This is a genomic window from Nonomuraea bangladeshensis, from assembly GCF_039529455.1.
GTDB lineage: Bacteria > Actinomycetota > Actinomycetes > Streptosporangiales > Streptosporangiaceae > Nonomuraea > Nonomuraea bangladeshensis.
Map to the genome: position 1 here is coordinate 169505 of NZ_BAAAMV010000008.1, position 111704 is coordinate 281208.

The following is a 111704-nucleotide window of genomic DNA, read 5'->3' on the forward strand; positions in this document are numbered from 1 at the left end:
TCCGGCGGATCGGCGAGACCTACGGCATCACGGTGATCGGGGCGTTGCAGGACGACATGGAGCCGTACGCGATCGACGCCTGCGGCCAGTACGTCAAGCTGCGCCGGTCGTCGGACGCGATGCCGTACAACGAGCCGCCGGTGATCGTGGGCCACGACCAGCACGCGGAGCGGGTCCGGGCGCTGGCCGCGTACGTCGAGCGGACCGCTATCTGATCGGCGGGCCGGTGTAGGAGGCACGCAGGCGGAGGAGGCTGCCGCGCTCGTACTCCTCCATGGCGTGCGCCAGCCAGCCGGCCACCCGCGCGACCGCGAAGATCGCCTCGCCGGCTCCGGGAGTCATGCCGGCGACGGCGGTGAGGACGGCGAGGGCGAAGTCGACGTTGCGCTCGGGGAGCCGGCGCCGGCGCATCTCGGCGGCCAGCGCCTCGGCCGCGGCGATCCGATCGTGCCCGGGGACGGCCCGTTCGACCAGGTCGAGCAGGACGGCGCCGCGGCCGTCGCCGTTCTTGTAGACGCTGTGGCCGAAGCCGGGGACGCGCTCGCCGCGCCGGACCCGCTCGGCGACGGCGCGGGCGGCCTGGCCCGGCTCGGCGACCTCGCGGAGCAGCCGTTCGGCCCCGTACGACGCGCCGCCGTGCAGCGGGCCGCCCAGCACGCCGAGGCCGGTCAGCACCACCGCGTACGGGTCGGCCTTGGCGGAGGCGGCGACCCTGGCGGCCAGGGTGGAGGCGGCCAGTTCGTGGTCGGCGAGCAGGACCAGCGCGGCCCGCAGCGCGTCGAGCAGGGCGGGCGTCGCGGGCTGCGGGCACAGGCGGGACCAGAGCCGGGCGGCGATCGACTCGCCGGCGGGCTCGCTCAGGGCGGGGAGGGCGTCCACCAGGCCGGCGATGAGGCGGCGGCCGGTGGCGGCCACCGAGGCGCGGTCGAGCTGGAAGCGCAGCGAGTCGGACGCGCCGAGGACCGTGGTGATCACCTGGAGGCGGTCGAGCGGCAGGAGGTCGGCGGGCAGGTCCCGCTGCGCGGCCACCGCCGCCCGCAGCGCCTCCTCCTCACCCCGCCACGGCCCCCCGTCCCCGCCATCTGCCGAAGCGTCGGAGCCAGGCGGATGGGAGAGGGGGGCGGAGGTGGCGGTCCAGAGCCAGGTGGCGACGGTTTCGAAGGGGTGTCTTCTGGCCAGTTCCAGGGCGTCGGCCCCGCGATAGTACGGCCGGTCCACGCCCAGCGCCGTCACCGCCGACTCGATGACCAGCTCCGGCGGCTGGCTGCGCGGCCGGCCGCGGCGGGCGAGGCGTTCGATCTCCTCGGCGGAGAAGAGGCTGCGCCGCCCGTCGTCGGCGTGCCGCCGCTGCAGCACTCCCCTGCTCACGTACGCGTACAGAGTGGCCGGTTTCACCCCGAGCCGTTCGGCGGCCGTGGCCGCGTCGATCCACTCCATCGGACCCTTCCACGTTGACGAAAATCAATATTGATCCATATTGAGCAAGCATGTCAACGTGAGTGCATGCCCAAAGTTCACTTCCTCGACGTGACCAACCGGGACGGCGTGCAGACCGCGCGTACCGGCCTGTCGAAGTTCGGCAAGACCATGGTCAACTTCTATCTGGCCAAGCTCGGGGTGGCGCAGTCCGAGATCGGTTTCCCGTTCCTGTTCCACGAGGTCCCGTACGTACGGGCGCAGCTCGCGCTCGCCGAGGCCGGCGCGTTCGGGGAGCTGCGGTTGTCCGGCTGGTGCCGGGGCGTGCCGCAGGACGTGGAGCGGGCCGCCCCGCTCGGGCTGAAGCACTACAACCTGTCCATCTCAACGTCCGACTACATGATCCAGAACAAGTTCCGCGGCCGGCTGGACCGGGAGGCGATCATCAGGGAGATGACCGCGGCGGTGCGGGCGGCCAAGGCCGCGGGCGCGCTGACCGTGGGAGTGAACGCGGAGGACGGCTCGCGTACGGACGACGCCTTCCTGCTGGAGTTCGCGCTGGCGGCGAAGGAGGCCGGGGCCGACCGGGTGCGCTACTGCGACACGATCGGCGGCGACACGCCCGACCGGATCCGCGAGCGCTTCGCCAAGCTCGCCTCGGCCGCCGCGATGCCCGTCGAGACGCACTGCCACAACGATCTCGGCCTGGCCGTGGCCAACTCGGTCTCCGGCGCGCTCGGCGACCTCGACGCCGGCCAGGACGCCTGGATCAACACCTGCGTGAACGGCATCGGCGAGCGTTCCGGCAACGCCGACCTGCTCTCCACCATCCTGGCCTTCCGGCACGGCTTCGGCCTGGACGCCGAGATCGGCGACGACCTGGACCTGTCGTGGGCGCGGCGCTTCGCGTTGTGGGCGGCGTACGCGTTCGGGCAGCCGCTGCCGTACAACCAGGTCGGGGCGGGGCGGAACGCCTTCGCGCACGAGTCGGGCATCCACGCCGACGGCGCGCTGAAGGACCACGGCAACTACGAGCTGTACGACGAGGCGACGCTCGGCCCGTTCCCGCAGGACTGGCACGCCCGCTCCGGCCGGGTGGTCCTGACCGGCGAGTACGGCGGCAAGGCCGGCTTCCGCCACGTCATGGACGGCCTCGGCGCCGAGGTGGCCGCCGGGGACGAGGAGCTGGCGTTCCGCCTGGTCCAGCTCTGCAACGCGATGACCGGCAAGCCGCTCACGGACGACGAGCTCCGCCTGATCGCCGCCCACCCGCGCGAGCTGTCGCTGCTCTTCCCCGGCCTCACCGAGTGACGGTCAGGCCGCCCGGGGCGCGTCGAGCGCGGCGGCGGCGCGGAAGTCGGCGTCGGCGTGCTCGATCGCCTGGAGCGGCACGGTCTCCCTGCGGAAGATCGCCGACAGCGCCCAGTCCGTCAGCACCCGGGCCTTGTTGCCGAACGTCGGCACCCACGCCAGGTGGTACGCCCGGTGCGCCAGCCACCCGAGGAACCCGGTCAGCCGCAGCCGGTACACCTGGGCGACCCCCTGGTGGTGCCCGAGCCCGGCGACCGACCCGAGGTAGGCGTGCCGGTACGGCCGCAGCCGCCGCCCCCGCACGTGGGCCACCACGTTGCGGGCGAGCAGCTTGGCCTGGCGGACCGCGTGCTGGGCGTTGGGGGCGGTGAACTCGCCCGGCCGGGTCAGGTCGGGCACCGCGGCCCCGTCACCGGCCGCGAACGCGTCCGGCACCCCGGCCACCGTCAGGTATTCGGTGGCGACGATCCGCCCGAGCCGGTCCACGGGCAGGCCGGCGGCGGCGGCGAGAGGGTTCGGCCGGCCGCCGGCGGCCCAGACCAGCGTGCCGGCGTCGAGGCGGGTGCCGTCGCTCAGCTCGGCGACGCCGCCCTCGGCCGAGACCAGCCGGACGCCGACGCGGACGTCCACGCCGCGAGCCCGCAGCGCGCCGACGGTCCACCGGCCGAGCGCCGCGTCCAGCTCGGGCAGGATGCGCTCGCCGGCCTCGACCAGGGTCCAGCTCAGGTCGGCGGGCTCGACGCCGGCGTGGTGCCGGACGGCCTCGTCGGCCAAGCCCTGCATCTCGGCCAGCGCCTCCACGCCCGAGAACCCGCCGCCGACCACCACGAAGGTCAGCGCCCGGCGGCGTATCTGCTCGTCGTCGGTCGAGACGGCGGCGGCGAGCTGGGCGAGGACGCGGTTGCGCAGGTGCACGGCCTCGCCGACGGTCTTGAAGCCGACGGCGTGCTCGGCCAGCCCGGGGATGGGCAGCAGGCGGGTGACCGAGCCGGCCGCCATCACGAGGATGTCGTACGTGAGAGTCCTGGCCGGCCCCTGGACCGGCTGGAACTCGGCGGTGCGGGCCGCGTGGTCCACGCGGGTGACGTGACCGGTCAGCACGCGCGCGCCGGGCAGCGCCGGGGCGAGCGGGGCGACGACGTGCCGCGGCTCGACCGCGCCGCCGGCCGCCTCGGCGAGGAAGGGCTGATAGGTCATGTAGCCGCGCGGGTCCACGATGGTCACGCTCGCCTCTCCCGAACGGATCAGCTTGCGCAGCCCCAGAGCGGTATAGAAACCGACATATCCGCCGCCGACGATCAGAATGTGCTTGCTCACTGTCCCCAGCTCCTTTCGGTTCTCACCATGAGGACGGGACAGCGCCGCCGGACGTGACAACCCGGCGCGGAAAACTCACGACGTCCGGCTCACAACGTCCGGTCGCCGGTCTCCGGCAGGGCGAGCAGGCAGAGCAGGCTCAGCAGGGCCATCGCGGAGACGTACGCGCCGACCGCCGTCGCCCCGAGCCCGCCGGCCTGCATGCCGGTCGCGACCAGCGGCGGCACCGCGCCGCCGAGCACGCCGCCGAGGCTGTAGGCGACGGAGGCTCCGCTGTAGCGGTATTCGGTACGGAACAACTCCGGCAGATAGGCGCCCATCGGCCCGAAGACCAGCCCCATGAGGCCGAGCGCGCCCGCCAGCGCCACGCCGACGAGGACCACCGACCGGGTCTCCATCAGCGGGAACATCACCAGCCCCCACGCGATCGCCAGCCCGCACCCGGCGACCAGCGTGCGCCGGCGGCCCAGCCGGTCGGACACCAGCGAGGAGGCGACCGTCCCCGCCGCCATGAAGAGGACGCCGACCATGGTGAGGCCGAGCATCGTGGTGCGCGGGATCTCCAGCGTGCCGGTGCCGTACGACAGGCAGTAGGTGGTGGCGGTGTAGAACAGCGTGTACGCGACCGTCATGGCCCCCGCCCCGAGCAGCACCCGCCGCCACTGGTGCCGCATGAGGCCGACGAACGGCACCCTGGCGATGCGCCGCTCGTCCATCGCGGCTTTGAAGACCGGCGTCTCGGAGATCTTGAGCCGGACGTACAGGCCGACGATCACCAGCAGCAGGCTGGCCACGAACGGCAGCCGCCACCCCCACCCGTCGAACTGCTCCTCGCTCAGCGCCTCGCCGAGCACGAGGAAGAGCCCGTTGGCGGCCAGGAACCCCACCGACGGCCCGAGCTGCGGGAACATCGCGTACAGGCCGCGCTTGCCGGGCGGCGCGTGCTCGGTGGCGAGCAGCGCGGCGCCGCCCCATTCGCCGCCGAGGCCGATGCCCTGGGTGAAGCGCAGCAGCACCAGCAGCACGGGCGCGGCCACGCCGATGGCGGCGTAGCCGGGCAGCAGCCCGATCAGCACCGTCGACAGGCCCATCACCAGCAGCGACACGACGAGCATGGACTTGCGGCCGATGCGGTCGCCCCAGTGACCGAACACGGCCGAGCCGAGCGGCCGCGACACGAACGCCACCGCGAACGTCGAGAACGAGGCCAGGGTGCCCGCCACCCGGTCCATCTCGGGGAAGAACGCCGTGTTGAGCACCAGGGCGGCGGCGGTCCCGTAGATGTAGAAGTCGTAGAACTCGATGGCGGTGCCGGCGAGGCTGGCGACCGCGATCCTGGACCGGCTCGGGGCGGCCGTGTCCGGCCGGGGGGTTGTCTTCATTGGGGGCTCACTCTGCGGACTGACGTGCGGCGACTCGACCTGTCAACGCTACCTGCCGATAGGGTCGGAACGAACAAGGGGAGGTAAGGCGCGTTGGGTGTCGAACTGGTCATCTTCGACTGCGACGGGACATTGGTGGACAGCGAGGCCATATCGGTCCGCGTGGGCACCGCCGCGCTGCGACGCCTGGGCTGGTCGATCGACGAGGCGGAGTACGCCGAGCGCTTCGTGGGCTGCACCAACGAGTTCTGGGCCGAGCAGGTCGGCGAGACCCCTCCCGGCTGGAGAGAACAGCTCGACGCCGAGTACGAGGCCGCGATCACGGCCGAGCTGCGCGTGATCGCGGGCATCGAGACGGCGCTCGACCAGCTCGACGTGCCGAGCTGCGTGGCCTCCAACGGCCGCCACCGGACCATCCGCCGCAGCCTGGAGATCACCGGGCTGGCCGAGCGGTTCGCGGGCCGGGTGTTCAGCGCCGAGGACGTCCCGCGGGGCAAGCCTGCGCCCGACCTGTTCCTGCACGCCGCCGCCACGATGGGGGCCGACCCCGAGCGGTGCGTCGTGGTGGAGGACAGCCCGTTCGGGGTGATGGCGGCGGTGAGCGCGGGCATGCGGTGCCTCGCCTACGCGGGCGGCTTCCACCCGCCCACCCGGCTGACCGGTGCGGGCGCCACCCACCTGTTCCACGACCCGGCCGGCCTCCCCGAACTGCTCACCAGGCTGGACTGAAATTCTCCCGTTCGGGTTTTCTCTTGTTATCGCAAATTGACATTGATGTGTTATGCTGTTTGCATTCCCATAAATGCCGTGGCTAATATCGCCGCGTGTTCAGCGAGAAACCCAGCCAGACCGCGATGATGGCCGCCGCCGCGCGCGCCGCCCACCTCGTGGTCGACGAGCCCCCGCACATCTTCGCCGACCGTCTGGCCGCTCCACTGCTCGGCGAGCGGGCCGGCGAGCTGCTCGGCTACCACCGCCTGCACGGCGGCCATCTCATCCTGTCCGGCACCCGCGCGCAGGTCACCGCGCGCAGCCGGCACGCCGAGGACCGCCTGCTCGGCTCCGGCCTCACGCAGTACGTCAGCCTCGGCGCCGGCCTCGACACCTTCGCCTACCGGCAGGCCGGCGGCCGGATCCGGGTCTTCGAGGTGGACCATCCGGCGACCCAGGAATGGAAGAAAAGGCTCCTCGCCGACGCCGGCATTTCGGTGCCGGAATTTCTCACGTTCGTCGGCGTGGATTTCGAGAGGGAGGACCTGAATTCCCGGCTCGGCGCGGCGGGATTCGCGTTCGGCCGGCCCGCGTTCGTGAGCTGGCTCGGGGTGAGCATGTATCTCACGGCGGAGGCGGTGTCGGCCACGCTGGCCGCGTTCGCCGCCTTCGCGCCCGGCTCGGAGCTCGTCATGGAGTACGCCCTGCCGCCCGAAGCCCGGGACGCGCTGGGCGCGGAGATGGCCGGCTACGCCCTGCCCGCCGCCGCCGAGCGCGGCGAGCCCTGGCTGACGTTCCACACGCCCGAGTCGGTCACCGCGCTGCTGGCCGGGCACGGGCTGCGGGTGGTCGAGCACGTGCGCCAGCCCGACCTGCCGGCGGTGGCCGCGCGGACGGCGGCCACGCCGGTCAGCGTGGACCTGTGCCGCCTGGTCGTCGCCACCCCCGCCTGAACGCCGTCAGCCCTCCTTGACGCGGGCGCGGCCGTTCTCGTCCAGGTAGTCGCGCCACGACCGCTTCGGGGTCCAGCCCAGCAGGCGGTGCGCCTTGGCGCAGGAGACGCCCGAGGCGTCGGGACGGGCGAGCGGCCGCAGCTCGATCGTCTCGCTCACGTGCTCGCGCAGCGCCGCCGCGAAGTCGTGCCCGCCCGCGTTGTCGGGGGCGGCGATGTAGAACACCTCATGGCCCGGCAGGTCGGACTCCACGGCCAGCACGATCGCGTCCGCCAGGTCGTAGGCGTCGGTGTAGCTCCACAGCCCCGCCCCGGGCTGGCTGACGTCGCGCACCTGCGGGCCGAGGTTGCGCTCGTAGTTGCCCTCGTGCTGCACCCAGCTCGGCCGCAGGGAGATGCACCTGAGGTCGGAGCGGCGCACGGCCGCGTCCATGAGCTGCTCGCCGACGTGCTTGGACAGCGCGTACGGGTCCTGCGGCCGGATCGGGTGCTCCTCGTCCACCGGCACGTAGTCCGGCAGGAACGGCCGCTCGGCGAAGAAGAACCCGGGCACCGTCTCGCTGGAGATGTTGACGAACCTGCTCACGCCGAAGCGCACGGCCGCCTCGACCAGGTTGAACGTCGCCATGACGTTGTTCTGGAACACCACGTGCGGCGGGTTGTGCGTGGGGTCGGGGATGGCCGCCGCGTGCACCACCGCCTCCGCCCCGCGCGCCACGGCGAACGCCTGACCGGCGTCCGTCAGGTCGGCCTGCACGTAGCGGGGGGTGCCTGGATCCTCCCGTTCCCAGACCGGACGGGTGACATCGGAGGCGGTCACCTCGTGACCGGCCGCCAGCAACGCCTGGACGGCCGCGCGCCCCACCTTGCCGTGGGCCCCCGTGACGACGACACGCATGGGTTTGTCTCCTTCGCCGCTTAGTGGTGGATCCTGCAAGATCATCCCACCCCGGAAATGGCGAGCGCCGAGCCTCTGCGGGTCTTGGTGACCTTGAGCTGAGCGGTGATCCGGGACCGCAGCTCGGCGACGTGGCTGACGATGCCCACCGCCCGGCCGCCGTCCCTGAGCCCGTCGAGGATGTCGAGCACGCCGTCGAGGGTGTCCTCGTCCAACGTGCCGAAGCCCTCGTCCACGAAGAGGGTGCCGATCTCCGCGCCGCCCGCCTCCGCGGTGACCACGTCGGCCAGGCCGAGCGCGAGGGCCAGGGAGGTGATGAAGCTCTCGCCGCCCGACAGGGTCGCCGGGTCGCGGTCGACGCCGGTCCAGCCGTCGGACACGCGCAGCCCCAGCCCGCCGCCCGAACGGCCGCGCGAGCCGGCCGTCTTGCGCAGGTCGTGCTGGAGCAGGTAGCGGCCGGCCGACATGTGGTCGAGCCGTTCATTGGCGGCCTCGACGACCGCGCGCAGCCGCTCGCCGAGGACGTACGACGACAGGCTCATGCTCCACCGGTTGTCGCCGGAGGTGCCGCCGGTCAGGGCCGCCATGCGCTCGGCCAGGCGGTGCCGCTCCTCCGCCGGGCGCCAGCGCTCGACGCACGCCGACAGCTCGGCCTCCAGCTCCGCCAGGCGGCGGGCGCGGGCGGCGGCCCGGTCGCGTACGCTCGCCAGGCTCGTGTGCGCCTGCTCGGCCGCCTCGCGGGCGGCGGCGGCCCCGGCCAGGTCGGGGGCGGGCTCGGCCGCGGCGGCGGCCAGCTCGGGATCGGCGAGGGCGGCGGTGACGGCGGCGTGCTCGTCGTCGAGCCGCCGCAGGGCCTCGGCCTTGCGCTCCCGCTCGGCGGGGCCGCGGTAGGCGGCCTCGGCCTCCTGGACGTCCGCGAACCCGGCCTCGGCCGCCGCCTCCCGCACCTGGTCTCGCGCGCGGGCCAGCTCGTCGTCCGCCGCCAGCGCGGCCCTCGTGGCCTCGACCGCCTCGCGCAGCAGCTCGGCCTCGTCGGTGAGCCGGGACAGGCGGGCGGTCAGGGTCGCGTCACTGCCGCGCGCCGCGTCGAGCCGCGCGGCCAGGCGGGCGGCGTCGGCGCTCAGCTCCTCGTGCCGGGCGCGGCCCGCCGCCAGCCGGGAGGCGACCGCGCGCGCCCGCTCCTCCTGCTCCCGCGCCTCCTCCCGCCGCCGCGCCGCCTCCCGCACCGCCCCGCTCTCCAACTCCGCCGCCCGCCGCAACCGCCTCAGCTCCCCCTCGACCTCCGCCAGCACCGCGACAGCGGCGTCGGGCGCGGAGAGATCAGGCATCACGGAATCGGGCACAGCGCCAGCGAACGCGCCCGCATCGAGCACAGCGGCGTCGGGCGCGACAGGCACGGCCGCATCGGGCGCGGTCGCATCGGGTGTATCGGGCGCGCCGACACCAGCCACAGCAGCATCGGACGCCGTGGCGTCGGTGGCGGCCGCATCGGGCGTGAGGGGCGTGCCCATCGCGGCTTCGGGCGTGCCCGTGTCCGGCCGGGAGAGGTGGGTGCGGAGGCGGGTGTGGTCGGTTGTCAGGCGGGTGTGGAGGCGGGTGCGGGCGGACTCCAGGTGGGTGCGGTGGGCGTGGCAGGCGGCCAGTTCCTCGGCGACCCTCGCCGCCTGGTCGCGTACGCGCTCTCGCTCGGCCTCGACCCGCTCCAGCGCCGCCGCCAGGGCGGCCTCACGCCCGGCCACCTCCCGCAGGCGGGACAGCTCCTCCTCCGCCTGGTGTACGCGGTCGGCGGCGGTCTCGGGGTCGAGGCCGCCGGTGGCCTCGGCGGCGTCGGCGTGCCGGGACCCCAGGGAGGCGAGGTGGCGTTCGGACGCCTCCCGCTCGGCCAGGGCGCTCTCGTGGGCGTCCTCGGCCGCCCGCTCGTCATCGGCGGACGGCGCGCTCGGGGCCGGGGACGCCGGATGGGGATGGTGTTCGGAGCCGCAGACCGCGCACGGGCGCCCGTCGGCGAGGTCGCGGGCCAGCTCGGCCGCCATGCCGTCCATCCGGGCCTGGCGCAGGTCGAGCCAGCGTTCGCGGAGCGCCTGGGCCTGGTCGACCAGCACCTGATGGGCTGCGGTGGCGGTCTCCAGCTCGGCGGCCAGGGCGTCGCGGCGGCGTACGGTCTCCAGCGCCGCCCGCGCGGCGTCGAGCGCGGCGGACGCGGCCGGGATGGCGGCGGCCTGGGCGCGCACCTCCTCCAGGGCGGCGCTCGACGCGGCCAGGCGGGCGGGCAGCTCGGCCTCGGCGGCCGACACCTCCGCCTCGCGCCGCTCCAGTGTCTCCAGCTCCGCCGCGAGCCCCGCCAGCTCCCTGTCGACGCCGATGAGGTCGGCGGCGGCGTCGCGTACGGCCTCGGCGGCCGGGATCCTGGCGGCGGCGGCGCGGCACCGGGCCAGCTCGGCCTCGGCCTGCTCGATCAGGGCGGGGAGCGCGGCCAGCCGGGCGGCCACCCGCTCGTCCTCGGCCGCCAGCCGGGTCAGCTCCTCCTCGACGCGGAGCAGGTCACGCCGTACGCCGGAGAGCCTGGACTCCTCGGTCAGCAGCTCCGACAGGCGCGCGATCTCGGCCCGGCGGTCCCGCTCCAGCGCGGCCAGCTCATCCGCCGAACGCAGGGACGACGAAGGCAGGGACGACGGAGGCAGGGACGACGGAGGCAGGAGGGGGTGGGCGCGGGCGAGGGCGTCGGCAGCCAGGGTGCGGGCCTTGGCGGTGGCCTCCTCGCGTTGCCGTACGGCGGTGACGAGCGGGATGACCCGGTCGGCGCGGGCGGCGTCGTCGAGGACGGCCTGGAGGTCGGCACGCTCGTCGGCGCGTTCGTCGAGCGCACGCCGGGCGGCCAGCGCGTCGGCGTGACGGCGCTGCCGGTCGGCCAGGGCGGCGGCCTGGTCGAAGCGCAGGCGGGCCTCGCGCAGCGCCCGCGCGGCGGCCTCGTGCTCCTCCTCGGAACGTACGGCCACCGCCCTGGCGGCGGCGAGCAGCGCCCCCGCCCAGCGCAGGGGATCGTCGTCGCGCGAGGGCGCCCCGTCATCGGGAGCGGCGGGCAGCGGGATCAGGGGGTCGAACGTGGCCTCCTCGACGCGCTGGACGGCGAAGTCCACCTGCCGCCGCAGCTCCTGCGCCTCCCGCCAGGCCAGTTTGCGCTGCTCGGCCAGCCATCCCTCCGCCGCCGTGAACACCTTGACGGTGAACAGCCGCTCCAGCAGCTTGCCGCGCTCCTCGCCGTCGGCGCGCAGGAACTTGGCGAAGTCGCCCTGCGGCAGCATCGCCACCTGCCAGAACTGCTCGGCGTTCATGCCGAGCAGCCCGCCCACCAGGTCGCCGGCCTCGTCCAGCCGGGTGGTGAGCCCGTGCCAGGCGCCGTCGCGGCGTTCGGAGACGATGACCTTGGACTTCTCCTCCGTGACGCCGCTGCCCCGCAGCTTGGGACGCAGCCACGCCGGGGAGCGCTCGACGCGGAGTAAGCGGCCCCGGATGGTCGCCTCCAGGGTGACCGACGGCCCGGTGCCGGCCGGGGCGTGGTCGCAGCGCAGGCTGCGGGCGCTGTTGCGCTGCCCGGGAACCTGCCCGTAGAGGGCGAAGCACAGGGCGTCGAGGATGGTGGTCTTGCCCGCGCCGGTCGGCCCGTGGATGAGGAACAGGCCCGCCTCGGCCAGGGCGTCGAAGTCGACCGTCTCGGTGCCGGGGAAGGAGCCGAACGCCGTCAGCGTCAGCCGGTGAGGCCGCATCTACGCCATCGTCTCCTTTGTCCTCGACGCCTCGATGGCCCGTCTTAGCAGGTCTTCCTCCTCGGGTGCGGCAGGCTCGCCGCGCACCTCGCGGACGAAGTCGAGGGCGACCTCGGCCTCGGGCCGCCCGCTCAGGCGGACCGGCTGCGCGGCCGGGGCGGCCTCGACCGGGTCGAAGGCGAGGGCGAGGGTGTGCGGGAAGCGGGCGCGCAGCCGGTCCATGGCCGCCTTGGGGCGTACGGGGTCGGTGAGGGTGACCTGGAGCCAGTGGTCCTCGACGGCGGTGTGCCGCGGATCGGCCAGCAGCCGCTCCAGCTCGCCGCGCAGCCGTCCGACGGGACGGGGCACCGGCGCGGGCACGAACTCGGCGCAGAACCCGTCACCGCCCCCCAGCGTGACCAGCCACGAGCCCTTCACGTGGCCCGTCTCGGAGAAGGAGTAGGCGATCGGCGAGCCCGAGTAGCGCACGGTCTCGGACATGCGCTGGCGGCCGTGCAGGTGACCGAGCGCGACGTAGTCGACGCCGTCGAACGCGGCGAGCGGCACGTGCGCCACCCCGCCCACGCTGATGTCGCGCTCGCTGTCGCTGGCCTGCCCGCCGGTGACGAAGCAGTGGGACAGCACGACGGCCGCGCGGTGGCGGGCCGCGTCGGCACGGACGCGGTCCATCGCGTACGTGATCGCCGCCGTGTGGCTGCGGTCGGGCAGCTCCCACGGCGTCCGCACCAGCTCCGGCTCCAGGTAGGGGATGCCGTAGAAGGCGACGCCGTCGACGAGCACCGGCTCCCAGGCCCGCTCGGGCGCGCAGCGCACGTGCACCCCGGCGGACTCGAACAGCGCCGACCCGAACCGCAGCCGCAGCGCCGAGTCGTGGTTGCCGCTGATGAGCACCACCCGCGCGCCCGCGCCGGTCAGTCGGGCGAGCGCGTCGTCGAGCAGGGCGACCGCGTCGACCGGGGGCAGCGCCCGGTCGTAGACGTCGCCGGCGACGGCCACGACGTCGACCCGCTCCTCCCGCACCGTCTCGACCAGGTGGTCGACGAACGCGGCCTGCGCCGCGAGCAGGCTCTCCCGGTGGAAGGCCCGCCCGAGGTGCCAGTCGGAGGTGTGCAGGATCCGCATGTCGCAGGAAGCTAACAGCTCTCACCGACAAATGTGGCCCCACTGGTCCCAGGAGCCGGGAGTACGCTAGAAGATCGGCGGGCAAACCAACGCACATGGGGAGGCCGATGCGCACGGGCCGGGGCACCTTGAGCATCGCCGCCGGTCTGGTGCTGGTGGCGCTCGCGACGGTCGGCTACGTCCTGCCGCCCGCCTTCGACCCTCCGCCGCTGAAGGCGGACCCCGCCTTCCAGGCGATCCCCCCGCAGCCCGAGCACGAGCTGAAGCCGCCGGCGGCGACCGCCGCGATCCGCCGGCAGGAGATCTCGGTCGCGGCGGAGGGCCAGCGCCTCTACGGCACGCTGCGCACGCCGCTGACGCCGGGGCGGCATCCGGCGATGGTGTTCGTGTCGGGGTCGGGCAACGGCTCGCGCACCGAGTTCACGCCGCAGGCGGAGTTCCTGGCCAAGGCGGGCGTGGTGACGATCGCCTTCGACAAGCGCACGGTCGGCTACGACTTCCGCGAGCGCGACTTCGGCCTGCTCGCCGACGACGCCCTTCGCATGGTGGAGTACCTGCGCGCGCTGCCCGAGGTGGACCCGGCGCGGGTCGGCGTCTGGGGCGTCAGCGAGGGCGGCTGGGTGGTGCCGATCGCGGCGGCCAAGAGCGCGGCGGTCGGGTTCGTGGTGCTGGTGTCGTCCCCGAACGTCTCCCCGCTGCGCCAGGTCGCCTGGGCGCTGAACGAGCAGCTGCTGCGGCTGCGCGCTCCCATCGGCGCGCGCGACCTGCTGACCAGGGCGATGGGCGGGGTCGGCTTCACGTTCCTGCGCTACGACGCGATGCCCGCGCTGAGCGGGATCAAGGTGCCGGTCCTCGCGTTCTACGGCACGACCGACCCTTCGATCCCCTTCGTCGAGTCCACCAAGGCGCTCGTCACCGCGATGGGCAGGGCCGGCAACGACGACTACACGATCCGCTTCATCGGCCAGGGCGACCACGCCATGCGGGTCGGCGGCGGGCCGTTCGCCAAGGGCTACCTGGAGACCCTCGGCAACTGGATCAGCGGCCTGCCGGCCACGGCCAAGCCGGCTGCGCACCTGGCGGGCGCGACGCCGGTGCAGCGGTTCGAGGCGAGCGACGTCCCCGCGGCCCCCTGGTACGCGGGCGGCACGATGCTCGGCCTGACGATCTGCTTAGCGGCCGTCGGCTACGTGGCGGGGCCGGTCGCCGCCGTGGTCGTCCGGCTGCGGGGCCGCGGACATCCGCTCGTCGTCGCCGAGGCCAACGCCCGGCTGTGGCCGCCGATCCGGCGCCGGCTGGTCAGGATCGCGTGGACCAGCCTGGGGCTGCTGGCGTCGGTGGTCGCGTTCATCACGCTGCTGGTGCTGTTCTCCATCAACCAGGCGGGCGCGTGGCCGGCGGTGCTGGCCGGCTGGCTCGTGGTGCGCATCCTCGCCGTGCTCATGCTGGTGCAGGAGGTCACGGCGGTGGCGGCGGTGCTGTCGGCGCTGCGCGAGGGCATGCGGCCGGGCCGCTGGCAGCACGTCGCGGTGGCGGGCGTGCTGGGCGGCACCGGCCTGCTGATGGTGGCGGCGGCCTACTACGGCCTCTTCGCGTTCCCCTGGTGAGCGTCTCCCTGGTGAGCGTCTCCCTGGTGGATGTAGGTGCTCATCCAGCGGTCCAGCTCCGCGAAGACCTGCTTGCGCACCGGCTCGGCCGACAGCACGAGGTCGTGCACGCCGTCCTGGATCCGTACGCAGGTGACGTGCGGCCCCACCGAGGTGGACCAGCGGGCGATGTGGGCGGGGTCGAGCACGATGTCGGCCGAACGCGCCTCCGGGACGAAGTCGCGTACCCGCAGGCCGTTCGACGAGGCCAGCACCAGCACGGGCACGTCCACCGCGAGCCCCTTGTGCAGGCGGCGCTGGGCCCGCCGGATGGCGGCCAGCCACATGGCGTGCACCGAGAACCCGCCGAGCGGCTTGAGCTCCAGGTCGTAGTCCCATTCGCCGCCGTGGTCGCGGTGCAGCGTCTGCCCGTAGACGGTGCTGACGCCCAGCGGGAGCGGCCGGCGGGTGTACGACAGCGGCGTCCGCAGCAGGTCGGCGGCCATCCGCAGCGGCGCGGGCACGTTGAGGTCGAAGAACGGGCTGTTGAGCGCGAGCCCCTGCACCAGCCCCCGGCCGCGGACCCGGTCGGCCCACAGGGCGGCGACCAGGCCGCCGGTGGAGTGGGCGTTCAGTGTCAGCTCGTCGTGGTCGCGCCGGATGAGGCGGACGGCCTCGTCGATCTCGGGGAAGTAGTCGGTGACGCTCCTGATCAGGCCCCTGGTCTGGTGCGGGAGCAGGGAGCGGCCGTACTTGCGCAGGTCGAGGGCGTAGAAGTCGATGCCGCGCTGGACGTAGTGCTCGGCCAGGTGGTCCTGGAAGAAGTAGTCGGTGAAGCCGTGCAGGTAGAGCACCGCCCTGCGGGACGCGGCGCCCGCGGTCCTCGCCACCAGGGTCGCGACGACCTCGCCCTCGAAATCGTCGGGCAGCCGCAGAGTGGTGATTTCGTACATGTCAGACACCATAAGGATTGTCGGGCCAGGACGGTACACCCGGCGGCAGGTCCTCGCTGACCTTCATCGGGAAGTCGGCCTGCCGCTTCTCCAGGAACGCGGTCACCCCTTCGACCGAGTCGGCCCCGCCGCCCAGCTCGGCCATGAGCCGCGAGTCGGCGGCGTGCGCCTCCCACGGCGAGCTCGCCGACAGCCCGGACCACATCAGGCGGCGGATCGCGGCGACGGAGACGGCCGAGGTGTTGTCGGCGATCTCCCTGGCCAGCGCGTACGCCGCCGGCAGCAGCTCCGCGTCCGGCAGCACCCGCGACACCAGCCGCCCCGCCAGCGCCTCGGCGGCCGGGAAGACGCGGCCGGTCGCCGCCCACTCCATGGCCTGCGCGATGCCGACGATCCGCGGCAGGAACCAGCTCGACGCCGCCTCGGTGACGATGCCGCGGCGGGCGAAGACGAACCCGAAGCGCGCCGACTCGGCCGCCAGCCGCACGTCCATCGGCAGCGTCATCGTCACGCCGACGCCCACGGCCGGGCCGTTGATCGCGCCGATGACCGGCTTGAGCGAGCGGGCGATGCGCAGGGCCACGGTGCCGCCGCCGTCGCGCGGCGCGCCCTCGACGGTCTCGCCCCGCTCCCGGTGGCCGAACGTGCCGCCGCCCCCGCCGAGGTCCGCACCCGCGCAGAAGGCCCGGCCCGCGCCTGTCACCACCACCGCGCGGACCCCGTCGTCGGCGTCGGCCCGGTCGAACGCCTTGATGAGCTCGACGCGCATGGTGTGCGTGAACGCATTCAGCCGCTCAGGGCGACACAATGTGAGGGTGGCCACGCGGTCGGCCACGTCGTACGCGATCTCGGTGAAGGCCATGAACCGAATCTTATTCGGTCAGTGGTGTTCACCCGCCGATAACGACATCATTCGTTTTCGGTGCGTATGCTGCCGCCTCGGTCCGGTGGCCTATGGAGACCTTTACGGGGAAACGGGGATGTCGTGCAGGCAAAGGAACCGGTGAGCACCGGCGCGGTGCTCGGCTGGCTGGCGCTGTCGGCGCTGGCTCCGGGCGCGGCGCACCTGCGCGCGGGCCGGCGCAGGACGGGCCTGGTCCTGCTGTCCTGCTACGCGGTCCTGCTGCTGACCGCGCTCGGGGTGTGGCTCGCGGTCGACACCGGCGACCTGGTCGGCGCCCTGATGGACAACACCGCCATGACGGCGGTCATCGCCGGGACGATCGTGCTCGGGGTGGCCTGGTTCGCCCTGATCGTCCACTCGTTCGTGGTGCTGCGGCCCAGCGGGCTGTCGCAGGGCGGGCAGATCCTCACCGGCACGCTCGCGGGGCTGATGGCGGTGCTCGTCGTGGTGCCGTTCGGCGCGCTCGGCAACCTCGCGTGGACCGCCCAGGCGACGATCAACGACATCTTCCAGGAGCCCGCCGCCGCCGACCCGGGCACCGGGCTCAGCGCCGACGCCGGCACCCCGGCCACGGCCCAGCCCTCGCCCGAGGACCCGTGGGCGGGGCGCAAGCGGGTCAACATCCTGCTGCTGGGCGGCGACGCCGACGACCACCGCGTGGGGGTCCGCACCGACAGCATGAACCTGGCCAGCGTGGACGTGGAGACCGGCAACACCGTGCTGTTCAGCCTGCCGCGCAACCTGGAGGACGTGCGTTTCCGCCCCGGCACGCCGATGGCCGAGCGCTTCCCCAGCGGCTTCCGCCTGCCGGCCGACCCCGGGGGCGGCCGCAGCGACCTGCTCAACAGCGTCTGGGAGTACGCCGACGCGCACCCGGAGATCTTCGGCGGCAAGCAGCACCAGGGCCCCAAGGTCCTGATGGACACGATCGGCTACACCCTCGGCCTCAGGGTCGACTGGTACGCCCTGGTCAACATGTGGGGTTTCGCCCGCCTCATCGACGCCATCGGCGGCATCACGCTCACCGTCGAGACGGACGTCGTGTTCGGCCGCTACAACGAGGGCCTGGTCAAGGCCGGCACGCGCAAGCTCAAGGGCGCCGACGCGATGTGGTACGCCCGCTCGCGCACCAACAGCGACGACTTCACCCGGATGCGCCGCCAGCGGTGCGTGCTCGGCGCGCTGCTGACCCAGGCCGACCCGGCGACGGTGCTGACCCGCTTCAACCGCATCGCGCTGGCCACCAAGGAGCTGATCAGGACCGACATCCCGTTCTCGATGCTGAAGAACCTGGTGCCGCTGGCTCTCAAGGTCAAGAACGCGAAGGTGTCGAGCGTGCAGTTCGTGCCGCCGCTGATCAACACGGGCTATCCCGACTGGGACAAGATCCGCGGCATCACGGCCAAGGCCATCCGCGACTCCTCCGCCGCGAGCCCGGCCGTCGCGGCCACCGGGCCCGCCACGCCGGCGAACGCCGACAGCGGCGCGTCGGCCGACCCCTCGCCGACCAAGACTCCGGAGAAGAAGGCCCCCAAGAAGAAGCAGCAGTCCGGGACGGACGACGACCCGGTCAAGGGCCTGACGGAGGGCTGCGGCGGCGCCCTCTGAGCGCCATCGTCCCCGCCGTCGTCAGCGGCCAGGTGGGCGCCGGGTTCGACAACTCCACCTCGCTGGCCCTCGCCCGCTCGACACCGCCCGCAGCTACCGGATGCGCCGCCGCTCCCGGCTGATCCACCTGGTGCTGCCCGGCGCCGGCCCGCCCACCCGACCCGCGCATACCACGGTATGCTGGGTCTATGGCCGAGACGACGCGCATCACGGTGACCCTGCCGAACGACCAGGTGGCCGAGCTCAAGAAGATCACCGACAACCTCTCCGCCTATGTGGCCGAAGCGGTGGCGCGCCAGCTCCGGCATCAGCTCCTCGGCGCCGACCTGCTCCATTACCAGGAGGAGCACGGCAGGTTCACCGAGGAAGAACTCGCTGAGGCCCGGTCGAGGATCCTCGGTGCAAGGGGTCACGGCCACGAGGCGGGCCCGGAGTGATCGGCCACGTCGAGACCGTCGTCCTGGACTCCGAAGGGCTGGCCGCCTGGATCGCGCAAGACCGTAAGGTGCTCGCGATGTTCCAGGTGTTCCACGGCATGGGCGCGGACCTCGTCATCAGCGCCAACACCATCGTGGAGGTCAGCCACGCGCGGGTGAACCTGTCCCGTCTGCAGTGGGCGCTCTCGCGGGTCAGGATCGAGCCGGTGACCGCGAGGGCGGCCAAGGCTTCCGCGAAGCTGCTTCAGACCGCGGGACTGCACGGTCACAAGTACGCGATCGACGCGACCGTGGCGGAGGTCGCCCTGCGGCAGCCCGGACCGGTCGCCATCCTCACCTCCGACATCGACGACCTGGCCCGCCTTTGCGGTGGCCGCGTACGGCTCATCGCCCTCTGACCGCGATGATCCCGGCAGCCTGCGGTCAGGTGGCCGCGAGATCGCGAGCCATCTCCTCGGCGTGCTCCAAGCGCTTCACCTGAGTGTGGTAGCCGCGCTTGAGGCCGGGCCCGTGGACGGTCAACGCCCACCAGGGGCCGCTCCTGCGGCGGTGATGGTGTAGGCGTCACGTTCGTTCACTGACTCTCCTGCTCCTTCGCGGCGGGGGTGACGGTTTCCGTGGCCTCGTTCCAGCGCCACGCCACCTGGTGGCCGTGCAGGTGGACGCCGCCGATCCACCGGTCGACGCCGTTGAGCGTGACCTGGTCGGCCTGGCCGGCGAGGACGCGCGCGCCGGTGTCCGTCAGGCGCAGTCGGGTCGCCCGCGTCACTGGGCCGGCGGCCGGGTCGAGGTCGAGCAGCGGGTGCGGGCCCCGCGCCAGCCGTTCCATCCGGTCGAAGCAGGTGAGGTCGCCCATGAAGGGCCGCGGCTCGCGTGCCCCGGCCCGGACGAAGGCCGTGCCCGCGTCGGGCGCGCCGGCGGCGACGGCGGCCAGCACCCGACGTTCGGACAGCGACAGCCCGTCCCGGGTGGAGGGGTATTCGCGGCCGAGCCGGTCGAACGCCTCGCCCAGGAAGCGCAGCTCCCCCAGCCGGGCGGCGGCGATGGCGGCCAGGCCCTCGGGCGTCGGCGCGCGGAAGGCCGCCCACGCGCGGGTGGCCAGCTCCAGCGCCGCCGGGGTCAGCCGGGCGCACGCTCCGGTGCCGGGCAGCTCGCGCAGCTGCTCGGCGGTGAGCTGCCCGAGGCCGCCGAACTGAGCGATGCCGGGGTATTCGCCGATGCAGATGAGCGTCACCCGCTCTGCGGGAACGCCCAGGGCGGCCAGGCGGGCGAGGATCTCCACGATATGGAGCTGGTCGTACAGGTCGGCCTCGAACCACAGGACGTACGCGCCGTCGCGGTTGTCCTCAAGGGCCTGGTCGCGTTCGGCGAAGGCGCGCAGCGTCGCCTCGCGCTCGGCGCCGTGGCAGGCCGTGAGGTGGTCGGCGCGGACACGGCGCAGCTCGGCCGGGGCGACCTCCGGCACCGGGCCCTCGTGCAGGACGTCGCGCCAGTAGACCACGCGCCGGGCGAGGCCGGTGCCCGGCACGTCGGTGGCGTCGCCGTTGCTGAGGTGCAGCGCCTCCTCGGGCAGCACGGCGCTCGGCCCGTTCATGCCGTGAGCGAGCGGTGGAAGGTGGCCCGCCAGCGGTGGCGCCCGCCGTCCCGCAGGTCCTCGACCGTGCCCCGCTCCAGGCCGTCCGTCGCGAACGCGGCGATCTCGGACGGCGTCAGCGGCCACGGCGGCGCGAACACCGGCCCGCCCTCCTCCCGCCCGGTCGCGATCACCAGCAGTGTGCCGCCGGGGCCGACGAACCCGGCGACCGCCTCGGTGGCGGCGGCGTGCAGCGGCTCCGGCAGCGCCTGCACCGTCATGATTTCCACCACCAGATCGTACGCCCGCCGCCACTCCTCCGGCGGGCGCAGCAGGTCGGCCACCTCGTAGCGCACCCGGCTTCCGGGGAACCGCTCGCGCGCCAGCCGCACGGCCGACTCGCTCACGTCGAAGGCGACGGTGTCGTAGCCGAGCCCGGCGAGGTGTTCGGCGTCGTCGCCGAGCCCCGCCCCCACGACGAGCGCCCGCCCCTTTCCGTCGGCGTGGGCCTCGGCCCACTCGCTGAGCAGGGGGTGCGGGGCGCGCGAGTCCCAGGGCACGATCGCCTCGCCGGACGCCGACTCGGCGTAGAGGCGTTCGAACCAGCCCAGCGGATCGCCGGCCGCCAGCGACTCCCCGGCCAGCCGGATCGCGTCCTCGTCGGCGTCCCTCGCCATCAGCCCACCTCCGGCAGCGGCCCGGACGTCCCGCCGCGCCCGGCTCTCAGGCCAACTCCACCACGTCGGCGCGTCCGCCGGGCCGCCCGGCCGGTACGCGTTCGGCGAACACCGGCCTCAGGCGTGGAAGGTCTCCTTCGCCATCCGGCGCAGGCGGGTCTCGTCGATGTCGTGGCCGAGCCCGGACTGCGTCAGCGGGACGGCGATGACGCCCGCGTTCGCCCCCACGATCGGGGTGACGAGCTGGTTCTGCCGGGGCGGCTGGGTGACGTCGCAGGGCAGCGTGCAGCCGGGCAGGCTGGCGACGGCGACGGTGGCCGCCCTGGCCAGCCCCATTCCCTGGCCGCCCGCGCACTGGATGTCCCAGCCGGCCGCCGCCGCCCGGTCGTGGGCGCGGCGGGTTTCACTCAGGGACGGGAACGCCGTGGGCCGCAGCAGCAGCACCCGCGCGGCCCGTACGGTGAGGAAGTCGTCGAGCTCGGCGGTGGAGGCGACCTCGACGGCCACGGAGGCCGTCACCTCGTCCTGGAGCGCGGCGTGGGCGTAGACGTCGCCGGTGGCGAACGGCCGCTCGATGACCTCTAGGCCGTAGGAGTCGAGGGCGACGAGCTGGCCCTGCTCGGTGTAGGCGTTGCCGCAGTCGACGGCGAGGGTCAGCGCGGGGTAGGCGGCCCGGACGGCGCGTACGGGCTCGACGTCCCAGCCGGGACGCACGTCGAGCGTGACGTGCCCGTAGCCGGCGCAGACCTGCTGGTTGACCCGGCTGACCAGGCTCTCCGTGGACGGGTCGGGCGACAGGCGGACGGTGGCCATGAGGGAGGTGCGGGTGCCGCCGATCGCCTCGGCGAGCGGCACGCCGCGCATCCTCGTCCACAGGTCCCAGCAGGCCATGTCGACCGCCGGGTCGCCGCTCGGGACGGCGTCGGGGTGCTCCCAGTCGACGCCGATGAGCAGGGCGGCCAGCGTCTCTTCCAGCTTCGACCAGGTCTTGGGCTGAGGGGAGAGCGCTTCGCCCCACCCGGTCATGCCGCCTTGGTCGGTGAGCTTCACGAGCAGGGTCTCCGACCTCCTGCCGTACGGCAGGACGAGCCGGAAGACCTCGAGCTCACGCACTCGCGGCATGTACCCCCCTCTTACGGCCCACTTAGGGCACGGTCACTTCCATAGTGCCTGCTGTGCGGGACCGGACCAAACGGGGGGCCAGCGCGAACGCCAGCACGGCCAGCGCGACGGCGGTGAGCAGACCGGCCGCGTAGCTGCCGCCGGAGGCCGTGAAGATCGCGCCGCTGGCCGCGACGGCGCCCACGGTGAAGACCGACTCGCCGACGCCCACGGCGGCGCTGTTCTGGCCCTCCTCCCCCGGCGCGGACATCTCCAGCACCAGCACCGAGACCGTCGGGTGCAGCATGCCGATGCCGAGTCCGGCGATGGCCATGGCGACGTGCGCGAGCGCCAGCGGCACCGAGTCCACCAGCACGAGCGTGACCAGCGCGAGGCCGGTCGCGAGCAGGGCGGCTCCGCCGCGGACCGCGAGCAGGTTGCTGATCCGGCCGCGGCCCTTGAGCCAGGAGCCGGTGGACCAGCCGAGCGCGCCGACCGTGAGGACGATGCCGGCGGCGGTGGCGCTGAGCCCGCGCTCGTTGATCAGCATGAGGGGGATCAGCACCTGGGCGGCGGTGAGCGAGCCGAACGCCAGCCCGCGCAGCACCGGCGCGCTCGGCAGGCCGGGCGCGGCCCGCAGCGAGCCGGTCGGCAGCAGCCTGGGCAGTGCCACGGCCAGCAGGACGACGCCCGCAGCGAGCAGGGGCAGGCCGGCCAGCTCCAGGGCGCTGCCGTACTGGATGAGCGCGGCGGCCACGGCCGTCACCGCGGCCCAGACCAGCTTGCGGCCGAGAGCGGGGGCGGGGTCGGCGCCCGGTGCGGGCTCTCCGGAGCCTGTGCCGAGGTCGCGGCCGGTGGTGCCGCGCCAGAGCAGCAGCGCCGACGGGACGACGATGAGCGAGACGCCGAGGAAGATCCACCGCCAGTCGGCGTTCTGCACCACGAACCCGGCGATCGCCGGGCCCACCATCGACGGCACCACCCACGCGGCCGAGAACAGCGCGAACACCTTCGGATGCAGCGCGGCGGGGTAGACGCGGGCGACCAGCACGTACAGGGCGACCTGGGTGGCCCCGGCGCCGAGCCCCTGCACGAACCGCCCGGCCACGAACACCTCCATGGTCGGCGCGAACCCCGCCAGCAGCAGCCCGGCCACGAACGTCACCACCCCGGCCGCGATCGGTTCGAGCGGCCCGCGCCGGTCGCTCCACCGCCCGCCCAGCACGGTCGCGATCACGCTGGCCGCCAGGGTGGCGCTGAAGGCCAGGTTGTACAGGGGCATGCCGTCCAGCTCGCGGGCCACCACGGGCATGGCCGTGGCCACCGCCATCGCCTCGAACGCCAGCAGGGTCACGATGGCCACGAGCCCGAAACTCAGCGCACGGTACGGCGCCGACACCACGCCGGCCGGGGCCGGCTTCTCCTCAACGATCGTCGTCATGCCGGTCACGCTAGGGCGAAGGCACAGCTCAGCACATCGGCCGCTGGTCCTAGCCGCCTCTCGGCACTTGGACCTAGATCAGGCTCTGGACCGGGGCCGGATCAGGCGCCGGGCATGCGGTTCTCCAGGCCGTCGAGCATCAGCTCCAGCCCGTACATGAAGCGGTTCTCGCCGTCGTCGGCGACCAGCTCGTCGATGTGCTGGTGCAGGTGCGGGAAGGTGGAGGCGGGCAGTGCGCGGTAGTAGGTGGCGATCTGGCCGGAGAACCGCTCGAAGTACTCCTGCGGGTCGGTCAGCCCGGCGGCGCGCATCCTGGCGCGGTGCAGGGAGCCCTCGTAGGCGTCGCCGATGAGGTAGAGCGAGAGGCGGTCCATGACCAGCGACGCCTCCCTCGGGTGCATGCCGGCCTCGATGAGCAGCCCGTAGACGAACTCGCCCGCGCGCAGGGAGTTGGGGCCGGTGGGGATGCTCGCCAGCGCCGCGCGGGCCACGTCGGAGTGGTGGCCGAGGACGCGGTGCACCTCCAGGCAGTACGCGCGCAGCTGCTCCTTCCAGTGGGCCGCGTCGCGCTCGGGCAGCCGGATCTCGCCGAGCACCCGGTCGTAGATCAGCTCCAGCAGCTCCTCCTTGTTCGCGACGTGCGCGTACAGGGACGCGGGGCCGGTGTCGAGCTCCTGGGCGACGCGCCGCATGCTGAGCGCCTCGAACCCCTCGTCGTCCAGGATCCGCAGCCCGGCCTCGACGATGAGGTCCTGGCTGAGCTGGCGCTTGGGCTGCGGCTGCCGGCGTGACTTGCGCCAGGGAGGGGCGGGCACGCCGTCGGTCGTCCTCGTCCGGTCCATACCGAACACTGTACTTGACACGAACAGTGTTCGCTACTAAAACGGTGTTCGTGACGAACACCGTTCGTTCCTCAGAACACTGTTTCATCCGTCAGGAGTTACCAAGATGACCGTCACCGCCTCCCAGGAGACAGGCGAGGCCCAGGGCTACCGGTGGCGATGGGTCGCGCTCTTCGTGATCCTCGCCGCCGAGGTAATGGACCTGCTCGACGCCCTGGTCACCACCATCGCCGCCCCCACGATCCAGCGCGACCTGGGCGGGAGCGACAGCCTCGTGCAGTGGCTCGGCGCCGGCTACACGCTCGCCATGGCCGTCGGCCTCATCACCGGCGGCCGGCTCGGCGACCTCTACGGCCGCAAGCGCATGTTCCTCATCGGCGCCTTCGGCTTCACCGCGGCCTCGCTGCTGTGCGGCATCGCCGTCAGCCCCGAGATGCTGATCGCCGCACGGGTGCTGCAGGGCCTGTTCGGCGCCGTGATGCTGCCCCAAGGGCTGGGCCTGATCAAGGAGATGTTCCCGCCGCACGAGATGGGCAAGGCGTTCGGCATGTTCGGGCCGGTCATGACCATCTCGTCGGTCGGCGGCCCGGTGCTGGCCGGCTGGCTCGTCGACGCCGACTTCTTCGGCACCGGCTGGCGCATGATCTTCCTGATCAACCTGCCGCTCGGCCTCGCCGCCGCGCTCGCCGGGATCCGCTTCCTGCCCGAGTTCCGCCTGTCCAACGCCACCCGGCTCGACCTCGGCGGCGTCGGGCTGGTCTCGCTCGCCGCGCTGCTGCTCGTCTACCCGCTCATCCAGGGGCGCGAGCAGGGCTGGCCCTGGTGGACGTTCGCGTCCATGGCCGCCTCGATCGTGGTCTTCGCCGTGTTCGCCCGGTACGAGACCCGCCGCGCCGCCTCCGGCAAGGACCCGCTGGTCGTCCCCGGCCTGTTCCGCAAGCGCGCCTTCACCGGCGGGCTCGTCGCCGGGCTCGCCTTCTTCACCGGCATGATGGGCATCGGCCTGGTCTTCGCCCTCTACACCCAGATGGGGCTCGGCTTCTCCCCGCTCAAGGCGGGCCTCGCCGGGCTGCCGCAGGCCGTCGGCGGCGTGGTCGGCTTCGGCCTGGCGATGTCCGGGCTGCAGGAGAAGCTCGGGCGCGGGCTGCTGCAGATCGGCGCGACCGTGATGGGGGCAGGGGCGGCCGTGCTCGCGCTCACCATCCACTTCGCCGGGCTCGACGTCACCGTCTGGCAGCTCGCCCCCGGCCTCGGCCTCGTCGGCATCGGCATGGGGCTCACCATGGCGCCGTTCTTCGACATCGTGCTCGCCGGTGTCGAGCCGCACGAGTCCGGCTCGGCGTCCGGGACGCTGACCGCCGTGCAGCAGCTCGGCGGCGCGCTCGGCAGCGCCCTGCTGGGGACGCTGTTCTTCAACCTGCTCGCCGACCAGTGGGGGTTCGGCGCCTCGATGGAGGTCACGGTGTGGGTCGAGGTCGGGCTGCTGGTGCTGACGTTCGCGCTGTCGTTCCTGCTGCCGCGGCACGCCCGCCCCGACCAGGAATCCGCCCACTGAGCCCCGTCGGCCATGAGGACGGCAGGGCGGACGGCAGGACGGGCGGCAGGGCGGGCGGCAGGGCTGTGGGATCAGGCTCCGAAGGTGTGCTCCGCCCAGCGGCCGATGTCGCGGCGCTCGATCGCCGCCGCCATCAGCCCGGGAAAGGCGTCGGGGGTGCAGGCGAACGCCGGCACCCCCATCGCGGCCAGCGCGGCGGCGTTCTCGTGGTCGTAGAAGGGCGCCCCCTCGTCGGACAGCGCCAGCAGCACGATCACCTGGACGCCGGCCTCCTTCATCGCCGCCACCCGGCGCAGCATCTCCTGCCGGACGCCGCCCTCGTACAGGTCGCTGACCAGGACGAAGATCGAGTCAGCCGGACGGGTGATGAGGCCCTGGCAGTAGGCGACGGCCCGGTTGATGTCGGTGCCGCCGCCGAGCTGGGTGCCGAACAGCAGCTCCACCGGGTCGTGCAACTGGTCCGTGAGGTCCACCACCGCCGTGTCGAACACCACGAGCGACGTCCGCAACGACCTCATCGAGGCCAGCACCGCCCCGAACACGCTTGAGTACACCACCGACGCCGCCATCGACCCGCTCTGGTCGACGCACAGCACGACCTCCCGCTGCACCGCCCGCCTGCGCCGGGCGTAGCCGACCAGCCGGGACGGGACCACCGTGTTGCGGTCGGGCAGGTAGTGCTTGAGGTTCGCCCGGATCGTACGGTCCCAGTCGATGTCGGCCGTCCGCTTCGGTCGGTGCGTGCGCGCCGAGCGGTCGAGCGCGCCCGCCACCGCCGCCCGCGTCCGCTGCGCCAGCCGGCGCTCCAGCTCCGCCACCACCGTGCGGACCACCGCCCGCGCCGACTCCCTGGCCTGGTCGGGCATCACCTTGTTGAGCGCGAGCAGGGTGCCGACCAGGTGCACGTCGGGCTCCACGGCCTCCAGCATCTCCGGCTCCAGCAGGAGCCTGGTGAGGTTGAGCCGCTCGATCGCGTCCTTCTGCATCACCTGGACGACCGTGGCGGGGAAGTAGGTCCGGATGTCGCCGAGCCAGCGCGCCACGCGCGGGGCCGACGCCCCCAGCCCGCCCTCCCTGCCGCCGCCGCCGGTCCCGGCGCCGCCGCCCTCGCCGTGGTCGTAGACGGCGGCGAGGGCGGCGTCCATGTGGGCGTCGTCCCCCTGCAGCCCGAACCCGACCCCGTCGGCGTCGCCGCCTCCCAGCACCAGCCGCCAGCGCCGCATCCGCTCGTCGTTCATCGTTCCCCCTCGGTGGTGCGGGCGGGTGTGCGGCCGATGATCGACAGGACGGTGGCGACGGCGCCGGCCGCGCGGCGGTCGTCCAGGTCGTGGGCGTCGTCCCGGTCCCGTTCGCGTCCCGCCGAACGCAGGCGCTCGCCGATCGAACGGCGCTCGGGGGCGGCGAACGCGCCGAACGTACGGCGCAGCAGCGGCAGCACGTCGGTGAACTGGTCGCCGGACAGCCCGGTGAGCCAGCCGTCCACCAGGGAGAGCAGCCGAGGGTCGTGCACCAGCAGCAGGCCTCCCCCGCTCAGGAAACCCTCCACCCAGGATGCGGCCCGCGCCGGCGCCTGTCCGCGGGACATGGCCCGGGACATGCGGTCGCCGGCGTCGTCGAGCTCGCCGCAGTCGAGGAGGATCCGGGTGAGCCGGCCTTCGATGAGGCCGTGCAGATCCTGCCGGTCGCTGAGCCCACGCAACGTCGCCAGCCAACGTTCCCGCTCCCGTCCCCCCTCGGGCCGCTCGACGGGCTCCGCATGTTCCGTCCCGTCCACGTGTTCGGTGAGGAGGGCGACGGCGGCGTGGACGGCGTCGATGTGTTTGAGCAGGTCGGCCGCGGCGTCGTCGTCCAGGCCGGTCACGGCGACCGGCAGCCCGATCCTGATCCGGTCCAGCATCGAACGGACGATCACCGCCAGCCCCTCGGCCGGAGTGCCGCGTACGTCGCCGTACCGGTGGGCGCGGACCATCGCGGGCAGTGCCGCCATGAGGTGCGTGACGTCGGTGTCCAGGGCGGCCCGCGCCGACAGTGCGGCAAGCACGGCGGGCAGCGCGTCCGGCAGGTCGGCCAGCAGGCAGTGCTCGACCAGCGCCGTCAGCTCCGCCAGCGCCGCCGAGCCGCCTCCGGCGCGGTCGGCGGCCCGCCGCGTGGCCGCCGCCGCGACGGTGGTGCCGAGCGCGGCGTGCTCGATGAGCGCGAGATCGTGCTCCGGCCGCCACCGCAGGGTCCACGTCTCGCGGAAGGTGCCCTTGCCGCGCGCCTGCCCCGGCGTGCCCCAGCCCACCTCCAGCAGCCGCAGCCGGTGCAGCAGGTGGCTGCGTTCGAGGTCGAGGGGCTTGCGCAGGTCGAGGTCGAGCTCGCGGTCGAGCGCCTCGGGCCGCAGCCGCAGTCGCCGTTGCTGGTCGCGCAGGTCGCGCTGGAGCGGCACCATCGGCACGCCGTCCGGTACGCGGCCGAGCCGGTCGCCGACGACCAGCCGCCGCTGGATCAGCTCCACCGCCAGGTCGTCGCCCTCGCACAGGACCGCTCGTGCCGCCTCGGTGACCTCGCTCAGCCCGGCCAGGGGCCGGCCGCGGAGCGCGGCCAGGCTCTCGGCGAGCCGTACGGACTCGATGACGTGCGCGGACGACACCGCGAGCCCTTCGCCGCGCAGCACCCCGGCCGCCTCGGCCAGCCACCGCTCCACCGGGTGGTCGGGCACGGTGAAAAGGTGGTGGTACCAGCCCGGCGAGGTGACGCCCGCGCCGTAGCCACTCCAGGAGGCGAGCCGGCCGTACGTCCACGGCACCCAGGTCAGCTCCACCTTCACCTTGGGCAGGCCGCGCAGCAGCGCGTTGTCGGCCGCGGCGGACGGCTGCGGGCCGGTGAGCGCGGGCACGTGCCAGGCGCCGCAGACGACCGCGACGCGGGTGTGGCCCTGTTTGAGCGCGGCACGGACGGTCCTGCGCATGTGGGCCTCGCGCCTGGCCTCCCGCTCGTCCGGCACGTGACCCTCGCGTACGGCGGCCATGGCCTCGGCGATCACCTCGAACCAGGGCGCCGGCGCTTCGGCGGTGGGGCCGGGCCGGTGCTCGACGACGTCCTCCCACCAGCGTTCCGGGTCGTCGTAGCCGGCCGCGGCGGCCAGTGTGCCGATGGGGTCGGCCGGTCGTGCGGCGGGCGGCTGGTCCTCGCCGCCTCGCGGGTCCTCGGCCAGGGTGTGCGCGGCCGGCAGGTCGCAGAAGCGCACCGGTACGCCGGCCGACACCCCGTACAGGATCGCCTGCCACTCCGGCGAGAACCCGGCGAACGGCCAGAACGCCGCACGCGACGGCGCCCCCGGCACGTGCGCCAGCAGCGCGACGGGCGGGTCGAGACCAGGGGCGAGGCGGACGAGCGCGTCGGCCTCGGGCGGCCCCTCGATGAGGATCGCGTCGGGACGCAGGCGTTCGAGCTCGGCGCGGACGGCCCTGGCCGAGCCCGGCCCGTGGTGGCGCACGCCGAGCACCGTCACGCGCGCCTCCCCCACCACCAGCGCTCCGGACGTGGTCATGTGGCCTCGCGGCAGGCTCGGTAGAAGTCGCGCCAGTCGGAGCGCTCGCGGACCACGGTCTCCAGGTATTCGCGCCACACCACCCGGTCGGACACCGGCTCCTGCACCACGGCCCCGACGATGCCCGCGGCGACGTCGGCCGGGCGCAGGACGCCGTCGCCGAAGTGGGCGGCGAGCGCGATGCCGCTGGTCAGCACGGAGATGGCCTCGGCCGTGGACAGCGTGCCGCTCGGCGACTTGAGCTTGGTGCGCCCGTCCTCGGTGACGCCCATGCGCAGCTCGCGGAAGACCGTCACCACCCGCCGGATCTCCTCCAGCCCCGTGGCCGTCTCCGGCAGCTCCAGCGAGCGCCCGAGCTGGGCGACGCGCCGGGCGACGATGTCGACCTCCTCCTCGGCGGTCGCCGGCACCGGCAGCACCACGGTGTTGAAGCGGCGGCGCAGGGCGCTGGACAGCTCGTTGACGCCGCGGTCGCGGTCGTTGGCGGTGGCGATGACGTTGAAGCCGCGTTCGGCCTGCACCTCGCGGTTGAGCTCGGGGATCGGCAGCGTCTTCTCCGAGAGCACGGTGATCAGCGCGTCCTGGACGTCGGACGGCATGCGGGTCAGCTCCTCGACCCTGGCGATGCGTCCCTCGGCCATGGCCCGCATGACGGGCGACGGGGTGAGCGCGTCGAGCGAGGGGCCCTCGGCGAGGAGGCGGGCGTAGTTCCAGCCGTAGCGTACGGCCTCCTCGGCGGTGCCGGCCGTGCCCTGCACGAGCAGCGTGGAGTCGCCGCTGACGGCGGCGGCGAGATGCTCCGACAGCCACGTCTTGGCGGTGCCGGGCACGCCGAGCAGCAGCAGCGCGCGGTCGGTGGCGAGCGTGGCGACGGCGACCTCGACGATGCGGCGGGGGCCGATGTACTTGGGGGTGACGCGGTCGCCGTCGCCCAGCACGTAGGTGGTGACCGCCCACGGCGACAGCCGCCAGCCCGGCGGCCGTGGCCGGTCGTCGTCCTTGGCGAGGAGGGCGAGCTCCTCGGCGTACTGGTCTTCCGCGTGCGGGCGCAGAACGGTCATGGGTGCTCCTTCGTCGGTCTCATGACCGGGGCGCTGTCGGACATCTCGGGCAACAACTCCTTGTGCAGGTCGGCGCGGAACCGCAGCAGGGCCGCGACCTGCTGGATCGGCTCGACCGGCGAATAGCTCTCGGCCAGCGGGAACAGCGTGGGGTCGATGTGCTCGCCGGCCAGCTTGACCAGCTCGCCGAGGTTCCACGGCTGTGTGGCCGACACCTTGACGATCTTGTGGAGGACGGCCGTGGCCAGCTCCTCCTTCCACGGGGACGACACGCCGCCGAGCACCATGATGAGCTGACTGTCGGGTTCGTGGCCGCGTACGAAACCGGCCGCCAGGTCCTGCTGCTCCTGCGGCGGCAGCGACACCAGCAGGTCGGCGATCGGGTCCCAGCCGAACATCGCCCGCGCCCACGCGGGGTCGCGCTGGAGCACGGCGGCGCGTACCCAGGCGGTCCTGACCTCGGCGTCCCAGTCAGGAACGCGCATGGCCAGCAGCCGCTCGGGCGGGTGGCCCCATGCCGCGAGAGGGGCGCGGGAGATGAGCTGCTGGAGCCACCAGGCGCGCTCGCCGAGGCCGCGCGGGGGCTTCGGACGGATGCCGTCGCGTTCCATCGCCTTGTCGCACGCCTCGGGGGCCTCGATGACGATGACGTCGCCGGTGACGGTGACACACGACCGCAGCCGCTCGGCCATCCGCCGCGCCATGCGGGAGGCGGGGAGGCGGGTGAGGAGGTTGGCGGCGGTCTGGCGTACTTCGCGGCGGCGGTCGTCGAGCGCGGCCTCCAGGAACGGCTCGTCGGCCATGCTCAGCCCGTCGGCCAGCAGCGCGACGAACTCGGCCCGGTCGTCCGGGGTCTCGCGCTCCCACGTGCTCTCCAGCAGCAGCCTCGCCTCGCCGGGGTCGGCCGCGCGCAGCGCCCGTAGGTGGGCGCGGCGGTCGGCGGGGCCGCCGAGCTCCCAGGTCTCGCCCGTGGGCTCGGCCAGCAGGTAGGCCCACGCCGGGTTGAGCGCGGCCAGCCACCTGCCGCGCCGCCCGGCCAGCACGCCGAGGTGCGCCCGGATGGAGCCGTCGCGCCGGCCGCGGTCGAGCAGGTCGGGCAGCATGCGCGGGGGGACGCGGCGGCCGGTCGCCGCCGCGGCGGCCAGCCACTCGGGCAGCAGCCGCTCGTGCTCGCCGCCCAGGATGCGGGCCAGGCGCTCGGCCGCCTGCCGTCCGACGGCCGGGCGGTCCTCGGCGGGCGCGGGGTCCGGAGGCGCGAGCGGGCCGAGGCGCCGCCCCGCCCGCAGGCGCGCCACCTCTACGGCCGCGTCCTCCAGCAGCACACCGTGGTACGGCCGCCGATCGGTGCCCACGAGCGCCGCCGACGTCAACTCGTCCCACCGGCTCACCGAGCCCCCTCCCCCACTGCTCCCACTGGCCCTCGTACGCTCACAGGATCACCGCCGTGCCGTCGTCGTCCCAGGTGGTGAGGGGGCGCAGGCCCCGCGGCGTCCACTCGGCCGCCACCGTGAGCGGATGGCCGCCCGACACCGCAAGCAGTCGCCAGGGGTCGTGGGCGGCGGGGTGCAGCGGGAGCCCGCCGATCGCGGTCCGCTCGGGGACGACGTCCGTCAGCACCACCGGCCACGACTCCACCCACGGGTCCTCCGCCACGGCGCGGGCGACCTCCTCCAGCGCCTCCTCGGGCGGGCCGCCGGGCGGCGGGCCGGCGGCGGGGACGGTGCCGTGCCGGTCGGCGACCAGGGCCCGCAAGGGGGCCGCGCCGGGGTAGAAGGCGACGTCGGCGTCGAGGGTGACGCCCGTGACCAGGGAGGCGTCCAGCGGCTGGCCCTGCGGCGCGAACGACAGCACCAGCGCGGCCCGCCCGCTCCGTCGCCCGCGCAGCCACACGCGGCGTGCGGTCAGGCGGTCCTGCACCTCGTCGCGGCGGCCCAGGATGTCCCAGTGGTCGCGGAGGGCCGGGCCGGCCAGCACCTCCTCCCGCGTGACGGGGAATCCGGCGCGGATGAGGACGGTACGGGCCAGCGGAGCGGGCAGCTCGGCGCGCCGCCGGTAGGCGACGGCGAGCAGGTTGATCAGCGCGTACTCGGCCAGCAGCCGGCCCGGCCAGTCGTCGCCCGCCCGCACCTGGGCCAGCCGAGACACCATGCCCGCGACGCCGGGGGCCTGCGCGTCGATGAGGCGTTTGGCCAGGCCGTCCCACTCGTGCTCGGCCGCTCCCGCGAGCCCCTGCCTGACCTGGTCAGCCAGCCACCGCTCCACCTCGGCCAGCCCCGCACCCACCCGCCCATGCCGCACCGACTCCGCCCCAGAGGGCTGCCGCGCCGGCCCCACCTCGACCCCATCGGCCGGCTGCTCGGTCCCTACCTCGGCCTGCCGCCCTGTCCCGGCTTCGGCGAGCTGCCGCTCCGACCCGACCTCCGCCTCGTCGGGGCGTCGCTCAGGCCCCGAGGCGGCCCCGGCGGCCTGCCGCCTCAGCGCCCCGTCAACCCGCTGCTCCGGCCCCAGTCGATCCTCGGCGGGCCAACGCTCCGGCGCCGGTTCGGGCCCGGTGGGGGGCTGCGCCGGAGATCGGGTGGAGGTTGCGCGGGCGGTGCGGGCGGTGAGCCACTCGGTGGCCCAGGCCGGGGCCTGGGTTCCCTCCGGGACGGCGTCGCCCGCCCACAGCAGCAGCAGCCCCAACGCGTGCTTGCAGGGGAACTTCCGGCTGGGGCAGGTGCAGCGGTAGGCGGGCCCGGTCAGGTCGACGCACGCCAGGTAGGGCGTGGCGCCGCTGCCGCGGCACGCGCCGTAGAGAAGCGCGCCGGCCACGCCGCGCACCTGCCATTTCCCGGGCGACGCCACGCCCTGGGCGGCCTTGCGGGAGGCGGCGTCGGGGGCGAGGGCGAGCACCTGATCACGGCTCCACCGTTCGATCACCCGTCGCAGACTAGCCACTCCGACCGACATTTCGCGGCCCCCTAGACTCGGCCGGGTGGAGCTCAAGACCTACCCCGACGGGCCGTCCGTCCACGTCGCCGACGAGGCCGCCGCGCTGGCCGCCGGCCTGCCCGGACAGCTCGTCCTCGACGGCACCCGCTTCCTGCGCAGGGACGTCACCGGCGCCCCGGTCGCATTCGTCGAGCGCCCGCCCGTGGCCGCCGCCCTGGACCTTCTCCCCCACCCGGAGGGCGGGTGGTTCAGGGAGACCTGGCGTACGGGGGTGACGTTCGAGCCGCCCGGCTACGCCGGTCCCCGCGCCACCGCGACCGGCATCTACTTCCTGCTCAACCCGGGCGAGGAGTCCGTGCCGCACGTGGTGAAGTCGGACGAGGTCTGGCTGTGGCACCGGGGCGGGCCGCTGGAGCTGACGATCGGCGAGCGCACGGTCGTCCTGGGGCCGCGGGTCGAGGACGGCGAGGTCCCGCAGGCCGTCGTCCCCGGCGGCGTCACGCAGTCGGCCCGGCCGGCGGCCGGCGAGCCGGTGCTGGTGAGCTGCGTCGTCTCGCCGGGCTTCGACTTCGCCGACTTCACGGCCTGACGCCGCCGAGGCCCGGACGCGCCGATTCAGCCGATCCAGGCCGTCAGGCCCGCCCTCGTGCCGCGCCGGCACAGGCGGGCCAGCGACTCGCGTTCGAGCTGGCGCACCCAGTGCGGGGTCACGCCCATCCGGTCGGCGATCTGGCGGGGGGTGTGCTCGTCCTGGCCGTCCAGGCCGTAGCGCATCCGTACGATCATCGCCTGGCGCGGCGCCAGCCCGGCCACCAGCGCCGTCAGCACGTCCTTCAGCGCCTCCCGCTCGGCGCTCTCCACGGGCGCCGGTCCGCCGGGGTCCTCGACGAGGTCGCCGGGCGCCAGGTCGAGGCTGACGCAGCCCTGGGAGATCCGCCGCAGCAGGACGAGCCTGGCCGGCTTCTCGCCGAGGTGGGCGGCCAGCTCGTCCTCGGTGGGGGTGCGGCCGAGGCGCTGCGCGACGGCGCTCTCGGCCCGCGCCAGCCTGCCGAGCTCGTCCTGGACGCCGATCGGCAGCCGCACGGTGTGCGCGTACTCCAGTCCTTGCTGGATGTACTTGCGGATCCACCAGGTGGCGCAGGTGGCGAAGCGGTGGCCGCGGGTGTGGTCGAAGCGTTCGACGGCCTCCATGAGGCCCAGGTTGCCGTCCTGGACGACGTCGGCCCAGGACATGCCGCGGTAGGCGTACCGCTTGGCGACGGAGACCACGAGGCGCAGGTTCGCCCGGATGAGGTGCTCCCGCGCGGCCCGGCCGTCGGCCGCCAGCTCCTCCAGGCCGGGCCGCGCGTCGCCGGCGGCGAGCAGGCGGGCGGCGGACCTGCCGGCCGCGACGCGCCCGGCCAGCGCGACCTCCTCCTCGGCGGTCAGCAGCGGCGTGCCGCCGATGCGGGCCAGGTAGTCGCCGAGCCGGTCGGCCTGCGGCCCGGTGTCGTGTGCCGTACGGGAGCCGTCGGACCCCACCATGCTCATCACAGCCTCCTGATCACTCCGGCTCCCATGACATCGCCGGGGCGGGCGGCGGGCCCAGCGGCGAAAGTCCTTTTCGTGAGGGACCTCCGGGCATGTACGCGGCCGTAGGCTGGCGGGCATGGCGCCGCTCGTGCTCTTCGACCTGGACCGGACCCTTCTCGACCTGGACACGGCGGTGGCCGGATGGGCCGCCGAGCTGGCGGAGGAGCGGAAGCTCGGGCCGGAGGCGGCCGGGCTGATCACGGCGCTGGACGCCGAGGCGGGTGCGGACCGGGCGCGGTTCTTCGCGGGGGTGCGGCGGCGGTTCGGGCTGCCCGAGCCGGCGGCCGAGCTGTGGGAGGCGTTCCGGCGGCGGCTGCCGTCCCTGGTGGACTGCTATCCGGGGGTCCGCGAGGCGCTGGCGGAGCTGCGCGCCGACGGCTGGCGGGTGGGGATCGCCACGAACGGCTCGGGCGAGCGCCAGCTCGCCAAGATCCGGCGGACGGGGCTGGACACGCTGATCGACGGTTACGCGATCTCCGGGGCGGAGGGCGTGCACAAACCGGCGGCGGAGCTGTTCGCGATCGCGGCCCGGCGCTGCGGGGCGGACCTGGCGGCCGGGGGCTGGATGGTGGGCGACGACCCGGTCACGGACGTCGCGGGCGCGAGGGCGGCCGGGCTGCGCAGCGTGTGGATCGACCACGGCGTCCGGCCGGTGGACGCGAACGTGGCCGACCATGTGGTCGGCCACGTTCTGGCGGGTGTGTCCGTTCTGCGGGAAGCCGGCGCCGGGGCGGGCGGTCCGGCTACCTGAGCCACGCGTTCTCGCGGACGATGCGCAGGTTGCCGAGGCCGAGGGTGGCGCCGGCGTCGGCGAGGGCCAGGCCGGCGAGGACGATCGCGTAGATGAGGTGCTCGTCCATGAACGGGTTCGTGGTAAGGGGCAGCTCGGCCGCCCACATGAGCACCAGCATCACGGTCCCGGCGACGGCGGCGATCCGGGTGCCGACCCCGAGGACGAGCGCGGCGCCGACGCCGAGGAGGCCGAGCATGAACAGCCAGTCCACCCAGACCTGTCCGGCCAGCGGGGTGAACAGGCCGCCGAGGGCGTTCTCGCCGGTGCCCTTGAGGAAGCCGGTGGTGGGGCTGCCGCCGTTGATCCAGGCCTTGGCCGCCGGGGTGGCGAAGCCCCAGCCGAAGGTCTTGTCCAGGAAGGCCCACAGGAAGACCCAGCCGAGGGCGACGCGGGCGGCGGCCCAGACGTAGTCCACGGGGCGGCGTGCGCTTTCGGTGGCGACGTGGCCCGGGGTGGCGTGCTTGCTGGCGGTGGCGGTCATGACGGCGTCCTTTCGTGGAGATCGCGTCGATTTCCGGTATCTCAAGGACATCGCTTCACCTGGTTTTGACGCAGAGCCGTACGACCCGCCTGGCGGGGCCTTTGGTCCTCAACCCGGCGGCATGGCCACGAGGTCGTCCACGGCGCAGCGCACGTCCGCGACCACGTCGATGACGCCCTCCACCGCGCGCAGCCGCTCCACGAGCGCGATCACCTGCGAGCGCCGTTCGGCCTCGCCCGCGACGCGCACCACGCCCCGGTCGATCTCGATCGTGTACGCCCCCCGCTCGGGCAGCACGGCCCGCACGTCGGCCGCCAGCTCCTCGCCCGGCCGGGTGAAGACGCGCAGCACGTCCCGCTGGTGGAGGGTGCCGACGATCCTGCCGGTGTCCGGGTCGACCACGGGGAGCTGCTTGATGCGCCTGTCGTGCATCAGCCGGGCCGCCACCCGCACCGGGTCGCGGGGCGTGACGGTGATCGCCGGCGAGGTCATGAGCCGGGCGGCCGTGACCGCCGCCGCCTTCTCGTGCTCCGCCCGCTGCCGGTGCGACTCGTACATCGAGACGCTGTGGCGCACCTGGTCGGTCTCCTTCATGAGGAGATCGTCCGCGGTGACCACGCCCACGGGACGCCGCTCGGCGTCGATGACGGTGACGGCCCCGACCGCGAACCGCCGCATCGCGGCCACGATGTCGGCGAACGACGCGTCCTGCCTGACGGCGATGGCCACCCGTCCCATGAGGTCCTTGACTTCGATGGTCATGCTCTTCCCACCTCGCTTTCCCCACCCACGCTCCGCTACCCGCGGGCGTGCCCGTCACCGGCGAACGTCCCGTGCCGGTGGTGGCTTAAGTCCTCTGCGCGGGGACGTCCGCTCCCGGAGCCCGTACGACGGCGACGGTGCAGCGGGCGTGGTGCAGGACGCCCCGGCTGACCGAGCCGAGCACCGCCGCGCCGAACGGCCCGCGCCCGTGGGAGCCGACCACCACCAGGTCGGCCTCGGCGGAGGCCGCGGTGAGCGCGTCCACCGGGTGGGCGAACCTGACGGCCTCCTCGACCTCCAGGTGCGGATAGCGCTCGCGGAAGGCCCGCAGCCGCTTCTGGACGACCCGGTGCCGGCCGGCGCGCACCTCGTCGAGGTCGCGGGCGATCTCCGGCGCGAAGGCGTGCACGACCTGGAGGGCGCTGCCGCGCAGGTCCGCCTGCTGGAAGGCGTAGGCGAGCGCGGGCTCCGACGTGGGCGAGTCGTCCACGCCGGCCACGATCCTGCCCTGCCGGGGCCGTCGTTCGCCGCGTACGACGACGGCGGGGCAGCGCGCCTGCCCGGCCACCTGCGCGCTGACGGAGCCGAGCAGCGTCCCGGCGAAGCCGCCGAGCCCCCGGCTGCCGAGCACGATCTCGCCGGCCCGCTCCGCCTGCTCGCGCAGCACGGCCACGGGCGAGCCCTCGAGGTCCCGCGTCGTCACCTCGACCGAGGGCTGCCGCTCGCGCGCCAGGGCGACGGCCTCGCGCAGCACCCGCTGCCCCTCGCGGACCAGCGTGTCGGCGCCCCCTGAACCGCCGGACCTGTCCACCTGGTACGGCGAGCGGTCCACCGCGTGCACGATCCGCAGCGGCAGGTGAGCGCGGAAGGCGTCCGCGGCCGCCCAGTCCACCGCCGCCCGCGCGGTCATCGATCCGTCCACACCCACCACGATCATGATGGCCTCCTCTCGTCCTTCCATCGCAGCGCGCGGGCGGGCGCAGGGCGCAGGGCCGGAGGTCCATCAGGCGGGGGCCGAAGGACCCTCCGCACGCCCACCCGAACGTCCGCCCCGCCACCGCCCTTCGGCACTGGCCGCCGTCAAGGGGCAGAACGGACACTGAAGACATGAGAGGTTTCTCCAACCCCCGGCCGTTCTGGTGGGCGGCCGTGCCGGTCGCGTACCTGCTGCTCGTCCGTCCCCGGCTGCTGCGCTGGGGCGCGACCCGCGAGGAGGCCCGCGCGGCGCTGCCGGGCGACGAGCTGGTGACGTACCCGCACGTCGTCGCGACCCGCGCCGTCACGATCGAGGCGCCGCCGGAGGCGGTGTGGCCGTGGCTGGCGCAGGTGAGCGGCCCTGACCAGGGTTTCGCGCCGGAGCCGGGGAAGCTCGGGGTCGGCGACCTGTTGCCTGCCAAAGGCGGCGACGTGGGCTACCGGGTGACGCAGGCGGAGCCGGACCGGCTGCTGGTGCTGTCCATCCGCGCCTTCCACGTCACGCTGGCCTGGACGATCGCGCTGCGCGACCTCGGTGAGGGGCGCACGCGGCTGGTGTCGCGGCAGCGGATCCGCTGCCGCCCGGGCGTGCCGGGCCTCGTCTATCTGCTGCTGTCGCAGTCGGCCGACTTCCTCGCCGTACGCGGCCGGCTGGCCGCCGTGAAGACGCTGGCCGAACGCGAGTTCCGGCGGAGTTTCCTCGAGCCGCGGGTGGGCAGCCGGGTGCCATGAGAGCGAAAGAATGGAACGTACGCCTGGAGCTGACCGAGGACGGCGACGACACCTCGGCGCGGGCGGAACTGGTGACCGACGCCGGTGTCGAGGTGACGGGCCAGGGGCGGGCGCGACGCAACCCGTCGGACCCGTCGGTGCCGCTGATCGGCGACGAGCTGGCGGCCTCGCGGGCCCTCGCCGACCTCGCGGAACAGCTGGCGCTGACCACGCGGAAGGACATCGCGAGCTCGGCCGAGACGTCCGCACCGAACCGTTCGTGGTGATTTCGTCATGAAATGATCCCGGTGACGTGCCCACACCTCGCGAAGGAGACCCACGTGGTGCGCAAAGCCGTGATCCCGGTGGCCGGTCTGGGCACGAGGCTGCTGCCTCTGACCAAGGCGCTGCCGAAGGAGATGCTGCCGATCGGCGACAAGCCCGTCATCGAGCACACGATCAGGGAGCTGGTGGAGTCGGGCATCGACGACATCACCATCGTCACCTCCTCACGCAAGGAGCTGGTCCAGCGGCACTTCGCGCCCGACGCCGACCTGGAGGCGCAACTGGCCGCGGCCGGCAAGGACGAGCTGGCGGCGGCGATGGCCGAGCTGTCGTCGCTGGCCCACATCACGTACCTGTACCAGAACGGCCCCTACGGCAACGGCACGCCGGTGCTCAACGCCGCCCGCGTCATCGGCGACGAGCCGTTCATGGTGCTGTGGGCCGACGACGTGTTCGTGGCCGAGGTGCCGCGCGCCCGGCAGCTCAAGTCCGCCTACGAGGCGACGGGGGCCCCGGTGCTGGCCCTGATGCCGATGGCGGTCGAGGACGCCTCCCGCTACGGCGTCCCCGTGGTCGAGGAGGATCTCGGCGGCGGCCGGCTGCGCATCTCGGGGCTGGTGGAGAAGCCGCGCCCGGAGGAGGCCCCGTCCCGTTACGCCGCCATCGGCGGCTACGTCGTCACCCCGGGCGTGGTGGCGGAGCTGGAGACCGCCACCCGCCGCTGGCACGAGCACCCCGAGGGCGAGATCTACCTCACCGACGCCCTGCACCGCCACGCCGCCGCCGGCAACCCGGTCTACGGGCAGGTCATCGACGGCACCTGGTGGGACACCGGCACTCCGCTCAACTACCTCAAGGCGCAGTTCGCCGCCGCGCTCGCCGATCCCGCCTACGGGCCGGAGCTACGTAAATTGGCTCAGGAGGGCTAGCGTCTACCGCAACACTTACGGAGGAGGCCCGGTGAGCCGACAAATCATGTCCGTCGTGGGCGGCAAGGAGGCCGCGAGCACGGCCACGTACGACTCGACCAACCCGGCCAGGCCGGCCGAGGTCGTGGCGCGGGTCGGCCTGGCGGACGCCGCCACGTTCGCCGCCGCCTGCCGCACCGCGGCGGAGGCGCAGCGCGAGTGGGCGAAGGTGCCGGCGCCGGTGCGCGGCCGGGTGATCGCCTCGATCGGGCGGCTGGTGGAGGCCAACGCCGAGGCGCTGGCCCGGCTGGTGACCGAGGAGATCGGCAAGCCGTACGCGGAGGCGCTGGGCGAGGTCCGCGAGATCGTCGACACGTGTGACTTCTTCCTGGGCGAGGGCCGCCGGCTGTACGGCCAGACGGTGCCGTCGGAGATGCCGGACAAGAACCTGTTCACCTTCCGCAACCCGGTCGGCGTGGCGGCGGTCGTCACGGCGGGCAACTTCCCGGTGGCCGTCCCCTCGTGGTATCTCGTCCCGGCCCTGCTGTGCGGCAACGCGGTGGTGTGGAAGCCCGCCGAGTACGCCGCCGCCTCCGCCCACGCCATGTTCCAGCTCTTCACCGCGGCCGGCCTGCCCGACGGCGTGCTCAACGTGCTCTTCGCGGACGGCGCGGAGACGTTCGCGGGCCTGGAGCGGGCGCTCGGGGAGGGCACCGTGCACAAGGTGGGCTTCACCGGCTCCAGCGAGGTCGGGCGGCGCGTCGGCGAGCTGACCGGCCGGCACCTGCAGTCGGCCTGCCTGGAGCTGGGCGGCAAGAACCCCATGGTGATCATGCCGGACGCCGACCTCGACCTCGCCGCCGAGGGCGCGCTGTTCTCCGGCTTCGGCACCGCGGGCCAGCGCTGCACCAGCCTCGGCACGGCGATCGTGCACGAGAGCGTCCACGACGCGTTCGTCGAGCGGCTGGTGCGGGCGCTGGCGGCCGCCACCGTCGGCGACCCCACCGGTGACGTGCTGGCCGGGCCGCTGCTCGACCGCAAGTTCGCCGACCGCTACGAGGAATACCTCACCTGGATCCAGCCGCACCACACGGTGGTGTCGGGGCCGGTGGGGCGCATCACGAAGGACAACCCGCGCGGCGGCTTCGACGGCGGCGAGGGCCTCTACTACCACCCGGTGGTCGTTGACGGCGTACGTCCCGGCGACCGGCTGTTCATGGAGGAGACGTTCGGCCCGATCGTGGGCGTCACGACCTTCGCCACCCTGGACGAGGCCGTCGAGCTGGCCAACCTGCCCGGCTACGGCCTGTCCAGCTCGATCTACACGAGCGACGCGCGCAGCGCCTTCCGCTTCCGCGAGGGCGTCTCGGCCGGCATGGTCAGCGTCAACAACTCCACCTCCGGGGCCGAGGCGCACCTGCCGTTCGGCGGCAACGGCAAGTCGGGCAACGGCAGCCGTCAGTCGGGCATGTGGGTGCTCGACCAGTTCACCCGCTGGCAGGCGATGAACTGGGACCACTCGGGCCGGCTGCAGAAGGCGCAGATGGACGTCGCGGAGATCGTCCCCGACCTGGACTTCCGGCTCGCCGAGACCCGCCTGCCCTGAGCGCGCGAAAAGGGGGCTCCCGCCCGGCGGGAGCCCCCTTTCACGTCTGGGATCAGACCTGGCCGGCCTTCTCCAGCGCCGCGCAGCAGGTGTTCACCAGCAGGCGGGTGACCACGTACGGGTCGACGTTGGCGTTGGGGCGGCGGTCCTCGATGTAGCCCTTCCTGTCCACCTCGACCTGCCACGGGATGCGCACCGAGGCGCCGCGGTCGGAGACGCCGTAGGTGTACTTGTTCCAGGGGGCGGTCTCGTGGTGGCCGGTGAGGCGGAGCTCGATGTCGGCGCCGTACTGGCGCACGTGCTCCATCGGCTTGTCGCCCTCGCCGAGCGCCTCGCAGGCGGTGATGATGGCGTCGTAGCCCTCACGCATGGCCTTGGTCGAGAAGTTGGTGTGGGCGCCGGCGCCGTTCCAGTCGCCGCGGGCGGGCTTGGCGTCGAGGGTGGCCTCCACGCCGAACTCCTCGGCGGTCCGGTAGAGCAGGTAGCGGGCGACCCACAGGTGGTCGGCGACCTCGACCGGACCCGCCGGGCCGACCTGGAACTCCCACTGGCCGGGCATGACCTCGGCGTTGATGCCGGAGATCTTCAGGCCGGCGGCCAGGCAGCGGTCGAGGTGCAGCTCGACGATCTCGCGGCCGAACACGGCCTCGGCGCCCACGCCGCAGTAGTAGTGGCCCTGCGGGGCGGGGAAACCGCCCTCGGGGAAGCCGAGCGGGCGGCTGCCCTTGAAGAAGGTGTACTCCTGCTCGATGCCGAACCAGGACTCCTGGTCGGCGAACTGCTCGGCGATCGGACGCAGCAGGGCGCGGGTGTTGCTGGCGTGCGGCTCGCCGTTGATCTCCTCGACCTCGCACAGCACGAGCTTGGCGTCGCCGCCGCGGATCGGGTCGGGACAGGTGAAGACCGGGCGGAGCACGCGGTCGGACGCGTGGCCCTGGGCCTGGTTGGTGCTGGAGCCGTCGAAGCCCCACACCGGCGGCTCGACCCCGTCAGCCACGATCTTGGTCTTCGAGCGCAGCAGGGCGGTCGGCTCGGTGCCGTCGATCCAGATGTACTCAGCCTTGTAGCTCACGGTGGTCCCTTTCACGTCTCTTCCAGCCACGCCGAGTCTTGCGGACGGCCGTTTCCCGCTTTTTGCCCGAATGTGAACGCCGTGTTAAGGCGCAGGCAGCCTCACGGGAAGGTCACGGGAGGCATAACCAGCGGAAGGTGGGACAGACGTTACTCATGAGCGTCTCGCCGCTGGTCTGGGGTCTCACGATCGCCGGGATCGTCGCGCTGCTGCTGTTCGACTTCTTCTTCCACGTGCGCAAGGCGCACATCCCCACGCTGCGCGAGGCGTCGCTCTGGTCGGCCCTGTACGTCGGCATCGCCCTCGTCTTCGGCGCCGGCGTGTGGTTCTTCGGCGGCTCCGACCCCGGCGCCGAGTACTTCGCCGGTTACGTGACGGAGAAGGCGCTGTCGGTCGACAACCTCTTCGTCTTCCTCGTCATCATGTCGAGCTTCAAGGTGCCGCGCGCCGACCAGCAGAAGGCGCTGCTGTTCGGCATCGTGTTCTCGCTCGTCGCGCGGACGCTGTTCATCCTGCTGGGCGCGGCCCTGATCAACACCTTCGCCTGGGTGTTCTACCTGTTCGGCCTGATCCTGCTGCTCACCGCGGGCAACCTGCTCAAGCCCGAGAGCGAGGAGAGCCACTCCCCCGACAACCTCATGGTGCGCCTGGCCCGCCGGGTCTTCCCCGCGACGGACGCCTACGACGGCGACCGGCTGTTCACCGTCAAGGACGGCCGGCGGGTCATGACGCCGATGCTGCTGGTGATGATCGCCATCGGCGGCACCGACATCCTGTTCGCGCTCGACTCGATCCCCGCGATCTTCGGCCTCACCCAGAACGTCTACATCGTCTTCACCGCCACCGCGTTCTCGCTGCTGGGGCTGCGCCAGCTCTACTTCCTCATCGACGACCTGCTCGACCGGCTGATCTACCTGGCCTACGGCCTGGCCGTCATCCTGGGCTTCATCGGGGTCAAGCTGATCCTGCACGCGCTGCACGAGAACAACGTGCCGTTCATCAACGACGGCGAGCCCGTGCCGGTCGTCGAGATCAGCACCGGCCTGTCCCTGATAGTGATCATCTCCGTCCTGCTGATCACCGTGGTCGCCTCGCTGGCCAGCCCGAAGGGCCGGGCGCAGAGCACCGTCTCGGCCGCGCGCCGCTACACCCAGGAGTACCTGGAGGTCGAGCACGACCCGAAGCGGCGGGCGGAGCTGTTCGCGAAGGTGTGCGCCAAGGAGCGGGACCTGCGGGAGCTGCCGGAGAAGTACCGCAGGCGCATCCGCGAGGAGGACAAGCTGCTGGCGCTGCTGCGCCGGGTCCACGAGGAGCACGACCGGCACCAGGAACGCGAGGAGCGCGACCGGAGCCGCTGAAGGCTCCGGCCGCGCTCCTCGGGCCCGGGGTCAGGTACGGCCGTCGCGCCCGTTGCCGTTCCCGTTGCCGTCGTAGCCGAGCAGCCGCAGCGCGGTGTCCGGGTCCATGGCGGCGGCGAGGAGCTGGGCCCGCGCGTGCGCCTCGTCGCGCTCTCGCTCGGCCTTCGCCTGGGCCGCGCGGACGCCCTTGACCGCGACCAGCGCGAGCCCGCCGCCCACGATGACCGCGACGATCACCACGAACAGCACCAGCAGCAGCCCTGGAGAGGCGATCCCGGGGGAACCGGCGGCGTTGAGCAGGTCGCCGCCCGCGCCCGTCACGGCCAGCGCGGCGATGACGGACAGCACGACCAGGCCGAGCAGGCTGGCGACGACCAGCCACACCCTGCCCGCGGCCCGGCGTCCCCGCGAGGGCCCCGGCACGGTGGCCGCCGGCCCGACCACCACCGGCGCCGCCGGCGCGGGCGTCGGCGGCGGCTGCTCGGCCGCCCACGGCACGAACTCCGGCCGCTCGACGCCCTCCCCCAGGGCTGCGGGAGGTGGGGTCGGGGGCGGCAGGATCACCCCCGGGGGCGGCCCGGCGACCGCCGGCGCGCCGGCGCCATGCGGGCCTGCGCCATGCGGGCCTGCGCCATGCGGGCCTGCGCCATGCGGGCCTGTGCTATGCGGGCCAGCCCCATGCGAGCCGGAGGGCACACCCGGCGCACCAGGGGGCGTGGGGGCGGGGGGCGGGGGTCCGATCTGGACGGCCGTCGCGACGGTGCCCCCCGCGTGGGCCGCCGCCGGGACGGGCGCGCGGGCCGGGCCCGGCAGCTCGCGCTCGACCCGGCTGTGCTCCCGGTGCGCCCGCGCCGCCTCCGCGTGGTACTCCTCCAGCTCCTCGTAGAGCGTGTCGGAGGCGTAGACGGTGCCGTCGACGAGCGGCCCCGGCTCGCGCCGGATGATCGCCACGACGTCGTCGCCGTTGAGCGTCTTGTGCGTCTCCAGCGCGTGCGCCACGCAGAGCACCTCCCTGCGGTGCTCGCGCAGCAGCTCCTCGGTCCGCTCCAGCAGCCGTACCAGGTTGAACTCGATCCGCTCCCCCAGCACGTCGGGGGTGAGGTCGGGCTCGCGCCTGGCCGGCTCCCTGTCGGTGATGCCGATGCCGCCGCCCCCGCCGGCCGGGCGCTTGCGCACGGCCTTGCCGCCCAGGATCTCCAGCTCCTGGAGCGCGGGCAGCGAGGTGACGCCCGACCCCATGCCCCAGTACGACTCCATCATGGCCGTCAGGTAGGTCGCCGAGAACAGGTCGCCGGAGACGCCGGAGGAGTTGTCCTCGCCGAAGAACATGCGCTCGCCGGCCAGCGACGCCAGCGACACCATGATGTCGGCCTCGTGCTCGGACTTCCACCGGGTGAACTGGTCCTCGGGCTTGATCGAGGCGACCATGCCGAGGTAGTCGGCGCCCTTCTCGATGGTGGCGATGTCGATCTCCAGGTGGAACCTGGTCGCGTACGCCACCACGGCATGACAGGCCTCGTGCACGGCGACGGCGTGCCGCTCGCGCTCGATGTACTCGACGTCCTCGGGCGGGCCGAGCTGCTTGAGCCGCTTGGCGCGCAGCACGTCGGACCAGGTGATGATCTCCCTGCCGTCGCGGATGGCGGTGATCAGGGACTCGTTGACCAGGTCCTTGATCGTGGCGCCCGTCGCGTACGGGGTGATGGTGGCGAGCTTGTCGATCTGCTCCGGGGTGAGCTCGTGCCAGACCTTGTCGAAGTAGCCCTGGTAGGTGCGCACCCGCCCGGCCTTGGACGGATAGCCGACCTTGTAGATGCGGTCGATACGGCCGGGCCGCAGCAGCGCCTCGTCGAGCGCGTCGGGCCGGTTGGTGGCCATCATGACGAGGATGCGGTATTTGGGCGGCGGCTTGGGCCGCATGCCGAGCAGCCGGCGGACGAACCGGTTGACGAAGCCGCGCGGTTTCTTGAGCCCGGACAGCTCGGTGAGCAGCGCCTGGAGGGTGCCGGGGTCGCCGCCGCCCATCATGCCGCCGCCCATCATGAAGCGCTCGCGCCCGCCGGGCTCGTCGCGCTCCTCGCGCCGGGAGCGGAAGGTGAGCATCTGCCGGGTCGGCTCCGACAGGTAGCCGAAGCCGTGGCAGCCGTGCGCGTCCGTCATCGCGGAGAAGCCGCCGCCGGGCACGTTGGGGCCCTGCTGGGCGAGCCGGCCGCGCTTGCCGAGCGAGTCGGCCTCGTCGAAGAAGACGATGACGCCGCCGTAGCGGAGCGCCAGCTTGCGCAGCTTCCTGAACAGCGTCTTGACCTTGAGGATGCCGATGCCCATGAACATGTTCGTGAACGCGCCCGGGTCCACGAACACGTACGGCTTGCCGGTCTCGCCGGCCACGGCCTCGGCCATGAGGGTCTTGCCGGTGCCGGGCGGGCCCCACAGCAGCAGGCCGCTCGGGACGTACCCGCCGCGCCGCTCGATCTCGTCGGGCCGTTCCAGGAAGACGATGTTCTCGCGGACCCGCTCCACCACGTGGTCCTGCCCCCACACGTCGTCGAAGCGGGTCTTGATGTCGTCGGGGAAGTACGTCTCGACGCCGCCGCGCGACAGGAACCAGAACAGGCCGACGAACTGGATGATGACGAAGAAGAACAGGAAGACGATCTGGAGGAAGAACGGCAGCGCCTGCCAGATCAGCGCGGGCGCCTGCAGCAGCGCGGTGAACGGGCTGACGCCCAGCACCGCCCCCAGCACCAGGGCGGCCAGCGCGATCAGAAAGGCGATCTTGAGCGCGCGGGAGAGCCGGTAGCGGGTCCAGTCGTCGAAACGCCGGTGCGCCCACCGTTCGAAGCCGCCGAAGACCCCCTGGCTCCAGAAGCGGTGGTAGCCGGACCAGTGCTCGCTGACGAGGAAGTGCAGCTGACGCACGGACTCGATGCCCAGCAGCCAGAAGATCCACGGGTATTTCCTGGCGATCTCCCGCATGCCGTCGATGAAGGGCATGATGCCCGTGAAGTCGACCGTCTCCTTCCACGCCAGGACGAGAAAGGCGAGCACCAGGGCGAGGAGGAACTTGCTCCGGTCCCAGAACTGCATCTTCTTCCTGGTCGCGGATTCGGGATCGGAGGGCCCGCTGCCGGGTGCGCGCAGCCCTTCAAGGTGATTGGTCAATGGTGCTCCCTCATCCAGGCAGCCGGAGCAGCTTGAAGGAACTCGCGATCCTGTCGAACTCGTCGGCGCGCTGCCGGTAGCAGGTCGTCTGGCAGGCGATGAGCATGACGGAGACCGTGTCGCCCTTCGCGCCGAGGATGGCGGTGTGGTCGAAGGTCTGGACGTCCCCGCCGATCTGGTAGTTGAACCGCACCCGTACGCCCTTGGCGCCGTCGTCGAGGCTCAGGACCTGGTCGTCGAGGAGCTCGAAGTTCCTGAAGACCGGCGGCTGCCCGGTGGCGGCGGCCTGCTGCGCGTAGAGCTCGCGCACCTGCTCGGTGACCGGGAGCACGAAGTCGCGCAGCCGGTTGAGCGAGATGCCGTCGCGCTGCTCCTCGGTGAGCTGGTGCACGGTGGCGTAGACGAAGGGGTCCTTGGAGCCCAGCAGATGGTCGACCGAGGGGTCGGCCGACTGGTCGAAGGCCGTCGACCAGACCCGCTGGGCGCGCACTGCCGCCGCCGCCGAGCCCGGGTGGTCGCCCGACAGATACTGCTCGATGGGGTTGGCGTCGAGTTGCTTGAACGAGGACGGCACCTTGAAGTATGTCGTCCCGTCGCGGTCACGGACGTAGGTGAACTCCGGCTGCCCGCAGGCGGACAGCAAGGTCACCGTCACCATGAGCGCGATCAAAGCCCGTGTCTTGGTCACCAGGGCTTACCTCCGGTTTACGGACCGACGGAGTTGTTGTGCCCGCTTTGCAGAGGGAATGAGCCCGCGACGGAATGAGAAATCTTGACCAAATCTTGCCCGGCTCTTGGCTCGATTTGTTACAGATCCGCCCGAGAGGCGGAGTCTCCGGTGACGTCGGGGTCACTACAACGTTCATGCAACCCCCATTGGTTCAATCCAGGAAGTAGCGAAAGATATGAGGATCCCTATCGACCCGGAGCTCGTGATGACGGAACCCGCAATGCAGATCGTCGACTCCTTCGGCATGATGGCCGAGCGCCGGTTCGCCGACGTGTGGGCGAGGACCGTCCTGCCGGTCAGGGAGCGAAGGATGCTCCTCCTCGGACTGCTCGTCGGCCAGGGTCTGGACGATCAGGTGGAGATCCATCTGGACGCCGCGCTCCGCACCGGCGAGCTCACCGAGACAGAGCTGCGCGAGGTGGTCGTGTTCCTGTCCCACTACGCCGGCTGGGCGCGGGGAGCGCGCCTCAACGACCAGGTGGAGAGCCTGATCGAACGCGCCGGCCGGCCCCGCTCCGGTGCCGCGGGGCACGCGGGGTAGGCGTTAGGGTTGCGGGCATGCCCACCGCTCTGATCACCGGCGCCACCGCGGGCCTCGGCGCCGCCTTCGCCCGCCGCCTGGCCGCCGAGTCCTTCTCGCTCGTCCTGGTCGCCCGTGACGAGGCCCGCCTCACCGAGACCGCCGGCCAGCTCAAGCTGAGGTACGGCGTGAGCGTCGAGGTGCTGCCCGCCGACCTGACGACGGAGGAGGGCCTGGCGGCGGTCGAGTCGCGCGTCCGCGACGGCGTCGACCTGCTGGTCAACAACGCCGGTTTCGGCAACCGCGGCCATTTCCCCGAGGTGCCGGTCGCCGACGAGGTGCGCATGCTGCGGCTGCACTGCGAGGCGGTGCTGCGGCTCACCCTGGCCGCGCTGCCCGGCATGCGCGAGCGCGACCGGGGCGCGATCGTCAACGTCGCGTCGGTGGCGGCGTTCTTCACGCGGGGCACCTACAGCGCGTCCAAGGCGTGGGTGGTCAACTTCAGCGAGTCGGCCGCGAACGAGGTCGGCAACCCGCGCATCAAGATCATGGCGCTCTGCCCGGGGTTCGTGCGCACCGAGTTCCACCAGCGGGCCGGCATGGACACCAACGGCATCCCGGGCTTCCTGTGGCTCAGGGCCGACGACGTGGTCCGCGAGGGGCTGCGCGACCTGGCGCTGGGCAAGCGGGTGTCCGTGCCCGACCCGCGCTACAAGGCGATCGTGGCGGTCGGCCGGCTGGTGCCGCGCGGCCTGCAGCGCTACGTCTCCTCCCGCATCGGCCGCTGACGGCTCCGCATGAGAACGGGCCCCCGCCGCGGGAGGGGGGCGCGGTGGGGGCCCAACGGCCGTGAGCGGAGCTCACGGCCGGGATTCAGGAGACGGGAAGCCCGCTCAGCGGTTGGCCTCGTGGCCGATGGACAGGCCGGAGGTCGTGTCGAAGAAGTGCAGGTTGTGCGTGTCGACGACCAGGTCGAGGCTCTGGCCGGAGCGCGCGTGGCTGCGGGCGTTGACGCGGGCGGTCCACAGCGACTTGTCGCCCGCCAGCGGCAGCGTCGCCTCCTCGTCGTCACCGGTGTCGGCGGCGGCGACGGTGTCCTTGTGCTCGACCGGCGGGGCGTCGATGAGGAACAGCACGTTGATCTCGGAGCCCAGCTCCTCGGTGACCTCCACGCGGACCGGCAGGGTGGCCCAGCCGTTGGCGTGGTTGCCGGCCGAGTTCGCGTCCTCGAAGTCGGACGGGCGGATGCCGAGGATGATCTTCTTGCCGACGTACTGGTCGAGGCCCGGCTTGTCGGTGAAGGTGGAGTCGGGGATGGGCAGCTTGTAGCCGGCGAAGGCCACGGCGGCGCCGCCCTCGTCGCGGACCAGCTCGGCGGTGACGAAGTTCATCGCCGGGGAGCCCATGAAGCCCGCCACGAACAGGTTGACCGGCTTGTCGAACAGGTTCTGCGGGGTGTCGACCTGCTGGAGGATGCCGTCGCGCAGCACGCAGACGCGGTCGCCGAGGGTCATGGCCTCGACCTGGTCGTGGGTGACGTACACGGTGGTGACGCCGAGGCGCTCGTGCATCTGGTTGAGCGAGGCGCGCATCGAGACGCGCAGCTTGGCGTCGAGGTTGGACAGCGGCTCGTCCATGAGGAAGGCCTGCGGCTCACGCACGATCGCGCGGCCCATGGCGACACGCTGGCGCTGACCACCGGAGAGGGCGGCCGGCTTGCGCTTGAGGTACTGCTCCAGGCCGAGCATCTTGGCGGCCTCGTTGACGCGCTTCTGGATCTCCGGCTTAGGCATCTTGCGCAGCTTGAGACCGAAGGCGAGGTTCTCCTCGACGGTCATGTGCGGGTAGAGCGCGTAGTTCTGGAAGACCATCGCGATGTCGCGGTCCTTCGGCGGCAGGTGGTTGACCACCTTCTCGCCGATGGAGATCTCGCCCCCGCTGATGTCCTCAAGGCCGGCGATCATCCGGAGCGCGGTCGACTTACCGCAACCGGACGGGCCGACCAGCACCATGAACTCGCCGTCCTTGATCTCAAGGTTGAGTCCGTTCACGGCCTTCACGCCACCGGCGTAGATCTTGTCGACGTTGCTCAGAACGATGGATGCCATGACAGTCCTTCGTGCTCCAGGGCGCGTTGAAGCCCGGATTGGTAGCGTGTCCCCACGTACGTGGATACGTTTTCAAACATCTCACCGGAAAGGGTGATCCGTGTCAAGAGTTCCCGTGTGACCAGGCGTTGGCAGCATGCGTAGCTTCCCTCTTCGCGGAAACCATGATGGAATCGTTTCCATGGAGAAGCGGGCGACCATCAAGGATGTGGCCGAGGCGGCCGGCGTGGGCGTCGCGACCGTCTCCAGGGTGCTGTCCGGCGGCTCGGCCAGCCCCCGCACGCGGGAGCACGTGCTCGCCGTCGCCGCGCAGCTCGACTACCGGCCGAGCGCGCTCGGCCGCAACCTGCGCCAGCGCCGCACCGGCGGCATGGGCCTGCTCGTCCCCGACCTCACCGACACCTTCTACGGCCAGCTCGCCGAGGGCGTGCTGGCCTGCGCCCGCTCGACGGGCGAGCCCGTGGTGGTCGGCTCCACGGGCGACGACCCCGAGCAGGAGTCGGAGCTGATCGGGATGCTGCTGGAGCAGAGCGTGGACCGGCTGATCGCGGTCCCCACGGGCGACGCCGAGACCTGGGCGCCGGCCGTACGGGCGGGGATGACGGTGGTCTTCGCCGACCGCCTGCCCGCGCGGCCCGCCGAGGAGGAGCAGCAGGACGCGGTGGACGACCTCATGCGCCTCGACGGCCTGATCCCCGCCGCGCGCCCGCGCCCGCCGGAGGTGCCGTCGGTGCTGGCCGACGACCGCGCCGGCATCCGCACCGCCGTGCGCTACCTGCGCGGCCTCGGGCACCGGCGCATCGCCTTCCTCGGCGGCCCCGGGCACGACCGGCGGGTGGCGGCCTTCCGCGAGGCGGTGGGCGCGCCGGTGGACGAGGAGCTGGTGGTCTTCGCCACCGGCAGCCGCGACTCGGCCTACGCGGCGGCCTCCGGGCTGTTCCAGAGCCGTCCCGACCTGACGGCCGTGGTGGCCGGGGGCAACGTGCTCGGCGAGGCGGCGGTGCTGGCGGCCAGGGAGCTCGACCTGCGGGTGCCCCGGGACGTCTCGCTCGTCATGTACGACGACGTGCCGTGGGCCGAGCTCTGCTCCCCGCCGCTCACGGTGATCGCGCAGCCGGGGCGCGACATGGGCTACCGGGCCGCCGAGCTGGTGCTGCGTCCTGGCGGCCGACGGCCGCGCACGGTGGTGCTGCCGACCGAGCTGATCATCCGGGGAAGCTGCGGCCCGCGCCGCTGACCGGCTCCGCACCCGTGTCCGTCACGGCTCCGGTGTAGCGGCGCGGCAGGATCATCGTCGGGTTGTCGTCCAGGATGACCTCCGGCGGCCCGAACCGCGCCGCCACCTCCCTGATCTCCGGATCGTCGAGCAGCAGCAGCCGCCCCCGCTCGATGAACAGCTCGCCGTCCACCACCATCGTCGGCCGGTCCACCTGGATGTCGCAGTGGGCGAAGCCGGGCCCGCTCGTGACCGGCACGCCGTCGGTCAGCCCGTCGAGGCCGCAGTAGAAGGCGCCCGCGTGCTTCTCCCGCTCGAACTGGGTGCCGCCCGCCACGCGTACTTTCGGGTTGAGCCCGAGGAGGCCGTGGCGCATGTAGAAGCCGCCGGGCGCGTAGCGGCGGAGCTGCTCGGCCCCCATGCCGCCCTCGATCTTGCGGACCAGGTTGCCCTCCAGCGTGACGCGCAGCGGCTCCTCGGGCACGCCGGTGACCGTCGAGTCCTCGATGACGATCACGCCCTCGGTGTCCGTGGGCCAGAAGTTGGCGCCGCCGTACGGGAAGGGCCGCCAGTCCCCCGGCCGCATCGCCCCCGGATCGGGGTCGAAGGTGAACCCCGAGTAGGTCACGTCGGTGCCCCGGTCGCTGGTCACCCGGATCGAACGGGCCGGCGAGAGGCGCTCCAGCGTCCGCCGCAGCAGGGCGTAGAAGACCTCGGCGGGCAGCCGGCCGCCGGTCAGCAGCGCCCCTGCGGTGGCCGTCATGTGCAGCGACAGCCAGCGCGAGGGGCGGGCCTTGATCTGGTCGAAGAACAGCGGGGCCGTGTGCACCTCGCCCCACCACGTCCCGGCGATGATGACGTCGGCCTCGCGGAAGGCGGCGGTCTCGATGGTGAGCGGCGCCTCCCGGTCCCATCCGCCGGCGCTGAACGGCGGCACCGACAGGATCCGCACGTCCGCGTCACGGAACGCGGCCGCCGCCGCGAACGCCTGCACCACGACCGGGTCGACGGCGTGCTCCATCATGAGCAGCACCCGCTCCCCTGCCCGCAGCCGCAGGTAGTCCAGCGCGTTACGGACGCCGGGCATCAGCTCGACGATCGAGTACGGCGCGGCGGCGGGTTCGGCGGCGTAGCCGACGTGGGCTCCTGCGTACGGGTTGCTCGTCATGGGTCACCGATACCCCGCAGCGGAAATCGCGTACCGTAACCGGACGATCTCTCTCAGCTCAGGAGCTTGTCGATGGCCGAGGTGACGGCCGGGTCCTCCGGCGTGGTGCGGGGGCGGAAGCGGGCGACCGGGGCGCCCTCGCCGTCGACCAGGAACTTCTCGAAGTTCCACTGCACGTCGCCGGCCTCGCCCTCGGCGTCGGCGAGCTGGGTGAGCTCCGCGTAGAGAGGGTGCCGGCCGGGGCCGTTGACCTCGGTCTTGGCGAGGAGCGGGAAGTCCACGCCGTACGTCGTGGCGCAGAAGGTCTGGATCTCCTCCGCCGAGCCCGGCTCCTGCCCGGCGAACTGGTTGCACGGCACGCCGATGACGGTGAGGCCGCGCGGGCCGTACTGCTCCTGGAGCTTGACCAGGCCGCTGTACTGCGGCGTCAGGCCGCAGCGCGAGGCGACGTTGACGATGAGGGCGGGGCGGCCCGACGTGAGCTCGCGGAGCGTGGTGGGGGCGTCGGCGAGCGTGCGGAGCGGGATGTCACTGAGGCTCATGATCCGACGATACAGAACCCCGCTCGGCGGTCGGTCCGCCCAAAATGTGACGCAGACCTCATTTAGCTGACAAAACCCCTGGACAGCGAGATACGACTACCTTTACTAAAGATCTACTCTTTCATGGTCAATTCGCAACGAAAGGTGCTTATCGGGCAGGGTGACGCGGTCCATGTCACCTTCGAAAGGGAATCCATGCCCATGCTCCGCCGTACCGGCGTCCTCGTCCTGACCGCCACCCTGGTGGCGGCGGGCGGCGCCTCGGCCGCACAGGCGCAGAGCTCCCAGACGAGCAGCAGCAGGAACAAGTCGATCGCCAAGCCCATGGTGGCCGCGCGCGGCTGGAACAGCGTCCAGTTCAGGTGCCTGGAGCGGCTCTGGGCCCGCGAGAGCGGGTGGAACCACCGGGCCGCGAACGGCTCCGGCGCCTACGGCATCCCGCAGGCGCTCCCCGGCGTCAAGATGTCGTCATCGGGCCGCGACTGGCGCACGAACCCCCGCACCCAGATCAAATGGGGCCTCGGATATATCAAGCAGCGATACGGCACGCCGTGCGGCGCGTGGGGACACTTCCTCTCCCACAACTGGTACTGACCCAAACCCCAGGATTGTCCGCACTTTGCGGCAAGACCTCGTCAGTGCCGCGACCGGCCCGGCAATACCGGCCCAGCGAGGCCGCCTTTTATCCGCAACGATCACACAAAGGCCTGTCCTTCGCGTGTCCCGATGTATGACCCGTGGTGACACCGCGTAATAGGAATCGTGCTAAAGGACACGTCGCGGTGCCCTCCGGGCCGCCCAGCAGGATCGGGCGGAACCAGAATCCCGGAGGGCCGGCGGACCCCTTCGCGTGCGCGCCACGTACGCGGAGCGGCAGGGCGCCCCGTTTCTGCGGGGCGCCCGTCCGCGCGCGACCCGGAAGCAAGGATCGCTTTGGACAGCAAACGCGCGCGCGGCGGCACGCTCATCGGCCTGACCGCGTTCACCGCGCCCGTGATCGCGCTCAGCACGATCACCACCCCCACGGCCTGGGCGGGGACGGCGGAGACGCCGTTCCCGATCAGAACCAGGACGTGGACGACATCAGCGCAACCCGCCATCCCGGCCGTCGTGCCGGCCAACAGAAACAAGCGGATAGCCCTCGGCCACGTCGTCCAGCGATCGTGGAACCTCAGGGAGTTCCGCTGCCTGGACCAGCTCTGGACCAGGGAGAGCAACTGGAACCATCACGCCTACAACCGCTCGTCCGGCGCGTACGGCATCCCGCAGGCGCTGCCCGCGGGCAAGATGAGCGGCGCCGGCCGCGACTGGCGGTCCAACCCGGAGACGCAGATCCGCTGGGGCCTCGCCTACATCAAGGGACGCTACGGCAGGCCGTGCGGCGCATGGGGACATTGGAGGTCGCACAACTGGTATTGACGCCTGATTCGCCGACGCCCGGGAGGGCGCCCGGTCAACGGGCGCCCTCCCGGCTCACCTGCCTATCTGCGTGCCCGGCGCGCGGGCCGTGGCCGCCTGGATGAGCATCTCCAGCCCGAACTCGAACTCCCCTTCGTGGTCGCACGTGCCGAGCAGCGACGCCATCGCGCCGACCTCGGGGAACAGCGCGGGATCCACGCCCGCCGGCGGGAGCGCCGGGGCGCTCGCGGGCGCGAACGCCGGCGTCACCCCGACCTCGCGCAGCAGCGACCCCACGATGTAGGCGATGAACACCCGCAGCATGCTGACCGCCTCCGCGCCGTCGAACCCGGCGCTGCGCAGCGTGGCCAGCGCCCGCTCGACCGGCAGCAGCCCGGCGGCGGAGTGGAGCTGCCTGCTGACCACCAGCATCGTCGAGCGCGGGTAGTGGCCGGCGATCTGCCGGAAGGCCCGCGCCTGCACGCGCACCCGGTCGGCCCAGTGGGCGTCGGGGTCGTCGGTGAACTCGATCTCGCTCAGCACCGCCTCGGCCACGCCACTCAGCAGGGCGTCCTTGCTGGGCACATGGTTGTAGAGGGACATCACGCCGACGCCGAGCTCGGCGGCGATGCGGCGCATCGAGACCGCGTCCGCGCCCTCGCGCTCGATGAGGTCGATGGCGGCCGCGACGATCCGGGCTCGGGAGAGCGGCTTCGTGGGCATGGCTCATTCTGTACCAGAAGGGCAAGGAGGAGGTTGTCAGGTCCCGCCGTGGAAGCGGCGGTGCAGCTCCCTGACCTGCTCGGCCAGTTCGGGCACCGGGCCCTCGACCGGCACGCCGGGCACGATCTCGGCGATCGGCAGCGTACGGACGGGCGGCGCCGGCACGCCCAGCTCGCCCAGCCAGGCGGCGAGCTGCGCCGACGAGGCGACGTACACGATACGGCCGAGCCCCACCCAGCCGTGCGCGGCCGCGCACATCGGGCAGTGCTCGCCCGAGGTGTAGACGGTGGCCGCGGCGCGCGCGGCCGGCGTGAGGTGCTCGGCCGACCAGCGGGCCGCCGCGAACTCCGGATGCCGCGTGCGGTCGCCGGAGGCCACCCGGTTGTGGTCCTCGAACAGCACCTCGCCGTCGGCGGAGACGAGCACGGAGCCGAACGGCTCGTCGCCCGCCTCCAGGGCGGCAGCGGCCAGCTCCACGCAGCGGCGCAGATGGCCGAGGTCGATTTCGGAGATCATCTTCTCAGTCTACGCCGCGCATTGTGCATGATCCTTCACGTTTTCCCAGGTCACATACGTGAAACGCACCTCGGGGCCACAAAAAACGGGTTGATCGCCGGTATTAGCCTTGAGGGGATGCCTCCCGATACTGACGTACCTCGCCGTCCCCTGCTCTCCTCACTCTCCTCCAACTCCCTGTGGCGGATGAAGTCCTACCTCCGCCCCTACGTCGTCAGGCTGATCTTCATCTGGCTGTCGGCGATCATCGGCATAGGCGCGAGCATTGCCCTCCCCCTGATCAGCAAACAGGTCATCGACGGCCCCGTCTACCACAAGGACGCCGGCGCTCTGCTCCCCCTCGGGCTGCTCGCGCTCGGCGTCGGCGTGATCGAGGCGGGGCTGATCTGGCTGCGGCGGTGGGCCCAGGTGAAACCGGTGCTCGGCCTGGAGACCGCCATCCGCGACGACCTCTACCAGCACCTGCAGCGCCTGCCCATGCGCTTCCACGGCGACTGGCAGTCGGGCCAGCTCCTGTCGCGGGCGACCACGGACCTGTCGACCATCCGCCGCTTCCTCGGCTTCGGCCTGCTGTTCCTGGTCATGAACATCCTGCAGCTCATCACCGTCACCGTGCTGCTGCTCAACATGTACTGGCCGCTCGGGCTACTGGTGCTCGCCTCGGCCGTGCCGATCGTGTGGACGTCGCTGCGCTTCGAGAAGCGCTACATCCGCATCTCCCGCCAGGTCCAGGACGAGCAGGGCGACCTCGCCACGCTCGTGGAGGAGTCCGCGCTCGGCATCCGCACCATCAAGGCGTTCGGCCGCCGCCACCACGTCTACGACCGCTACGACGACGCGGCGCTCAAGGTGTACGACACCTCACTCGCCAAGGTGCGCATGTCGGCCCGCTTCTTCTCCTTCCTGGAGGTGATCCCCAACGTCACGCTCGCCCTGGTGCTGCTGCTCGGGGCGCTCGCGGTCGGCGGCGGCGGGCTGACGCTCGGCGCGCTGGTCGCCTTCACCACGCTGATGCTGCAGCTCGTGTGGCCGATCGCGAGCCTCGGCTACATCCTGGCGATGGCCCAGGAGGCGATGACCTCGGCCGACCGCCTCATGGAGGTCATGGACACCGTCCCGTCCATCGAGAGCGGCACCGAGACCATCGAGCGGCCCCGCGGCCACCTGCGTTTCGAGGGCGTCGGGTTCAGCTTCCCCGGCGCCGAGCGGCCGGTGCTGCGCGACGTCCGGCTGGAGGTGCGGCCCGGCGAGACCGTGGCGATCGTGGGCCCGACCGGCGCGGGCAAGACGACGCTCACGGCCCTGGTGCCCCGCCTGCTCGACCCGACCGAGGGCCGGGTCACGATCGACGGGCACGACGTGCGCGACCTGGAGCTCACCGCCCTGCGCACGGTGGTGGCCACGGCGTTCGAGGAGCCGACGCTGTTCTCGATGAGCGTGCGCGAGAACCTCATGCTCGGCCGGCCCGACGCGACCGAGGAGGAGCTGGCCGAGGCCATCCGCACCGCGCAGGCCGGGTTCGTCCACGACCTGCCGTGGGGTCTCGACACCCGCATCGGCGAGCAGGGCCTGTCCCTGTCCGGCGGCCAGCGCCAGCGCCTGGCCCTGGCCCGCGCCGTGCTCAGCAGGCCGCGCATCCTGGTGCTCGACGACACCCTGTCCGCGCTCGACGTGGAGACCGAGGCCCTGGTGGAGGAGGCGCTGCGGCACGTGCTGCGCGACGCGACCGGCATCGTGGTCGCCCACCGCGCCTCCACCGTGCTGCTGGCCGACAAGGTGGCGCTGCTGCGCGACGGCACGATCACCCACGTCGGGCAGCACCACGAGCTGCTGGCCGAGGTGCCCGAATACCGCGAGCTGCTGGCCCAGGACGCCGACCTCGACGACGCCTCGGAAGGAGCGCTGCGATGAGCACCACCACCACCGGGTCCTCGCGGGCGTCCTGGCGCGGGGTCGCCTCCGAGGACCAGGACGAGCTGCCGGAGAAGGTCTCCGTCCTGCTGCGCGACCGGTCGCGGCGGCTGCTCGGCGCGCTGCTGCGGCCCTACCGCAAGCAGATCGCGCTGCTCGTGGCCACCATCGTGCTCTCCAGCGCGGCCGGGCTGTCCATCCCGTTCCTGGTCTCGATCGGCATCGACGAGGGCATCCCGCCGCTCTCCCGCGGCGACGGCCCGGCGGTCCTGCTGACCGTGGTCGGGGTGATCCTGTTCGCCACCCTCGTGCAGGCGGTGACCAGGCAGACGTTCCTCAACATGTCCGGCCGGATCGGCCAGAACACCCTGCTGGAGCTGCGCCGCCGGGTCTTCGACCACTTCCAGCGGCTGTCGCTGAGCTTCCACGAGCAGTACACCTCGGGGCGGGTCATCTCGCGGCTCACCTCGGACATCGAGAGCATCGCCGAGCTGCTGCAGTCGGGCTTCGACGCGCTCGTACGCGCCCTGCTGACCATGGTCGGCACCGCCGTGCTGCTGCTGGTGCTGGACGCGCACCTCGGCCTGATGGCGCTGCTCCCGCTGCCGTTGCTGCTGCTGTTCACCCGCTGGTTCCGCCGGCAGTCGGCCATCGTCTACCGGCGCACCCGTGAGACGGTCGCCTTGGTGATCGTTCACTTCGTGGAGTCGATGACCGGCATCCGCGCGGTGCAGGCCTTCCGCAGGGAGCCGCGCAACCAGGAGATCTTCGAGCAGCTCAACGACGACTACCGCGACGCCAACGCGGGCGGCATGAAGCTCGGCGCGACGTTCATGACCGGCATCAGGCTGGTCGGCAACCTCACGGTCGGCGGGGTGCTGCTCTACGGCGGCTACCTGGCGCTGCACGACGAGGTCAAGGTCGGCGTGCTCGCCGCGTTCCTGCTCTACCTGCGCCAGTTCTACGAGCCGATGCAGGAGGTCAGCCAGTTCTACAACACGCTGCAGTCGGCAAGCGCCGCCCTGGAGAAGCTGTCGGGCGTGCTGGAGGAGGAGCCGTCGGTGCCCGAGCCGCGCGATCCGCAGCCGCTGCCGCAGGGCCGGGCGCGCGGCCGGATCCGTTTCGAGCACGTCAGGTTCGCCTACGTGGAGGAGATGCCGATCCTGCCCGACCTCGACCTGACGGTCCCCGCCGGGCAGACGGTGGCGCTGGTCGGCTCCACGGGCGCGGGCAAGACGACGCTCGCCAAGCTGATCTCGCGCTTCTACGACCCGACCGAGGGCCGGGTGCTGCTCGACGGCGTGGACCTGCGCACGCTGGACGAGCCGACGCTGCGTGGGGCCGTGGTCATGGTGACCCAGGAGAACTTCCTGTTCAGCGGCACGGTGGCGGACAACATCAGGTTCGGCCGTCCGGGGGCCTCCGACCGGGAGGTGCGCGAGGCCGCCAAGGCGATCGGCGCGCACGAGTTCGTCACGAGCCTGCCCGACGGCTACGACACCGAGGTCGGCAAGCGCGGCGGCCGGATGTCGGCGGGGCAGCGGCAGCTCATCGCGTTCGCGCGGGCGTTCCTGGCCGACCCCGCGGTGCTCATCCTCGACGAGGCGACCTCCAGCCTCGACGTGCCCAGCGAGCGGCTGGTGCAGCGCGCGCTGCGGACCATCCTGGCCGACCGTACGGCGCTGATCATCGCGCACCGGCTGTCGACCGTCGAGATCGCCGACCGGGTGCTGGTCATGGAGCGCGGCCAGATCGTCGAGGACGGGCCGCCCGACCGGCTCATCGCCTCCGCGGGCCGGTTCGCCGGCCTGCACCAGGCGTGGCTGGACAGCCTGAGCAGCTGACCCGTCAGTGGTGCACGGGCCGCACGATCGCGGCATACAGCTCGTAGCCGACGAACAACGCGATCGGCGCCCCGAGCGCCACCAGCAGCCGGCCGGGCAGGGTGACCCGCTCCACGGCGGCCACCCGGTCCGGCGGCCTGACGGCCGGCACCCGTACGGGGTCGGGGTCCGGTTCCTGGGCCGCCACCAGCTCGGGGTGGCGGCTCAGGTAGCCGGACGGGAACGAGGTGACCCGGTAGGCGCCGCATCCCGGGCAGGACGGCCCCGACCAGGGCGGCTGCACCGCCACACCGGAGCTCAGCCAGATCTGCCTCTCGTTGCCGCGCGCGTCGACGACGGTGCGGAGGAGGTAGTCCTCCTCCCACACGTGTAAGCAACGCAGGCACTCGAAAAGCCATGACACCCGGGTCTCGAACCCATCGGGCACGATGATCACCCCCGACCGCGGATCGCCGTTCGCCCTCAGTGTCCGCCTGGTCACATTGGACCGGCAAGGCGGTCTTGTGACACCTGACGTCAGGGAAAGCTCACCAACCGTCAGGTTTGCCCTAATAGAGCCGCCTCGGGACGGGGCTCAGCAACGGCGTCTCGTCGGGCGCCGCCGCGGCATCCGGCGGGACCAGCTCGGGATGCCGCAGCAGGTAGCCCTCGGGGAACGTGGTCGCGTGCTCGCAGCCGCACCTCGGGCACCTGGCCCCCGGGGAGGGCGGCGGGACCGGAACCCTGTTGCGCAACCAGAGCGTCGCCTCGTTGCCGTGCTCGTCCTCGACGTGCCGGACGAGGTATTCCTCCTCCCACACGTGCCAGCAGCTGCGGCACTCGAAGGGCACGTTTCTGCGTTCTTCCTCCAACGAAATCACCCCCTCATCCAGAGTCTCCGCCCTGGACGCCGGATCACGCAAACCGGCTCTTCGCAGGTCAGAGGGTGCGCGACGCGACGAAGACGGCCGCGCCCAGGACCACGCAGAGGGTGCCGAGCCAGGCGACCAGCACGTCCGCGCCGTGGTCGAGCGGCCGGCCGCCGTGCAGCGCCGCCTGCACCCGGCGGTAGCGGGCGCGCGTCCTGATGAGCAGCACGCCGCCGCAGAACGAGGCTGTCGCGAACACCGCCACCGCGGCGACCGGCAGGCCGTTGCGCAGCGCCACCCCGGCCGCGCCGAGCCCGCCGGTGGCCAGCAGCACCGCCGTGCGCACCCAGGCCAGCCGGGTCCGCTCGCTCTGCAGGCCGCTGTCCCAGACCTCCTCCTCCGGCGCGCTCCCCATGGCCGCGTACCCCCGTCAGGCCGCGAGGAGGACGAGGACGAGCGCGATGACCGCCACCAGCGCCACGCCGTAGCCGAACACGGCGGCGAGCGCGGGCGGCGGCAGCGGCGCCTGGGCGCGCAGGGCGCGCTGGATGTTGCGCCAGCGGGGGTAGGCCAGGCCGGCGGCCAGCGCCGAGAGCGCGACGAGCACGACGGCCAGCGCGGTGCGGATCCACGGCACGAACACGTCGGCGGGCAACGCCGCCATCGCCACCCCGCCCGCGCTGAGCGCCAGCGCCGTGCTCAGCCAGGTGAGGAAGGTGCGTTCGTTGGCCAAGGTGAAACGCGGGTCGGGTTCCATGGGAAAAACGGTAATTCGTCCACTTTTCCCCTAGAGAAGGCGGGATTGCCCGCCCGCTCAGTTGGTGCAGGCCTGCCGGACCGTCTCCAGGTACGCGACCGTCTCCTTGCCCACCTGCTGGGCCGCGTCGACGGCGTCGTTGACGTTCTGGACCGAGATGCCGCTCAGCTTGTCGGCCAGGTTGTCGGAGGCCTCCTTGAGCGTGGTGTTGGCGGCCTGGTCGGCCACGTCGCCGAGCTTGGCCGCGGCGTCGTCGAGCGCCTTGTCCATGGCCTGGGGATCGTCGGTGAGCTTGGTGATCTGCGCGCCCAGGTCGGTGACGATCTTCGGCGCCTCCAGGCACGCCTGGGCCTTGTCGATGGTCTGGTTGACCTCGCCGCATCCCGCGACGGCGAGGGCGGCGGCGGAGAGGACCGCGAGGGACAGCAATCGGCTCTTGTGGAGTCGCATGCCCCGACCCTACCCAAGCAGGTGCCGACGCGCGGTTGCCGAAATTCGCGGACATCCCGACCAGGGATGATATCGGGATGGATATCGCCTGATTGCCGATATCGCTATTAGACATCTGGTGATCCGGTCTGGTGTGCTGCTGCCTTCTGACGGACGACAGTTAGGACAGGTCACATGCGACACGCCTCCGCCCGCCGCCTCGCCGCCGCCCTCGCGGCCACGCTGCTCACCGGGAGCACGCTGGGAACGGCGACGGCCGCGACCGCGGACGCCGCCGTCGCGCCGCAGCGGGGCGGGCAGGCTCAGGTGACGAAGGAGCTGCGGGCGCTGGAGAAGTCCTACAAGGGACGGATCGGGGCGTACGCCATCGACACCGCCACCGGCCGGACGGTCGGCTACCGCTCGGGCGAGCGGTTCCCGCTGCTGTCCACGTTCAAGGCGCCGGCCTGCGCGGCGGCGCTGCACAAGGCCCGCACGTCCGAGCCCGGCCTGATGGACAAGGTCGTCAAGTGGACGAAGGCCGAGCTCAAGCCCAACTCGCCGACGACGGAGAAGCACGTCGCCGACGGCCTGACCGTCGCCCAGCTCTGCGAGGCGACCATCACCCTCAGCGACAACACCGCGGGCAACATGGTGCTCAAGCAGATCGGCGGCCCGGCCGGGCTCACCCGCTACTTCCGGTCGCTGAAGGACCCGGTCTCTCGCCTCGACCGCTGGGAGACCGAGCTGAACGACTGGACCGCGAAGGACAAGCGGGACACCACCACGCCCGCCGCCATCTCCCGCGACCTGCGCCTGCTGACCTGGGGCGACGCGCTCAACGCCAAGGACCGGCGACGGCTCAACGGCTGGCTGCGGGCCAACCGGACCGGCGACAAGCGCATCCGCGCCGGCCTGCCCAAGAGCTGGACGATCGGCGACAAGACCGGCACGAACGCCGAGGTCGGCGGCGCCAACGACATCGCCGTCATCTGGCCGGACAAGGCGGCCGCCCCGATCATCATGGCCGTCTACACCACCCGCTCGACGCCCGCGGTGGACGACAAGGTGCTCGCGAAGACCGCGACCGTGCTCGCCCGCGGGCTCGGCAGGCTCTGATGGCGGGCCGGGGGACGAAGATCGTACGCCTGGCCGCCGCGGGGGCCGCGGCGGGCGTGCTCATGGCCGGGATCGCCGTCCCGGCCGTGGGAGGGGCCGGGTTCGGGCTGGTGGCGGCGGCCGACGAGGTGGACCTCAAGCCGGTCGACCTGGTCGAGCCGCCGCCCGCCGAGGTCACGATCGTGCGGGACGCGAAGGGCCGCGAGATCGCGCGTTTCTACGAGGAGTACCGCGAGGTGGTCGGCTTCGACGCCATCGCCGAGGTCATGAAGACGGCCATCGTGGCGATCGAGGACTACCGCTTCTACGAGCACGGCGCGATCGACGTGGAGGGCACGCTGCGCGCGCTCGCCACGAACCTGCGGGCGGGCAAGGTCGCGCAGGGCGGTTCGAGCATCACCCAGCAGTACGTCAAGCAGGTGCTGCTCAACTCCGCCGGCACCGACGCCGAGCGCGAGGCCGCCCTGGAGGCCAGCTACACGCGCAAGCTGAACGAGCTGCGTTATGCGATGGGCGTGGAGAAGAAATACACCAAGGACCAGATTCTTGAGAAATATCTGAACATCGCGTACTTCGGCGCCGGTGCGTACGGGGTCGAGGCGGCGGCCAGGCGCTTCTTCGGCGTCCACGCCGCCCGGCTGACCCTGCCGCAGGCCGCCACGCTGGCCGGCGCCGTGCAGGACCCGAACGCGACCGACCCCAACCTGGGCCGTGAGCAGCGGGCCCGCTTGCTGAAGCGGCGCAACGTGGTGCTCGACCGGATGGCGGAGCTGGGGAAGATCACCCAGGCGGCGGCCGACCGGGCGAAGCGCACCAAGCTCGGCTACAAGGGCACGAAGCTTCCCGGCGGCTGCGAAGCCAGCAAATATCCCTATTTTTGCCTGTACGTCCGCCAGGAGATCCTCAACAACCCCGACTTCGGCCGGTCCGCCACGGCCCGCCTCGCCACCCTGAACCGCGGCGGCCTCACCATCAGGACGACCCTCGACCCGGTCAAGCAGGCGGCCGCCGAGCGGGCGATCCGCGCGTACGTCCACGCCTCCGACGGCCCGGTCGCCGCCGAGGCCCTGGTCCGGCCGGGCACCGGCGCGATCGAGGCGATGGCGGCCAGCCGCCCCTACGGCAACCGGGCCGCCCGCCACGAGATCTCGTACAACGTGGTCGCCGACGCGGCGCACGGCGGCGGGACCGGGTTCCAGGCGGGCTCGACGTTCAAGACGTTCACCCTGATCAGCGCCCTGAAGCAGGGCATGAAGGTGGACGACGGGTTCACCGTTGGCGCGGGTTACCGCGCGCCCGCGTACACGACGTTCAAGAACTGCGCGGGCGAGAACGTCGGCGACCCGTCCCACACGGTCACCAACGACGAGGGCTCCCCCGGCTGGAAGACCCTCAGGACGGGCACGTGGGGGTCGGTGAACACGTTCTTCATGGAGCTGGAGCGCCGGGCCGGCCTCTGCGAGACAGTGACCACGGCCAAGTCGCTCGGCATCCGCCGCGCCGACGGCCGCCCGCTCCAGGAGTACGAGACGTTCACGCTCGGCATCAACGAGATGGACCCGGTCACCGTGGCCACCGCGTACGCGGCGATCGCGGCACGCGGCACGTACTGCGCGCCGATGGCCATCACTGCCATCACCGACAGGAACGGCAAGACCGCCCGCTACCGTCCGAAGTGCCGCCAGGCCCTCGAACCGGCCGTCGCGGACGCCACGGCGGACGTCCTGGCCGGCGTGTTCACCCAGGGCACGATGCGCGGCGTCGGCGGCATCGGCCGGGACGCGGCCGGCAAGACCGGCACCACCGACGATTATGCGACCGCCTGGTTCGCCGGTTTCACCCCCGATCTGGCGGCGGCGGTGAGCATCGGCGACCCGCGGGGCTCGCAGCGGCACAAGCTGGTGGGGGTGACGATCGGCGGCCGGTACTACGGGATCGTCGCCGGGGCGAGCCTTCCCGGGCCGATCTGGAAGGCGACGATGCTCGCGGCGCTGAAGAACGTCCCTCCGACGTCGTTCACCCCGATCGACCGGGACCGCTTCGAGGGCTGCGCGGCCCACTGCCGTCCGGCCGGGGACACCGATCCGGAGCGGGAGAGCCAGGAGGAGACGCCTCCCGAGGATCGGCCGCAAGGGCGGTGAGCAGGAAGAACGCCCCGATGATCGCCTTTGTCACCGCGTACTAGGATGATTGATATGGCTAGTTGCGAACATCTTTCCCAGGCCGACGACCCTGCGGCGCGCACTCCTGACGGTTGCGAGGAGTGCCTGGCGGCGGGCGGCCGGTGGGTCCATCTGCGGCGCTGCCTGGAGTGCGGGCACGTCGGCTGCTGCGACTCCTCGCCGAGCAAGCACGCCACCGCCCACTTCCACGCCACCGGGCATCCGGTGATGCAGTCGTTCGAGCGGGGCGAGAACTGGCGCTGGTGCTTCGTGGACAACCAGATGGGCTGAGGCCGGCCGGCCTCAGCGCTCCAGGATGGCCTCCTCGAAGTCGAGCTGGGCCATCACCTCGCGCAGCACCTCGTCGTCGAGGCGCCGCTCGTCGCGCAGGCGGACGAACACCTGGCGCTCGGCCTGCAGCATGTCGCGGCGCAGCCGCCGGTAGAGCGTGCTCGGCGTCTCCGCGCCGCCCTGCCCGGTGCCGCCGCCGAGCCGCTCCCACGCGGTGAGCGAGCGCCGCCAGGACTTCTCCCTGAGCTGGTCGACGACCTGCTTCTGGATCTCGTCGGGCTCGCTCCCGAGCTCGGCCACCAGCCGGTCGAGCTCGGCGAGGCCCGCCTCCAGCGCCGCCTGCTGGGCCGCCGCCTCGGACAGCCGGTCCTCGTAGCGCTCCTGCTCGCTGGACACGCCGAGCCGCCTGATCAGCGCGGGGAACGTGGTGCCCTGGATGAGCAGGGTGCCGATGACGGTGGTGAAGGTCAGGAACAGCAGCATCGCCCGGTCGCGCGGCGGCACCTCGGGCGGGATGGCGAAGGCCGCCGCCAGCGACACCACGCCGCGCATGCCCGCCCAGCCCAGCAGGACGGCCTGCTGCCGGCCGGGCCCGGCCGGACCGCCCCGCGCCTTGATCAGGAACGTGGCGGCGAACACCCACACGAACCTGGTCAGGATGGTCGCGCCGAGCACCGCGGCGGCGTAGCCGGCCACCTCCCAGGCGCTGTAGCCGGAGATGCCGCGGATCACGGTGACGAGCTGCAGCCCGATCAGGGCGAACACGATCGTCTCTAGGAAGAAGGCGGTGACCTGCCACACCGCGTCGGACACCAGCCGCGTGCCGAACCCGCGCAGATGCATGCGGGAGCCGAGGTAGAGGCCGACGATGACCACCGCGATCACACCGGAGGCGTGCACCGACTCGGCCGCGAGGTAGGCGGCGAACGGGATGAGCAGCGTCAGCGTGTTCTCGACCAGCGAGTCGCGGGTCAGCGTGAACAGCCAGGCGAACACCAGGGCCAGCGCCAGCCCGATCGCCACGCCGCCGACCGCCGCCAGCAGGAACTCCCCGACGCTGTGCAGCAGATCGACGGTGCCGCCCAGGAACGCGCCGATCGCCACCCGGTAGGCCGTCAGCGCGGTCGCGTCGTTGAACAGGCTCTCGCCGATGAGGAGGGTCAGCGTGCGGCGCGGCAGCCCGAGCCGCCGCCCGACCGCCACGGCGGCGACCGCGTCGGGCGGCGCGATGATGGCGCCCAGCGCGAACGCCAGCGCCAGCGGCAGGTCCGGCAGCAGCAGGTGCACGACGAAGCCGACCGCCGCCGCGGTGAACAGCACCAGCCCGATCGACAGCAGCCCCACGGCCCGCCTGGCGTCACGCAGGCGCAGGTAGGAGCTGTCGAGGGCGGCGGAGTAGAGCAGCGGGGGCAGGAAGACGAAGAGGACCAGCTCCGGGTCGAGCGGCACGAACGGCACCAGCGGGGACACCAGCAGCCCGGCGGCCACCAGCAGCAGCGGCGCGGGCCAGCCCTTGCGCCTCGCCACCGCAGCGACGGCGATCGCGCCGCCCGCCACCAGCAGCAGTTGCAGGCCCATGATGGGACTCACCGCTGTGCCTCCCCCCGTCGGCTGATCGGATTCGCCGACGAGAGCGTACCTGGCCGCGCGGACTCCGCAGTCCGCTCACCAGTCCCTGCGGTCGCTCCGCTCGTGGTAGTCGGGCTGGTCGGGGCGCAGGCGCTCGCCCGTGGAGAACATGGGGTCCCCGACGTACGGGCGGGTCATGCCGGGGTCGGACTGCTGCTGGTACTGCTCCTGGCGGCCGAGGGCGAGCAGCGGGTCCACCGGGTTGGGCTGGGGCTGCTGGTAGGAGCCGTAGTCGTCCCGGTAGTCGGCGCCGTAGCCGGCGGAGGGCTGCTGGGGGGCGGACTGCTGGGGGGCGGTGCGGCGGCGGCCCGCGCCGGGGATGCCGTGCATGGGTGTGCCGAGCCCGGCCCCGCCGGAGGCGCCCTGGCTCTGCTGCTGAGCCGGCTGCTGGGCGTAGGAGTCCCGGCGGCCGTAGGAGTCCGATCCGTAGGAGTCCGGCCCGTACGGGTCCGGCTGGTAGGGCTGGGCCTGCTGCCCGCTCCCTGCGTACGTGCCGGCGGCCTGGGACGGGAAGCCGAGGGGGTCGGTGCTGAGCGGCGCCGGGCGGCGCTGGTCGGCGCCGGGCATCTGGTAGAGGGGCTCGTTCTCGGCATACTGGGGCTCGGCGTACTGGGGCTCGGCATACTGGGGGCCGGTGAAGCGGTCGGGCTGCTGCGGCGGCGGCTGGTAGGCTGGCCGGTCGGCGGTGTACTGCGGGCCGCTGAACGGGTCGCCGGTGTACTGGGGGCCGCTGGCGGGGTCGCCGGAGTAGTGGGGGCCGCTCGCCGGGTCGCCGGTGTACTGCGGGCCGCTGTAGGGGTCGCCGGTGTAGCGGGGCTGGGGGCCGGTGCTCTCGACGTACTGAGGGCCGGTGAAGGGCGCCCGCTCGCCGTAGGCGGGGGTCTGCTCCCTCGACCCGGTCGTCTCGCCGAACCCGGCCACGAGTTTGTCCTGGGGCGCGGGGCCCCGGGCCACGAGGACGTCGTTCGGGGACAGCGCGACCGGCCGTTCGTCGAGCGGCGGCTGCGGCTGGTGGAGGGGCTGCGCCGGGCGTTGGTACTGGCCGGTGCCCGGCATGACCTCGGTGCCCGGGTCGTGCTCGGGCACGGCGGGCTGCTCGCCCGTGGCCTCGGCGAAGCCCTCGTCGAGGGTGTCGAGCAGCCGGCCGACGTCCTCCATCGGCATGCGGAAGCTCGCTGTGCACATCTCCCCACGCCACAGGCTGAGCACCAAGGTGCCCTCGTGCCACGTGACCCGGAGACAGCGCTCCTGACCTCGTGCATCGAAGAAGACTTCGCCGAACGACGGCAACGGGACAACTTCCGACATGGCAGACATACTGTATTAACCAGCCTTTATGCGTCCACTCAACCCCGGAAAACCCTACTGAACCGGCTCTCCCATACACACCCCAGGCCCCCTCGTCAACCACCGTGAGCGCGTGTCCGACTTGTTGGGGTCCCGATCGCCCAGTGTGCCACGCCCGCCGCCGCACGCGTTCGGGAATGCCGGGATGCGTCTGGCCGATCACACCGCGTTCGGCGCGGCGACCCGGCAAATGCGGGTAGCGTTTACTGCCGTGCCGGACTCCCATCTCCCGTCAGTCGACGAACTGCTCAGCATCGCCGTCAACGCCGTCGGAGGGAGCGAGCGGCAGGGCCAGGTCACCATGGTCCGCGCCGTGCAGCAGGCCATCGACGCCGACGAGCATCTGGCCGTGCAGGCCGGCACGGGCACCGGCAAGTCGCTGGCCTACCTCGTCCCGTCGATCCGCCACGCCATGGACAGCGACAAGCCCGTGGTCGTCTCCACGGCCACGATCGCGCTGCAGCGCCAGCTCGTCGACCGCGACCTGCCCCGCCTGGCCGAGGCGCTGGGCAAGGAGCTGCCGCACGAGCCGACGTTCGCGATACTCAAGGGCCGGCGCAACTACCTGTGCCGCTACAAGGCGACCGCCGGCTGGCCCGAGGACGACGAGCAGGACCAGCTCTTCGACCCGCGCGAGGTGAGCGCCACCGGCCGCATGGTGCAGCGCATCCAGGAGTGGGCCGAGGAGACCGAGACCGGCGACCGCGACGAGCTGGTGCCGGGCGTGAGCGAGCAGGCATGGCGGCAGTTCTCGGTCAGCGCACAGGAGTGCCTGGGCGCCAACCGGTGCCCCAGCGGGGCCGAGTGCTTCGCCGAGCTGGCCCGGCAGCGGGCCGGCGAGGTCGACGTCGTGGTCACCAACCACGCGCTGCTCGCCATCGACGCCATGGGCGAGCTGCCGGTGCTGCCCGAGCACAAGGTCGTGGTCGTCGACGAGGCGCACGAGCTGGTCGACCGGGTCACGTCCGTCGTCACCGGCGAGCTGTCGGAGCTGACCGTGTCGCTGGCCGTACGACGGGTCGGCCGGCTCATCGAGCAGTCGGTCGCCGACCAGCTCCAGGAGGCCGGCGAGGACCTCAAGGCGCTGCTCGCCGCCGCCCCTCCGGGGCGCGTCGACGAGCTGCCCCAGGTGCTGGGGCTGACCCTCCAGCTCATCCGCGACACCGCCTGGCGCTGCGTCACGGCGCTCGGGCCGCGCAACGCCGACAAGGACGACCCCGACAAGGCGGGCCAGCGCAAGGCCGCGTTCACCGCCCTCGACGAGGTGCACGACACGGCGGTGCGCATGCTGGACGCCTACGGCCACGCCTCCGAGGCCGACCGCGCCGAGGTCGTCTGGCTCGACGGGGGCACCGACCGCCGGCCGCCGTCGCTGCGCGTCGCGCCGCTCACCGTCAGCGGCATGCTGCGCGACAAGCTGTTCGGCGAGCGTACGGTGGTCCTCACCTCCGCCACGCTCGCGCTGGGCGGCACGTTCGACGCGCTGGCCGCGCAGTGGGGGCTCAGCGGGCCCGGCGAGTGGCAGGGCATCGACGTCGGCTCCCCCTTCGACCACCCCAGGTCAGGCATCCTCTACGTCGCCAAGCACCTCCCCCAGCCCGGCCGCGACGGCCTGCCGCAGCAATACCTCGACGAGATCACCGAGCTGATCGAGGCGGCCGGAGGGCGCACGCTGGGCCTGTTCTCCTCGATGCGGGCCGCCAAGGCCGCGACCGAGGCGCTGCGCGACCGGCTCGACGTGCCGCTGCTGTGCCAGGGCGACGACTCGACGATGCTGCTGGTCAAGCAGTTCGCCGAGGACGAGCCCACCTGCCTGTTCGGCACGCTGTCGCTGTGGCAGGGCGTCGACGTGCCAGGGCCGTCGCTGCGGCTGGTCATCATCGACCGGGTGCCGTTCCCGCGCCCCGACGACCCGCTGACCTCCGCCCGCCAGCGGCACGTGGCCGCGCGGGGCGGCAACGGCTTCATGGCGGTGGCCGCCAACCACGCCGCGCTGCTGCTGGCCCAGGGGGCGGGGCGGCTGCTGCGCTCGCAGCACGACAAGGGCGTCATCGCGGTCCTCGACCCGCGCCTGGTGACGGCCCGCTACAGCGGCTTCCTGCTGAACTCGCTGCCCCCGTTCTGGCGCACCACCGACCCGGCGATCCCCCGCGCCGCACTGAAGCGCCTGGCCGCCGAGTCAACGGAACCAGCCGACGCCTGAGGATTGCGAAGGGCCGCCCCCACCGAAGCACAGCGGACGGCCCGCAGGTGCTTGGCCCGGAGCTTGAGCCGAGGCGAGCGCTCAGCCGATGGCCCACGCCCTGAAGGGTTGGCGGCCTCCAGGACTCGAGGCCGGATGCCAATGGCCACCGGGCACGCGAGCTGCAGACCGACGGCCATCCAGCACGTGTGCCAGACGTCGGAGCGCCCAGGACGCGAGCCGGACGCCGGGGCCGCTCAGGGCGTGAGCCGCAGGCTTGCCGCAGCTCAGGGTGTGAGGTGGCGGGCGGCCTCCGCCCAAGGTGTGAGGCGGAGGGCGGCCTCCGCCCAAGGTGTGAGGCGGAGGGCGGCCTCCGCCCAGGACGTGAGGTGGAGGGCGGGGGTCAGCCCCAGGGGGTGAGGTGGAGGGCGGGGGGTCAGCCCCAGGGGGTGAGTTCGGGGCGTTTGGGGGACAAGCCGTCGCCCGAGGAGACGCCCCGCAGCCGGCGCCCCACCCAGGGCACCAGGTACTCGCGGATCCACTGGGCGTCCTCGCGCCGCCGCGCCCGCGGGTCGACGGACCGCTCCGGCCAGTCCTTGCGCCAGTCGTCGAACGGCACGCCCAGCACGTCCAGGACCCGGGCGGCCACCAGCCGGTGCCCGTCCTCGTTCATGTGCAGCCGGTCCGGGCTCCACGCCCGCCAGTCGCGCAGCCCCTGCATGGACCACTGGTCGACCAGCCGGCACCCGTAGAGGTCGGCGATCGAGCGCAGGTGCAGGTAGAAGACGGCGAAGCGGCCCCGCAGCCGGCGCATGAGCGGCGTGTCGCGCGGATCCACGCCGGTGAACAGCAGCACGTCGGCCCCGCCCGCCCGCAGCTCCCGCACCGCGCGGGCGAGCTTCTTCGCCATCACGTCGGGGTCGCTGCCCGGCCTGAGCAGGTCGTTGCCGCCGGCGCAGAAGCTGACCAGGTCGGGCGCCATCTCGACGGCCACGGGCACCTGCTCGGCGATGATCTGGTCGAGCAGCTTGCCGCGTACCGCGAGGTTGGCGTAGCGGAAGGAGGGGTCGTCGGCGGCCAGCCGCTCGGCGACCCGGTCGGCCCAGCCACGGTAGTGGCCGTGGGGGCCCGGGTCGTTCAGTCCTTCCGTGAAGCTGTCGCCGAGCGCGACGAAGGACTTGTAGTGCCTCATGAGGTGGTGTTCATCTCCGCGATAGCGTGCAGCGCAAGGACGTACGACTGTAGTCCGAAGCCGGCGATGGTGCCCGTCGCCACCCCGGCGACGACGGAGTTGTGCCGGAACTCTTCCCTGGCCGCGGGATTGGTGAGGTGGACCTCGACGAGCGGCGCCGTACGCTGGGCGATGGCGTCGCGCACCGCGTAGGAGTAGTGGGTGAACGCGGCCGGGTTGAGCACGACCGGGATGCGGCCGTCGGCGGCCTCGTGCAGCCAGCCGATCAGCTCGGCCTCGTCGTCGGTCTGGCGGACCTCGACGTGCTCGCCCAGCTTCTTGCCGGTGTCGCGGCAGAGCGCGGCGACGTCCTCGAAGGTGTCGGCGCCGTAGACGTCGGGCTCGCGGGTGCCGAGCCGGCCCAGGTTGGGCCCGTTGAGCACGAGGATCATGCCGAGATCTCCTTGTAGGCCGCTTCGAGCAGCTCTTCCGGGGGGCCTTCGAGCCGGCCGGGCTCGGCCAGGCCGTCGAGGACCACGAACCGCTGCTTGGCGCCGCGGTTCTTCTTGTCGAGCCGCATGTGGTCGCGCAGCCGCGGCCAGGCGTCGGCCCGGTAGGAGACGGGCAGCCCGACCGAGGTGAGCACGGCCCGGGTGCGCGCCACGAGGTCGGCCCGCCCGGCGAGCCTGGACAGCTCGGCGGCGTAGACCATGCCGATGGCGACGGCCTCGCCGTGGCGGATGCGGTAGTGCTCGTCGCGTTCGATGGCGTGGGCCAGCGTGTGGCCGTAGTTGAGGATCTCGCGCAGGCCCGCCTCGCGCAGGTCGGCGCCCACGACGTCGGCCTTGACGCGGATCTTGCGCTCGATGAGCTCGCGGGTGTGCGGGCCGCCGGGCCGGGTCGCGCCCTCGGGGTCGGCCTCGATGAGGCGCAGGATCTCGGGGTCGGCGATGAAGCCGCCCTTGATGACCTCGGCGAGGCCGGCGCGGTAGTCGTCGCGCGGCATGCCGTCGAGCGTCGACAGCTCGCACAGCACGCCCGCGGGCGGCAGGAACGTGCCGACGAGGTTCTTCCCCTCGGGGGTGTCGATGCCGTTCTTGCCGCCGACCGCGGCGTCGACCATGGCCAGCAGCGTCGTGGGCACGAGCACGACCTGTACGCCGCGCAGCCAGGTGCCGGCCACGAACCCGGCGAGGTCGGTGGTGGCGCCGCCGCCCACGCCGACGACGGCGTCGGAACGGGTCACGCCGTGCCGGCCGAGCTCCGACCAGAGCCGGGCGGCCACCTCGACGGTCTTGGCCTGCTCGCCGTCGGGCACCGGCAGGGCGACGACCTCGTGCCCGGCCGCCGCGATGGCCTCGCACACGGGGCGGGAGATCTCCGGCAGGGTCTCCGGATGGATGACGGCGACGGTGCTGACGCCGGGCCTGAACAGGGTGGGCAGCTCGGCCAGCACGCCGGTGCCGACGACCACGTCGTAGGGGCTGTCGCCGCGTACGGTGATCCTGGTCGCGGCGCTCATGCCGGCAGCCCCTTCAGGATCTCCTCGGCGAGCTCCGCCGGCTCGCGCTGGTCGGTCGTCACGGTCACCGCCGCGAGCCGCTCGTAGACCGGCCGCCGCTCCTCCATGAGCTTCTTGAGCTGGCTGCGCGGGCTGAGCACCAGCAGCGGCCGGGCCGAGGCGAGGCCGACCCGCTGGACCGCGTCGGCCAGCCCCACCTGGAGATAGACCACGTGGTGGCCGGCGAGCAGGGCCTGGGTCTCGGGGTGCAGCACGGCGCCGCCGCCCAGGGACAGGACGCCGTCGTGCTCGGCCAGGGCCCGGCGTACGGCCTCGTGCTCCAGCTCGCGGAAGCGGGCCTCGCCGTCCTCGACGAAGATGTCGGAGACGGGCTTGCCCGCGACCGCCTCGACGTCGGCGTCGGTGTCGCGGAAGCCGACGCCGAGCCGCTCGGCGAGCAGGCGCCCGAGTGTGGTCTTGCCGGAGCCGGGAGGCCCGATCAGCACTGCCTTGGCCGTCATTTGATCACCATCGAAGAGAGGTAGCCGGACAGGTTGCGCGCGACCTCCTCGACGGAGTCGCCGCCGAACTTCTCCAGGGCCGCGTCGGCCAGGACCAGCGCGACCATGGCCTCGGCCACGACGCCGGCCGCCGGGACGGCGCAGACGTCGGAGCGCTCGTGGTGGGCCTTGGCCGCCTCGCCGGTCTTGACGTCGATGGTGGCGAGGGCCCGCGGAACCGTGGAGATCGGCTTCATCGCGGCGCTGACGCGCAGGATCTCGCCGTTGGTCATGCCGCCCTCGACGCCGCCCGCGCGGTTGGTGAGGCGGCGTACGCCGTCGTCGGTGGTGTAGGCGATCTCGTCGTGGGCGCGGGAGCCGGGCCGCCTCGCGGTCTCGAAGCCGTCGCCGACCGCCACGCCCTTGATCGCCTGGATGCCCATGAGCGCGCCGGCCAGCCGGGAGTCGAGCCTGCGGTCCCAGTGGGTGTAGCTGCCGAGGCCGGGCGGCAGGTTGTAGGCGAGGACCTCGACGACGCCGCCGAGCGTGTCGCCGTCCTTGTGTGCCCTGTCGATGACCTCGACCATGGCGGCGCTGCCCTCGGGGTCGTGGCAGCGGACCGGGTCGGCGTCGATGCGGGCCAGGTCGCCGGGGCCTGGCAGGGTGTCCGACGGGCTCTCGGCGCCGCCGATCGAGGTCACGTGGCTGACGATGTCGACGCCTAGCGCCTGCTTGAGGAAGCGGCGGGCGACCTCGCCGAGCGCGACCCTGGCCGCCGTCTCGCGGGCGCTGGCGCGGTCGAGCACGGGGCGGGCGTCGTCGAAGCCGTATTTCTGCATGCCGGACAGGTCGGCGTGGCCGGGACGCGGGCGCGAGCGGGGCGCGTTGCGCGCCAGGCCCTCCAGCTCGGCCGGGTCGACCGGGTCGGCCGCCATGACCTTCTCCCACTTGGGCCACTCGGTGTTGCCGACGCGGATGGCGACCGGGCTGCCCATGGTGCGGCCGTGGCGGACGCCGCCCACGATCGTGACCTTGTCCTCCTCGAACTTCATCCGCGCGCCGCGGCCGTAGCCGAGCCTGCGGCGGCGCAGCGCCTCGTCGATGGCGGCCGTGGTCACCTCGACCCCGGCCGGCAGGCCCTCCATGACGGCGACGAGTTCGGGCCCGTGGGACTCTCCGGCGGTCAACCAGCGCAACATGCGTACAAGTCTTCCACGTGCCGCCGAGTGGGCTGACCCACGTTCACCCGTCGAGACACAGCACGATGAACGCGCCCATCAGCATGAACGGGCCGAACGGGAACTGTGTGTGCCGCGTGCCGCTCCGCGTGGCGAGCAGCGCGAGTGCGTAGAGCGCGCCGAGCGCCTGCCCGGCGAAGGCCGCGGCGACCCACGCGGGCCAGCCGGCCGCGGCGGCGTTGAGCCCGATGAGCCCGGCCAGCTTGACGTCGCCGAGCCCCATGGCCTCGGGGCGGGCGAACCAGAGCAGCCCGTAGAGCGCCGTCAGCGCCGCCGCTCCGGCCAACGCCCGCGGCAGCTCCCCTGTCGGCCAGAGCGCCAGGGCGGTGATCGGGTACGCGGGGAGCGTGAGCGCGTCGGGCAGGATAGTGGTGCGCCAGTCGATCACGGCCAGGGCGACCCCGATCACGGCGAACGGCACGTACGGCAGGCCCATGCGCCACGCGGTCAGTGCCGCCACGGCGGCGGTCAGCAGCTCGATCCCTGTTCCGGAGGTGGGGGGCGCGGGGGTGTAGGTGTCGGCCAGCGCCCTGATGCGATGTCCGCAGACCAGGCCGGCCAGCGCCATGAGTGCGACCACGAGCCGACCCTAGTGCGCGACACGCCGCCCGGCGCCCCGTTCACCGGCACCGGTCCAGCTGTGGGTGGATCAGGGGAGCAAGGGTCGCCCCCCGCCAGGCGGCCTGGCGGGTCAGCGGCGGGAGAACCAGCGGCGTTTCGGGGTGGGCTCGACGCGGGCGACGGTGGCCCGGTCGAGTTGGGCGGCGGTGCCGGACTCGACGGCCGCCAGGGCCTCCAGCACCGCACCCTCGATCACGAACGGCACCGGCCCCGCCACGTCGATCACGACCGCCGCCGCGCCCTCCTGGGCGGCGGCCCGGCACACCTGGAGTGTGGTGCTCTGGATCGGGCGGGCGTCCGGCCGCCACCTGGTCAGCGCGTCGGTGCCGGTGAAGGCGGGGACCGCGTGCCTGCCGTCCTGCCCGACGAGCTTGGGCAGGGCCATCTCGCTCTCCTTCTCCTGCCGCAGCCCGTGCTCGCCCACCTCGGACTGGGTCAGCAGCGCCACCACGGGCACCAGCAGCCGCGCCCCGGCGAGGGCGTTGAGCACGGCGGCGACGTCGCCCGTGCCGTCGCGGTGGGCGGCGAGGGCGGCGGCCACGGCGGGCGGGGCGCCGCCGTCGTCGGTGGGGTCGAGGGGTCGCGGGATGCTCGGCACAGCACCCGAGACTACCTGCGCCTGCGCCCGGCCCCGATCCTGCCCCGCAGCGCTCGCAGCGCCCCCAGCTCCCGCAGCCCTCGGCGCGCCCCCAGTGCCCGCGCCCATCTCGCGACGTCCCAGCGGCCGAGGGCCGCGGCCAGGCTCGGCATTCCGAGCAGCAGGCCGGCGGCGAACCGGTTCCGCTCACGGCGGCCGGGAATGGTGTGCAGTTCGGCCAGCCATTCCTCCAGGTAGCGGGCTCGGGCGTGCGGCGGGAGCAGGACCGCGCCCGCCCTGACGAGCCGGTACGGCCCGTTCCCCGGCAGGTTGGCGGTGGCCAGCCGCCGCAGCTCCTCCCCCACCCGTTCCAGGCCCGCCCTTCCGGCGGCGGGCACGTACAGCTCCAGGGTCTCCCGCGCCTTGCGGGCCCGTTTGGCCTTCGGGAGGAAGCGGGCGGTGCGCAGGTTGTGCAGGCGGTCGGCGAGTTTGAGCGCCAGGACGCGCTCGTCGGCGAGGTCGCGCCGGTCCGGCGGCAGGCCGCGGGGGTCGTCGAGCGCGGAGAGCCCGCGCAGCAGCGCCATGACGTCCTCGCCGAACTCGGCCAGCTCCGCCTCGGGGCACGCCGTGTCGTCGAGCACGTCGTGCAGCAGGGCCGCGCACAGGATCTCGTGGTCGCGTACGCCCTGCTCGGCGAGGATCACGGCGACCGCGAGCGGGTGCGTGACGTAGGGGTCGCCGCTGTGGCGCCGCTGCCCGTCGTGCCAGTGGGCGGCCACCTCGTAGGCGCGGCGCACCAGCCGCAGCCGTTCGCCGTCCAGCCATTCGCCGGTGGTTCGGAGCAGAGGTCCGAGGGGGTCGCCGCGGTTCATGAGGTGCCTCCCGGGTGGAGCAGCCAGGCCGGGACGGGCTGGCGGCGGGAGCGGTAGGCGCGGGCGACGGCGTCCCGTCCGCGCTCGGCCCCGTCGGGGGTGATGCGGTAGTAGCGGCGGCGGGGGCGGCCCGCCTCCTCGTGGGCGCTGGGTTCCTCCCAGCGGCTCTCCACCCAGCCGAGCCGCTCCAGCCTGGCCAGGATGGGGTAGACGGTGCCGCCGGGCAGCCCGGCGAGGTCGCAGAGCTCCAGCCCGTACCGCTCGCGGGCGGGGTCGGCGAGCAGGGCGCGCAGGACGGCCTGGGTCGGCAGGGTCATCCGGGGTGCGTTGCTCTTCATAGCTCGTAGTCTACATAGCTAGAAGAGCGTGGGGCAGAGCGGCGGAAGCCACTCTGCCCTTACCTACTCGCCCAGGTCGGCGATGGCGGCGACCGGGCCGCCGCCCGACGGGCCCTGGTGTACGGCCGCCACCGACACGAACACCGCGGGGTCGCCGGTCACCGACGCCGCGACGCCGCCCACGGCCGCCTTGATCTGCCGGTGCCAGTGCACGTCGGAGTCGTCGAGCATGATGTTGCGCCGGCCGCGTACCCGACCGGACGGGTCGGCCTCGCACTTCATGAAGACGTTGACCAGCCGCCCGCCGAGGTCCGACGGGTGCGGGCGCTCGGGCAGCGGCAGGCCGGAGTCGCGGATGGCGGCCCAGATGCCGTCGGCGTCGAGCGCGTCCTTCATGACGCTGTGGCCGATGCGGTAGCGCCCGCCGATGCCGCGTACGTTGCCGACCAGCACGATCTGCGCCCGGTCCAGCTCGACCCCCGACGAGCACGAGGCCACGGACGAGTAGAGCGACAGGTCCTTGTGGATCTGCTCGGCGCGCGGCATGTCGATCTCGCCGAGCGCCACCGCGATGCCGAGTGCCGTGGTCGAGTTGGACAGGTCCATGGAGGGGCCGGTCTCCTCGATGGCGGTGTCCTTGCCGCGGCTGCGCGCGTCGGTGATGGTGGCCAGGGTGAGCAGGGGCGTCTTGGTCTGCACGTAGTGGACGTCGCGCGGGTCGTCGATGCCGGCGATCTTCATGGCCTCGCGGACCCCGGCGGCGACCTTCTCCACCATGGCGGGGCGGCCGATGTCCTCGGGCAGGATGACCTCGCTCATCGCGACGCCGACCGACAGTCGCGGCTCGTCGGTGACGGGGGCGCGCTCGGCCGGGGTGGTGGCGAAGACGGTCGCGTGCGGGCTCAGGATGCCGTCGGTGCCGCCCGACCACACCAGGGGGACGTTCTCCGGCGCCGGATGCCCGTGCCTGGCCAGCACCTCGCGGAAGGCGCGGTCGGCCAGGATGCGGGTGTAGTCGTTGACGCCGCCGTTGCCCTCGGTCTTGCCGACGACGGCGAGCACCCGTTCGGCCTCGATCACGCCCTCGGCGATGAGACGTGACAGCCCGGAGGCGTCGGTCACGCTCTCGATCGGCACCTTGCGGACCTCGATCGGTTCCGGCATGCGACCACCCTTTCTGTGCACCCCTGGCGACGCTAGCCGAGCCCGCCACCGGCCTTCATGGGCAATGTCTGCCCATGAAGGCCGTCCGCCATGTCAAGGCGCGCCGTACGCTGATCCGCGTGATTCGCGAAGCACATGTGAACGGGATCAAGCTCGTGTACCGGGAGGAAGGGCACGCGGAGGCTCCGCCGCTGCTGCTGGTCCACGGCCGGACGGCCGACCACAACGACTGGAACGGCATCACCCAGCACTTCGCCGCCCGCTACCACGTGCTCGCGCCCGACCTGCGGGGTCACGGGAGGAGCGACCGGCCGGGCGACTACCCGCTGCCCGCCATGGCCGAGGACCTGGCCGGCCTGCTCGACCACGCGGGGGCGGCGCGGGCCACGGTGATCGGGCACTCGCTGGGGGGCATGGTGGCGTACCTGCTCGCCGCGAACCATCCCGAGCGGGTCGCCAGGCTCGTGCTGGAGGACGTCCCGCCGCCGCTGCCGCTCCAGGGCCGCTCACCCCTCGTCGAGGACGACTCCACGGACTCCACCGGCTTCGACTGGCGGATGATGCACGACACCGAACGGCAGATGCTCGACCCCGACCCGGCCTGGCTCGACGGGCTGGCCAGGATCACGGCGCCCACGCTGGTGCTGTCGGGAGGGGCGGCCAGCCCGTTCGACGCCGCGGGTCTCGCGGCGCGCGTCCCTGGGGCCGAGCTGGTGACGATCGAGGCGGGACACCTCATCCACACCGGCGACCGGGCGGGGTTCCTGCGCGCCGTGGACGGCTTCCTGCCGGTGTGAGACGTCGCTCATTGGACGCGGGTCGTGCAAATCGGCTAGAACGGGCTGAAGTGATCCGAATGTCATAAAGATCCGCCAAGGTGAAAAGGTGCGTACGAGGCTCAGCGAGCATGTCAGGGAGCGGCTGGGCACGTTCGCCCTGGCGTGGCCGTCCATCGCGCAGTGCGCGGTCGGCGCGGCGCTGGCCTGGATCGTCGCCGTCCGGCTGCTCGGCCACCCGCGGCCCTTCTTCGCCCCGATCTCCGTGCTCATCTGCGTGGGCGTGGGACTCGGGCAGCGGCTGCGCCGGGTGGCGGAGCTGATCGTCGGGGTCAGCCTCGGCGTCGGGGTGGGCGACCTGCTGGTGGCCTGGATCGGCTCGGGGCCCTGGCAGATCGCGCTCGTGGTGGCCCTCGCCATGGCCATCGCGGTGCTGCTGGACGGCGGGGCGCTGTTCGTGGCGCAGGCCGGCTCGTCGGCGGTGCTGGTGGCCACGCTCGTCCCCGTCGAGGGGGCCGGCGGCCTGGACCGCATGGCCGACGCGCTGACCGGCGGCGTCATCGGCATCGCGGCGGTCGCGCTGATGCCCGCGAGCCCGTTCACCATCGCGGGCAAGCACCTGTCCGACGTGCTGGACGCGCTGTCCACCGCGCTGGAGCGGGCCGCCGAGGCCATCGAGAGGCGGGACGTGGACCTCGCGGCCGAGGCCCTGGAAGCGGCGCGCGGCACCCAGGCGCTGGTGGAGGAGCTGGAGAAGGCGCTGGAGACCAGCAAGGAGATCACCACGATCTCGCCGCTGCACTGGCACCGGCGCGCCCGCCTGGCCCGCTACGAGGCCGCCGTGCTCCCGGTGGACCTGGCGATGCGCAACGTACGGGTGCTGTGCCGGCGGACGCTGGCCTCGCTCGGCGAGGCGAGCCCTCCCCCAGCGGCGCTGGCCGAGGCCATGCGCGAGGTGTCGGAGGCGGCCCTGCTGCTCCAGCTCGAACTCGGCGCGGGCCGGGAGCCGACGCTGGCCAGGCAGGCGCTGCTCGCCGTGGCGGGCCGCGAGCGGCCGGAGCACCTGGGGTTCTCCGCGCACGTGATCATCGCGCAGCTCCGGTCCGTCGTGGTGGACCTGCTGGAGGCCACCGGCATGGACCACGAGGCGGCCAGCGCCACGCTGACGCCGCTCGACGGGAGCGCGGCCTGACGGGCACGGGCGCCTGAGCCCCAGACCGACAGGCGCCTGAGCCCCAGGCCGACAGCCGCTTGAGCCTCAGGCCGACAGGCGCTTGAGCCTCGCCGCCGCCTCGTCGATGACCTCGTCCTTCTTGCAGAAGGCGAAACGCACGTAGTGCCTGCCGCGCTCGGGGCGGTCGTAGAAGACCTGGGTCGGGATGGCGACCACCCCGGCCAGCTCCGGCAGCCGCCGGGTCAGCTCCAGACCGTCGGTGAAGCCGAGCGGCCTGATGTCGGTCTGCACGAAGTAGGTGCCGGCCGGCCGCAGCACCTCGAACCCGGCCGCCGCCAGCCCCTCCATCAGCCGGTCGCGCTTCTCCTGGAGCCCGGAACGCAGCGCGGACACCCACTCCAGCTCGTGCCGCAGCCCGTAGGCCACCGCGAGCTGCCACGGCGCGCTCGCCGTGAACGTGAGGAACTGCTTGACCGTCTGCACCGCCGTGACCAGCGGCGCCGGCGCGCACACCCAGCCGGTCTTCCAGCCGGTTACCGAGAACGTCTTGCCGGCGGAGGAGATCATCACCGTCCGCTCGCGCATGCCGGGCAGCGTGGCCATCGGGACGTGCGCGACGCCGTCGAAGGTCAGGTGCTCGTACACCTCGTCGGTGATCGCGATCAGGTCGCGCTCACGGCAGAGCTCGGCGACGACCTCCAGCTCCTCCCGGGTGAAGACGGTGCCGGTCGGGTTGTGCGGCGAGTTGACCAGGACGGCGCGCGTGCGCGGCGTGACGGCGGCGCGCAGCTCGTCGGGGTCGAAGGTGAAGCGGCCCTCGACCGGCCGCAGGGTGACGGGCACCAGGCGGGCCTGGGCGAGGGCGATGGAGGCGGCGTAGGAGTCGTAGTAGGGCTCGAAGGCGATCACCTCGTCGCCGGGCTCGCACAGCGCCAGCACGCTCGCCGCGATCGCCTCGGTGGCGCCCACCGTGACCAGGACCTCGCGGGCGGGGTCGTAGTCGAGCCGGTAGTGGTCGGCCCGGTGCTCGGCGACCGCGCGGCGCAGCTCGGGCACGCCGGGCCCCGGAGGGTACTGGTTGGCGCCGGAGCCGACGGCCTGGACCGCCCGGTCGAGCATGGCGGCCGGTCCGTCGGTGTCGGGGAACCCCTGGCCGAGGTTGATCGAGCCGGTCTGTACGGCGAGCGCGCTCATCTCCGCGAAGATGGTCGTGCCAAAAGCACGCATCCTGGACACTAGTGGTTCCGTCACGGTCCCAGACTATTAGTCTCGTCGGGTGATCCTTCGGGTCGTGCTCGCTCTCGTCCTGTCCGCGCCGCCGGTCATGAGCCCCTCAGCGCCGCCCGCGCGGCCCTGTCCGGTCGCCGTCCCCGCCGGCACCACGTGCGGTTTCCTGCTCGTCCCCGAGCGCAGGGACGCCCCCGGACGGACCATCCGGGTGGGCTACGCCGTCCACCGCTCGACCGTACGCGAGCGCAGGCCGGACCCCGTGGTCTACATGAGCGGCGGCCCCGGCTCGGCGTCGCTGCAGCTCACCGGCTTTCTCGCCCAGATGTTCCCCGACCGGGACGTGGTGGCGCTCGAACAGCGCGGCGGCCGTTGGTCCGAGCCGGCGCTGGACTGCCCCGAGACCGCCGAGGCGCTGCTCGGGCAGCTCCGCCGCCCGCCCGCCGACGTGGCCGCCGCCGCCGTCACCTGCCGCGACCGGCTCCGCGAGCAGGGCGTGGACCTGCGCGGCTACACCACCAAGGAGATGGCGGCCGACGTCGTCGCGCTGCGCCGCGAGCTCGGCTACCCGAGCTGGAACCTGTTCGGCGTCAGCTACTCCACCCGCGTCATGGCGGAGGCCGCCGCCGCCGACCCCGAGGGCACCCGGTCGCTGGTGCTGGACTCGTTCCTGCCGGAGGGGGTCAACTGGTACGACGACGCCGAGCGCAACCTGGCCGACACGATGGCGAAGCTCGGCGTGAAGGACGCCTTCGAGGCCGTGACCGCCCGGCTCAACGCCTCCCCCGCCCACGTGCCGGCCACCGATCCGCTGCTGGGGCAGGAGTTCACCGCGCGGCTGAGCGGCGACGACGTGGCCGCCGTGCTGTTCGAGGGGCTGGCAGGGGCGGACGTCGCGGCGGTGGCCCCGGCGCTGCTGCCCGCGCTGGCGGAGGGCCGCGACGAGCTGCTGCGGCCGCTCGCCGACGCCGCCGGCGAGGGGCTGGTCTCGCACGAGTTCGGGCTCTACCACGCGGTGCAGTGCCAGGACGAGCTGCCGTTCAACGCCTCCGCAGGTCGTTCCCGGCTGTTCACCCACAACGCCGACAAGGCGGTCTGCGACGCCTGGGCCCTGCCGCGCTCGCAGCCCAGCGCGGCGGCACCGCGCGCGCCCGCGTTCGTGCTCGGCGGCCAGTACGACCCCACCACGCCCGTCAGGACCAGCAGGCCGGCCGCCGAGGCGCTGCCGGACGGCCGCTTCGCCGAGATCCCCGGCGCTTCCCACGCCGTCTTCCTGTCCAGCGCGTGCGCCCGCCGCATGATCGTCGAGTTCGTCGCCGACCCGGCCGCCGGGACCGCCGCCTCCTGTCAGGACGCGGACGGCGGCCGGCGGGAGGACCTGCGGGTGACCGCGGCGCCGTACGCGATCGCGCGGGCGCCCTGGCTGGCCGCGCCGTTCGCGATCTTCGCGCTGACGGCGCTCGCGCAGCTCGTGGCGGCCGCGTTGAAGGGCCGGGCGCTCGCGGCGTACGGCGGGCTGTGCGGGGTGGCCTTCGCCGGGCTGACCGCCCAGGCGGTCTACGGCCTCGCGGCACGCAACGCGACGGCGCTGGCCGTCGGACTGCCCGCCGACGTCGTGCCGTACACGTGGATCGCGGTGGCCTCGGTCGTGCTCACGGCGGCCGGCGCGCTGCTGCGGTGGCGCCGGTGGCCCGGCTGGGCCGCGACCGCGGTGGGCGCCGGATTCCTCGTATGGTGGATGCTCTGGGTGACGTGACGCGCATCAGAGAGCTCGACGCGCTCCGCGGGTTCGCGGTGTGCGGCATCATGCTGGTCAACACCTGGCAGCACACGCGCGTCCCCAACGCGCCGGCCACCTCCGTGGACCTCGTCGTGGACCAGCTCTTCCAGAGCCGGTTCTACCCGATCTTCTCGGCGCTGTTCGGCATCAGCTTCATGCTGTTCCTGCGCGGCAACAGCAGGTGGGCGCTGCTCAGCCGGTTGTTCTGGCTCTACTGCTTCGGGCTGGCGCAGGGGCTGTTCTACGAGGGCGAGGTGCTGACCGACTACGCGCTCTGGGGGGCGGTGGCGCTGCTGCCCGCCTCGTTCATCCCCGGCGGCTGGGCGCAGCTCGCGCTCGGCGTGGCGGGGCTGGCGTGGGGGCTGCTCGCCAAGGGCGGCGGCTCGTGGCTGATCCCCGGCCTGCTCCTGGTGGGCATGGGGCTGTGGCGGCTGAATCCGCCCCGGTCGCTGCTGCTGCCGGGGTTCGCGGCGAGCGCCCTCGTCTCGGCGCTGCTCGGCTACGTCGCCTTCACCACCGGTGACTGGAACGCCTACAGCGTGGCCGCGCTGGCGGGGGCGCTGGCGTACTCGTTGGGGCTGCTCCTCGTGCTGCGGCCGTGGCTGTCGGCGGTGCTGGAGCCGCTCGGCCGGATGGCGCTGACCAACTACGTGACCGGCACCGCGTTGATCGTGCTGACGCTGCCGCTGGTCAGCGCCGACCCGACCCGCTGGGCGGTCGTGGGCCTCGCCGCCGTCACCATCGCCGCGCAGGCGCTGGGGAGCCGGTGGTGGCTGGCCCGCTACCGGTACGGGCCACTGGAGTGGGTCTGGCGGTGCCTGACCTGGTTTCGGCGGGTGCCCAACCGGTTAGAGTCGGGCCGTGACCACAATCGCCCTCTGCCAGATTCCGGTCTCCCCTGACCCCTCGACCAACCTCAAGAGGGCCAGGGAGGCGCTGTCCCGCGCCGAGGGGGCCGACCTCGCGATCTTCCCCGAGGCGACGCTGACCCGCTACGGCCGGCGCATCACGGGCCTCGCCGAGCCGCTGGACGGGCCGTTCGTGTCGGGCCTCGCCGAGGCGGCCCGCGAGCACGGCCTGGCGGTGATCGCCGGGACGTTCGAGCCGGGCGACGGCCGGGTCCGCAACACGGCCGTGGCGCTCGACGCCCAGGGGGAGCTGCGGGCGGCCTACCGCAAGATCCACCTGTTCGACTCCTTCGGCGCGAAGGAGTCCGACCTGGTCGAGCCGGGCGCCGAGCCGGCGGTGGTCGAGCTGGCCGGACTCAGGATCGGGCTGATCACCTGCTACGACGTACGCTTCCCCGAGCTGGGCCGGGCGCTCGTCGACCGGGGGGCCGAGCTGTTCGCGGTGATCGCCGCCTGGGGGTCGGGGCCGCTCAAGGAGGACCACTGGACGACCCTGGTCCGCGCGCGGGCCCTGGAGAACACCATGTGGACCGCCGCCGTCGGCCAGGCGCCCAACCCGGGAGAGTCCTCCGACGGCTACGGCGTGGGCCGCAGCATGCTGGTCGACCCGCTCGGCGTGGTCCGCGCCGACCTGGGCACCGCGCCGGGGGTGCAGGTGGTCGAGATCGACCGCGCGTACGCCGAGGCGGCGCGGGCGACGCTGCCCTGCCTTCAACACCGGGTCTTGTAGGGGTCAACCGACCGTAAAGTAGTAGCGTGAGCGGAACGCAGATGCAGAAAGTGATCCCGCCGCGTCTGCTCGTCCCCTATCTGTCGGGCAAGCGGACGGTGATCTCCGGATATGTCTACCGGGTGCAGGACTGCGTCAGGCTGACCACCCCCGAGGCGCTCTACTGGGGCCTCGATCTGTCGTTCGACGGCTCGGAGCTGTTCGCGGAGGTCCCCGAGGTGTATGTCATGCGCTGGTACGCCCGCGACGCCGACACCTACGCGGTGCCGTACGGTCCGCACATGGGCGGTGACTGGAGCGACGCCCCGCCGTTCGCCGGCAACGGCTTCACCACCTCGCCCGACCACGTCGTGCCGCAGTTCCACACCGTGCCGATGCCGATCCCCGCCGGGGCGGAGATCGTGCACGTCACGCGCGACGGCGAGCGGCCCTTCGCCGATTACGACGGGCTGACCTGGCGGCCCGCCGCATGAGCGAGGAGATCACGCCGGTCGCCTCCGGTTTCGTCGCCCGTTTCGGTGAGCACACCCTGCCCGCCGCCGTGGGGCCTGACGACGGCCAGGTGGTGCTGTTCAGCGAGGCCGAGCTGCCGGGCTTCGAGCCGGCCAGCGGCTACTGGCGGCGGCAGGTGGCGCGGGCCGAGGTCGAGTGGCTGGTGCTCGTCCGCACCGTGGGGGCGTTCGGCGGCGAGCCGTGCGTCATCCTCGACGAGGACGAGGACGGCCTGCACATCGCCTACACGGGGCACAGCGGGATGAAGGCGGAGGCGTTGGGTTACTGGATGGTGGATCACGGGGCCTACGAGGTCGTGGTGCCCCGCGAGGAGGTCTTCTCCATCAGGGTCGAGCGGATCCCGGTGCCATGAGGCAGCTCTTCGCGGTCGAACTCGGTGACGACGGCGCGCTGCTGGCGGCCCTGGAGCCGTGGCGGGCGGAGGAGTTCCTGGCGCACATGGAGCGCGGCAGGGAGCACATCGGGCGCTACACCGGCCTCGCCGACGTCGTGACGGACCTGGAGTCCGCCCGGTCCTACCTGGTGTCCTACGCCGACAAGGCCGCCGCCGACAGCGGCCGGCTCTACGGCATCTGGCTGGACGGGCTGCTGGTCGGCGGGGTGCTGTTCCGCACGATGGACGTCGCCCAGGGCGTCGCCGAGGCGGGCTGCTGGCTGGAGCCCGCGGCCGTGGGCAAGGGGCTGGTCACGCGGGCGGTGCGGGTGATCATCGACTGGGCGGTCGAGGAGCGCGGCATCCATCGCGTGGAGTGGTGGGTGGCGGCCGACAACGCCGCCAGCATCGCGGTGGCCCGGCGGCTCGGGATGACCCGCGACGGGGTGCTGCGGGAGCACTATTCGCATCGGGGGCGGCGGCTCGACATGGAGATCTGGTCGGTGCTCGCCCCGGAGTGGCGCGCCGCCCGCTGAGCCCGGAGGCCGGCGCCTCCAGCGCCCGGGCAGCGGCGGTCAGGCGCCGAGGTCGCGGTAGCGGTCAGGTCCCGAGGTCGCGGCGTGGTCACACGCCAAAGTTGCGGCAGTGGTCAGGCGCGAGGACTCGGTAGCGGTCGGACCGCCAAGTTTGCGGCGGCGGTCAGGTGCCGAGGTTGCGGTAGCGGGACAGGCGGGTGGCGAGGCGGTCGGCCGGGTCCTGGCGCAGCAGCATCGCGATCTCGTGCTCCAGCGCCCGCCCCACCCGCTCGCAGAACTGCCGCGGCTCGTAGGCGGCGTCGGGCATCTCCGGGATGACCCGGTCCACGATGCCGTCGCGCCGCAGGTCGGTGGCGCGGACGCGCTGCAGCCGGGCGATCTCGGGGGCGAAGTCGACCGAGCGGTAGAGGATCGCCGAGGCCCCCTCCGGCGGCAGCGGCGACAGCCAGGCGTGCTGGGCGCACAGCACCCGGTCGGCGGGCAGCAGGGCCAGCGCCGCGCCGCCCGCGCCCTCGCCGAGCAGCAGGCAGACGGTCGGCACGTCGAGCATGACCAGCTCGGCCAGGCAGCGGGCGATCTCGGCGGCGAGGCCGCCCTCCTCGGCAGCCTTGGACAGGTCGGCCCCTCCGGTGTCGATGACGGTGACCAGCGGCAGGCCCAGCTCGCCGGCCAGCCGTACGCCGCGCCTGGCGACCCGCAGCGCGGCCGGGCCGAGCGGCGCGCTGACCCGCTGGATGCGCCGGTCCTGGCCGAGCACCACGGCCGGCGCGCTGCCGAACCTGGCCAGCGCGAGCAGCAGTCCTGGCTCGTTGTCGCCGGTGCCGGTGCCGCTCAGCGGGGTGGCCTCGGTGGCGGCGAGCTTGAGCAGACTGCGTACGCCGGGCCGGTCGTCGCGCCGCGAGCGGGTGATCGCCTCCCATGCCTCGGCCGGGCGCAGGTCCTCCTCCGGCGGCTCGCCCGCCTCGACCGCGCCCAGGTCGGCGGCGAGCACGCCGAGCGCGCGGATCGCGACCGGGCGCAGGGCGTCGGCCGACACCACGGCGTCGAGCAGGCCCTTGTGGAAGAGGTTCTCGGCGACCTGGACGCCCTCGGGGAACGGGTAGCCGTGCAGCGCCTCGAACACCCGCGGCCCCATGAACCCGATGAGCGCGCCCGGCTCGGCGGCCGTGACGTGCGCGAGCGACCCCCACGAGGCCAGCACGCCGCCGGTCGTCGGGTGGCGGAGGTAGACCAGGTAGGGCAGGCCGAGCGCGCGGTGCCCCTGGATCGCCACGGTGATCTTCACCATCTGCACGAACGCCTGCGCGCCCTCCTGCATGCGGGTGCCGCCCGAGGCGGGGGCGGCCAGCAGCGGCAGGCGTTCGCGGCCGGCCCGCTCGATCGCGGCGGTGATCCGCTCGGCCGCGGCCACCCCGATGGAGCCCGCCATGAACGAGAACTCGGAGGCCACCACCGCCACCCTGCGGCCGTCGAGCAGCCCCTCGCCGGTGATCACGGCCTCGTCGTAGCCGGACTTGACCCGGGCGGCGGCCAGCTCGTCGGCGTAGGGAGAGCCCGGCTCGGCCGGGTCGGCGGGCGGCGCGTCCCACGACTTCCACGACCCCCTGTCGAGGACCGTTTCGATCAGTGTGCGCGCGTCCGGACGGCTCACTCTCGCTCCCTCGTGGTCGGCCCTGCGGTGTTGACGCGCGAGCGCCGGTGGCGTCGCGTGGCGGTCATCGTTCGCGCTCCTCCAGCCAGGCGAGCACCGTCTCGCCGTCCTGGCCGAGCATCGGGGGCGCGGTGTGCTCGCGGGCGGGCAGGCCGTCGAAGCGCAGCGGCGGCCCCGGCAGCTCGACCCGGCCGAGCACCGGGTGGTCGACCTCCACGACCAGGCCCTGCGAGCGGGTCTGCTCCCATGTGTAGACCTCGTCGATGGAGCGGATCGCGCCCGCGGGCACGCCGGCCGCGCCGAGTTCGGCCAGCCAGTGGGCGCGGTCGTGGGCGGCCAGCGCCTTCTCCATCTCGGCGACCAGCTCGTCGCGGTGGGCGCGGCGGTCGCGGTTGGTGCGGTAGCGCGGGGTGTCGGGGTCGATGCCGAGCAGCCCGGCGACCTTGCGCCACTGGCCGTCGTTGGCGGCGGCGATCTGCAGCATGCCGTCGGCGCAGCGGAACGAGCCGTAGGGGGTGATCGAGGCGTGGTGGTTGCCGGCGGCGCGGGAGACCTGGCCGCCGACCGTCCAGGCGGTGCCGTGGTAGGAGTGGACGCCGGTGACGGCGGCCAGCAGGGACGTGCGCACGACGCGGCCCTTGCCGGTGTGCTCGCGCTCGTAGAGTGCGGCGGCGACGCCGTACGCGCCGTGGATGCCGGCCAGCAGGTCGGCGATCGAGGCGCCCACGCGGTAGGGCTCCTCGGGCGAGGGGCCGGTCAGCGACATCAGCCCGGCCTCGCCCTGGGCGATCTGGTCGTAGCCCGGCCGCCCGCCCTCGGGGCCGTCGTGGCCGAAGCCGGTGATCGACAGGACGACCAGGCGCGGGTTGAGCTCGTGCAGGCGCTCGACGGAGAAGCCGAGGCGGTCGAGCACGCCGGGGCGGAAGTTCTCGACGAGGACGTCGCTCTGGCGGACGAGGCGTTCGATGACGGCTTTGCCCTCGGCGGACTTGAGGTCGAGGGCGATGGACTGCTTGTTGCGATTGGCTGCCAGGAAATATGTCGATATTTCGTGATCAGGGCCTACGAACGGCGGGCCCCAGCCCCGCGACTCGTCGCCGCCGTCAGGATGCTCCACCTTGATCACCCGTGCGCCGAGGTCGCCCAGCATCTGCGCGGCGTGCGGCCCGGCCAGCGCCCTGGACAGATCCAGCACGACGATGTCGCCGAGGGGTCCGAGCACGGTCAACCTCCTGCTTGCGTCGGGTGAAAGAACATTCTCTCAGTTGCGGGTGATCCGTCACCTACCCTGGGTCGGTGAATTCGCTGGCCGCCCGCATCCGGGACCTGCCGCCCTCCTGCGGCCCCGTCCGCCTGGTCGCCGTGGACGGGCCGGCCGGGTCGGGCAAGACGACGTTCGCCGGGCGGCTCGCGGAGGCGCTGGGCTGCCAGGTCGTCCACAGCGACGACTTCCCCGTGCCGTGGGAGGAGGGCCCCGGCGGCTGGTTCCACGCGCTGGAGGAGCAGGTGCTGCGGCCGCTGCGCGACGGGCGGCCCGGCGGGTTCCGGCGCTACGACTGGGTGCGGGGCGCCTATGCCGAGCAGGTGGCCGTGCCGCCCGCGCCGGTGCTCGTCGTCGAGGGCGTCGGCACCGCCCGCGCCTCGGCCGCGCACCTGGTGGCGTACACGGTGTGGGTGGAGGCCGCCGAGCCGGTGCGGCTGGCCCGCGTGCTGGCGCGGGACGGGCCCGAGCTGGCCCCGCGCTGGCGGGAGTGGTTCGCGGCCGAGCGCGCGTGGTTCGCCGCGGACGGCACCCGCGAGCGCGCCGACCTCGTCGTGCGCACCTGAGCGCTCACGCCAGGTGCCCCACGTCGTTGAAGCGCACCGGCGCGAAGGACCGCTCCCCCGCGCGCCAGACCGACACCGAGGCGTTGAGCACCGGCGCGAGGGGCGGGCCGGTGCTCTGGACGCCCTCCAGGACGTGGCGGAGCGCCAGCACCACCGAGTCGTGCGCGACGATCAGCACCGGCCGGCCGCCGGCCTGCCCGTCCAGGTCCCGTACGAACGCCCGCACCCGCGCCACCACGTCCGTCAGCGACTCACCGCCGGGCGGGCGGAAGGCGTAGACGCCCGCCGCCTCGCGCCGCGCCGCCTCCTCAGGGAAGCGCTCGCGGACGGCCGCCGGGTTGAGCCGGTCGAAGGCCCCCTGCTCCTGGTCCCTGAGCCGCTCGTCCACGGTGACCGGCAGCGTGTCACCCCAGCCGTCCCCCGCGACCTCCCAGGTCTCGCGCGCCCGCAGGTAGGGCGAGCACCACACCGCCTCGGGCCGCTCGCCGGCGGGCAGCGCCGCGAGCAGCCGCCCGAGCGCCGCCGACTGCCGCCGGCCGAGGGCGGTGAGGCGCACCTCGTCGTCGCCCAGCCCGTAGACCAGCGGCCGGTCGCCCGCCTCCCGGTGCGCGAGGTTGGCCTCGCTCTCGCCGTGGCGTACCGCGATGATCAGCGAAGGTCCGGCGCCGGCCATGGTCAGAGCTCGTCCACGTCCGCCTGGGTCCGGCCGCCCGACAGCCTGGCGAAGCCCGGCCCGCGGTCGAAGAAGCGGTTGGACGGGGGCCGCAGCGTGGCGCGCAGCTCGGCGGTGCCCCGCTCGTCGATGCGGTCGCCGTCCAGGACCACGCCGTAGTCGCCGAGCGCGCCCGCGATCGAGACCTTCCCGTCGCGGACGTCGGCGGCGACGGCGCGCGGGTCGCGGTCGTAGGGGGAGCCCCAGCCTCCGCCCCCGGTGGTGCGGATGCGGATGATCTCGCCGGCGTGCACCGGGAAGTCGTCCACCAGGCCGTCCATCTCCTTGCCGTTGACCTCGACCCGGAACGGCCGCCCGGCCAGGCCGCCGTTGACGCCCCAGCACGACAGGATCGAACGGTCGGCGATCGACATGTACGAGGCGTCGCGCAGCATCCTGATGTGCTTGTCGTAGCCGAGCCCGCCGCGGAACGTGCCCGGCCCGCCGGAGTCGCAGGCGAGCCCCAGCCGCTCGACCCGGAACGGCCAGCGGGCCTCGGCGAACTCGACCGGGATGTTGCGCGAGTCGGGCACGACGTGGATGGTGTCCTCGCCGTCGGCGTACCAGCGTCCGCCGGAGCCGCCGCCCAGGACCTCGCGCATGAGGTAGGGCTGCCCGTCGGCGTCCGCGCCGTACACGCCGGTGTAGCGGATCGTCTCCTGGTCGGCCGGCATCCGCCCGCCGGTGGCCTTGGCGAGCACGCCGGCGAGCACGCCGAGCAGGCGCAGGATGACGAACGTGCGGGCGTTGGTCGGGGCGGGGAAGACGGGCGTGAGCAGCGTGCCCTTCTCCGGGAAGATCATCTTGATGAGGGGCACGACGCCCTCGTTGACGTCCAGCTCGGCCATCCGCTCGGGCGTGTCGGCCAGGTTGCGCAGGATCGGGGCCAGCCACTTCTTGAGGAAAACGCCGTCCGCGTAGTCGCCCGCGTGGTTGATCGGGCCCTTGGCCTGCGGCGAGGTGCCGGTGAAGTCGATGGTCAGCGGTGTCTCGGCGGCGTGGTCCACGGTCAACGTGATCCGCTGGGCGTGCAGGCGGGGCTCGTCCACGCCGTCGTGCTCGGCGTAGTCCTCCCACACGTACGTCCCCTCCGGGATCTTCGACAGCAGCTCCCGGCGGAAGGTCTCGGTGGTCTTGCCGATGATGGCGTCGAAGCACTCCTGGACCGCCTCGCGGCCGTAGCGCTCGAACAGCTCGCCCAGCCGCCGCGCGCCCATCAGACAGGCCGAGCACTCGGCGTCGAGGTCGCCGGCCAGCGAGTCGGGCATGCGGGAGTTGCGGGTCATGATGCGCAGCGCGGCCTCGTTCGGCACGCCCTGGTCCCACAGCTTGATCGGGGGGACCATCAGGCCCTCCTCGAACACCGAGCGCGCGTGCGAGGGCATCGACCCCGGCACGCTGCCGCCGATGTCGTCGTGGTGGCCGAACGCCTGCACGAACGCCACCACCTCGCCGTCGTGGAAGACCGGCACGGTCACGCACAGGTCGGGCAGGTGGCCGATGCCGCCCTCGGACAGGTAGACGTCGTTGTGGAAGTAGACGTCGCCGGGCCGCATCGTCTCGATCGGGAAGTCGCGCACGACCGGCTGGACCAGCGCGCTGTAGGAGCGGCCGGTCAGCTTGCGCAGGCGGACGTCGTGGATGCCGGCGCGGAAGTCGTGCGCGTCGCGGATCATCGGCGAGCGGGCCGTGCGCGCGATCGCGGTCTCGACCTCCTTCTCGACCGACGCCAGTGTGCCCTCGACGATCTCGATGAGGATGGGATCAGTCACGCTTGACCTCCACGTTGCCGTACGCGTCCACGGTCGCGGTGAAGCCCGGATGGATGGGGATGGTCGAGCCGTACTCCTCGATGACGGCGGGGCCGCTCACCGTCGCGCCGGGGCCGAGCGCGGCACGCTGGTGGATCGGCGTGTCGCGGGTCTCGTCGAAGTGCACGGCCCGTACGGAGGTCGCGCCCGCGCCCGGCTTGTCCAGGGGACGCAGGGCCGGGCGGGTGATGGGCCCGACGCCCGAGACGCGCAGGTTGACCCATTCGACCGCGTGGCGGGGGTCGTCGCGGTAGGCGTAGCCGTACAGCTTCTCGTGCGCCTCGTGGAAGCGCTCGACGACCTGGGCCCGCCATTCGGCGTCGATCTCCCCCGCCGGGGCGGGGACCCTGACCTCGTAGCCCTGGCCGTAGTAGCGCAGGTCGGCGCTGCGGATGTGGACGGGGTCGGCGAAGCCCTCGCGCTCCAGCGCCTCCGCCGCCTGATGCTCCAGGTCGTCGAAGATCTCCGCGGCCTTGCCGAGTGACAGGTCGCGGGTGACGTACGTGCGTACGTAGTCGTTCTTGACGTCCACCGTGAGCAGCCCGAACGCCGAGACGTTGCCGGGGTCGCGCGGGACGACGACCGAGGGCAGCCCCAGGATGTCGATGAGCCGGCAGGCCAGCAGCGGCCCGGAACCGCCGAACGTCACCAGCGGGAAGTCCCGCACGTCCAGCCCCCGCTTCACCGTGAGCTGGCGGATCGCGTTGCTCTGGTTGAACGCGCTGATCTCCAGGATGCCCGTCGCGGTGCGCTCGGGGGTGAGGCCGAGCTTGTCGGCCAGGGCCTCGATGCCGGCGCGGGCGGCCCCGGCGTCCAGCGGGATCTCGCCGCCCAGCAGGTGCGGCGGCACCCGGCCGAGGAAGACGTGCGCGTCGGTGACCGTGACCTCGGTGCCGCCCCTGCCGTAGCAGATCGGGCCGGGGTCGGCGCCGGCGGAGCGCGGGCCGACCTTGAGCGTGCCCTCCGGCGAGATCCACGCGACCGAGCCGCCGCCCGCGCCGACCGTCACGATGTCGATCATCGGGATCTTGCACGGGTAGCGTCCGATCGTGCCCTCGGTGGTGATGGACGGCTCGCCGTCGATCACCACGGCCACGTCGGTGGAGGTCCCGCCGCCGTCCAGCGTGATCACGGACTTGTGGCCGGCGGTGGAGGCGATGAGCGCCGCGCCGAGCGCCCCGGCCGCCGGGCCCGACAGGACGGTGGTGATCGGCTGGTTGACGACCTCGCGGGCCGACAGGATGCCGCCGTTGGACTTCATCACCGAGAACGGGCGGCCGAGCCGGGTGGACAGGTTGGCGAGGTAGCCGCGCATCGCGGGCTTGACGGCGGCGTCCACCAGGGTGGTGACCGAGCGCTCGTACTCGCGGTACTCGCGCAGCACGTCGCTGGAGAGCGAGATCACCGCCTCCGGGTGCTCACGCCACAGCACCTCGCGCATGCGCCGCTCGTGCTCCGGGTTGGCGTAGGAGTGCAGGAAGCAGACGCCGATCGCGTTGATGCCCTTGGCGCGGAACCAGCGGGCCGCCTCGACGGCCTGCTCCTCCGAGAACGGCCGCACCTCCGCGCCCAGGTGGTCGAGCCGGCCCCCGACGGTGCGTACGTGATGCACCGGGACGATCCGCGGCGGTTTCACCCAGAAGTAGGAGTTGCCGTAGCCGTCGGGGACGCTCTGCCGGGCGATCTCCAGGATGAACTCGAACCCCTCGGTCGTGATGAAGCCGAGGCCGGAGATGCGGTCCTCCAGGAGCTGGTTCGTGGCGACGGTCGTGCCGTGCACGATGCCGCCCACGTCGAAGCCGCCGCCGCCGTCGAGCTCGCTCAGCTTGGCGATGCCCGCGAGGAACCCGTCGGCCGGGTTCGCGGGCGTCGAGGGGGTCTTGGTGGTGAGGATCTCACCGGTCTGCTCGTCCACCGCGACGACGTCGGTGAACGTCCCCCCGGTGTCCACTCCGATTCGTACGCTTCGCATGGCTCCTCTAGCTTCGGCGCCGGCCGAGCACTTCGTCGACGACCCTGGGCGCGTTGGCCGTGCCGACGTGCGCGGCCAGGCGGATCGCCAGCTCCTGTGTCCTGGCCAGCTCCGCCTCCACCCTGGCCTTGCCCGACTGGCCGGCCTGCACTCCGAAGTACGCGCCGACGATCGTACCGATCACCCCCGCCACCCCGGCGAAAAGCGAGGCGAACTCTCGCGTGGCGAACACCGCCGCCGCGAAGGCGACCAGGACCGCCACGATTCCCGCCACGACCACGTAGAAGCCGTAGCGCCATCGGGTGGCGTCGGCCTGCGCGGCGGTAAGGTCGTCCTGCTGCAACATCGCGTCGAGCGGGGACGGTTTGTCGGTGACCACAGTTCCTCCTGAAACCTCAGGGGGAAAATGTCCCACGAGGTCATGGAACAAGCCAAGCCACTAAGCTGGCGGCCCGTGACCCAATCGTCTGCCTTGTCGCCGGTGCCGTCCGGGGCGCGGGATGCCGTGCTGAAGTTCTACTTCGGCCCCATGGACTGCGGGAAGTCCACCCTCGCGCTTCAGATGAACTACAACCACGCGAGACAGGGCCGGCGCGGCCTGGTGCTCACCAAGCACGACCGCTCGGGCGGACCCCAGGTGACCAGCCGCATCGGGCTCGGGCTGGAGGCCGTCGAGGTGGAGGACGGTCTCGACCTCGTCCGGCTGGTGACCTCGTACGATCGCGTCGACTACCTCATCTGCGACGAGGCGTGCTTCTACAGCGTCGAGCAGATCGAGCAGCTCGCCGACCTGGTGGACGAGCACGGCGTGGACGTCTACGCCTTCGGGCTCGCCTCCGACTTCCGTTCGGTGATGTTCCCGGCCGCGCAGCGGCTGTTCGAGCTGGCCGACGAGGTGTGCCGGCTGCAGGTCGAGGTGCTGTGCTGGTGCGGGCGGCCCGGGCAGCTCAACGCGCGGGTGGTGGGCGGCGTGATGGCGCGGACCGGGGAGCAGGTGGTCATCGGCGACACCGACGACTCGCCGGTGCGCTACCAGGTGCTCTGCCGCCGCCACCACCGGTCCGGGCAGCTCGGCGAGGGCACCCCCGCCGACCGGCCCGGACCGATCGAAGAGGGCACCCCCGCCGACCGGTCCGGCCGGCTTGACGACGTCCTCGCGCCGGCCGCTCAGACCGCGCAGTAGCCCGTCAAGCCCGCCGTCTCAGACGGCCTCAGACGGCCTCAGACGGCGCAGTAGCCGTCGTCGTCGCAGCCCTCCGCGGGCGCGGCCAGCTGCGTGATCGGCTGCTGGCCGGTGCGCTCGGCCACCTCGTCGATGGCCGCGTCGAACGCCTCCTGCGGCTGCGCGCCCGACACCGCGAACTTGCCCTCGAACAGGAACAGCGGCACGCCGGTGATGCCGAGCGACCGCGCCCGCGCGATCTGCTCGCGTACCTGCTCGGCGCCCTCCCCGGTGTCCTCGACGCCGGTCTCCGCGGCCAGCTCGGCGAGCACCGCGGGGTCGGCCACGTTGCGGCCCTCGGCGAAGTGCGCGCGGAACAGCCGCTCGGCCATCTCGCCGCCGCGGCCCTGCCGGGTGGCCAGCTCGATGAGGCGGTGCGCCTCGAACGTGTTCGCGCTCACGCCCTTGTCGTAGTCCATGGCCAGGCCGTCGGCGGCGGCCACGCCGGCCACCCGCTGCACCATCTGGGAGGCGTTCGGCCCGAACTTGCGCTCCAGCATCGGGATCATCGGCTCGCCCTCGTGCGAGGCGTCCGGATCGAGCTGGAACGGGCGCATCGTCACCTCGATCGTGCCGCCCCTGGCCCGGAACCGCTCGGCCGACTTGAGGAACCTGGCATGCCCGATGTAACACCAGGGACACGCGACATCGGAGAATATTTCCACCTTCACGCCAGGGGACAACCCCGGCGGCCCGCGACCGATTCCTGCCCGCCGGCGGGGCGTCAGCCGGCGGCCAGCTCCTCCAGCCGGTACGGCAGGTACGCCGAGTCGTCCACCAGCGCCGACACCCCCCGCCACCAGCCGAACCACTCGCCGCTGCGCCACATCCAGTCGACCCGCTCGATGGCCGCCACCACGTCGCCGACCGTCTCCCAGGTCTCGCCGAGCTGGTCGCGGGTGGCCCCGTGACGCAGCGCCCAGGCGCGCAGGATGCCGGAGGCCCGTGCGGGGACCTCGCGGGCGTACGGGTCGGGGTGCTCGCCGGGCAGCCGGTGCGGCCCGAGCCCGGCCGCCACGCCCCAGCTCCACTGGGCCTCGGCCGGACGGGAGTAGCGCAGCGACTGGAAGTCCAGGTTGGAGCCCAGCTCCTCGTCGGCCCGCCGGGTGACGACCGCGTCGAGCCGGCCGCCGGCGTCGAAGTGCACGACGAGCCGCTGCCCCGGCCGGACGCCCGGCGGCAGCGCGAAGCGGTCCTCCGCCTGCCAGGAGTTGAGGTCGACCTGGGCGACCGGCGCGCCCCAGAGCTGGTCGGCGGCGTCGTCGGCGATCCAGGCGGCGAGCATCTCCAGCGCGGTCAGGTCGGTCCACGGCTCGATCGCCACGGCCGTGCGGATCACCTCGTCGGGCGGCGGCAGCTTGCCGCCCCGGGCGCGGGTCCACCAGGCGGCGCCCAGCTCGCGGGTGCCGACCAGCAGCGCGGCGAGGGCGGCCAGCTCGGCCGAGCGCCGGGTCAGCGCGGCGCCGAGTGCCAGGTCGAGCGCGCGGCCGGTGCGCTCGTCCCCCAGCACCGGACGCACGTCGGCGATCAGGGTCCGGGCGGACGGCCGCTCCTCGCCCAGCAGGTCACGTACGATTCTCCTGGCTTCGGTCCGTGCGTCTTCAGCGTGTTCCTGCCGCATATCGCCACGTTACGCCGGGAGATCCTTTTCCGCGAGAGGCCGTGGCCCTCCCGGAGAGCGATCTCTCAGGGGCGGGAGCGGCGGCCTGGCCTGGCGAGCAGCCAGCCCACCGCGACGCCCGCGAGCGCCACGCCCGCGCCCGTGCCGAAGGAGGCGAGCATCACCCACGGACGGGTGGTGGTGTGGGCGGCGCCGGGCTTGGGCGGCCGCTCGTAGACGGCCCCGGCCCGTGGAACCCCGGCCGCCGTCTCGGCCGGAGCCGTCTCGGCGAGCACGGGGGCGGGGGCGAAGGCGAAGGCGGGCGCTTCGGCCGAGGCTGGGGCTCCGGCGGAGGCTGCGGCTTCTGCGGGGACGGGGGCTGCGGCTCCGGCGGGAGCTGGGCAGAGGTGCTGTTCGACGGCCGAGAAGAACTCCCCCGCCGTCCGCTTGGCCACCGAGCCGAGCATGCGCTGCCCGACCCCGCCGATCATCCCGCCGATCACCGCCTCGGCGTCGTAGTCCACGCGGGTGCCGCCGGCGCCGTCCGCCTCGCTCAGCCGGAGCTGTACGGTCGCCTCCACAGTGCCGGGCGCGCCCTGCCCCCGCGCCCTGAGCGTGAAGCCCTCGCCCGGCACGGGCTCGGTCAGCACGACCTCCCCCTGGTAGACGCCCTTGATCGAGGCCACCCCCGCGTTGACCGTCATCCGGTACGCCCCGGGCCCGGTCTCCTCCAGCCGTTCGCAGCCGGGGATGGTGCGCACCAGCACCGCCGGGTCCTGGAGCGCCGCCCACAGTCGTTCCTTCTGCACGCCGATCACGGCGCTGCCCGCCACTCGCATGCCGCCACTCTAGGCAGCGCGGGCCCGCCGGATAAGGGCAACACCTGCCAGACGGCGGCGGTGTCGCACCGACAAGGGTCGTCCCGTGGGAGCCCCTGGGAGCCCCCCGAGAGATGGCAGGATGGTGCCTCGTGCGTCCAAGATCCCCGTTAGAAGCGCTCAGGCCCGCCTGCGTCGCGCTCGCGCTGCTGGCCGCCGCCTGCGCGCCGGGCGGCGACGCCACGCCCGACCAAGCCGGGCCCTCCGCGGCGCCGACGGGATCCGCGCCGCGCTCGTCCGCCCCGCCCCGCCCGCAGGGCCCGCCGGGGGCGCTCCCCCGGCCGGGCGAGGTGCGCCCCCTCCGCACCGGCGCGCTCCCCCCGGTGATCAGCTCGATCCCCACCAAGCGCAAGGTCGTCTTCCTCACCATCGACGACGGCTGGGAGCAGGACCCGGGCCTCGTCCGCCAGGTACGCGACCAGCGCATCCCCCTCACCGTCTTCGCGATGCGCGACGCGGTGGAGGCGAAGGGCACCCCCGACCAGTCGGGCGGCCAGGCCCGCTACGTCGGCGCCGGCAAGTGGGACTACTTCCGCGAGCTGCGCGAGGCGGGCTCCCCCGTCGAGAACCACACCCTCACCCACCCCGACCTGCGCACCCTCCCCTACGCCGCCCAGCGCCGCGAGCTGTGCGGCGCCTCCCGGCTGATCGGGAAGGAGCTGGGGGCCCGCCCGACCCTGTTCCGCCCGCCGTACGGCTCCTACAACACCGACACCCTGCGGGCCGCGAAGAGCTGCGGCATGTCCGCCGTGCTCCTCTGGACCGCCACCGTCCAGCCCGGCGGCAAGATCGCCTACCAGGTGCCCGACAAGCAGCTGCGCCCGGGCGACATCCTCCTGCTGCACTTCCGCCCCAACCTGGCGCGCGACTTCCGCGTCCTGGTGAAGAAGATCAAGCGCCGCGGCTACGAGCTCGGCAACCTCCAGGCCTACCTGGACGCCACTTTGGCCCGCTGACTCCGGGGTCCGCCGGGCGGGGTACCCCGGAATCAGCCCGGCGGGTGACGCCCCGGGCCGCCCTTCGGCGGCATTCTCGATACCCGGCAACCAGCACGTACGTAAGCGGATGTGACCAACGTCGCATCGCGTTGCTCTACGGCCTGTAGTACTACTAAGGGTAGATGTACTACAGCTTGTAGAGCTCAGGAGTCGACGGGGAAGATGGACGCACTTGACCTGGCACGGTGGCAGTTCGGGGTCACCACCGTGTACCACTTTCTGTTCGTGCCCCTGACCATCGGTCTGGGGATCTTCGTGGCCGGGCTGCAGACCGCCTGGCACCGCACCGGCAAAGAGCACTACCTGAAGCTCACGAAGTTCTTCGGCAAGCTGTTCCTGATCAACTTCGCCATGGGCGTGGTCACGGGCATCGTGCAGGAGTTCCAGTTCGGGATGAACTGGAGCGAGTACTCCACCTTCGTCGGCGACGTCTTCGGGGCGCCGCTGGCGATGGAGGCGCTGCTGGCCTTCTTCATGGAGTCCACGTTCCTGGGCCTGTGGATCTTCGGCTGGGACCGGCTGCCGAAGAAGGTGCACCTGGCCTGCATCTGGGCCGCGGCCATCGGCTCCAACCTGTCGGCGTACTTCATCCTGGCCGCCAACGCCTGGATGAAGCACCCGGTCGGGTACGAGGTCGTGGACGGCAAGGCCCGCATGACCGACCTGTGGGCGGTGCTGACCAACTCCACGGCGCTCGCCCAGGTCCCGCACGTGGTCGGGGCGGCGTTCATCGTGGCGGGCGGGTTCGTGCTGGCCGTGTGCGGCTACTGGATGCTGCGGCGCAACGCGCCCATGTGGCGCAGCGCGGCGCGCGGCGCGCTGGTCATGACGGCGATCGCGGGGGCGGTCGTGGCCGGCACGGGCGACATGTCGGGCAAGCTGCTGTACGAGCAGCAGCCCATGAAGCTGGCCGCCGCCGAAGGTCTCCGGCACGACACCGCGGGCGCCGGGTTCAGCATCGTCCCCGGCATCGAGATCCCCCACGTCCTCAGCTTCCTCGCCACCAACGACCTCAACGCCACCGTCCAGGGCACCGAGGACCTGCAGCGCCGCTTCGAGCAGCAGTTCGGCCCCGGCGACTACCGCCCGGACCCGACCGTCGTCTTCTGGTCGTTCCGCCTGATGATCGGCTTCGGGATGGCCACCGTGGGCCTGTCGGTGCTCGGGCTCTGGCTGACCCGCCGCCGGCGCGAGTTCCCCCGGTGGCTGTCGCGGGCGCTGGTCGCGGCCCTGCCGCTGCCGCTGCTCGCGGTGATCGCCGGCTGGCTGCTGAGCGAGATCGGCCGCCAGCCGTGGACGGTGGCCGGCGAACTGCTGACCGCCGCCAGCGTCTCCCCCGGCGTGTCCCTGGCCGAAGTGGCGATCTCGCTCGCCGTCTTCACCCTCCTGTACGGCGCGCTCGCCGTGGCCGAGGCCGTGCTGCTGACCCGGCACGTACGCGAGGGCGTCCCCGAGCCCCAGCCCGCCCCCCTGGCCGAGCAGCGGCGCGAGCCGTCGCTCATGTACTGAGCAGAGGCACACCGACCATGATCAATCTCTGGTTCGTCATCATCGCCTTCCTCTGGACGGGTTACTTCGTGCTGGAGGGCTTCGACTTCGGCGTCGGCCTGCTGGCGCCCCTCCTCAGCAGGAACGACGCCGAGCAGCGGCAGAGCCTGCAGACCATCGGCCCCGTGTGGGACGGCAACGAGGTGTGGCTGATCACCGCGGTGGGCGCCATGTTCGCCGCCTTCCCCGCCTGGTACTCGGGGGTGTTCAGCGCGTTCTACCTCCAGATCACGCTGATCCTGGTGGGGCTGATCCTGCGCGGCGTGGGCCTGGAGTGGCGCGGCAAGGTGCGCAACCCGGCCTGGTGCGACATGGCGGTCATGGTGGGCAGCGGGCTGCCGGCGTTCCTGTGGGGCGCGGTCTTCGCCGACCTGCTGTTCGGCAGCCCGGTCGCGGCGGTGCTGGGCGGCGCGTTCACGCTGGCCGTGTGCGTCCTGCACGGCGCGGTGTTCCTGGCGCTCAGGACCACCGGCCCGATCCGCCACCGGGCCCGCCTCGCCGCCATGGCGGCCGGCGCCGCGGTCATCCCGGTCGCCGTGCTCGCGCTGTCCAACCTGGGGACGTTCCCCGCCCTCGCCGCGATGGCGGCGCTCGCCGCGGCGGCGGCGCTGATCTGGCGGCGCAGGGAGGGCTGGGCGTTCACGGCCACGGCCGCCGCCATCGTGCTGTCCACGCTCGCGGTCTTCATGGAGCTGCGGGTGCGGCCGCTGCCGGGGCTGACCCTGGCGGAGGCGGCCTCCGGGGCGTACACGCTGACGATGCTGAGCTGGATCGGGCTGATCGCGCTCCCGTTCGTCCTGGTCTACCAGGGCTGGACGTACTACGTGTTCAGGAAGCGGGTCCGCGTGGCCGCCTGAAAGGCGGCTCAGCCGACCACCTTCATCTGCTTCGTGCGGTGGTCGGTCAGGTGGAGGTCACCGCCGAGACGTTCGCGCAGCAGATCGAGCACCTGGCGGCCGGACAGCACCGTCCACAGGTTGCCGACCAGGTGCGGGTTGTACTCGGGTGCGGCGTCCATCCAGGCGTCCTTGCCCGCCTGGGAGGCGAACGTGGTCACGAAGAACTCGCCGTCGGGGGTCCGGCAGTAGCCCGTACGGAGTTCGGCGGCGTCGACCTGGATGCGCGGCTTGCAGCCGACCTTGGCGGCGAGCTGCTCGACGGAGGGCGGGGCGGCGCCGGCCCGGCCGCCCGCGCCGGCCGGGCCGGAAGGACCGCCGCCGCTCCAGCTGCCCTGGGAGCAGGCGGCGGCCAGCCCGGCCAGCAGCACGACGGCCGCCAGACGTGGAAATGTCGTCATGTGCGGAGGTACGCAGCCCTTCCGGCTCCGGTTCGGCCCCATACCGGTTCGGGCTACTTCGGGGACGGCGTCTGCGAGACCCGGTGGTCCATGAGATGCAGGTCCCCGCTGAGCGGGGACTTGAGCTGCTCCAGCACCTCCAGCGGGCCGAGCACGGTCCAGCGCGGGCCGACCAGGTGCGGGTTGTACTCCGGCGCCTGGTCCATCCACTGGTCCTTCAGCTTCTCGGACTTGAAGGTGTTGACGAAGAACTCGCCGGCCTCGGTCTTGCAGTGGCCGGTGCGGATCTCCTCGCTGTCGACCTGCATCTTCGGCGTGCAGCCCACCTTGGCGGAGAGCTGTTCGACGGAGAGCGGGGTGGCGTTCGCCTGTTGCTGGTCGTTGCCCGCTGCGACGTAGCCGCCCCAGCCCCCCGAGGAGGAGCATCCGGCGACCAGTCCGGCCAGCAGCGCGAAAGCGGCCAGACGTGGAAATGTCGTCATGTGCGGAGGTACGCAGGGACGCGGGGTCCGGTTCAGCGCAGCACGACGCAGCCGCGCCCTTCGAGCACCCGCAGCACCTCGGGGTCGCCGTCGAGTTTGTTCCAGCGCAGGTCCAGCTTCTCCAGCGCGGTCAGCCCGGCGAGACCGTCGGGCAGCTCCCGCAGCCGGTTGGCCCGCAGGTCGAGATGGGTGAGGCGGGGCGGCAGGGCGTCCGGCAGCGCGCGGAGGTGGTTGCCGCGCAGGTCGAGCACGCGCAGCTCCGCGCAGCCGGCGAGGGCCGCGGGCAGGCGGGTGAGCCGGTTGCCCCGCAGGTGCAGCTCGCGCAGCCTGCTCAGCCGGCCGAACGACTCCGGCAGCGCCTCCAGCCGGTTGTTGTAGAGGCGCAGCTCGACCAGCGCGGCCATGTCGCCGAGCGCGTCGGGGAGGCGGGTCAGCCGGTTGTCGGTGAGGTTGAGGTAGGCGAGCCGGTCCAGCCGTCCGAGGGCCGCCGGCACCTCCGTGAAGGCGTTGTCGCTGAGGTAGAGGTAGTCGGTGAGCGGCAGGTCGCCGAGCTCGGGCGGGATCGTGGTGAGGCGGTTGTGGCCGAGGTCCAGCATGCGCAGCCGGGTCAGGCCGCCGACGGCCGCGGGGAGGTCCGTCAGGGCGTTCTCGGCCAGGTTGAGCGAGCGCAGCCCGGTGAGCTTCCACAGGGCGGCGGGGACGTCGGTCAGGCCGTTGGCGCCGGCGGCCAGGTGGCGGAGCGCGGGCGGCAGGCGGTCCGGGAGCTCGCGGACGCGGTTGCCGTACAGGAAGAGCGTCTCCAGGCCCGGCGGGCAGGAGGGGAAGGCCGTGAGCCGGTTGCCGTCCAGGTGCAGCGCCCGCAGCGCGCCGAGCCCGGACAGGTCGGGCAGGGCCGTGAGGGCGTTGCCGTCGAGCCGCAGCTCCTCCAGCGCCGCGAGCCCGCCCACCCGGACGGGCACCTCGGCGAGGTCGTTCCACGCCAGATCGACCACCCGGACGTCGTCCGGCACCTCGGGGAACACGGTCAGCCCGGAGGCAGGGGCACGCATGCCGCCGATCTTACGTGCCGCGCAGATGGAACAGGTCGGAGGGAGAGATGGGCATCCGGTCGATGGGGAAGCCCTCGGCGTCCTCGATCGCCGAGGCGATGACGGCGGAGACCGGGATCACGCCCGCCTCACCCGCGCCCTTGATGCCGAGCGGGTTGAGCGGCGACGGCGTCTCCAGGTGGGCGGTCTCGACGTGCGGCACCTCGGTGGCGTACGGCATGAGGAAGTCCATGAAGGAGGCGTTGAGCAGCTGCCCGTGCGGGTCGTAGACCATCCGCTCGTAGAGCGCGCCCCCGATGCCCTGCGCCACTCCCCCGTGGATCTGCCCCTCCACGATCATGGGGTTGATGAGCCGCCCGCAGTCGTGCACCACGGCGTAGCGCAGCACGCGGATCTCGGCCGTGTCGGGGTCGGTCTCGACGACGGCGGCGTGCATCCCGGCCGCGAACGTGGACCGGATCGGCGAGTAGTAGTCGCGCCCCTCCAGCCCCGGCTCCTCGCCCTCGGCCACCGGCGGCCGGTCGGGCGCGGCGGCACCCGCGAACTGGGTGGCCTTGGCGGTCTCCTCGTCGAAGGCGTAGCGCAGCGGGTTGGCCAGCACGGCGACCGTGGACAGGGGGACGGCCGCGTGCGGCGCCCCTGCCACGTGCACGATCCCGTCGGTGATCTCCAGGTCGGCGGGGTCGGCCTCCAGCGCGTCGGCGGCGATGCGCAGCGCCTTCTCGCGCACCTTGCGGCAGGCGAGCGCGATGGCGTTGCCGCTGACGACGGCGGCGCGGGAGGCGAAGGTGCCGACCGCGTAGCCGAACCTGCGGGTGTCGCCGGTGACCACGCTGATCCGCTCGATGGGCACGCCCAGCTCGCTCGCGGCGATCTGGGCGAAGGCCGTCTCGTGGCCCTGCCCCTGGGAGGTGAGCCCGGTGGAGACGTGCACCCGCCCGTCGGAGGTGATCTGCACGTGCCCGCCCTCGTACGGCCCCACGCCCGTGCCCTCGACGTAGCAGCCGATGCCGATGCCGCGCCCCGGCACGCGCTCGAAGGAGTCCCAGCCGATGAGCTCCTTCAGCAGGCGCAGCATCTCGGGGTAATCACCGCTGTCGTAGATGAGCGGCCGGCCGTCCTGGAAGGTCATCCCCTGGTCGTACGGGAACTCGCCGGGCCCGATGAAGTTGGCCGCGCGCACCTCGGTGCGGTCGCGCCCCAGGTGGCGGGCGATCTTGTCCATGGTGCGCTCCATGCAGAACACGCCCTGCGGGCGGCCCGCCCCCCGGTACGGCGTGACCTGCACGGTGTTGGTGTAGACGGAGCTGAACTCGACCCGGTACGCCCCGATCTTGTAGGGACCGAGCAGCTGCGTCGAGGTGACGATCGGGACGATGATCCCGTAGGGGGTGTAGGCCCCGTGGTCGTGCAGGATCGTCACGTCCAGGCCGAGCACGCGCCCGTCGTCGTCGAACCCGACGCGCACGTACTGCACCTGCCCGCGTTCGTGCGCCGAGGAGATGAAGTGCTCCCTGCGGTCCTCGGTCCACTTGACCTCGCGGCCGAGCGTCATCGCCGCCCACGGCACCAGGATCTCCTCCGGCCACGGGTGCACGATCTTGACGCCGAAGCCGCCGCCGACGTCCGGCGCGATGACCTCGACCTGCGGCAGCGGCAGGCCGAGCGCGGCGGCGACCGCCATGCGCACGCTGGTGGAGGTCTGGGTGCTGGAGTGGACGCGCAGGTCGCGGCCGTCCCAGCGGGCGTGGACGCCCCGGCCCTCCAGCGGCATGCTGGCGCTGCGCTCGATGTCGAGCCGGAAGGCGAGCGTGTGCGGCGCGGTCTCGATGGCCTCGCGGGCGCCGCGCCCGTCCGCGCCGGGCACCTCCTGGACCAGGTGCGCGCCGACGTTGCCGGGCACGTCCTCGTGGACGAGCGCCGCCCCCTGCACCGCCTCCTCCAGGCCGACGACCGGCTTCAGCACCTCGTAGTCGACCTCGATGAGCGCGCAGGCGTCCTCGGCGGCGTAGCGGTCGGCGGCCACCACCATGACCACCGGCTCGCCCACGTGCCTGACGACGTCCCTGGCCAGCGGGTACGCGGTCCGGCCGTGGGTGAGCGCCGGGTGCGGGATGAGCAGCGGCAGCGGCCGGCCGACCCGTTCGGGCAGGTCCTCCCACGTGTAGACGGCGACCAGGCCCTCGACGTCGAGCGCCGGGCCGACGTCGATGTCACGGATGCGGGCGTGCGCGTGCGGGGCGCGGACGAACGCGGCGGCGAGCGCGTCGGGGCCGAGGTCGTCGAGGTAGCGGCCGCCCCCGGTCAGCAGCCGGGGGTCCTCGCGCCGCTGGACCGGCTCCCCGAACAGCTTCGTCGTCATGCTTCCTCCGCCAGCAGCTCGGCGGCCCGGTGGACGGCCTTGACGATGTTCTGGTAGCCGGTGCAGCGGCACAGGTTGCCGGAGATGCCCTCCAGCACCTCCTCCTCGGTGGGGGCGGGGTTCGCCTCCAGGAACGCGGTCACCGTGCACAGGAAGCCGGGGGTGCAGAAGCCGCACTGCAGACCGTGGCACTCGGCGAAGGCCCGCTGCACTGGCGACAGCCCGCCCGGCCCGGCCAGCCCCTCGACAGTGGTGATCTCGCGGCCGTCCACGGTGACGGCGAACGTCAGGCACGAGCGCACCGGCTCGCCGTCGAGCAGCACCGTGCAGCAGCCGCAGACGCCGTGCTCGCAGCCGACGTGGGTGCCGGTCAGCCCGAGGTCGTGGCGCAGGCAGTCGGACAGCAGCCGCCTGGCCGGGACGCTCACCCGCCGGGCGGCGCCGTTCACCACGAGCGTGATCTCATGCTCCAAGGTTCTCCGCCTCCTGTGCGGCCTCGCGCAGGGCCCGCTCGGCCAGCACGCCCACGAGGTGGCGGCGGTAGGCGGCCGTGGCGTGGATGTCGTCGTCGGGTTCGGTCTCCTCCCGCACGGCACGCGCCGCCGCCGCCCAGTCGGGGGCGAGGGCGCTCACGTCCACCACGACGGGGACGGCGCCGACGCCGACGCAGGCCACCCGGGCGGCGCCGTCCGGGCTCACGACGGCGCACGCCCCGGCGAGCGCGTAGTCGCCGTGCCTGCGGGACACCTCGGCGAAGGCGCATCCCGCGCCCGGCGCGAGGTCGGGGAACCAGGCCGACACGGCCAGCTCGCCCGGCAGCACCGCCGACTCCATGGGGCCGGTGAAGAAGGCGGCGGCCGGGATGTCGCGCTGCACCACGGCCCCGTCGTGCCGGCGGGCCACCCGTACGGACCCGCCGAGCACCGCCAGCACGGCGGGCAGCTCGGCGGCCGGGTCGGCGTGGACGAGGCTGCCCACCACGGTGCCGCGGTTGCGGATCACCGGGTGGGCGACCAGTTTGAGCGCCCGCGTGAGCAGCGGGTGCGCGCCGGAGCGCTCGGCCTCGGCGTGCCGGGCCAGCGCCCCGACGCGTACGCCGCCGGGCTCGCGCCCGATGCCGCCGAGCCCGGCCACCCGGTTGACGTCCACGAGGTGCGCGGGCGCGACCAGGCGCATGTTGAGCATGGGGATGAGGCTCTGCCCGCCGGCCAGCACCTTGCCCTCCGCCCCGACCTCCGCGAGGGTGCGGAGCGCCGCGGCGAGGTCGCGCGGTGCGTGGTAGTCGAACGGCGGCGGCTTCACCCGGCCTCGTTCCCCGCCGGCGTGGCCGGTTGGAGCGGCCGCCCGGCGATGGCCCGCAGCAGGTGATAGCCGCCGAGCACGACGATGGTGCCGAGCGCGATGCCCTCCAGGGTGAGGTCGCCGCCCACGAAGTGGCTGACCGGCCCGATGGCGAGGATGATGCCGGCGCCGGTCGGCACCATGTTGACGGGGTCGGCGAAGTCCACCCGGTTCTCGATCCAGATCTTCGCGCCGAGCAGGCCGATCATGCCGTAGAGGATGACGGTGACGCCGCCGAGCACGCCGCCCGGCGTGGCCGCGACGAGCTGCCCGAACTTGGGGCACAGCCCGAACAGGATCGCGATCACGGCCGCGATGTAGTAGGCGGCGGTCGAGTAGACCTTGGTGGCGGCCATGACGCCGATGTTCTCGGCGTAGGTGGTGGTGGGCGAGCCGCCGACCGCGCTGGCGACCACGGTGGCCACGCCGTCGGCGGCGACCGCGCGGCCGACGTAGGGGTCGACGTCCGTCCCGGTCATCTCGCCGACGGCCTTGACGTGCCCGACGTTCTCCGCGACGAGCGCGATGACCGCGGGCAGCACCAGCAGCACCGCCGAGAAGCGGAAGTCCGGCCCGTGGAAGCTCGGCAGCCCGAACCAGTCGGCCTTGGCGACGCTGTCGAAGCTCACCCGGTCGTGCGGGAAGGCCGTGGCCAGGCAGTACGGGCCCTCGGGGGCACACGCGTTGCCGGCCGCGTCGCGCAGGTTGGCGCCGGGCAGCACGGAGGTGACCGGCCCGGCCAGGCGGTCCAGCACCCACGACAGCACGAACCCCGAGACCAGCCCGACCAGCACCCCGATCCGCCCGATGAAGCCCTTGAAGGCCACGATCACCACGAACGTGATGAGCATCGTGAGCAGCGCCACCCAGTGGTCCTGCGGCCAGTAGACGTCGGCCACCACGTAGGCGAGCCCGAACCCGATGAGCATGACCACCGCGCCGGTCACGACGGGCGGGAACACCCGGTGGATGATCTGCACGCCGAGGAAGTGGATGGCGACCCCGATGAGCGCCAGCACGAAGCCGACGACCAGGATCGCGCCGGTCACGACGGCGTCCGCGCCCGCCGTGTCGCCGCCGGCGACCGCGCGGATGGCGAGCACGCCCCCCACGAACGAGGCGCTGGTGCCGAGGTAGCTGGGCACCCTGCCCTTGACGATCAGCAGGAACAGGATCGTCGCCACGCCCGACATCATCACCGCGACGTTGGGGTCCAGCCCCATGACGAGGGGGAAGACGAACGTCGCGCCGAACATCGCGATCACGTGCTGCGCGCCGAACCCGACCATCCTGGGCCAGCTCAGCCGCTCGTCGGGCCTGACCACCTCGCCGGGCGCCAGATGCTTGCCGTCACCGTGTCTGGTCCATCCCCAAACCATGAGCGCCCCTTTTGCGCTGGGCCTTGCCGGCGACCCGTTTACCGTTGCGGGCACATTAGGCCCGCCCCGGTAGTCCTACACGGGCATGATCTGCCAAATCTGCGCGGCCCACCAGTGGGAACCTCGCGCACATGCCGATCTAGGCGACGTGAATGGAGAAACCGTCACCGCTCATGACGCCCGAGGAAGTCGAGCTCCGACCTCCGGCATGCGCCGGTCGGTGGCGCGGGCCATGGTCTGAAGCTCCGCGTGGTCGGGCGGCGGCCCAGGTCGTGAGGGGAGCTCGTACTAGCCGGTCAGTGTCGCCCAGACCCGGTGACCCACCTGGTCGTCCCCCTCATGGCCGAAGTCGTCGGCGACCGCCGCGACGATGGCCAGCCCCCTGCCCCGTACGGCATCGAACCGGCAGCGCCGTCCGAAGCGGGGAACGCCGCCCCAGCCGCAGTCGTAGACGCGACGGTGACCGCGACCGTCGTCCGGGCCAGTTCGATGATGAACGTGCCTCTGGAACGACCGCTGCCGGTGTGCCTGATCGCGTTCGTGGCCAGCTCGGCGACGGCGACCTCGGCATCGTCACGACGGGACGAGTCGGCGAAGAGGTAGCGGACGAAGTGCCGGGCCCGCGGCACCTGGTCCTCCGTCCCGGGGAACGTCCGCCGCCACATCAGGCCGCCCGGCATGAGGCCGATCATCGCCTCGACGAGTACGGGCTGAACGGCATGCGATTCCCGTTGTGCGGGGATGAATGCGGTGGTGGCCTCGGGCACGGAATTCTCCCTTCGCAGCACTTTTCTCTTTCCGCTTTCAGCGCGTACGAGTAGCGTGATCGATGCGCGCGACCGGTCGCGCGCATTTCGCGTTCAAATCGTTCAGGGCTGTTCAGGGATCGCGAATCAGCGGAGGGGCGGCAGTCGATGGGAAGCAGGTTCGGCCAGGTCATGAGGTGCCTGCGAGGCGACTCGACGGTGCGCGCGTTCGCGCGGCGCGCGAACATCAGCGCCAGCTAGTGTCCATGCTGGAAAAAGGCGACGTAAACCCTTCCGTGAAGCTCGCCATATCTCTGGACAGAGACCTGGCCGCGAACGTCGGACTGCTAACGGCATTTGTGGCAGATGCAATAGAACACCGTAATGTCCCGTCCGAGACGCCTATCCATCAGGATGGTTTCGTGCCTACCCTGGTCACGGATAACGCCGGCGACGAGGACGGGGAGGACGCCACGAACCGCCGACAAATGCTCCGACTGGCCGGCGCCGCCGCCATGGGGACTGTCATCGACGACGAGGCGACCAGACGACGACTCAACGACGCCATGGGCGCGCACCGCAGCCTCGACGATTGGAGCACCGCCCACGAGGACCACCTGCACGCCCTCCGGACCCGCCCACCCGCGCAGGTCGCCCACGACCTCTCCATCGACCTGGACACCCTCTCCCGGCAGATCGAGCTCGCCAAGGGCAGCGAACTCGTGGAGCTGCACCGGGTGACCGCGCTGCTCGCCGCCATCCAGGCCAACGCCTTCACCGGCTGGCCCAGCACGGTACGGCCCTGCGCTAGTGGGAGACCGCCCGCTGGGCCGCCGACGCGAGCCGCGACCTCGACATCCGCCTCCTGGTACGCACCGAGGAAGCGGGCCACGGCCTGTACGGACAGCGGTCACCTCAGTCCGTCCTGCGACTTCTGGCCGAGGCCGAGCACCTCGCCGGCCAACGACCGATGCTGAGCCTGGCCGGGATCAGGGCCAAAGCCCTGTCCAAGATGGGCCGCCACGCCGAGGCCGAGGAAGCGCTGAACAGGATGACCGACCTGGCCGATCGGGGCGTGCGCGGCGACGCACAGGGCTTCTGGACCCCGAACGAACTCTACTTCTCCCAGAGCTGGGTGTACGCCGCCATGGGCAGGGAGGAAGCAGCGGCACGAGCCCGCGAGGAACTGCTCCGCCTGACGTCCACTTATGTGTACGAGACCAACATCCAACTGCACGCGGCATGGGCCGCCATCGTCAGCGGCGGCGTGGAGCAAGGGGCGAGCCAGGCGGCCACCACCATGGCCTCCGTCCCCGAACAATTCCGCACCGTCCACGTCCTGGAGACCGCCAGGATGACCCTCAGAGCAGTGCCCATCGAACACCGGACACACCGAGCGGTGGGCGAACTGCGCGCGATCCTGGCCGACAGCGCATGACCAACACCTGAGCCGCGCACAAGTACGGCCAACGTACCCAGCGCGGACAGGCGCCAGATCCAGATGACTGTCGTCGCGGTGTCCAAGTGGTCCATGACGGCGACGCAGTCGTCGCAGATCAGGCTAGCTATGAGACGCTTCGCCCTCTCTGTCGGACTGCTGCGGGACGCACTCAGGTAGGGCAGGTAGGGAGTAAGCAGGCCAGACCGCCCGGCCGCCGCGGCCAGCCGGTTCTCGACCGCATGGGCGCGGGCGAACTTGCGGACGGTGGCCGGCACAGAAACATCAACCTCAGCTACTCAGCCCGAATTTCGCCCTGAAGATCGATAAATGAAGAAGGTGACTCCGACCTGCGATGATCTGACTGCTTAGATCAAGACATCGCACAGAACGGACGCACCTTCCGGGTGGAAGGTACGACATGGGACCGCGGCTTGTCTCTACAAGCGGACGGCGAGGACTCGTGGGACACGCCGGGTGCCGTGCTCCTGAGTAAATGCGCTGATCAGAGTGGGTTAACTAGCGCGTTGGGCGGGGTGCTGGCCCGGATGGGCGGCTCGCCGGTCTAGGACCGGGGCATCGTGCTCGTGCAACTCGCCGTGGCGATGATCCTCGGGGCGACCAGCATGCGGCAGATCGCCCTGCTGGCCCACCAGGAGACGGTCTTCGGCACCCCGCCGTCGGACTCCACCGTCCGCCAGCGCCCAACATCGTCAGAATGAAAAAGGCTCTTTCTCCGATGGGTGCAGTCCTCGACAAGCAGGTTGACCAGCGGTCATGCTTATAACAGCAGAGAAGAGCTACTCAGCGTATCAGGAAAGTGGCAGTCCCGTCGTTGACAGATCTTGACTTGTCGATCACATTTCTATTGATCATCTTTTTGTCGTGGCCCGACACCTGGAGGTTCGTCCTACTCAGGGGCCACATCGGCGTAAAGCGAAGCAGGCTTTCGAGATGTGCGGTCGCGGTATGCGAAGGTGGACAACAGTCTTTGTGGACTGTCATGCGGCGGTGGAGGTTCATCTGTAGTGCTGGTACCGGCTTACAACGCATTGACCAACTCACAGTCGAGCGCGCCGCCAAGGGCTAGCACCGAAGTTTTGAGTGAATCGAGTCGCTGTCGCAGCGCACGAGGCCCGACACACGTAGATCCGAGCACCGACAAAGCCGATGCGTACGACATGCGGTAGAGC

At 72.7% G+C, this 111704-nt stretch carries 108 protein-coding genes (1 of these 108 cut by a window edge); 43 read left to right on the plus strand and 65 right to left on the minus strand.

From position 1 onward, the window contains the following. Positions 1-215, plus strand: the end of a protein-coding gene (locus tag ABD292_RS26845; RefSeq protein WP_344211942.1) for a coiled-coil domain-containing protein. Its footprint begins 2881 nt before the window's first position; the window shows 215 of its 3096 coding nt (coding positions 2882-3096); its start codon lies off the left edge, out of view; the stop codon is at positions 213-215. Here ABD292_RS26845 and ABD292_RS26850 read toward each other — a convergent pair. Next, positions 208-1437, minus strand: a complete 1230-nt coding sequence (locus ABD292_RS26850; RefSeq protein WP_344211944.1) for a citrate synthase — start codon at positions 1435-1437, stop codon at positions 208-210. The genes ABD292_RS26845 and ABD292_RS26850 overlap by 8 nt on opposite strands. Before the next feature lie 66 nt (positions 1438-1503). Here ABD292_RS26850 and ABD292_RS26855 point away from each other — a divergent pair, with 66 nt between their 5' ends. Further along, positions 1504-2727 (plus strand): LeuA family protein, encoded by a 1224-nt coding sequence (locus ABD292_RS26855; RefSeq protein ID WP_344211946.1) that lies wholly within the window; start codon positions 1504-1506, stop codon positions 2725-2727. Between the two features lie 3 nt (positions 2728-2730). Here ABD292_RS26855 and ABD292_RS26860 read toward each other — a convergent pair whose 3' ends face one another. Together ABD292_RS26860 and ABD292_RS26865 are read right to left on the minus strand one after the other, a co-directional pair. After that, positions 2731-4044 carry an NAD(P)/FAD-dependent oxidoreductase gene (locus tag ABD292_RS26860; protein ID WP_344211948.1) on the minus strand — a complete coding sequence of 438 codons (1314 nt, stop codon included), beginning with the start codon at positions 4042-4044 and terminating at the stop codon, positions 2731-2733. Positions 4045-4133: 89 nt separating this feature from the next. Then, a complete protein-coding gene (locus ABD292_RS26865) occupies positions 4134-5426 on the minus strand; it encodes an MFS transporter (RefSeq protein WP_344211950.1) in 1293 nt (430 codons plus the stop codon). Between the two features lie 93 nt (positions 5427-5519). Between ABD292_RS26865 and ABD292_RS26870 the strand changes: the two genes are divergently transcribed. Continuing rightward, positions 5520-6155, plus strand: a complete 636-nt coding sequence (locus tag ABD292_RS26870) for an HAD family hydrolase (protein ID WP_344211952.1) — start codon at positions 5520-5522, stop codon at positions 6153-6155. Positions 6156-6250: 95 nt separating this feature from the next. Further along, positions 6251-7090: a class I SAM-dependent methyltransferase gene (locus tag ABD292_RS26875; RefSeq protein ID WP_344211954.1), complete on the plus strand. Its 840-nt coding sequence runs from the start codon at positions 6251-6253 to the stop codon at positions 7088-7090. A gap of 6 nt (positions 7091-7096) precedes the next feature. Here the strand turns inward: ABD292_RS26875 and ABD292_RS26880 are convergent, their stop codons facing one another. Genes ABD292_RS26880 through ABD292_RS26890 form a run of 3 tightly spaced genes read right to left on the minus strand, consistent with a single transcriptional unit; the run spans position 7097 to position 12873 of the window. Next, positions 7097-7987: an NAD-dependent epimerase/dehydratase family protein gene (locus ABD292_RS26880; RefSeq protein ID WP_344211956.1), complete on the minus strand. Its 891-nt coding sequence runs from the start codon at positions 7985-7987 to the stop codon at positions 7097-7099. A gap of 41 nt (positions 7988-8028) precedes the next feature. Then, complete coding sequence (locus tag ABD292_RS26885) at positions 8029-11751, minus strand: AAA family ATPase (RefSeq protein ID WP_344211958.1); 3723 nt, start codon at positions 11749-11751, stop codon at positions 8029-8031. Beyond that, entirely contained in the window at positions 11752-12873 is a 1122-nt protein-coding gene (locus ABD292_RS26890) for an exonuclease SbcCD subunit D (RefSeq protein WP_344211960.1), read from the minus strand. Positions 12874-12980: 107 nt separating this feature from the next. On the opposite strand from ABD292_RS26890, the gene ABD292_RS26895 reads away from it, so the two are divergent. Further along, complete coding sequence (locus tag ABD292_RS26895) at positions 12981-14480, plus strand: alpha/beta hydrolase family protein (RefSeq protein WP_344211962.1); 1500 nt, start codon at positions 12981-12983, stop codon at positions 14478-14480. On the opposite strand, the gene ABD292_RS26900 is transcribed toward ABD292_RS26895, so the two are convergent. After that, positions 14453-15412 carry an alpha/beta hydrolase gene (locus ABD292_RS26900; RefSeq protein ID WP_344211964.1) on the minus strand — a complete coding sequence of 320 codons (960 nt, stop codon included), beginning with the start codon at positions 15410-15412 and terminating at the stop codon, positions 14453-14455. The genes ABD292_RS26895 and ABD292_RS26900 overlap by 28 nt on opposite strands. 1 nt (position 15413) lies before the next feature. Continuing rightward, positions 15414-16274 carry an enoyl-CoA hydratase-related protein gene (locus ABD292_RS26905; RefSeq protein WP_344211966.1) on the minus strand — a complete coding sequence of 287 codons (861 nt, stop codon included), beginning with the start codon at positions 16272-16274 and terminating at the stop codon, positions 15414-15416. Positions 16275-16415: 141 nt separating this feature from the next. Between ABD292_RS26905 and ABD292_RS26910 the strand changes: the two genes are divergently transcribed. From ABD292_RS26910 to ABD292_RS26920, 3 genes are all read left to right on the plus strand, one after another. Further along, positions 16416-17924, plus strand: coding sequence for an LCP family protein (locus ABD292_RS26910; RefSeq protein WP_344211968.1), 1509 nt, complete (start codon positions 16416-16418; stop codon positions 17922-17924). A gap of 188 nt (positions 17925-18112) precedes the next feature. Next, on the plus strand, positions 18113-18361 hold the full coding sequence (locus tag ABD292_RS26915; protein ID WP_344211970.1) for a hypothetical protein: 249 nt from the start codon (positions 18113-18115) through the stop codon (positions 18359-18361). Then, positions 18358-18759: a PIN domain-containing protein gene (locus ABD292_RS26920; protein WP_344211972.1), complete on the plus strand. Its 402-nt coding sequence runs from the start codon at positions 18358-18360 to the stop codon at positions 18757-18759. Before ABD292_RS26915 ends, ABD292_RS26920 begins: the two co-directional genes overlap by 4 nt. 176 nt (positions 18760-18935) lie before the next feature. On the opposite strand, the gene ABD292_RS26925 is transcribed toward ABD292_RS26920, so the two are convergent. From ABD292_RS26925 to ABD292_RS26945, 5 genes are all read right to left on the minus strand, one after another. After that, positions 18936-19955: a hypothetical protein gene (locus ABD292_RS26925; protein ID WP_344211974.1), complete on the minus strand. Its 1020-nt coding sequence runs from the start codon at positions 19953-19955 to the stop codon at positions 18936-18938. Then, positions 19952-20611, minus strand: a complete 660-nt coding sequence (locus ABD292_RS26930; RefSeq protein WP_344211976.1) for a class I SAM-dependent methyltransferase — start codon at positions 20609-20611, stop codon at positions 19952-19954. Before ABD292_RS26930 ends, ABD292_RS26925 begins: the two co-directional genes overlap by 4 nt. 117 nt (positions 20612-20728) lie before the next feature. Then, positions 20729-21733, minus strand: a complete 1005-nt coding sequence (locus tag ABD292_RS26935) for an enolase C-terminal domain-like protein (RefSeq protein WP_344211978.1) — start codon at positions 21731-21733, stop codon at positions 20729-20731. Between the two features lie 22 nt (positions 21734-21755). Further along, complete coding sequence (locus ABD292_RS26940) at positions 21756-23153, minus strand: MFS transporter (protein WP_344211980.1); 1398 nt, start codon at positions 23151-23153, stop codon at positions 21756-21758. 101 nt (positions 23154-23254) lie between these two features. Further along, positions 23255-23995: a TetR/AcrR family transcriptional regulator gene (locus ABD292_RS26945; protein WP_344211982.1), complete on the minus strand. Its 741-nt coding sequence runs from the start codon at positions 23993-23995 to the stop codon at positions 23255-23257. A gap of 106 nt (positions 23996-24101) precedes the next feature. On the opposite strand from ABD292_RS26945, the gene ABD292_RS26950 reads away from it, so the two are divergent. Continuing rightward, positions 24102-25550, plus strand: a complete 1449-nt coding sequence (locus ABD292_RS26950) for an MFS transporter (protein ID WP_344211984.1) — start codon at positions 24102-24104, stop codon at positions 25548-25550. Between the two features lie 71 nt (positions 25551-25621). Here the strand turns inward: ABD292_RS26950 and ABD292_RS26955 are convergent, their stop codons facing one another. The 5 genes from ABD292_RS26955 to ABD292_RS26975 are packed head-to-tail and all read right to left on the minus strand — an operon-like array spanning position 25622 to position 33062. Beyond that, positions 25622-26788 (minus strand): VWA domain-containing protein, encoded by a 1167-nt coding sequence (locus ABD292_RS26955; RefSeq protein ID WP_344211986.1) that lies wholly within the window; start codon positions 26786-26788, stop codon positions 25622-25624. Further along, positions 26785-29082, minus strand: a complete 2298-nt coding sequence (locus tag ABD292_RS26960) for a DUF5682 family protein (RefSeq protein ID WP_344211988.1) — start codon at positions 29080-29082, stop codon at positions 26785-26787. Before ABD292_RS26960 ends, ABD292_RS26955 begins: the two co-directional genes overlap by 4 nt. Continuing rightward, complete coding sequence (locus ABD292_RS26965) at positions 29079-30143, minus strand: ATP-binding protein (RefSeq protein ID WP_344211990.1); 1065 nt, start codon at positions 30141-30143, stop codon at positions 29079-29081. Before ABD292_RS26965 ends, ABD292_RS26960 begins: the two co-directional genes overlap by 4 nt. Continuing rightward, positions 30140-31531: a DUF5691 domain-containing protein gene (locus ABD292_RS26970; RefSeq protein WP_344211992.1), complete on the minus strand. Its 1392-nt coding sequence runs from the start codon at positions 31529-31531 to the stop codon at positions 30140-30142. Before ABD292_RS26970 ends, ABD292_RS26965 begins: the two co-directional genes overlap by 4 nt. Positions 31532-31571: 40 nt before the next feature. After that, entirely contained in the window at positions 31572-33062 is a 1491-nt protein-coding gene (locus ABD292_RS26975; RefSeq protein ID WP_344211994.1) for an SWIM zinc finger family protein, read from the minus strand. A 55-nt stretch (positions 33063-33117) separates the two neighbouring features. Here ABD292_RS26975 and ABD292_RS26980 point away from each other — a divergent pair, with 55 nt between their 5' ends. Next, on the plus strand, positions 33118-33663 hold the full coding sequence (locus ABD292_RS26980; protein WP_344211996.1) for a cupin domain-containing protein: 546 nt from the start codon (positions 33118-33120) through the stop codon (positions 33661-33663). A 26-nt stretch (positions 33664-33689) separates the two neighbouring features. On the opposite strand, the gene ABD292_RS26985 is transcribed toward ABD292_RS26980, so the two are convergent. Next, positions 33690-34604: a sigma-70 family RNA polymerase sigma factor gene (locus ABD292_RS26985; protein ID WP_344211998.1), complete on the minus strand. Its 915-nt coding sequence runs from the start codon at positions 34602-34604 to the stop codon at positions 33690-33692. A gap of 118 nt (positions 34605-34722) precedes the next feature. Here ABD292_RS26985 and ABD292_RS26990 point away from each other — a divergent pair, with 118 nt between their 5' ends. Then, positions 34723-35397 carry an HAD family hydrolase gene (locus ABD292_RS26990; RefSeq protein WP_344212000.1) on the plus strand — a complete coding sequence of 225 codons (675 nt, stop codon included), beginning with the start codon at positions 34723-34725 and terminating at the stop codon, positions 35395-35397. Here the strand turns inward: ABD292_RS26990 and ABD292_RS26995 are convergent. The 3 genes from ABD292_RS26995 to ABD292_RS27005 form a co-directional block, all read right to left on the minus strand. After that, complete coding sequence (locus ABD292_RS26995) at positions 35390-35920, minus strand: DoxX family membrane protein (RefSeq protein ID WP_344212002.1); 531 nt, start codon at positions 35918-35920, stop codon at positions 35390-35392. The two genes, ABD292_RS26990 and ABD292_RS26995, sit on opposite strands and share 8 nt — an antisense overlap. 108 nt (positions 35921-36028) lie before the next feature. Beyond that, the gene (locus tag ABD292_RS27000; RefSeq protein WP_344212004.1) at positions 36029-36682 is read right to left on the minus strand and encodes a CBS domain-containing protein; all 654 of its coding nucleotides are present in this window, start codon (positions 36680-36682) and stop codon (positions 36029-36031) included. An 85-nt stretch (positions 36683-36767) separates the two neighbouring features. Beyond that, on the minus strand, positions 36768-37619 hold the full coding sequence (locus ABD292_RS27005) for a universal stress protein (RefSeq protein WP_344212006.1): 852 nt from the start codon (positions 37617-37619) through the stop codon (positions 36768-36770). Positions 37620-37789: 170 nt separating this feature from the next. Between ABD292_RS27005 and ABD292_RS27010 the strand changes: the two genes are divergently transcribed. Genes ABD292_RS27010 through ABD292_RS27025 form a run of 4 tightly spaced genes read left to right on the plus strand, consistent with a single transcriptional unit; the run spans position 37790 to position 41167 of the window. Continuing rightward, complete coding sequence (locus ABD292_RS27010; protein WP_344212008.1) at positions 37790-38389, plus strand: hypothetical protein; 600 nt, start codon at positions 37790-37792, stop codon at positions 38387-38389. Next, positions 38386-38655: a DUF1876 domain-containing protein gene (locus ABD292_RS27015; RefSeq protein ID WP_344212010.1), complete on the plus strand. Its 270-nt coding sequence runs from the start codon at positions 38386-38388 to the stop codon at positions 38653-38655. The genes ABD292_RS27010 and ABD292_RS27015 overlap by 4 nt, the downstream gene beginning before the upstream one ends. Before the next feature lie 54 nt (positions 38656-38709). Beyond that, the gene (locus ABD292_RS27020; protein ID WP_344212012.1) at positions 38710-39582 is read left to right on the plus strand and encodes a UTP--glucose-1-phosphate uridylyltransferase; all 873 of its coding nucleotides are present in this window, start codon (positions 38710-38712) and stop codon (positions 39580-39582) included. Positions 39583-39613: 31 nt separating this feature from the next. Continuing rightward, positions 39614-41167: an aldehyde dehydrogenase family protein gene (locus ABD292_RS27025; protein WP_344212014.1), complete on the plus strand. Its 1554-nt coding sequence runs from the start codon at positions 39614-39616 to the stop codon at positions 41165-41167. Between the two features lie 52 nt (positions 41168-41219). Here ABD292_RS27025 and glnII read toward each other — a convergent pair whose 3' ends face one another. Beyond that, the gene (gene glnII / locus ABD292_RS27030; RefSeq protein ID WP_344212016.1) at positions 41220-42239 is read right to left on the minus strand and encodes a glutamine synthetase; all 1020 of its coding nucleotides are present in this window, start codon (positions 42237-42239) and stop codon (positions 41220-41222) included. 137 nt (positions 42240-42376) lie between these two features. On the opposite strand from glnII, the gene ABD292_RS27035 reads away from it, so the two are divergent. Next, positions 42377-43597, plus strand: coding sequence for a TerC family protein (locus ABD292_RS27035; protein ID WP_344212018.1), 1221 nt, complete (start codon positions 42377-42379; stop codon positions 43595-43597). Between the two features lie 30 nt (positions 43598-43627). On the opposite strand, the gene ABD292_RS27040 is transcribed toward ABD292_RS27035, so the two are convergent. Both ABD292_RS27040 and ABD292_RS27045 read right to left on the minus strand, forming a co-directional pair. Further along, positions 43628-46759 carry an AAA family ATPase gene (locus tag ABD292_RS27040; RefSeq protein ID WP_344212020.1) on the minus strand — a complete coding sequence of 1044 codons (3132 nt, stop codon included), beginning with the start codon at positions 46757-46759 and terminating at the stop codon, positions 43628-43630. A 10-nt stretch (positions 46760-46769) separates the two neighbouring features. Further along, complete coding sequence (locus tag ABD292_RS27045; RefSeq protein WP_344212022.1) at positions 46770-47447, minus strand: LptM family lipoprotein; 678 nt, start codon at positions 47445-47447, stop codon at positions 46770-46772. Between the two features lie 247 nt (positions 47448-47694). Between ABD292_RS27045 and ABD292_RS27050 the strand changes: the two genes are divergently transcribed. Both ABD292_RS27050 and ABD292_RS27055 read left to right on the plus strand, forming a co-directional pair. After that, entirely contained in the window at positions 47695-48030 is a 336-nt protein-coding gene (locus ABD292_RS27050; protein ID WP_344212024.1) for a carboxymuconolactone decarboxylase family protein, read from the plus strand. A gap of 17 nt (positions 48031-48047) precedes the next feature. Then, complete coding sequence (locus ABD292_RS27055) at positions 48048-48797, plus strand: SDR family NAD(P)-dependent oxidoreductase (protein ID WP_344212026.1); 750 nt, start codon at positions 48048-48050, stop codon at positions 48795-48797. 105 nt (positions 48798-48902) lie between these two features. On the opposite strand, the gene ABD292_RS27060 is transcribed toward ABD292_RS27055, so the two are convergent. Then, positions 48903-50117 carry an ABC transporter ATP-binding protein gene (locus ABD292_RS27060; protein WP_329574150.1) on the minus strand — a complete coding sequence of 405 codons (1215 nt, stop codon included), beginning with the start codon at positions 50115-50117 and terminating at the stop codon, positions 48903-48905. 181 nt (positions 50118-50298) lie between these two features. On the opposite strand from ABD292_RS27060, the gene ABD292_RS27065 reads away from it, so the two are divergent. Further along, on the plus strand, positions 50299-51354 hold the full coding sequence (locus ABD292_RS27065; protein ID WP_344212029.1) for a LacI family DNA-binding transcriptional regulator: 1056 nt from the start codon (positions 50299-50301) through the stop codon (positions 51352-51354). Here ABD292_RS27065 and ABD292_RS27070 read toward each other — a convergent pair. Together ABD292_RS27070 and ABD292_RS27075 are read right to left on the minus strand one after the other, a co-directional pair. After that, complete coding sequence (locus tag ABD292_RS27070) at positions 51323-52501, minus strand: 2,5-dihydroxypyridine 5,6-dioxygenase NicX family protein (protein ID WP_344212031.1); 1179 nt, start codon at positions 52499-52501, stop codon at positions 51323-51325. The two genes, ABD292_RS27065 and ABD292_RS27070, sit on opposite strands and share 32 nt — an antisense overlap. 53 nt (positions 52502-52554) lie before the next feature. Continuing rightward, on the minus strand, positions 52555-53043 hold the full coding sequence (locus tag ABD292_RS27075) for a glutathione peroxidase (protein WP_344212033.1): 489 nt from the start codon (positions 53041-53043) through the stop codon (positions 52555-52557). Positions 53044-53244: 201 nt separating this feature from the next. Between ABD292_RS27075 and ABD292_RS27080 the strand changes: the two genes are divergently transcribed. Then, positions 53245-53637 (plus strand): aggregation-promoting factor C-terminal-like domain-containing protein, encoded by a 393-nt coding sequence (locus ABD292_RS27080; protein WP_344212035.1) that lies wholly within the window; start codon positions 53245-53247, stop codon positions 53635-53637. 339 nt (positions 53638-53976) lie between these two features. Further along, a complete protein-coding gene (locus ABD292_RS27085) occupies positions 53977-54462 on the plus strand; it encodes an aggregation-promoting factor C-terminal-like domain-containing protein (RefSeq protein WP_344212037.1) in 486 nt (161 codons plus the stop codon). A gap of 54 nt (positions 54463-54516) precedes the next feature. Here ABD292_RS27085 and ABD292_RS27090 read toward each other — a convergent pair whose 3' ends face one another. Beyond that, the gene (locus tag ABD292_RS27090) at positions 54517-55164 is read right to left on the minus strand and encodes a TetR/AcrR family transcriptional regulator (RefSeq protein WP_344212039.1); all 648 of its coding nucleotides are present in this window, start codon (positions 55162-55164) and stop codon (positions 54517-54519) included. A gap of 36 nt (positions 55165-55200) precedes the next feature. Further along, positions 55201-55680 carry a nucleoside deaminase gene (locus ABD292_RS27095; RefSeq protein ID WP_344212041.1) on the minus strand — a complete coding sequence of 160 codons (480 nt, stop codon included), beginning with the start codon at positions 55678-55680 and terminating at the stop codon, positions 55201-55203. A 117-nt stretch (positions 55681-55797) separates the two neighbouring features. On the opposite strand from ABD292_RS27095, the gene ABD292_RS27100 reads away from it, so the two are divergent. Beyond that, positions 55798-57591 (plus strand): ABC transporter ATP-binding protein, encoded by a 1794-nt coding sequence (locus ABD292_RS27100; RefSeq protein ID WP_344212043.1) that lies wholly within the window; start codon positions 55798-55800, stop codon positions 57589-57591. After that, positions 57588-59435: an ABC transporter ATP-binding protein gene (locus ABD292_RS27105; protein ID WP_344212045.1), complete on the plus strand. Its 1848-nt coding sequence runs from the start codon at positions 57588-57590 to the stop codon at positions 59433-59435. The genes ABD292_RS27100 and ABD292_RS27105 overlap by 4 nt, the downstream gene beginning before the upstream one ends. Positions 59436-59439: 4 nt before the next feature. On the opposite strand, the gene ABD292_RS27110 is transcribed toward ABD292_RS27105, so the two are convergent. From ABD292_RS27110 to ABD292_RS27130, 5 genes are all read right to left on the minus strand, one after another. Continuing rightward, entirely contained in the window at positions 59440-59802 is a 363-nt protein-coding gene (locus tag ABD292_RS27110) for a hypothetical protein (RefSeq protein ID WP_344212047.1), read from the minus strand. 181 nt (positions 59803-59983) lie between these two features. Next, entirely contained in the window at positions 59984-60265 is a 282-nt protein-coding gene (locus ABD292_RS27115) for a hypothetical protein (RefSeq protein ID WP_344212049.1), read from the minus strand. Positions 60266-60353: 88 nt separating this feature from the next. Next, positions 60354-60698 carry a DUF202 domain-containing protein gene (locus ABD292_RS27120; RefSeq protein WP_344212051.1) on the minus strand — a complete coding sequence of 115 codons (345 nt, stop codon included), beginning with the start codon at positions 60696-60698 and terminating at the stop codon, positions 60354-60356. 15 nt (positions 60699-60713) lie between these two features. Then, positions 60714-61040, minus strand: a complete 327-nt coding sequence (locus tag ABD292_RS27125) for a YidH family protein (RefSeq protein WP_344212053.1) — start codon at positions 61038-61040, stop codon at positions 60714-60716. A gap of 57 nt (positions 61041-61097) precedes the next feature. Next, positions 61098-61490: a hypothetical protein gene (locus ABD292_RS27130; RefSeq protein WP_344212055.1), complete on the minus strand. Its 393-nt coding sequence runs from the start codon at positions 61488-61490 to the stop codon at positions 61098-61100. Positions 61491-61664: 174 nt separating this feature from the next. Here ABD292_RS27130 and bla point away from each other — a divergent pair, with 174 nt between their 5' ends. Genes bla through ABD292_RS27145 form a run of 3 tightly spaced genes read left to right on the plus strand, consistent with a single transcriptional unit; the run spans position 61665 to position 65041 of the window. Next, positions 61665-62588, plus strand: a complete 924-nt coding sequence (gene bla, locus ABD292_RS27135; protein ID WP_344212057.1) for a class A beta-lactamase — start codon at positions 61665-61667, stop codon at positions 62586-62588. After that, positions 62588-64729, plus strand: a complete 2142-nt coding sequence (locus tag ABD292_RS27140) for a transglycosylase domain-containing protein (protein WP_344212059.1) — start codon at positions 62588-62590, stop codon at positions 64727-64729. Before bla ends, ABD292_RS27140 begins: the two co-directional genes overlap by 1 nt. Positions 64730-64783: 54 nt before the next feature. Beyond that, positions 64784-65041, plus strand: coding sequence for a ubiquitin carboxyl-terminal hydrolase 14 (locus ABD292_RS27145; RefSeq protein WP_344212061.1), 258 nt, complete (start codon positions 64784-64786; stop codon positions 65039-65041). A 12-nt stretch (positions 65042-65053) separates the two neighbouring features. Here the strand turns inward: ABD292_RS27145 and ABD292_RS27150 are convergent, their stop codons facing one another. Both ABD292_RS27150 and ABD292_RS27155 read right to left on the minus strand, forming a co-directional pair. Beyond that, positions 65054-66631: a Na+/H+ antiporter gene (locus ABD292_RS27150; protein ID WP_344212063.1), complete on the minus strand. Its 1578-nt coding sequence runs from the start codon at positions 66629-66631 to the stop codon at positions 65054-65056. Between the two features lie 75 nt (positions 66632-66706). Next, positions 66707-67855 carry a hypothetical protein gene (locus ABD292_RS27155; RefSeq protein WP_344212065.1) on the minus strand — a complete coding sequence of 383 codons (1149 nt, stop codon included), beginning with the start codon at positions 67853-67855 and terminating at the stop codon, positions 66707-66709. Between the two features lie 352 nt (positions 67856-68207). Here ABD292_RS27155 and ABD292_RS27160 point away from each other — a divergent pair, with 352 nt between their 5' ends. Further along, positions 68208-70220, plus strand: a complete 2013-nt coding sequence (locus tag ABD292_RS27160) for an ATP-dependent DNA helicase (protein WP_344212805.1) — start codon at positions 68208-68210, stop codon at positions 70218-70220. Positions 70221-70635: 415 nt separating this feature from the next. On the opposite strand, the gene ABD292_RS27165 is transcribed toward ABD292_RS27160, so the two are convergent. From ABD292_RS27165 to bar, 10 genes are all read right to left on the minus strand, one after another. Beyond that, the gene (locus tag ABD292_RS27165) at positions 70636-71391 is read right to left on the minus strand and encodes an SGNH/GDSL hydrolase family protein (RefSeq protein WP_344212067.1); all 756 of its coding nucleotides are present in this window, start codon (positions 71389-71391) and stop codon (positions 70636-70638) included. Next, positions 71388-71822: a type II 3-dehydroquinate dehydratase gene (gene aroQ / locus ABD292_RS27170; protein ID WP_344212069.1), complete on the minus strand. Its 435-nt coding sequence runs from the start codon at positions 71820-71822 to the stop codon at positions 71388-71390. The genes ABD292_RS27165 and aroQ overlap by 4 nt, the downstream gene beginning before the upstream one ends. Further along, entirely contained in the window at positions 71819-72892 is a 1074-nt protein-coding gene (aroB, locus tag ABD292_RS27175) for a 3-dehydroquinate synthase (RefSeq protein ID WP_344212071.1), read from the minus strand. The genes aroQ and aroB overlap by 4 nt, the downstream gene beginning before the upstream one ends. Beyond that, the gene (locus ABD292_RS27180; RefSeq protein ID WP_344212072.1) at positions 72889-73392 is read right to left on the minus strand and encodes a shikimate kinase; all 504 of its coding nucleotides are present in this window, start codon (positions 73390-73392) and stop codon (positions 72889-72891) included. Before ABD292_RS27180 ends, aroB begins: the two co-directional genes overlap by 4 nt. Beyond that, positions 73389-74570, minus strand: a complete 1182-nt coding sequence (aroC, locus tag ABD292_RS27185) for a chorismate synthase (RefSeq protein ID WP_344212074.1) — start codon at positions 74568-74570, stop codon at positions 73389-73391. Before aroC ends, ABD292_RS27180 begins: the two co-directional genes overlap by 4 nt. 43 nt (positions 74571-74613) lie before the next feature. Next, positions 74614-75189, minus strand: a complete 576-nt coding sequence (locus tag ABD292_RS27190) for a prepilin peptidase (protein ID WP_344212076.1) — start codon at positions 75187-75189, stop codon at positions 74614-74616. Between the two features lie 111 nt (positions 75190-75300). Further along, positions 75301-75828, minus strand: coding sequence for an SseB family protein (locus tag ABD292_RS27195; RefSeq protein WP_344212078.1), 528 nt, complete (start codon positions 75826-75828; stop codon positions 75301-75303). Positions 75829-75839: 11 nt separating this feature from the next. Continuing rightward, positions 75840-76679 carry an HD domain-containing protein gene (locus ABD292_RS27200; protein WP_344212080.1) on the minus strand — a complete coding sequence of 280 codons (840 nt, stop codon included), beginning with the start codon at positions 76677-76679 and terminating at the stop codon, positions 75840-75842. Then, complete coding sequence (locus tag ABD292_RS27205; protein WP_245774847.1) at positions 76676-77017, minus strand: PadR family transcriptional regulator; 342 nt, start codon at positions 77015-77017, stop codon at positions 76676-76678. The genes ABD292_RS27200 and ABD292_RS27205 overlap by 4 nt, the downstream gene beginning before the upstream one ends. A gap of 63 nt (positions 77018-77080) precedes the next feature. Further along, positions 77081-78181, minus strand: a complete 1101-nt coding sequence (gene bar / locus ABD292_RS27210) for a barbiturase (RefSeq protein WP_329574096.1) — start codon at positions 78179-78181, stop codon at positions 77081-77083. Positions 78182-78300: 119 nt separating this feature from the next. Between bar and ABD292_RS27215 the strand changes: the two genes are divergently transcribed. Next, complete coding sequence (locus tag ABD292_RS27215; RefSeq protein WP_344212083.1) at positions 78301-78978, plus strand: alpha/beta fold hydrolase; 678 nt, start codon at positions 78301-78303, stop codon at positions 78976-78978. Positions 78979-79066: 88 nt separating this feature from the next. Next, positions 79067-80149: an FUSC family protein gene (locus ABD292_RS27220; protein ID WP_344212085.1), complete on the plus strand. Its 1083-nt coding sequence runs from the start codon at positions 79067-79069 to the stop codon at positions 80147-80149. 66 nt (positions 80150-80215) lie between these two features. Here the strand turns inward: ABD292_RS27220 and ABD292_RS27225 are convergent, their stop codons facing one another. After that, a complete protein-coding gene (locus ABD292_RS27225; protein ID WP_344212087.1) occupies positions 80216-81382 on the minus strand; it encodes a pyridoxal phosphate-dependent aminotransferase in 1167 nt (388 codons plus the stop codon). A 25-nt stretch (positions 81383-81407) separates the two neighbouring features. Between ABD292_RS27225 and ABD292_RS27230 the strand changes: the two genes are divergently transcribed. From ABD292_RS27230 to ABD292_RS27255, 6 genes are read left to right on the plus strand one after another with little or no spacing between them, the layout of a single operon-like run. Beyond that, positions 81408-83114, plus strand: a complete 1707-nt coding sequence (locus tag ABD292_RS27230) for an alpha/beta hydrolase (protein ID WP_344212089.1) — start codon at positions 81408-81410, stop codon at positions 83112-83114. After that, positions 83111-84040, plus strand: coding sequence for a DUF418 domain-containing protein (locus ABD292_RS27235; RefSeq protein WP_344212091.1), 930 nt, complete (start codon positions 83111-83113; stop codon positions 84038-84040). Before ABD292_RS27230 ends, ABD292_RS27235 begins: the two co-directional genes overlap by 4 nt. Continuing rightward, on the plus strand, positions 84000-84776 hold the full coding sequence (locus tag ABD292_RS27240; RefSeq protein ID WP_344212093.1) for a carbon-nitrogen hydrolase family protein: 777 nt from the start codon (positions 84000-84002) through the stop codon (positions 84774-84776). Before ABD292_RS27235 ends, ABD292_RS27240 begins: the two co-directional genes overlap by 41 nt. Positions 84777-84802: 26 nt before the next feature. Next, positions 84803-85249, plus strand: coding sequence for a hypothetical protein (locus ABD292_RS27245; protein ID WP_344212095.1), 447 nt, complete (start codon positions 84803-84805; stop codon positions 85247-85249). Continuing rightward, entirely contained in the window at positions 85246-85641 is a 396-nt protein-coding gene (locus ABD292_RS27250) for a hypothetical protein (RefSeq protein WP_344212097.1), read from the plus strand. The genes ABD292_RS27245 and ABD292_RS27250 overlap by 4 nt, the downstream gene beginning before the upstream one ends. Continuing rightward, positions 85638-86198 carry a GNAT family N-acetyltransferase gene (locus ABD292_RS27255; RefSeq protein ID WP_344212099.1) on the plus strand — a complete coding sequence of 187 codons (561 nt, stop codon included), beginning with the start codon at positions 85638-85640 and terminating at the stop codon, positions 86196-86198. The genes ABD292_RS27250 and ABD292_RS27255 overlap by 4 nt, the downstream gene beginning before the upstream one ends. Positions 86199-86361: 163 nt before the next feature. Here the strand turns inward: ABD292_RS27255 and ABD292_RS27260 are convergent, their stop codons facing one another. Beyond that, positions 86362-87849 carry a carboxyl transferase domain-containing protein gene (locus tag ABD292_RS27260; RefSeq protein WP_344212101.1) on the minus strand — a complete coding sequence of 496 codons (1488 nt, stop codon included), beginning with the start codon at positions 87847-87849 and terminating at the stop codon, positions 86362-86364. A 64-nt stretch (positions 87850-87913) separates the two neighbouring features. Beyond that, positions 87914-89071: a CaiB/BaiF CoA transferase family protein gene (locus ABD292_RS27265; protein ID WP_344212103.1), complete on the minus strand. Its 1158-nt coding sequence runs from the start codon at positions 89069-89071 to the stop codon at positions 87914-87916. A 74-nt stretch (positions 89072-89145) separates the two neighbouring features. On the opposite strand from ABD292_RS27265, the gene ABD292_RS27270 reads away from it, so the two are divergent. Continuing rightward, the gene (locus ABD292_RS27270; protein WP_344212105.1) at positions 89146-89676 is read left to right on the plus strand and encodes a uridine kinase family protein; all 531 of its coding nucleotides are present in this window, start codon (positions 89146-89148) and stop codon (positions 89674-89676) included. 4 nt (positions 89677-89680) lie between these two features. Here the strand turns inward: ABD292_RS27270 and ABD292_RS27275 are convergent, their stop codons facing one another. Genes ABD292_RS27275 through ABD292_RS27290 form a run of 4 tightly spaced genes read right to left on the minus strand, consistent with a single transcriptional unit; the run spans position 89681 to position 94550 of the window. Beyond that, positions 89681-90349, minus strand: coding sequence for a histidine phosphatase family protein (locus ABD292_RS27275; RefSeq protein WP_344212107.1), 669 nt, complete (start codon positions 90347-90349; stop codon positions 89681-89683). 2 nt (positions 90350-90351) lie between these two features. Then, the gene (locus ABD292_RS27280) at positions 90352-92160 is read right to left on the minus strand and encodes a hydantoinase B/oxoprolinase family protein (RefSeq protein ID WP_344212109.1); all 1809 of its coding nucleotides are present in this window, start codon (positions 92158-92160) and stop codon (positions 90352-90354) included. Then, positions 92153-94171, minus strand: a complete 2019-nt coding sequence (locus ABD292_RS27285; RefSeq protein WP_344212111.1) for a hydantoinase/oxoprolinase family protein — start codon at positions 94169-94171, stop codon at positions 92153-92155. The genes ABD292_RS27280 and ABD292_RS27285 overlap by 8 nt, the downstream gene beginning before the upstream one ends. Before the next feature lie 7 nt (positions 94172-94178). Next, positions 94179-94550, minus strand: a complete 372-nt coding sequence (locus tag ABD292_RS27290) for a hypothetical protein (protein ID WP_344212112.1) — start codon at positions 94548-94550, stop codon at positions 94179-94181. 75 nt (positions 94551-94625) lie between these two features. Between ABD292_RS27290 and ABD292_RS27295 the strand changes: the two genes are divergently transcribed. Beyond that, a complete protein-coding gene (locus ABD292_RS27295) occupies positions 94626-95354 on the plus strand; it encodes a thymidine kinase (protein WP_344212114.1) in 729 nt (242 codons plus the stop codon). A gap of 38 nt (positions 95355-95392) precedes the next feature. On the opposite strand, the gene ABD292_RS27300 is transcribed toward ABD292_RS27295, so the two are convergent. The 3 genes from ABD292_RS27300 to ABD292_RS27310 all read right to left on the minus strand — a co-directional run bounded on the left by ABD292_RS27300 (position 95393) and on the right by ABD292_RS27310 (position 97832). Continuing rightward, a complete protein-coding gene (locus ABD292_RS27300; RefSeq protein WP_329574064.1) occupies positions 95393-96064 on the minus strand; it encodes a DsbA family oxidoreductase in 672 nt (223 codons plus the stop codon). Between the two features lie 53 nt (positions 96065-96117). Then, entirely contained in the window at positions 96118-97014 is an 897-nt protein-coding gene (locus ABD292_RS27305; RefSeq protein ID WP_344212117.1) for a hypothetical protein, read from the minus strand. A 65-nt stretch (positions 97015-97079) separates the two neighbouring features. After that, complete coding sequence (locus ABD292_RS27310; RefSeq protein WP_344212119.1) at positions 97080-97832, minus strand: SRPBCC family protein; 753 nt, start codon at positions 97830-97832, stop codon at positions 97080-97082. 131 nt (positions 97833-97963) lie between these two features. Between ABD292_RS27310 and ABD292_RS27315 the strand changes: the two genes are divergently transcribed. The 3 genes from ABD292_RS27315 to cydB all read left to right on the plus strand — a co-directional run bounded on the left by ABD292_RS27315 (position 97964) and on the right by cydB (position 101274). Further along, positions 97964-98827 (plus strand): polysaccharide deacetylase family protein, encoded by an 864-nt coding sequence (locus ABD292_RS27315; protein WP_344212121.1) that lies wholly within the window; start codon positions 97964-97966, stop codon positions 98825-98827. Positions 98828-99031: 204 nt separating this feature from the next. Then, positions 99032-100378: a cytochrome ubiquinol oxidase subunit I gene (locus tag ABD292_RS27320; RefSeq protein ID WP_344212123.1), complete on the plus strand. Its 1347-nt coding sequence runs from the start codon at positions 99032-99034 to the stop codon at positions 100376-100378. A gap of 17 nt (positions 100379-100395) precedes the next feature. Continuing rightward, positions 100396-101274 carry a cytochrome d ubiquinol oxidase subunit II gene (cydB, locus tag ABD292_RS27325; protein ID WP_344212125.1) on the plus strand — a complete coding sequence of 293 codons (879 nt, stop codon included), beginning with the start codon at positions 100396-100398 and terminating at the stop codon, positions 101272-101274. Between the two features lie 8 nt (positions 101275-101282). On the opposite strand, the gene ABD292_RS27330 is transcribed toward cydB, so the two are convergent. From ABD292_RS27330 to ABD292_RS27365, 8 genes are all read right to left on the minus strand, one after another. Next, entirely contained in the window at positions 101283-101714 is a 432-nt protein-coding gene (locus ABD292_RS27330; RefSeq protein ID WP_344212127.1) for a hypothetical protein, read from the minus strand. 53 nt (positions 101715-101767) lie between these two features. After that, a complete protein-coding gene (locus ABD292_RS27335) occupies positions 101768-102196 on the minus strand; it encodes a hypothetical protein (RefSeq protein ID WP_344212129.1) in 429 nt (142 codons plus the stop codon). 32 nt (positions 102197-102228) lie between these two features. Continuing rightward, a complete protein-coding gene (locus ABD292_RS27340; RefSeq protein WP_344212131.1) occupies positions 102229-103245 on the minus strand; it encodes a leucine-rich repeat domain-containing protein in 1017 nt (338 codons plus the stop codon). Positions 103246-103255: 10 nt separating this feature from the next. After that, a complete protein-coding gene (cutA, locus tag ABD292_RS27345) occupies positions 103256-105607 on the minus strand; it encodes an aerobic carbon-monoxide dehydrogenase large subunit (protein WP_344212133.1) in 2352 nt (783 codons plus the stop codon). Then, positions 105604-106080: a (2Fe-2S)-binding protein gene (locus ABD292_RS27350; protein ID WP_344212135.1), complete on the minus strand. Its 477-nt coding sequence runs from the start codon at positions 106078-106080 to the stop codon at positions 105604-105606. The genes cutA and ABD292_RS27350 overlap by 4 nt, the downstream gene beginning before the upstream one ends. Then, positions 106070-106909, minus strand: a complete 840-nt coding sequence (locus ABD292_RS27355) for an FAD binding domain-containing protein (protein ID WP_344212137.1) — start codon at positions 106907-106909, stop codon at positions 106070-106072. The genes ABD292_RS27350 and ABD292_RS27355 overlap by 11 nt, the downstream gene beginning before the upstream one ends. Next, complete coding sequence (locus ABD292_RS27360) at positions 106906-108327, minus strand: uracil-xanthine permease family protein (protein WP_344212139.1); 1422 nt, start codon at positions 108325-108327, stop codon at positions 106906-106908. The genes ABD292_RS27355 and ABD292_RS27360 overlap by 4 nt, the downstream gene beginning before the upstream one ends. 296 nt (positions 108328-108623) lie before the next feature. Beyond that, the gene (locus tag ABD292_RS27365; protein ID WP_344212141.1) at positions 108624-109094 is read right to left on the minus strand and encodes an ATP-binding protein; all 471 of its coding nucleotides are present in this window, start codon (positions 109092-109094) and stop codon (positions 108624-108626) included. A 401-nt stretch (positions 109095-109495) separates the two neighbouring features. Here ABD292_RS27365 and ABD292_RS27370 point away from each other — a divergent pair, with 401 nt between their 5' ends. The 3 genes from ABD292_RS27370 (at position 109496) to ABD292_RS27380 (ending at position 111233) form a co-directional block, all read left to right on the plus strand. Next, entirely contained in the window at positions 109496-110050 is a 555-nt protein-coding gene (locus ABD292_RS27370; protein ID WP_344212143.1) for a hypothetical protein, read from the plus strand. Next, entirely contained in the window at positions 110044-110511 is a 468-nt protein-coding gene (locus ABD292_RS27375; RefSeq protein ID WP_344212145.1) for a hypothetical protein, read from the plus strand. Before ABD292_RS27370 ends, ABD292_RS27375 begins: the two co-directional genes overlap by 7 nt. Before the next feature lie 581 nt (positions 110512-111092). Continuing rightward, positions 111093-111233: a hypothetical protein gene (locus ABD292_RS27380; protein WP_344212147.1), complete on the plus strand. Its 141-nt coding sequence runs from the start codon at positions 111093-111095 to the stop codon at positions 111231-111233. Positions 111234-111704: the final 471 nt, after the last annotated feature.

What these genes read in the sequence shown, in the direction of transcription:
- ABD292_RS27205 (WP_245774847.1), bottom strand. Translation starts at nt 77,017, where the DNA reads ATGAAGAGCAACGCACCCCGGATGACCCTGCCGACCCAGGCCGTCCTG.
- ABD292_RS27310 (WP_344212119.1), bottom strand. Translation starts at nt 97,832, where the DNA reads ATGCGAGTGGCGGGCAGCGCCGTGATCGGCGTGCAGAAGGAACGACTG.
- ABD292_RS27335 (WP_344212129.1), bottom strand. Translation starts at nt 102,196, where the DNA reads ATGACGACATTTCCACGTCTGGCCGCTTTCGCGCTGCTGGCCGGACTG.
- ABD292_RS27075 (WP_344212033.1), bottom strand. Translation starts at nt 53,043, where the DNA reads ATGAGCCTCAGTGACATCCCGCTCCGCACGCTCGCCGACGCCCCCACC.
- ABD292_RS26935 (WP_344211978.1), bottom strand. Translation starts at nt 21,733, where the DNA reads ATGCCGCGAGTGCGTGAGCTCGAGGTCTTCCGGCTCGTCCTGCCGTAC.
- ABD292_RS27305 (WP_344212117.1), bottom strand. Translation starts at nt 97,014, where the DNA reads ATGCGGCAGGAACACGCTGAAGACGCACGGACCGAAGCCAGGAGAATC.
- ABD292_RS26905 (WP_344211966.1), bottom strand. Translation starts at nt 16,274, where the DNA reads ATGGCCTTCACCGAGATCGCGTACGACGTGGCCGACCGCGTGGCCACC.
- ABD292_RS26865 (WP_344211950.1), bottom strand. Translation starts at nt 5,426, where the DNA reads ATGAAGACAACCCCCCGGCCGGACACGGCCGCCCCGAGCCGGTCCAGG.
- ABD292_RS26885 (WP_344211958.1), bottom strand. Translation starts at nt 11,751, where the DNA reads ATGCGGCCTCACCGGCTGACGCTGACGGCGTTCGGCTCCTTCCCCGGC.
- ABD292_RS27180 (WP_344212072.1), bottom strand. Translation starts at nt 73,392, where the DNA reads ATGACGGCCAAGGCAGTGCTGATCGGGCCTCCCGGCTCCGGCAAGACC.
- ABD292_RS26900 (WP_344211964.1), bottom strand. Translation starts at nt 15,412, where the DNA reads ATGTACGAAATCACCACTCTGCGGCTGCCCGACGATTTCGAGGGCGAG.
- ABD292_RS27330 (WP_344212127.1), bottom strand. Translation starts at nt 101,714, where the DNA reads ATGACGACATTTCCACGTCTGGCGGCCGTCGTGCTGCTGGCCGGGCTG.
- ABD292_RS27000 (WP_344212004.1), bottom strand. Translation starts at nt 36,682, where the DNA reads ATGACCATCGAAGTCAAGGACCTCATGGGACGGGTGGCCATCGCCGTC.
- ABD292_RS26895 (WP_344211962.1), top strand. Translation starts at nt 12,981, where the DNA reads ATGCGCACGGGCCGGGGCACCTTGAGCATCGCCGCCGGTCTGGTGCTG.
- ABD292_RS27090 (WP_344212039.1), bottom strand. Translation starts at nt 55,164, where the DNA reads ATGCCCACGAAGCCGCTCTCCCGAGCCCGGATCGTCGCGGCCGCCATC.
- aroC (WP_344212074.1), bottom strand. Translation starts at nt 74,570, where the DNA reads ATGTTGCGCTGGTTGACCGCCGGAGAGTCCCACGGGCCCGAACTCGTC.
- ABD292_RS26855 (WP_344211946.1), top strand. Translation starts at nt 1,504, where the DNA reads ATGCCCAAAGTTCACTTCCTCGACGTGACCAACCGGGACGGCGTGCAG.
- ABD292_RS26990 (WP_344212000.1), top strand. Translation starts at nt 34,723, where the DNA reads ATGGCGCCGCTCGTGCTCTTCGACCTGGACCGGACCCTTCTCGACCTG.
- ABD292_RS27050 (WP_344212024.1), top strand. Translation starts at nt 47,695, where the DNA reads ATGACGGAACCCGCAATGCAGATCGTCGACTCCTTCGGCATGATGGCC.
- bla (WP_344212057.1), top strand. Translation starts at nt 61,665, where the DNA reads ATGCGACACGCCTCCGCCCGCCGCCTCGCCGCCGCCCTCGCGGCCACG.
- ABD292_RS26940 (WP_344211980.1), bottom strand. Translation starts at nt 23,153, where the DNA reads ATGACGACGATCGTTGAGGAGAAGCCGGCCCCGGCCGGCGTGGTGTCG.
- bar (WP_329574096.1), bottom strand. Translation starts at nt 78,181, where the DNA reads ATGCCGGAACCGATCGAGGTCCGCAAGGTGCCGATCGAGAGCGTGACC.
- ABD292_RS27060 (WP_329574150.1), bottom strand. Translation starts at nt 50,117, where the DNA reads ATGGCATCCATCGTTCTGAGCAACGTCGACAAGATCTACGCCGGTGGC.
- ABD292_RS26965 (WP_344211990.1), bottom strand. Translation starts at nt 30,143, where the DNA reads ATGACCGTTCTGCGCCCGCACGCGGAAGACCAGTACGCCGAGGAGCTC.
- ABD292_RS27145 (WP_344212061.1), top strand. Translation starts at nt 64,784, where the DNA reads ATGGCTAGTTGCGAACATCTTTCCCAGGCCGACGACCCTGCGGCGCGC.
- ABD292_RS27360 (WP_344212139.1), bottom strand. Translation starts at nt 108,327, where the DNA reads ATGGTTTGGGGATGGACCAGACACGGTGACGGCAAGCATCTGGCGCCC.
- cydB (WP_344212125.1), top strand. Translation starts at nt 100,396, where the DNA reads ATGATCAATCTCTGGTTCGTCATCATCGCCTTCCTCTGGACGGGTTAC.
- ABD292_RS27080 (WP_344212035.1), top strand. Translation starts at nt 53,245, where the DNA reads ATGCTCCGCCGTACCGGCGTCCTCGTCCTGACCGCCACCCTGGTGGCG.
- ABD292_RS27010 (WP_344212008.1), top strand. Translation starts at nt 37,790, where the DNA reads ATGAGAGGTTTCTCCAACCCCCGGCCGTTCTGGTGGGCGGCCGTGCCG.
- ABD292_RS26950 (WP_344211984.1), top strand. Translation starts at nt 24,102, where the DNA reads ATGACCGTCACCGCCTCCCAGGAGACAGGCGAGGCCCAGGGCTACCGG.
- aroB (WP_344212071.1), bottom strand. Translation starts at nt 72,892, where the DNA reads ATGAGCGCCGCGACCAGGATCACCGTACGCGGCGACAGCCCCTACGAC.
- ABD292_RS26930 (WP_344211976.1), bottom strand. Translation starts at nt 20,611, where the DNA reads ATGGCGAGGGACGCCGACGAGGACGCGATCCGGCTGGCCGGGGAGTCG.
- ABD292_RS27250 (WP_344212097.1), top strand. Translation starts at nt 85,246, where the DNA reads ATGAGCGAGGAGATCACGCCGGTCGCCTCCGGTTTCGTCGCCCGTTTC.
- ABD292_RS27275 (WP_344212107.1), bottom strand. Translation starts at nt 90,349, where the DNA reads ATGGCCGGCGCCGGACCTTCGCTGATCATCGCGGTACGCCACGGCGAG.
- cutA (WP_344212133.1), bottom strand. Translation starts at nt 105,607, where the DNA reads ATGACGACGAAGCTGTTCGGGGAGCCGGTCCAGCGGCGCGAGGACCCC.
- ABD292_RS26850 (WP_344211944.1), bottom strand. Translation starts at nt 1,437, where the DNA reads ATGGAGTGGATCGACGCGGCCACGGCCGCCGAACGGCTCGGGGTGAAA.
- ABD292_RS27285 (WP_344212111.1), bottom strand. Translation starts at nt 94,171, where the DNA reads ATGCGAAGCGTACGAATCGGAGTGGACACCGGGGGGACGTTCACCGAC.
- ABD292_RS27130 (WP_344212055.1), bottom strand. Translation starts at nt 61,490, where the DNA reads ATGCGACTCCACAAGAGCCGATTGCTGTCCCTCGCGGTCCTCTCCGCC.
- ABD292_RS27070 (WP_344212031.1), bottom strand. Translation starts at nt 52,501, where the DNA reads ATGACGAGCAACCCGTACGCAGGAGCCCACGTCGGCTACGCCGCCGAA.
- ABD292_RS27015 (WP_344212010.1), top strand. Translation starts at nt 38,386, where the DNA reads ATGAGAGCGAAAGAATGGAACGTACGCCTGGAGCTGACCGAGGACGGC.
- ABD292_RS27005 (WP_344212006.1), bottom strand. Translation starts at nt 37,619, where the DNA reads ATGATCGTGGTGGGTGTGGACGGATCGATGACCGCGCGGGCGGCGGTG.
- ABD292_RS26985 (WP_344211998.1), bottom strand. Translation starts at nt 34,604, where the DNA reads ATGAGCATGGTGGGGTCCGACGGCTCCCGTACGGCACACGACACCGGG.
- ABD292_RS27320 (WP_344212123.1), top strand. Translation starts at nt 99,032, where the DNA reads ATGGACGCACTTGACCTGGCACGGTGGCAGTTCGGGGTCACCACCGTG.
- ABD292_RS26890 (WP_344211960.1), bottom strand. Translation starts at nt 12,873, where the DNA reads ATGCGGATCCTGCACACCTCCGACTGGCACCTCGGGCGGGCCTTCCAC.
- ABD292_RS27065 (WP_344212029.1), top strand. Translation starts at nt 50,299, where the DNA reads ATGGAGAAGCGGGCGACCATCAAGGATGTGGCCGAGGCGGCCGGCGTG.
- ABD292_RS27165 (WP_344212067.1), bottom strand. Translation starts at nt 71,391, where the DNA reads ATGAGGCACTACAAGTCCTTCGTCGCGCTCGGCGACAGCTTCACGGAA.
- ABD292_RS27055 (WP_344212026.1), top strand. Translation starts at nt 48,048, where the DNA reads ATGCCCACCGCTCTGATCACCGGCGCCACCGCGGGCCTCGGCGCCGCC.
- ABD292_RS27140 (WP_344212059.1), top strand. Translation starts at nt 62,588, where the DNA reads ATGGCGGGCCGGGGGACGAAGATCGTACGCCTGGCCGCCGCGGGGGCC.
- ABD292_RS26915 (WP_344211970.1), top strand. Translation starts at nt 18,113, where the DNA reads ATGGCCGAGACGACGCGCATCACGGTGACCCTGCCGAACGACCAGGTG.
- ABD292_RS27105 (WP_344212045.1), top strand. Translation starts at nt 57,588, where the DNA reads ATGAGCACCACCACCACCGGGTCCTCGCGGGCGTCCTGGCGCGGGGTC.
- ABD292_RS27160 (WP_344212805.1), top strand. Translation starts at nt 68,208, where the DNA reads ATGCGGGTAGCGTTTACTGCCGTGCCGGACTCCCATCTCCCGTCAGTC.
- ABD292_RS27340 (WP_344212131.1), bottom strand. Translation starts at nt 103,245, where the DNA reads ATGCGTGCCCCTGCCTCCGGGCTGACCGTGTTCCCCGAGGTGCCGGAC.
- ABD292_RS27255 (WP_344212099.1), top strand. Translation starts at nt 85,638, where the DNA reads ATGAGGCAGCTCTTCGCGGTCGAACTCGGTGACGACGGCGCGCTGCTG.
- ABD292_RS26995 (WP_344212002.1), bottom strand. Translation starts at nt 35,920, where the DNA reads ATGACCGCCACCGCCAGCAAGCACGCCACCCCGGGCCACGTCGCCACC.
- ABD292_RS27120 (WP_344212051.1), bottom strand. Translation starts at nt 60,698, where the DNA reads ATGGGGAGCGCGCCGGAGGAGGAGGTCTGGGACAGCGGCCTGCAGAGC.
- ABD292_RS26955 (WP_344211986.1), bottom strand. Translation starts at nt 26,788, where the DNA reads ATGAACGACGAGCGGATGCGGCGCTGGCGGCTGGTGCTGGGAGGCGGC.
- ABD292_RS27125 (WP_344212053.1), bottom strand. Translation starts at nt 61,040, where the DNA reads ATGGAACCCGACCCGCGTTTCACCTTGGCCAACGAACGCACCTTCCTC.
- ABD292_RS27095 (WP_344212041.1), bottom strand. Translation starts at nt 55,680, where the DNA reads ATGATCTCCGAAATCGACCTCGGCCATCTGCGCCGCTGCGTGGAGCTG.
- ABD292_RS27375 (WP_344212145.1), top strand. Translation starts at nt 110,044, where the DNA reads ATGCTGAGCCTGGCCGGGATCAGGGCCAAAGCCCTGTCCAAGATGGGC.
- ABD292_RS26925 (WP_344211974.1), bottom strand. Translation starts at nt 19,955, where the DNA reads ATGAACGGGCCGAGCGCCGTGCTGCCCGAGGAGGCGCTGCACCTCAGC.
- ABD292_RS27100 (WP_344212043.1), top strand. Translation starts at nt 55,798, where the DNA reads ATGCCTCCCGATACTGACGTACCTCGCCGTCCCCTGCTCTCCTCACTC.
- ABD292_RS26960 (WP_344211988.1), bottom strand. Translation starts at nt 29,082, where the DNA reads ATGACCACGTCCGGAGCGCTGGTGGTGGGGGAGGCGCGCGTGACGGTG.
- ABD292_RS27200 (WP_344212080.1), bottom strand. Translation starts at nt 76,679, where the DNA reads ATGAACCGCGGCGACCCCCTCGGACCTCTGCTCCGAACCACCGGCGAA.
- ABD292_RS26880 (WP_344211956.1), bottom strand. Translation starts at nt 7,987, where the DNA reads ATGCGTGTCGTCGTCACGGGGGCCCACGGCAAGGTGGGGCGCGCGGCC.
- aroQ (WP_344212069.1), bottom strand. Translation starts at nt 71,822, where the DNA reads ATGATCCTCGTGCTCAACGGGCCCAACCTGGGCCGGCTCGGCACCCGC.
- ABD292_RS27155 (WP_344212065.1), bottom strand. Translation starts at nt 67,855, where the DNA reads ATGTGCACAGCGAGCTTCCGCATGCCGATGGAGGACGTCGGCCGGCTG.
- ABD292_RS26945 (WP_344211982.1), bottom strand. Translation starts at nt 23,995, where the DNA reads ATGGACCGGACGAGGACGACCGACGGCGTGCCCGCCCCTCCCTGGCGC.